The 115343-nt window shown below is 33.0% G+C and carries 83 protein-coding genes, 1 tRNA gene and 3 pseudogenes (1 of these 87 running past the window's edge); 39 read left to right on the top strand and 48 right to left on the bottom strand.

The window, feature by feature from the left end:
- Window positions 1-120 precede the first annotated feature (120 nt).
- The 6 genes from AMD28_RS11965 to AMD28_RS11990 all read right to left on the bottom strand — a co-directional run bounded on the left by AMD28_RS11965 (window position 121) and on the right by AMD28_RS11990 (window position 4677).
- Window positions 121-567, bottom strand: a complete 447-nt coding sequence (locus AMD28_RS11965; protein ID WP_055442517.1) for a hypothetical protein — start codon at window positions 565-567, stop codon at window positions 121-123.
- 152 nt (window positions 568-719) lie between these two features.
- Complete coding sequence (locus AMD28_RS11970; RefSeq protein ID WP_055444385.1) at window positions 720-1232, bottom strand: hypothetical protein; 513 nt, start codon at window positions 1230-1232, stop codon at window positions 720-722.
- A gap of 184 nt (window positions 1233-1416) precedes the next feature.
- Window positions 1417-2520: a HigA family addiction module antitoxin gene (locus AMD28_RS11975; protein WP_055444386.1), complete on the bottom strand. Its 1104-nt coding sequence runs from the start codon at window positions 2518-2520 to the stop codon at window positions 1417-1419.
- Between the two features lie 17 nt (window positions 2521-2537).
- Window positions 2538-2870 carry a type II toxin-antitoxin system RelE/ParE family toxin gene (locus tag AMD28_RS11980; RefSeq protein WP_055444387.1) on the bottom strand — a complete coding sequence of 111 codons (333 nt, stop codon included), beginning with the start codon at window positions 2868-2870 and terminating at the stop codon, window positions 2538-2540.
- 245 nt (window positions 2871-3115) lie between these two features.
- Window positions 3116-3445: a hypothetical protein gene (locus tag AMD28_RS11985; RefSeq protein ID WP_055444388.1), complete on the bottom strand. Its 330-nt coding sequence runs from the start codon at window positions 3443-3445 to the stop codon at window positions 3116-3118.
- 575 nt (window positions 3446-4020) lie between these two features.
- Window positions 4021-4677: a hypothetical protein gene (locus tag AMD28_RS11990; protein WP_055444389.1), complete on the bottom strand. Its 657-nt coding sequence runs from the start codon at window positions 4675-4677 to the stop codon at window positions 4021-4023.
- Window positions 4678-4985: 308 nt separating this feature from the next.
- Between AMD28_RS11990 and dnaG the strand changes: the two genes are divergently transcribed.
- Complete coding sequence (dnaG, locus tag AMD28_RS11995; RefSeq protein ID WP_055444390.1) at window positions 4986-6944, top strand: DNA primase; 1959 nt, start codon at window positions 4986-4988, stop codon at window positions 6942-6944.
- Here the strand turns inward: dnaG and AMD28_RS12000 are convergent.
- Window positions 6939-7565 carry a response regulator gene (locus tag AMD28_RS12000; RefSeq protein WP_055444391.1) on the bottom strand — a complete coding sequence of 209 codons (627 nt, stop codon included), beginning with the start codon at window positions 7563-7565 and terminating at the stop codon, window positions 6939-6941. The genes dnaG and AMD28_RS12000 overlap by 6 nt on opposite strands.
- Before the next feature lie 105 nt (window positions 7566-7670).
- A complete protein-coding gene (nadE, locus tag AMD28_RS12005; protein ID WP_055444595.1) occupies window positions 7671-8459 on the bottom strand; it encodes an NAD(+) synthase in 789 nt (262 codons plus the stop codon).
- 79 nt (window positions 8460-8538) lie between these two features.
- On the opposite strand from nadE, the gene gldB reads away from it, so the two are divergent.
- A complete protein-coding gene (gene gldB, locus AMD28_RS12010; protein ID WP_055444392.1) occupies window positions 8539-9501 on the top strand; it encodes a gliding motility lipoprotein GldB in 963 nt (320 codons plus the stop codon).
- Window positions 9501-9835, top strand: a pseudogene (gene gldC, locus AMD28_RS12015) (gliding motility protein GldC). Before gldB ends, gldC begins: the two are co-directional and overlap by 1 nt.
- 75 nt (window positions 9836-9910) lie before the next feature.
- Here gldC and aqpZ read toward each other — a convergent pair.
- The 7 genes from aqpZ to purH all read right to left on the bottom strand — a co-directional run bounded on the left by aqpZ (window position 9911) and on the right by purH (window position 18091).
- Complete coding sequence (aqpZ, locus tag AMD28_RS12020) at window positions 9911-10612, bottom strand: aquaporin Z (protein WP_055444393.1); 702 nt, start codon at window positions 10610-10612, stop codon at window positions 9911-9913.
- A 174-nt stretch (window positions 10613-10786) separates the two neighbouring features.
- Window positions 10787-12064: a rod shape-determining protein RodA gene (rodA, locus tag AMD28_RS12025; RefSeq protein ID WP_055444394.1), complete on the bottom strand. Its 1278-nt coding sequence runs from the start codon at window positions 12062-12064 to the stop codon at window positions 10787-10789.
- Between the two features lie 2 nt (window positions 12065-12066).
- On the bottom strand, window positions 12067-13995 hold the full coding sequence (gene mrdA, locus AMD28_RS12030; RefSeq protein WP_055444395.1) for a penicillin-binding protein 2: 1929 nt from the start codon (window positions 13993-13995) through the stop codon (window positions 12067-12069).
- Window positions 13992-14498, bottom strand: a complete 507-nt coding sequence (locus AMD28_RS12035) for a hypothetical protein (RefSeq protein WP_055444396.1) — start codon at window positions 14496-14498, stop codon at window positions 13992-13994. The genes mrdA and AMD28_RS12035 overlap by 4 nt, the downstream gene beginning before the upstream one ends.
- Window positions 14491-15312 carry a rod shape-determining protein MreC gene (gene mreC / locus AMD28_RS12040; RefSeq protein WP_055444397.1) on the bottom strand — a complete coding sequence of 274 codons (822 nt, stop codon included), beginning with the start codon at window positions 15310-15312 and terminating at the stop codon, window positions 14491-14493. Before mreC ends, AMD28_RS12035 begins: the two co-directional genes overlap by 8 nt.
- A 19-nt stretch (window positions 15313-15331) precedes the next feature.
- Window positions 15332-16360 (bottom strand): rod shape-determining protein, encoded by a 1029-nt coding sequence (locus tag AMD28_RS12045; RefSeq protein WP_055444398.1) that lies wholly within the window; start codon window positions 16358-16360, stop codon window positions 15332-15334.
- 198 nt (window positions 16361-16558) lie between these two features.
- Complete coding sequence (gene purH, locus AMD28_RS12050) at window positions 16559-18091, bottom strand: bifunctional phosphoribosylaminoimidazolecarboxamide formyltransferase/IMP cyclohydrolase (RefSeq protein ID WP_055444399.1); 1533 nt, start codon at window positions 18089-18091, stop codon at window positions 16559-16561.
- 196 nt (window positions 18092-18287) lie between these two features.
- Between purH and AMD28_RS12055 the strand changes: the two genes are divergently transcribed.
- Entirely contained in the window at window positions 18288-19541 is a 1254-nt protein-coding gene (locus AMD28_RS12055) for an ABC transporter permease (protein WP_055444400.1), read from the top strand.
- A gap of 104 nt (window positions 19542-19645) precedes the next feature.
- Here the strand turns inward: AMD28_RS12055 and AMD28_RS12060 are convergent, their stop codons facing one another.
- The gene (locus tag AMD28_RS12060) at window positions 19646-20101 is read right to left on the bottom strand and encodes a GAF domain-containing protein (protein ID WP_055444401.1); all 456 of its coding nucleotides are present in this window, start codon (window positions 20099-20101) and stop codon (window positions 19646-19648) included.
- Between the two features lie 89 nt (window positions 20102-20190).
- Here AMD28_RS12060 and xrtF point away from each other — a divergent pair, with 89 nt between their 5' ends.
- The 10 genes and pseudogenes from xrtF (at window position 20191) to AMD28_RS12110 (ending at window position 33239) form a co-directional block, all read left to right on the top strand.
- The gene (gene xrtF, locus AMD28_RS12065; RefSeq protein WP_055444402.1) at window positions 20191-20742 is read left to right on the top strand and encodes an exosortase family protein XrtF; all 552 of its coding nucleotides are present in this window, start codon (window positions 20191-20193) and stop codon (window positions 20740-20742) included.
- Window positions 20735-21163, top strand: a complete 429-nt coding sequence (locus AMD28_RS12070; protein WP_055444403.1) for an exosortase F system-associated membrane protein — start codon at window positions 20735-20737, stop codon at window positions 21161-21163. Before xrtF ends, AMD28_RS12070 begins: the two co-directional genes overlap by 8 nt.
- 57 nt (window positions 21164-21220) lie before the next feature.
- Window positions 21221-21634, top strand: a complete 414-nt coding sequence (locus tag AMD28_RS12075; RefSeq protein ID WP_055444404.1) for an HYC_CC_PP family protein — start codon at window positions 21221-21223, stop codon at window positions 21632-21634.
- A 98-nt stretch (window positions 21635-21732) separates the two neighbouring features.
- A pseudogene (locus tag AMD28_RS12080) lies at window positions 21733-23971 on the top strand (TonB-dependent receptor).
- 64 nt (window positions 23972-24035) lie between these two features.
- Window positions 24036-24392, top strand: coding sequence for a heavy-metal-associated domain-containing protein (locus tag AMD28_RS12085; protein ID WP_055444405.1), 357 nt, complete (start codon window positions 24036-24038; stop codon window positions 24390-24392).
- Between the two features lie 61 nt (window positions 24393-24453).
- Window positions 24454-24795: a hypothetical protein gene (locus AMD28_RS12090; RefSeq protein ID WP_055444406.1), complete on the top strand. Its 342-nt coding sequence runs from the start codon at window positions 24454-24456 to the stop codon at window positions 24793-24795.
- A gap of 203 nt (window positions 24796-24998) precedes the next feature.
- Window positions 24999-25556, top strand: coding sequence for a porin family protein (locus AMD28_RS12095; protein WP_055444407.1), 558 nt, complete (start codon window positions 24999-25001; stop codon window positions 25554-25556).
- A 643-nt stretch (window positions 25557-26199) separates the two neighbouring features.
- A complete protein-coding gene (locus AMD28_RS12100; protein ID WP_083478300.1) occupies window positions 26200-30177 on the top strand; it encodes a LamG-like jellyroll fold domain-containing protein in 3978 nt (1325 codons plus the stop codon).
- 366 nt (window positions 30178-30543) lie between these two features.
- Window positions 30544-32811, top strand: coding sequence for a PKD domain-containing protein (locus tag AMD28_RS12105; RefSeq protein WP_055444409.1), 2268 nt, complete (start codon window positions 30544-30546; stop codon window positions 32809-32811).
- Window positions 32812-32822: 11 nt separating this feature from the next.
- Window positions 32823-33239 (top strand): T9SS type B sorting domain-containing protein, encoded by a 417-nt coding sequence (locus AMD28_RS12110; protein WP_055444410.1) that lies wholly within the window; start codon window positions 32823-32825, stop codon window positions 33237-33239.
- A 198-nt stretch (window positions 33240-33437) separates the two neighbouring features.
- Here the strand turns inward: AMD28_RS12110 and groL are convergent, their stop codons facing one another.
- The 8 genes from groL to miaB form a co-directional block, all read right to left on the bottom strand.
- Window positions 33438-35072 carry a chaperonin GroEL gene (gene groL / locus AMD28_RS12115; protein WP_055444411.1) on the bottom strand — a complete coding sequence of 545 codons (1635 nt, stop codon included), beginning with the start codon at window positions 35070-35072 and terminating at the stop codon, window positions 33438-33440.
- Window positions 35073-35190: 118 nt separating this feature from the next.
- Window positions 35191-35469, bottom strand: a complete 279-nt coding sequence (locus AMD28_RS12120) for a co-chaperone GroES (protein ID WP_055444412.1) — start codon at window positions 35467-35469, stop codon at window positions 35191-35193.
- A 181-nt stretch (window positions 35470-35650) separates the two neighbouring features.
- Window positions 35651-35980, bottom strand: a complete 330-nt coding sequence (gene secG, locus AMD28_RS12125) for a preprotein translocase subunit SecG (RefSeq protein ID WP_055444413.1) — start codon at window positions 35978-35980, stop codon at window positions 35651-35653.
- Window positions 35981-35984: 4 nt separating this feature from the next.
- Complete coding sequence (locus tag AMD28_RS12130; protein WP_055444414.1) at window positions 35985-36911, bottom strand: hypothetical protein; 927 nt, start codon at window positions 36909-36911, stop codon at window positions 35985-35987.
- A 58-nt stretch (window positions 36912-36969) separates the two neighbouring features.
- On the bottom strand, window positions 36970-37476 hold the full coding sequence (locus AMD28_RS12135; RefSeq protein WP_055444415.1) for an LptE family protein: 507 nt from the start codon (window positions 37474-37476) through the stop codon (window positions 36970-36972).
- Between the two features lie 40 nt (window positions 37477-37516).
- Entirely contained in the window at window positions 37517-37714 is a 198-nt protein-coding gene (locus AMD28_RS12140; protein ID WP_055444416.1) for a hypothetical protein, read from the bottom strand.
- 57 nt (window positions 37715-37771) lie between these two features.
- A complete protein-coding gene (locus AMD28_RS12145; protein WP_055444417.1) occupies window positions 37772-39034 on the bottom strand; it encodes a sigma-54 interaction domain-containing protein in 1263 nt (420 codons plus the stop codon).
- Between the two features lie 80 nt (window positions 39035-39114).
- Entirely contained in the window at window positions 39115-40563 is a 1449-nt protein-coding gene (miaB, locus tag AMD28_RS12150; protein WP_055444418.1) for a tRNA (N6-isopentenyl adenosine(37)-C2)-methylthiotransferase MiaB, read from the bottom strand.
- A 569-nt stretch (window positions 40564-41132) separates the two neighbouring features.
- Between miaB and topA the strand changes: the two genes are divergently transcribed.
- From topA to AMD28_RS12185, 7 genes are all read left to right on the top strand, one after another.
- Window positions 41133-43655, top strand: coding sequence for a type I DNA topoisomerase (topA, locus tag AMD28_RS12155; protein ID WP_055444419.1), 2523 nt, complete (start codon window positions 41133-41135; stop codon window positions 43653-43655).
- 8 nt (window positions 43656-43663) lie between these two features.
- Window positions 43664-44830: a formimidoylglutamase gene (locus tag AMD28_RS12160; protein ID WP_055444420.1), complete on the top strand. Its 1167-nt coding sequence runs from the start codon at window positions 43664-43666 to the stop codon at window positions 44828-44830.
- 164 nt (window positions 44831-44994) lie between these two features.
- Window positions 44995-46359, top strand: a complete 1365-nt coding sequence (porK, locus tag AMD28_RS12165; RefSeq protein WP_055444421.1) for a T9SS ring complex lipoprotein PorK/GldK — start codon at window positions 44995-44997, stop codon at window positions 46357-46359.
- 73 nt (window positions 46360-46432) lie between these two features.
- On the top strand, window positions 46433-47068 hold the full coding sequence (porL, locus tag AMD28_RS12170; RefSeq protein WP_055444422.1) for a type IX secretion system motor protein PorL/GldL: 636 nt from the start codon (window positions 46433-46435) through the stop codon (window positions 47066-47068).
- A 47-nt stretch (window positions 47069-47115) separates the two neighbouring features.
- A complete protein-coding gene (gene porM, locus AMD28_RS12175) occupies window positions 47116-48681 on the top strand; it encodes a type IX secretion system motor protein PorM/GldM (protein ID WP_055444423.1) in 1566 nt (521 codons plus the stop codon).
- Window positions 48682-48723: 42 nt separating this feature from the next.
- A complete protein-coding gene (porN, locus tag AMD28_RS12180; RefSeq protein WP_055444424.1) occupies window positions 48724-49623 on the top strand; it encodes a type IX secretion system ring subunit PorN/GldN in 900 nt (299 codons plus the stop codon).
- Between the two features lie 79 nt (window positions 49624-49702).
- Window positions 49703-50743, top strand: coding sequence for an NAD(P)/FAD-dependent oxidoreductase (locus AMD28_RS12185; protein WP_055444425.1), 1041 nt, complete (start codon window positions 49703-49705; stop codon window positions 50741-50743).
- Window positions 50744-50919: 176 nt separating this feature from the next.
- Here the strand turns inward: AMD28_RS12185 and AMD28_RS12190 are convergent, their stop codons facing one another.
- A complete protein-coding gene (locus tag AMD28_RS12190) occupies window positions 50920-51306 on the bottom strand; it encodes a DUF983 domain-containing protein (protein ID WP_055444426.1) in 387 nt (128 codons plus the stop codon).
- A 97-nt stretch (window positions 51307-51403) separates the two neighbouring features.
- Here AMD28_RS12190 and AMD28_RS12195 point away from each other — a divergent pair, with 97 nt between their 5' ends.
- The 7 genes and pseudogenes from AMD28_RS12195 (at window position 51404) to AMD28_RS12225 (ending at window position 60378) form a co-directional block, all read left to right on the top strand.
- The gene (locus AMD28_RS12195; protein ID WP_055444427.1) at window positions 51404-53311 is read left to right on the top strand and encodes an ABC-F family ATP-binding cassette domain-containing protein; all 1908 of its coding nucleotides are present in this window, start codon (window positions 51404-51406) and stop codon (window positions 53309-53311) included.
- Between the two features lie 76 nt (window positions 53312-53387).
- The gene (locus AMD28_RS12200) at window positions 53388-54521 is read left to right on the top strand and encodes an efflux RND transporter periplasmic adaptor subunit (protein ID WP_055444428.1); all 1134 of its coding nucleotides are present in this window, start codon (window positions 53388-53390) and stop codon (window positions 54519-54521) included.
- 2 nt (window positions 54522-54523) lie between these two features.
- A pseudogene (locus AMD28_RS12205) lies at window positions 54524-57720 on the top strand (efflux RND transporter permease subunit).
- Window positions 57710-59023 (top strand): TolC family protein, encoded by a 1314-nt coding sequence (locus AMD28_RS12210; protein WP_055444429.1) that lies wholly within the window; start codon window positions 57710-57712, stop codon window positions 59021-59023. Before AMD28_RS12205 ends, AMD28_RS12210 begins: the two are co-directional and overlap by 11 nt.
- A 100-nt stretch (window positions 59024-59123) precedes the next feature.
- Window positions 59124-59948 carry a leucine-rich repeat domain-containing protein gene (locus tag AMD28_RS12215; protein WP_055444430.1) on the top strand — a complete coding sequence of 275 codons (825 nt, stop codon included), beginning with the start codon at window positions 59124-59126 and terminating at the stop codon, window positions 59946-59948.
- A 56-nt stretch (window positions 59949-60004) separates the two neighbouring features.
- Window positions 60005-60187 carry a CPXCG motif-containing cysteine-rich protein gene (locus AMD28_RS12220; RefSeq protein WP_055444431.1) on the top strand — a complete coding sequence of 61 codons (183 nt, stop codon included), beginning with the start codon at window positions 60005-60007 and terminating at the stop codon, window positions 60185-60187.
- 118 nt (window positions 60188-60305) lie between these two features.
- Window positions 60306-60378, top strand: a tRNA-Met gene (locus tag AMD28_RS12225).
- 506 nt (window positions 60379-60884) lie between these two features.
- On the opposite strand, the gene AMD28_RS12230 is transcribed toward AMD28_RS12225, so the two are convergent.
- The 6 genes from AMD28_RS12230 to AMD28_RS12255 form a co-directional block, all read right to left on the bottom strand.
- Window positions 60885-61997 (bottom strand): Fic family protein, encoded by a 1113-nt coding sequence (locus AMD28_RS12230; RefSeq protein WP_055444432.1) that lies wholly within the window; start codon window positions 61995-61997, stop codon window positions 60885-60887.
- A 373-nt stretch (window positions 61998-62370) separates the two neighbouring features.
- Window positions 62371-63522, bottom strand: coding sequence for an alpha-hydroxy acid oxidase (locus AMD28_RS12235; protein WP_055444433.1), 1152 nt, complete (start codon window positions 63520-63522; stop codon window positions 62371-62373).
- 7 nt (window positions 63523-63529) lie between these two features.
- A complete protein-coding gene (locus AMD28_RS12240) occupies window positions 63530-63865 on the bottom strand; it encodes an L-rhamnose mutarotase (protein WP_055444434.1) in 336 nt (111 codons plus the stop codon).
- 11 nt (window positions 63866-63876) lie between these two features.
- Complete coding sequence (gene fucP, locus AMD28_RS12245) at window positions 63877-65175, bottom strand: L-fucose:H+ symporter permease (RefSeq protein ID WP_055444435.1); 1299 nt, start codon at window positions 65173-65175, stop codon at window positions 63877-63879.
- Between the two features lie 105 nt (window positions 65176-65280).
- Window positions 65281-66720, bottom strand: coding sequence for an aldehyde dehydrogenase (gene aldA / locus AMD28_RS12250; protein ID WP_055444436.1), 1440 nt, complete (start codon window positions 66718-66720; stop codon window positions 65281-65283).
- 207 nt (window positions 66721-66927) lie between these two features.
- The gene (locus AMD28_RS12255; RefSeq protein WP_055444437.1) at window positions 66928-67827 is read right to left on the bottom strand and encodes an AraC family transcriptional regulator; all 900 of its coding nucleotides are present in this window, start codon (window positions 67825-67827) and stop codon (window positions 66928-66930) included.
- 100 nt (window positions 67828-67927) lie between these two features.
- Between AMD28_RS12255 and rhaD the strand changes: the two genes are divergently transcribed.
- The 7 genes from rhaD (at window position 67928) to AMD28_RS12290 (ending at window position 78963) form a co-directional block, all read left to right on the top strand.
- Window positions 67928-68722, top strand: coding sequence for a rhamnulose-1-phosphate aldolase (rhaD, locus tag AMD28_RS12260; RefSeq protein WP_055444438.1), 795 nt, complete (start codon window positions 67928-67930; stop codon window positions 68720-68722).
- A gap of 15 nt (window positions 68723-68737) precedes the next feature.
- Window positions 68738-70525: an L-fucose isomerase gene (locus AMD28_RS12265; RefSeq protein ID WP_055444439.1), complete on the top strand. Its 1788-nt coding sequence runs from the start codon at window positions 68738-68740 to the stop codon at window positions 70523-70525.
- 61 nt (window positions 70526-70586) lie between these two features.
- Window positions 70587-71903 (top strand): FGGY family carbohydrate kinase, encoded by a 1317-nt coding sequence (locus tag AMD28_RS12270; RefSeq protein WP_083478301.1) that lies wholly within the window; start codon window positions 70587-70589, stop codon window positions 71901-71903.
- An 18-nt stretch (window positions 71904-71921) separates the two neighbouring features.
- The gene (fbp, locus tag AMD28_RS12275) at window positions 71922-72923 is read left to right on the top strand and encodes a class 1 fructose-bisphosphatase (RefSeq protein ID WP_055444441.1); all 1002 of its coding nucleotides are present in this window, start codon (window positions 71922-71924) and stop codon (window positions 72921-72923) included.
- Window positions 72924-72964: 41 nt separating this feature from the next.
- A complete protein-coding gene (locus tag AMD28_RS12280; RefSeq protein ID WP_055444442.1) occupies window positions 72965-77089 on the top strand; it encodes a hybrid sensor histidine kinase/response regulator transcription factor in 4125 nt (1374 codons plus the stop codon).
- 109 nt (window positions 77090-77198) lie between these two features.
- Window positions 77199-77564, top strand: a complete 366-nt coding sequence (locus AMD28_RS12285; RefSeq protein ID WP_055444443.1) for a hypothetical protein — start codon at window positions 77199-77201, stop codon at window positions 77562-77564.
- Between the two features lie 43 nt (window positions 77565-77607).
- Window positions 77608-78963 carry a T9SS type A sorting domain-containing protein gene (locus AMD28_RS12290; RefSeq protein WP_055444444.1) on the top strand — a complete coding sequence of 452 codons (1356 nt, stop codon included), beginning with the start codon at window positions 77608-77610 and terminating at the stop codon, window positions 78961-78963.
- Between the two features lie 432 nt (window positions 78964-79395).
- Here the strand turns inward: AMD28_RS12290 and AMD28_RS12295 are convergent, their stop codons facing one another.
- Both AMD28_RS12295 and AMD28_RS12300 read right to left on the bottom strand, forming a co-directional pair.
- A complete protein-coding gene (locus AMD28_RS12295) occupies window positions 79396-81126 on the bottom strand; it encodes an autotransporter outer membrane beta-barrel domain-containing protein (RefSeq protein ID WP_055444445.1) in 1731 nt (576 codons plus the stop codon).
- 66 nt (window positions 81127-81192) lie between these two features.
- Entirely contained in the window at window positions 81193-83121 is a 1929-nt protein-coding gene (locus tag AMD28_RS12300; RefSeq protein WP_055444446.1) for a T9SS type A sorting domain-containing protein, read from the bottom strand.
- Between the two features lie 352 nt (window positions 83122-83473).
- Here AMD28_RS12300 and AMD28_RS12305 point away from each other — a divergent pair, with 352 nt between their 5' ends.
- The 4 genes from AMD28_RS12305 to AMD28_RS12320 all read left to right on the top strand — a co-directional run bounded on the left by AMD28_RS12305 (window position 83474) and on the right by AMD28_RS12320 (window position 90856).
- Complete coding sequence (locus AMD28_RS12305; protein WP_083478303.1) at window positions 83474-85387, top strand: sulfatase; 1914 nt, start codon at window positions 83474-83476, stop codon at window positions 85385-85387.
- 176 nt (window positions 85388-85563) lie between these two features.
- The gene (locus tag AMD28_RS12310; protein ID WP_055444447.1) at window positions 85564-86949 is read left to right on the top strand and encodes a T9SS type A sorting domain-containing protein; all 1386 of its coding nucleotides are present in this window, start codon (window positions 85564-85566) and stop codon (window positions 86947-86949) included.
- A gap of 302 nt (window positions 86950-87251) precedes the next feature.
- A complete protein-coding gene (locus AMD28_RS12315; protein ID WP_055444448.1) occupies window positions 87252-88031 on the top strand; it encodes a T9SS type A sorting domain-containing protein in 780 nt (259 codons plus the stop codon).
- 116 nt (window positions 88032-88147) lie between these two features.
- Window positions 88148-90856, top strand: a complete 2709-nt coding sequence (locus tag AMD28_RS12320; protein ID WP_055444449.1) for an outer membrane beta-barrel protein — start codon at window positions 88148-88150, stop codon at window positions 90854-90856.
- 28 nt (window positions 90857-90884) lie between these two features.
- On the opposite strand, the gene AMD28_RS12325 is transcribed toward AMD28_RS12320, so the two are convergent.
- The 15 genes from AMD28_RS12325 to AMD28_RS12395 all read right to left on the bottom strand — a co-directional run.
- Complete coding sequence (locus AMD28_RS12325; RefSeq protein ID WP_055444450.1) at window positions 90885-93458, bottom strand: sulfatase-like hydrolase/transferase; 2574 nt, start codon at window positions 93456-93458, stop codon at window positions 90885-90887.
- Window positions 93459-93665: 207 nt separating this feature from the next.
- Window positions 93666-96170: a sulfatase-like hydrolase/transferase gene (locus AMD28_RS12330; RefSeq protein WP_083478304.1), complete on the bottom strand. Its 2505-nt coding sequence runs from the start codon at window positions 96168-96170 to the stop codon at window positions 93666-93668.
- Between the two features lie 196 nt (window positions 96171-96366).
- Window positions 96367-98232 (bottom strand): sulfatase, encoded by a 1866-nt coding sequence (locus AMD28_RS12335; RefSeq protein WP_055444452.1) that lies wholly within the window; start codon window positions 98230-98232, stop codon window positions 96367-96369.
- Window positions 98233-98318: 86 nt separating this feature from the next.
- The gene (locus AMD28_RS12340; RefSeq protein ID WP_083478315.1) at window positions 98319-99902 is read right to left on the bottom strand and encodes a sulfatase family protein; all 1584 of its coding nucleotides are present in this window, start codon (window positions 99900-99902) and stop codon (window positions 98319-98321) included.
- Between the two features lie 496 nt (window positions 99903-100398).
- Window positions 100399-101733, bottom strand: coding sequence for a Gfo/Idh/MocA family protein (locus AMD28_RS12345; protein ID WP_055444453.1), 1335 nt, complete (start codon window positions 101731-101733; stop codon window positions 100399-100401).
- Window positions 101734-101763: 30 nt separating this feature from the next.
- Window positions 101764-102723 carry a formylglycine-generating enzyme family protein gene (locus tag AMD28_RS12350; protein WP_055444454.1) on the bottom strand — a complete coding sequence of 320 codons (960 nt, stop codon included), beginning with the start codon at window positions 102721-102723 and terminating at the stop codon, window positions 101764-101766.
- A gap of 20 nt (window positions 102724-102743) precedes the next feature.
- A complete protein-coding gene (locus AMD28_RS12355; protein ID WP_055444455.1) occupies window positions 102744-103331 on the bottom strand; it encodes a YceI family protein in 588 nt (195 codons plus the stop codon).
- Window positions 103331-104287: an FAD:protein FMN transferase gene (locus AMD28_RS12360; RefSeq protein ID WP_055444456.1), complete on the bottom strand. Its 957-nt coding sequence runs from the start codon at window positions 104285-104287 to the stop codon at window positions 103331-103333. The genes AMD28_RS12355 and AMD28_RS12360 overlap by 1 nt, the downstream gene beginning before the upstream one ends.
- Before the next feature lie 128 nt (window positions 104288-104415).
- Window positions 104416-105063, bottom strand: coding sequence for a 3-keto-disaccharide hydrolase (locus AMD28_RS12365; RefSeq protein ID WP_055444457.1), 648 nt, complete (start codon window positions 105061-105063; stop codon window positions 104416-104418).
- Between the two features lie 190 nt (window positions 105064-105253).
- Window positions 105254-106717 (bottom strand): sulfatase family protein, encoded by a 1464-nt coding sequence (locus AMD28_RS12370; RefSeq protein ID WP_055444458.1) that lies wholly within the window; start codon window positions 106715-106717, stop codon window positions 105254-105256.
- A 43-nt stretch (window positions 106718-106760) separates the two neighbouring features.
- Window positions 106761-108299, bottom strand: a complete 1539-nt coding sequence (locus AMD28_RS12375; RefSeq protein WP_055444459.1) for a sulfatase family protein — start codon at window positions 108297-108299, stop codon at window positions 106761-106763.
- 149 nt (window positions 108300-108448) lie between these two features.
- Window positions 108449-110014, bottom strand: a complete 1566-nt coding sequence (locus tag AMD28_RS12380) for an arylsulfatase (protein WP_055444460.1) — start codon at window positions 110012-110014, stop codon at window positions 108449-108451.
- A 31-nt stretch (window positions 110015-110045) separates the two neighbouring features.
- The gene (locus tag AMD28_RS12385; RefSeq protein WP_055444461.1) at window positions 110046-111470 is read right to left on the bottom strand and encodes a sulfatase family protein; all 1425 of its coding nucleotides are present in this window, start codon (window positions 111468-111470) and stop codon (window positions 110046-110048) included.
- 96 nt (window positions 111471-111566) lie between these two features.
- Window positions 111567-113531: a T9SS type A sorting domain-containing protein gene (locus AMD28_RS12390; RefSeq protein ID WP_055444462.1), complete on the bottom strand. Its 1965-nt coding sequence runs from the start codon at window positions 113529-113531 to the stop codon at window positions 111567-111569.
- A gap of 345 nt (window positions 113532-113876) precedes the next feature.
- Window positions 113877-115343, bottom strand: partial view of a hypothetical protein gene (locus AMD28_RS12395; RefSeq protein WP_055444463.1) — the 3' portion only. The gene runs 213 nt beyond the window's last position; only the last 1467 of its 1680 coding nucleotides appear in the window; its start codon lies off the right edge, out of view; the stop codon is at window positions 113877-113879.

A 115343-nucleotide genomic window follows, 5' to 3' on the forward strand; every position in this document is an offset into this window, starting at 1 on the left:
TAAGAATAGTGCGGTTTTGTGTGCGAGGATTTTCCGCAGGAAAATCAGATGTAGCAAAAGTGCACTGTTCTTTGTTTAAGTACTAATCTACGCATTATTTTTATGCGATGTTGTAGCAAGTTATTTTTCTTTTAACTTTTCTATTTTCCGAAATTCTCTTTCACTATTAAATTTCAATAGCCAATCTTTTGGAATATAACTTTCAAAAAATCCCCATTTGTCAGATTTCAATTTAGCTTTTTTTAATTTTTTCAGAATCATATTCAGATGGTCAATATTCCAAGACCAAAATTCAATATTTCTTATTTCAGTTTTCAGCCATAAATCAAATTTTTTCAGTTCATCCCAATTTAATTCAGCTCTGAAAGTACAATTCAGACATACGAGATTCCATTTTTTTTCATAACCCGAAATGTCCATAAAATGCTCAATTCCATCAGGAACATTTTGATTGGTAGCAATGATTTTAGATTCGCATTTGTCACATTTGAGTTCAATTATTTTCGGATAATGCTTATGAGCATATCTCACATGAGTTTTTCCTCCATTGTCAATTGAACTGTTCATTTTTTTAATTTGCTACAACGGTTATGTATAAGAATAGTTGCGGGTTTGTATGCGAGGATTTTCCGAAGGAAAATCAGACGCAACAAAAGTGCGACGACCTTTAGTTAAGCCTAAAATAGCAATTATTTTTATGCGATGTTAGCAAAAGTTTTTTATTCCTTATTCAAAAATTCAGTTACTAAATTATTCTTTTCAGATTCCATTTCGCAAGTCCAACTGTCTATAAACCATCTTCCATTTTCATAATGAAGTTGAACGCTATTTAGTCCTCTAATATTGGATTCAGTTTTTAGGTCAGTTCGTATTTCAAATGCACTCCAAACTTGCGCAATATTTCCAAACTTACTAACTACTCGTTTTAGTTCCTTTTCATAAAAATCCTCTTTTGGTGATAATCCAATTGGTATATATTCCGCCTCCAAAGAATGAGTTTCCGCTTTTCCATTTTCATCAATTCTTGTAATAAAAGCATTTTTTGAATGAATAAAACTATCTCTTTCAAACTCCCAAGGTTCACTACTCGAGCCAGAAACAACATCATAATACGCATTCATTATCGCATCTACTGATTTTACGTCTTTTGTGTATTTGTCATTATTAGTTTGTCCAAAAATTGAATTACAAGCGAAAATTATGCTAATTGATGTAAGTATTATTTTGTTCATATCGATTGGTTTTTAAATTTTTGCTAACGTTTAGTATATGAAAAGTAGGCGATTTCGAAGCGCGAAACTTTCAGTTAAGCACAAACTTTGATACGAGCCAAAAACCTTAATTTTACAACTGTTTCGCCTGTTTTTTATATACATTGTTACCTGCTGGCATTTTTATTGTGACTTTATTTTTTAGTTAAATTGATAATTCAGTAAATTCTACTTTCGTTTTTAAGCTATTTAAACTTACATTTTTATACAAATTGCTGTATTGTCTTTGTACTTGGGCAACAATAATACCAGGGTGTTTTTTAAATTTTTGACTGAGTAGTAAAATCAATTCCCTGTCAAAGTTGGGGTATTGAAACAACTCGTTTCTTTCTTTTTCTGATAATAACATACGAGCTGCAAATGCATCTGCTTCATCTTCTTTTTCTTTATCAGGTTTAATACTATCTATTCCATCAATAAAAATATCTTTTTTACCGTGGTATAATATATGTCCTAACTCGTGATAGAATGTAAACCAAAACGCATTGTAGTCTTTTTGTCTATCGGTTATTTGAATAAGTGGTATGTTGTTATTTTTTATCCATCTTGTAGCTCCGTAAATTGGTGCTTTAGCAATACAAGGCGTATAAACTAAAGCTACTCCACAAGAAGCACAAAGTGATTGAAGTTCTTCTAACCAAGTGGCTGAATGCTTAAAGGCAATATCTTGTATTTGGTCTAAACTATTGCGTAATTCTTTTTTATCGAAAGCTGTTACCTTTATTTTATCTGCTTGTAATTCTCCCAAACGTAACCAAACCGAAATAGCCTGTGGTTCTGCTGTATGGCGAAGCTCTATTTTAAAAGCTAATGAGCTACCATTATAAATATCTGACCATTGTGTAGGAGAAGCAACTCTAAAAAATTTTAGTAGGCCATCTGCTAATTCAGGTTTATTACGAGTATCTGGAAGCAAACCAAAGGATTTCATTTTTGCTAATGGAAAAGACGATACCCATTCTTGGCATTGCTCTAAATGTTCCATTTGCTCAATTTCTAATAATTCATCTTGATAGGTACGTTCTAAGTTTATCCAAAAACTTGCAGACACACCCAACACATATTCTAATTTGGTGGCTGTTTCTTTGGTTATAGGTGCTTTTCCTTTTATTAACTCATTTAGTTTTGGAATAGACCTACCTAATCGTTCTGCTAATTCTGCTTGCGACATACCAATATGGTCTATATGCTCTTGAATGCTATCGCCTGGGCAAGAGAGTAAGGATTTTTTTATTTGTAAATCAGTCATAATGTTTCCTTTTTAAGTTAGTGAGGGTCTTCTACAGACTCAATACTTATAATGGTTATCGCTTTTAAATCTATTCCACCATCTTCTAAGGTTGGTATAGGGTCTTGGTTTACCTCAAATAGTATTCTCCAATTTTCTTGAATGTCTATTGACCAAGTACCTTTCCTATTTCCTTTGTATTGGTGTAATCGTAATACAGGTAATTTTGAGATAACCTCTAAATTATCTGCACTTTCAAGCTCGATTCTACGCTGCTTTATCTTCTTTGCTAATCTACTGTTTAGCTTTAAGAGACCCTTATCGGTAGTGAGCGACTTCTTCAGTTTGTTATTTTTATACGATAATTCCATTGCAAAGTTACAAAATTATTTACTTAACTGGTTAATGATTTTTATATTTTTTGATTTTACCACAGATTCGTCTCCCATATTTTATCATTTTTTTTCAGCTTGCAGGTAACGTGATTGTGTATGGTTAGTTGCGTGGTTAAGCAACTAAATTAGTAAACTTTTACGAACCCGTGAATATTCCGCAGGAATATTCGCAAGTAAGCTCAATGAAGCAATTAATTATACACGGTGTTGGCGTTAGTTTTTTATTCAGTTATTATTTCAGATATTTCAGCTTCTCCAATTTTTCTATGTCCTTCGTGGATCCACCAAGTTCTTCCAAGCTCAATATATTTGTTAATATTCTGTCCATTTACAAACTTAACTTTCACTGTTCTAGATTCAGTCGGTTTGATAGTTTGATTTTCTTCAAAGCATATTTTTCCCATATAACCAGCTTTAAAATCAATTCCATTTTCATTATACTCAAAAACGTGATTTGGTCGATATCCTGTTTTTATTCCATTTGTTCTTCCTCCATTTGCAGTAGAGTATAATTTCAGTTTAGCTTTTACGATAATTGAATCAGAATTCATAATATTCAATTTGTGATTTTCAATCAGATTTAACTGTTTGTCAAATTAATGCCAACGGTCTTGTATAAAAATAGTTGCGTTTTTGCGTGCGAGGATTTTCCGTAGGAAAATCAGAAGTAGCAAAAGAGCAACGACCTTTAAAATTAGTTCTAAATATAGCAATTTTTTTTATGCGTTGTTAGTAACAGTTGCGAGACATTTGAGTAATCACGTTTTTTTTATTCCGCTAAATTGCTCAATTCCGAGTGAAGTCCGCAAAGTGATTTTGTTTTTTTAAAATTCCGTTTGATTGGTAATTTCGCAACTAGCTAAACTCCGCAAGAGTAAAATCAGCAGACGAGTAAATTATTCCGCAATATTTGATTCCGATTTTGAGTGGTTTTTTCAGCGTGAAGTTTGGCAGAATTCTGTTCGGTATTTTTTTCCGAGTAATTGTTACTAACGTGTTTGTGTAAGATTAGTTGCGTATTTAAGTAACTAATTTAGCAAATAAAAACCGAATAGAATATTCCGCAGGAATATTCGTAAGTAGGCTAGAACTAGCAATTAATTTTACACGTTGTTACCACACGTTTTTATTCCACTATTTGTCGAATTAATTCTTGATCAACAATTTCCGTATTCAGTTTTATATATCTAAACGATTTTACTTTTGAGTTTTTAAGTTCAATAGTCAAAACCTTGTTTTTATTCGAGTACGCAATTCCGTTTTCAAAAGTCAGATAATCAGTTCCAAATTCCGATTCCAATTCCGCTTTTGTTAAGCCGTAAAGATTGGCTTTTCCTAAATCAGAATCTGGATTATAAATTCTAAATTCAATTAAAGTTTCTGTTTGGTCTTCGTAAGTGTGTTTGTTTTCTCCGTGTTTAAAAACAACAAATTGGTCTATTTTAATTGACTCTTTTTTAAAGTCAGGATAATAATAAACATAGAAAATCGAATCTTTAATTCTCGGTTGAAAATAGTATTCAGTTCCGTTAGTTACGCTTGTTGTAAATTCCATTCCTTTCTTTTTCTTAAAATCTAAAAGGTCAATTGGACTATCAAGAAACTGAACTAAACTCGAGTTTAAATTATTTTCAGATTGTGATTTCGAAACTAATTCGGTTTTATTTTCAGGAACTTCTGCATATTTTTTCTGAACATAGAAATATAAAAATATTCCATATCCAATTGCAGAAACTATAAGTAATGCAAAAATGAATATTAATATGTCCTTGGTTTTTCTCAAATGTGTGGTAACGTGTTATATCATCACATTTATTGATTATATCCCGTAAATAGATCAGGATATCGTTAGTTTTGTGTTGTCGTTATCCCGTAAATATAATTCTTTTATTGCAGTTAAAAAAGTGCTTTTATTTGTAACTGTAAATGTTGATTTTCAGTAGGTGATTTTTATTACGAACTAAAACCAGTTCAATAAAACCTTAGGTTTTTTTCACAAACAAAACTTTCCTATTGCTATTAATTTTTAAACCAATTTCTTTTATATTACATTTACGGGGTAATTCCGCGAAAGCGAAAAATCTTCCATAATTGATATCAAAATCCACCATAGACCACGTATTTGAAACCTCACGCGTAGAAGAGGTTATTGGCGATTTTGTGCAATTAAAAAAGTCGGGAAGTAGCTTTAAAGGTTTAAGTCCGTTTAGTGAAGAACGTACACCAAGTTTTATGGTGTCTCCTGTCAAGCAAATCTGGAAAGATTTTAGTACCGGAAAAGGAGGGAATGCCGTTGCTTTTTTAATGGAGCATGAGCATTTTACCTATCCAGAAGCTATAAAATACTTGGCTAAAAAGTACAATATTGAAATTGAAGAAACCGAGCAGAGTAACGAGCAAAAAGAACAAGCTAATGAACGTGAAAGTTTATATCTAGTTAGTGAATATGCGAGTACTTATTTTCAGAAGGTATTACTAAAAACCGATAAAGGAAAGGCTATTGGTTTAAGCTATTTTAAAGAACGTGGTTTTACAGACGAAACCATTAAGAAGTTCGCCTTAGGTTACTCTTTAGACGAATGGCAAGCCTTTACAGACGAAGCTTTAAAGCAAGGGTATAAAATAGAATTCTTAGAAAAAACCGGACTGACTATCGTGAAAGGTGAAAAACGCTTTGACCGATTTAAAGGTCGCGTGATGTTCCCAATACAAAGTATGAGTGGTCGTGTGCTTGGTTATGGTGGACGTATTTTAACCAACGATAAAAAAGCAGCCAAATACCTAAACTCTCCAGAGAGTGATATTTACCATAAAAGTAAAGTGTTATATGGTATTTATCAGGCAAAACAAAGTATCGCTAAAGAAGACAATTGCTTTTTAGTGGAAGGATATACCGATGTGATTCAGTTTCACCAAACAGGAATTCATAATGTGGTTTCTTCTTCTGGTACTGCATTAACGCCAGACCAAATTCGATTAATAAATAGGCTTACCAAAAATATTACCGTACTTTTTGATGGAGATGCTGCAGGTTTACGTGCTTCGCTTCGCGGAATTGATTTAATTCTGGAGCAAGGTATGAATGTGAAAATTTGTACGTTTCCGGAAGGGGAAGATCCAGATAGTTTTGCAAAACAAAATACCTTAGAAGAGTTAAGCGATTATTTAAGGGAACATGCACAAGATTTTATTCAGTTTAAAGCTTCGGTTTTATATGAAGAGTCTAAAAATGATCCTATTAAAAAAGCAGATACTATTCGAGATATTGTGAACAGTATTGCTAAAATTCCGGATAGAATTAAAAAGGAAATCTATATTCAAGAATGTTCTAGAATTATGGATATTAGTGAGCAAGTGTTGTTTACAACCTTGGCACAAATTACCAATAAAGACGTTCAGGAAACACATAAAGAAGCGAGTAAACAGCAAACCGCTTTTGAAGTTATTAAGCATGAACAGCCTAAGAAAAAGGTAGATGTGCAATATGTTTTAGAACGAAAAATTATTGAAATACTACTGCTTTACGGAAACAAAACAGAAGATTTTGAGGATTTAGTTTTAAAGGAAAATGATAAGAATGAGCTGATTCTAGAGCCTGTAAAACATCAAGCAAAAGTTTTTGAAAAAATATATTTAGACTTGCAAGATGATGAAATGCAGTTTACTAATACGCAGTTTAAAAACTTGTATTATACCATTATTGATACACTAAATCAAAACCCAGAGTTTGCAATAGAGCAGTTTGTAAATACGGTAGAGCAAGATGTGGCTAATGAAATTTCTACTATTTTAATGGATGATGAGCGTTATAGTTTATCTGATTGGCATAGTAAGAATATATATCCAAAAGAAAAAGACCAATCTATTGCACAATTAGTTAGCGAAACTATTTTAAGTTTACGTTGCTTTTTAATAGATCAAAAAGTAACAGAATTTATGCAACAAACACTTGCCAACAAATCTGAAGTAAACAGAAGTGTGCTAGAAGAAGTAAAAGATTACTCTAGTTTAAAAATGTTGTTGTCTAGAAAACTAAGTAGAGTTTTATAACTCTAATAATTTCGCTCTATTTATTAAGTCTACAATATTGGTAACGTTTAGTTTTTTCATTAAACGCGCTTTATACGTACTTACTGTTTTTTCATTTATAGCAAGCTCGCCAGCAATTTCCTTGTTTTTTCTTCCAGACGAAATAAGTTTTAAAACTTCAATTTCTCTAGTAGAAAGCTTTTTGTAAAAATTACCAGATCTGTTTACACGTTTGCCAATAGCTAAACGTTGCGCAAGATCGTTACTTAAGTAAATACCACCTCCATACACTTTAATAATTGCTTCTTTAAGTGTAACAATATTAGCCGTTTTACAGAGATAACCAGAAGCTCCCGCTTTTATAGTATTCATGGCGTAAACCTCTTCGGGTTGTGCACTAAACATGATTACTTTAACTTCAGGATGTTCTTTGTTAAGCCTTCTTAATGCAGTGATGCCATTAAGCTTGGGTAAGTCAATTTCAGAAATAATAATATCTACTTTATTCTTGTTTAAGAATTCAAATATAGATTCACCATCATCTAGTGTACCAACAATTTGAATATTCGACGACGTAAGAAATAGTAGCTCAAGACCTTTCCTAATTATAGGATGATGGTCAACTACCAACAGTTTAATCATAACTTTAATTTTTTAAAAATTGTTATAACTGTTGAGATAACAACAGACGTTTTGCTATTAGTCGTTTAGTAAAAGTAGTGAATTCCTACTAATAAAGAAAATATTTTATTTTAAATCTTTTGATATCAGACAAATAGGTATTGCAACCATTTTATGTTTATTGGCAGAATTGTAGCGTTTATATATTTTAAAAGCTTCTTTTTGTCTTCCAGTAAAGTCGTCTTCGGTCTTGCCTTCATCCTGCATTTGCATTGCCCATTCTAGTTCTGGGTAGGTTGCGCCAATTTGATCTTCATCACTTCTTGCATCTCCAAATAATCCGTCACTTGGTGCAGCATTGATAATGGAATCTGGTACTTGTAAATATTCGCCAATTTGATATACTTCCGATTTTAATAAATCTGCAATCGGACTTAAATCGACACCGCCATCTCCATACTTCGTGTAAAAACCAACCCCAAAGTCCTCTACTTTGTTTCCTGTTCCTGCAACTAGTAATTTGTATAATCCTGCATGATAATATAAAGTCGTCATACGTAAACGAGCTCTTGTGTTTGCCAAAGCCATATCTACAGTAGCCTTATCTGCATCGGATGTAACCTCGGTTTTAAATTCTTCAAAAACTGGTGTTAAGTCGGTTTTTATATCACGCACATTTTTATATCGCGCTTTTAATTGTTTGATATGTTCTTGTCCTCTAGATACATGACTTGCAGCTTGATGAATAGGCATTTCAATACATAAAACGTCTAAGCCTGTCTCGGCACATAATGTGGAAGTTACAGCAGAATCAATTCCGCCAGAAATTCCAACAACAAAACCATTCACTTTTGCGTTTAAAGCATAGTCTTTTAACCAATTTACTATATGATGTGCTACTTTTTCTGTTTGCATTTTTAAAGATTTTAGAACAAAGAATAGTACCTTTGCCAAACAAAAATAAACCAATAGCTTAATTAATAAAAATAAGTTTATGAAGAATATTTTTTTATTTCTTTTTTTGATGCTTTTATGTGTTTCGTGTAAGCGGGATGAAAGTATGGAAAATGAAATTTCTAAAATAGATATTTCTGTTGCGATTGAGCGATTTGATTTGGCATTTGCACATGCTAAACCTGAAGATCTTAGTACATTAAAGAAAGCTTTCCCGTTTATGTTTTCTAAGAAATATGTAGATTCTTTTTGGATTGCCAAAATGCAAGATACCTTGCAATTAGAATTAAATAAAGAAGTAGAAAAAGTGTATCCAAATCTGAATTTGGTAGAAGGAGAGATGAAAAACTTCTTTCAGCATATGAAATATTATTTTCCAGAATTTAAAATACCACGTTTGGTTAGTGCTACTTCGTTTGTAGATTATAGAAATAAAGTGATTGTAACCGATACGATTTCGCTTATTTCTATTGATACCTATTTAGGAAGTGATCATCCTTTTTATGATGGTATTCAAAAGTATTTAGCTGCTAATTTTACAGAGGATCAGATTGTGGTAGATTTTGCTTCCAAGTATGCCGAAAATTATATTTTTCCGAAACAAAATAAAACGTTTTTAGATGAAATGGTTTACTTCGGAAAACAATTATATTTCAAAGATGTCATGATTCCGTTTAAAACAGACGCAGAAAAAATTGGCTATACCGAAGAACAATTAACTTGGTCTAAAGCTAATGAAGGACAGATCTGGAGCTACTTTGTAGAGAATGAATTATTGTTTAGTACCGATCCTGATTTACCAAATAGGTTTATAAATCCTGCACCTTTTTCTAAGTTTAAATTAGTAGAAATAGATCAAGAATCTCCAGGAAGAATAGGGCAGTATATAGGATGGCAAATGGTACGTGCTTATATGGAAAAGAACGATGTGTCTTTAAAAGAAATGCTTGCTAAAAATGCCGATGAAATATTTAATAAATCCAACTTTAAACCAGAATTGTAATGGCTAAAATTACCTCAAAAATAGAATTAAACATAGAACTAGATGAAAATAGAGTTCCAGAAAAATTAGTATGGACAGCAGAAGATGGAGGCATTATAAACAAGAAGCTAAAGCGATGATGCTTTCTGTTTGGGACAGTAAAACCCAAGAGATGCTACGTATAGATCTTTGGACTAAAGATATGCCTGTAGATGAAATGAAAATATTTTTTCATCAAACATTGGTTGCGATGAGTGATACTTTTAATAGAGCAACACAAGACGAAAAAATGACTGCTACAATGAAAGATTTTTGCGATTATTTTGCAGAGAAATTAGAATTGAAGAAGGATTAGTTTTCCTTTTTAAAAATAGAAAAAGCGTCTTGAAATAAAACTTCAAGACGCTTTTTTAATATATACTATTTTGTATTAGTCTGTGTTTGGAGCCATAAACTTGTAAACAAGTCCAGCCAAAATAGCACCAACAATAGGAGCTACCCAAAACAACCAAAGTTGTCCCATCGCTTCACCACCAACAAATAATGCTTGACTAGTACTTCTTGCAGGATTTACAGAAGTATTAGTAACAGGAATACTAATTAAGTGTATTAATGTTAATGCTAATCCAATTGCTAATCCGCCAAAGCCAGGGGATGCATTTTTATGTGTAGCACCTAAAATCACGATTAAAAACATAAAGGTCATTACTACTTCTATTAGTAAAGCAGAGGTCATACTAAAGGTATGTCCGTATTGTTCTACACCATAAAAGTTTGTTGCAAAATCACCAGCTTGTGAGTAACCAGCAAAACCGTCCATACCACTCACTATACCGTATAGAATTGCTGCTCCAGCAATACCACCTAATACTTGAGCAATGATGTAACCCGGTAAATCTTTTGCGCTAAATCGTCCTCCAACAAAAAGACCAATAGATACTGCAGGATTAAAATGTCCTCCAGAAATATGGCCTAAAGCGTATGCTCCTGTTAAAACGGTAAGTCCGAAAGCCAATGCGACACCCACTAAACCAATTCCTATATTCGGAATTCCTGCTGCTAAAACGGCGCTACCACAACCACCTAGTACCAACCAGAAAGTACCAATAAATTCTGCTAATAATTTTTTCATCGTATAAGTTTTTAGTTAATTTATATAATGCACTATATATTAGTGCATTATATAAATATAGGCAATTGCATCACTTTTGTTGTTTTACGGAAAAGTAGATTCGTGCTTTTTTAGATGAAGTGATTGTTTTGTTCTATTAACAGTAAGAATATTGGTGTTTTTAAAGGTGTTTACTTACCATTCATTAATTCTATTCGAATCTAGCTTAATGAAAATAAATAGTAAAATAGTAAATCCCCAAAGTCCGGAGCCACCATAACTAAAAAATGGAAGTGGAATTCCGATAGTAGGTATTAAGCCCATTACCATTCCAATATTAATCATAAAGTGAAAGAATAAAATGGAGGCTACCGAATAGCCATAAACCCTACTAAATTGCGATTTTTGTAGTTCTGCTAATTTTAAAACACGAAGCATAAGTAGTACAAATACAATTACGACGAAAACACTTCCTAGAAATCCCCATTCTTCACCAACGGTACTAAAAATATAGTCAGTATGCTGTTCTGGTACAAATTTACCTGTGGTTCTGGTGCCTTCTAAAAAACCTCTTCCGGTAATACCTCCAGAACTAATTGCCTTTTCAGATTCGTATAAATTATATAAAATATCTCTACGCATTTGCGCAATCTTTTGCGGATCTTTTTCTAGACGTAACCAAAGACTAATTCTATCTTGTTGGTGTGGTTGCAATATGTTTTGGTAGAAAAATTTAATTCCGAAAGCAATTACTACGCAAGCTAAAACGGTAAGGATTGGCTGTAGAATTACGGGTTTCTTTTTCTGAATAATGTAGTTTGTTATAATAACAACAATAGCTAAAACGGAAGTGATTATTGGTCCGAATTTTAATGCTAAAATAGAAATAGCAACTAAGGCTAATGCCAATGTTAAGTATATTTTTGGTAAGCCTTCACGATATAAAACAAAAAAGAAAGAGGCATAAACTAAAGTACTTCCTGCATCATTTTGTAGTAAAATTAAAAAAGCAGGAATTATAATGATAATAAAGATTCTTATTTGGTCTTTAAAGGTTCTAATATCGGTGTTTAAATCGCTTATGTATTTAGCGACGGCTAATGCTGTAGCTGCTTTTGCAAACTCACTGGGTTGTAGGGTCATTCCGCCAATACCATACCAAGAGGTTGCTCCATTTACGTTTTTACCAAAGAGGAATAGACCAACTAAGGATAACATGGAAACAATAAAAATTAGACTAGCAAAGCGTTCGTAAAACTTGGCGTCAATAGAAAGAATAAAGATAATGAGTATAAGCGTTAAACCGATGAAAATTAATTGTCTTCCGTAAGGTTGGGAGAAATTAGTGTAATCAATAGTTATACCCGTGTGTGAAGCGGATAAGATATTCATCCAACCAAAAACTACTAAAATTAAAAATAAAATAATAGTAACCCAATCGAATTTAAAATGTCTATCTGTTTGTCTAAACATGCTTAATATTCTAACTTGGTTAGTTGTTCCTTTAATTTATTTACTTCTTCTATGGGGATTGTTTGTAGCTTGGTTTCTCTATTGATTTTGAAAGGTACACCAGAATATGGTTTTGCGTATTCATCTTCTAAACTGTGATTCAATACAAAGTTTTCTAAATCTTTTCTAGTGATACTTCCTTTAATATATTTTTCAATCATTAAACTAGCAATTTTACCAGCAAAACGAGAACCGAAATACCCGTTTTCAACAAATACTGCGATAGCAATTTTAGGATTGTTTTTAGGTGCAAAAGCTACAAATATAGAATGGTCTGTAAGTTGTGTTTTTACACTATCAATTTTCACGAAATTTTCAACAGTACCTGTTTTTCCACAAATATCGATATCCGGAATCTGTAAATATTTTGCAGTTCCATATTTGTAAACATTCAGCATACCTTCAATTACAGGTTCAAAATGTTGTTTGTCTATCGTTGTATATTTTGGTGTGGTAAAGTTTAGATCTAAGGTTTCGTCTTTGATTTCCTTTATAATATGCGGTGTAAAATAATACCCACGATTAGCAATAGCAGCAATCATATTTGCTAATTGTATTGGTGTGGTAGCAACTTCACCTTGACCAATGGCGTTAGAAATAGTGTATGTGGAATAAAACGTTTTCGGATAAATTCCTTTATAATAATCTCTGTTGGGAATTCTTCCTTTTTGTCCAACATATAAATCGTTGTTTAAAAAGTTTCCTAAACCAAAGCTTTTTACATGATCACTCCAAACGTTAATTCCAATAGAAGCGTTTTCAGGTTTGTCTAAAATTCTTCTATAGATCGTTGCAAAATAGGCATTACAAGATTCTTGAATTCCATGTACCATATCGTTTCTAGTACCGTTTCTACAGTGGCATTTCATAAATCGATTTCCAAATTTGTAACCTGCATAACAGGTTACTTTTTCGTCTGTAGAAATAACACCTTCTTGCAATGCAACTAGCGCATTCATTAATTTAAATGGAGATCCAGGATTGTAAACACCTTGTAAACTTCTATTAAATAAAGGTTTTGCAATAGAGTCATTATACAGTTTAGTGAAATTTTTAGAGCGGTCTCTACCAACTAGTAAATTAGGATTATAGGTTGGTGCCGCAACCATAGATAATATTTCACCAGTACTTGGCTCTATAGCAATAATTCCTCCGCGTTTATTAGCCATTAATATTTCGCCATAAGCTTGTAGTGTGGCATCAATGGTAGTTTTTATGTCTTTTCCAGATTCTGGTAAAGTGTCAAATTTTCCTTTTTTGTAGGGACCGATATTTCGGTTAAACCTATCTTTTTGTATGAATTTTATTCCTTTTACACCTCGTAATGTGGTTTCATAAGAAGCTTCAATACCTTGCATGCCAATTAAATCGCCCATTTTGTAATAGGGATTCTTATTCATGATTCTTTGGTTTACTTCTCCAATATCACCAAGTACGTTGGCGCCAATAGTGGTTTCGTAGTTTCTTAAAGAACGTTTTTGAATGTAGAAACCTTCAAACTTGCGCATTTTTTCTTGTAAAACTGCGTAGTCTTCTTTGGATAATTGTGGAAGAAAAACATAAGGCAATCTCGGGGAATACGTATATGCTTTTTTGTAGGTTGTAATAAACTGCTCTTTGTCTATTTTTAAAAGCGAACAAAACTCTAAAGTATCTAATGGTTTTACTTCACGAGGAATCACCATCACATCATAAGATGGTTGGTTAGAAACTAAAAGTTTTCCGTTTCTATCGTACACAAAACCACGCTTTGGATAGTCGTATACCTTACGTATGGCGTTGTCTTCATATAAATTATTGGAGTTATCTTGATATACTTGAAGAAAAAAAAGTCTTGCAATAAAAAGAAGGCCAACAAAAATTATGGAAATAAAAAGTAGTATTTGCCTCATTTAGATTTTCTGCTGAATATTATGGTTACTAAAACACATAGTATAATAGTAAATATACTTGAGAATAACGTTTTTTGAAGCACTAAAATTATTTTTGAAAAGTTAAATGTTTCTAAAAGGAATAATAGGAAGTGATGTATTACTGTTAGTATACTTATATAGGTTAATCTTGGTCCAAATTCTACCTGATTAAATTTAATAGTTTGATGCTCATAAACAGCGCCAAAACAAAATTTTAAAACCGCTGGTCTTATAAAAGCAATGGTTACACAAGCTGCTGCATGCATACCACCAGAATCTAGAAACATGTCTATGGTAATACCTATTAAAAAACTTAATAGCAGAAATAGCATCCTATTGTTTTTTACAGGAAATAAAAGGATGAACAGAATATATGGGTATGGGTTTATATATCCTAAAAAATTAATATGTGAAAGCACTAATACTTGTGCTAAGACTAATAGAATAAACCGAATTACGTTTGAAGAAATTATACTATTCATCCACAGGATTTATTAAGTTATTAATTTCTTTAGCATCTTTATTTTCAATAACGTACACATGTTCAATAGTAGTCATGTCGTTAAATAAAATCACATTTATTTCGTAAAAATCCTCGGCCGCGTCTAGTTTAAAGTCTTTTATAATACCAACCGGAACTCCTTTTGGGAAAATTGCAGAACGACCAGAAGTTATTATCGTATCTCCTTGTCTCAATTTTGCTTTAGATGGTATATCTACTAATTGCACCAATTCTGGCGATTTGCCATTCCATTTTAAAGTACCAAAGTCGTTGGTTCTTTTTAATTGTGCGCTAATCTTACTTTTTGTGTTTAAAATAGAAAGTACCGTTGCATATTTTGTGCTGGTATGGTCTACAATACCTAAAATTCCTTTAGAAGTAATCACACCAAAATCTTGTTTAATACTATCGCGTTTTCCTTTGTCAATAAGTAAAATATTCGTGCTAAGTGTATAATTGTTTTTTATTACAACGGCAGGAGTGAAGTTGTAAACAGACGTATAAGAAAGACTGTCTAAAAAGCTAGGTTTTATTTCTTTATCTAAATTAAATAATGCAGATTTTAATTGGTTGTTTTCTTCTTGAAGTAGAATATTTTGCTCTTTTAAACCAAAATACTGACTAATATTATTTGCTTTACTATAAATACCTCCAGATAGAAAATTTGCAGAGTTTACAAACTTACTTTTTTGGTATGAGTGATTTTGAATAGTGAAAACTAAAGATATAGAAAACAGCAATATAAATAACAAAAACGATTTGTTACGTAGTATAAAATTAACTATTTGCTGCATGATTTAATGGGTGTTACTCTTATTTAATCAATACGCTTTTGTATTTAGCTAAGTTTTTAAGGGTAATTCCTGTACCACGAACAACAGCACGTAATGGATCTTCTGCAATATAAACAGGTAAATCTGTTTTTTGAGAAAGACGTTTGTCTAAACCACGTAGCATAGATCCTCCACCTGCAAGATAGATTCCTGTGTTGTAAATATCTGCTGCTAATTCTGGTGGTGTTTGCGATAAGGTTTCCATTACAGCATCTTCAATACGTAAAATTGATTTATCTAAAGCTTTCGCAATTTCACGATACGATATTTGTACTTGTTTTGGTTTTCCGGTAAGTAAATCACGACCTTGAACGCTCATGTCTTCTGGTGGAAGGTCTAAATCTTCCGTTGCAGCACCTATTTGAATTTTAATTTTTTCAGCAGTACGTTCCCCAACATATAAATTGTGTTGTGTACGCATGTAGTAAATAATATCGTTTGTAAATACATCCCCTGCAATTTTCACAGATTTATCACAAACAATTCCACCAAGAGCAATTACTGCAATTTCTGTGGTACCACCTCCAATATCGACAATCATGTTTCCTTTTGGTTGCATAATGTCTACACCAATACCAATTGCTGCAGCCATTGGTTCATGTATTAAATATACTTCTTTACCATTTACTCGTTCTGCACTTTCTTTTACAGCACGCATTTCTACTTCTGTAATCCCAGAAGGGATACAAATTACCATACGTAAAGCAGGAGTAAAAAGTTTCTTTTTTAAAGCTGGAATGTTCTTGATAAACATGCTTATCATTTGCTCTGAAGCATCAAAATCTGCAATTACACCATCTTTTAATGGTCTAATGGTTTTAATGTTTTCATGCGTTTTTCCTTGCATCATACTGGCTTCTTTACCAACAGCAATAATTTTTCCTGTTATTCTATCTCTAGCAACTATGGATGGACTGTCTACAACAACTTTGTCATTATGAATAATTAAAGTGTTTGCAGTTCCTAAATCTATTGCAATCTCTTCGGTTAAGAAGTCAAAAAATCCCATTCTTTATTTAATTATGTACGTTAAAAAATCACATCTCGTAAAGGTAGTAAAACTCTTTCTAAATTTGATTTTAAAATTAATGTTTTAATCGTTGAAAATCTACACGATTAAATGTAGATTTTCAAGGATTAGTTTAAGCTTATATTTCACAAATTATAGAGATTTCTATATTCATGAGATTTCCACTTTCGTGGAAACTTAATGTTTAAAATGTCTAGTTCCGGTAAAAACCATAGCAACATTATTGGCATTACAATAATCGATGCTTAGTTGGTCTTTTATAGAGCCTCCTGGTTGAATAACAGCAGTAACTCCTGCGTTTTTAGCAATCTCTACACAATCTGGAAACGGAAAAAAGGCATCACTTGCCATTACTGCTCCTTGTAAATCGAAATTAAAAGATTGTGCTTTATGTATGGCTTGATTTAAAGCATCTACACGACTTGTTTGTCCTGTTCCGCTAGCACATAATTGTTTGCCTTTTACTAAAACAATAGTATTCGATTTGGTGTGTTTGCAAATTTTAGATGCAAAGATTAAATCATCTAACTCGTTTTGCGTTGGTTTATTGTTTGTTGCATCTTTTAAATCTGCAAGCGTATCTGTTTTAGAATTTCTTTCTTGTACTAAAACACCATTCAAACATGTTCTTACTGTAGTTTGTGGGAAATCAAAATCTTTTAAAATAAGTAAGATTCTATTCTTCTTTCCTTTTAGTATTTCTAAAGCTTCGGCAGAAAAAGAAGGCGCAATAACTACCTCGCAAAATAACTTGTGAATTTCTTCAGCGGTAGCTTTATCTATTTCGGTATTGCTAATTAAAACACCACCAAAAGCAGAAACTGGATCTCCAGCTAAAGCATCTACATAAGCATCAAGAATTGTTTCACGTTGTGCAAATCCGCAAGCATTATTATGTTTTAAAACAGCAAAAGTTGGTGCTTCACCTTTAAACTCGTTGATTAAATTTACAGCAGCATCTACATCTAAAAGATTGTTATAGCTTAATTCTTTACCATGAAGTTTCGTGAATATCTCGTCAAAATCACCAAAGAAAAATCCTTTTTGATGTGGGTTTTCGCCATAACGTAAAACTTTACCTTGCGTTTCGCTAAGTTTAAAAGAAGCGATCTCATGGTTTTTGTTGAAGTAGTTGAAAATAGCAGAATCGTAGTGCGAAGAAACATTAAAAGCTTTTGCTGCAAATCGTTTTCTATCTGCTTCTGTTAAGCTTCCGTTTTTCTCTGTGATTAATTCTAAAAACTCTGAATAATCATCTACTGAAGAAACGCAAATGACATCTGCATAATTTTTTGCAGCTGCACGAATTAGAGAAATTCCTCCAATATCAATTTTTTCAATAATGTCTTGTTCGCTTGCTCCAGAAGCAACGGTTTTTTCAAACGGATATAAATCTACAATTACCACATCTATTTGCGGAATGCTGTATGCTTCCATTTCTGCAACATCCCCATCGTGGTTTTGTCTGTTTAATATACCACCAAAAACCTTTGGGTGTAATGTTTTTACGCGTCCGCCAAGAATAGAAGGATAAGAAGTTACGTCTTCTACAGGGACTACTTTTATACCTAAATCAGTAATAAATTTTTCTGTTCCACCAGTAGAATAGATCGTTACGCCTTGGCTATTTAATTGTTTTACAATTGGTTCTAAGCCATCTTTACTAAAAACGGAAATTAGAGCCGATTTAATTGTTTTTGTATTACTCATTGTTGTTGTGTTGTTTGGCTGCAAAAATAGGAATATAAAGTGCTTTTACTAAGTGAAATTACATTTGTTTTTTCAACTAAAAGAATGAGTTATTAACATCTCTATTCTAATAATTTGTTTTCATTTATTTGTAACAAATAATATATAAAAACGTCTTACCTTTATATCACTTTAAAAAAGTATAATATTTCTATATATGTTATTGTATTTACGTCTCTTTAAAGAGAGTTTTTCGTTTGCTATTAGTGCCTTGACAAATAATAAGTTACGGACATTCTTGTCCTTGCTTGGTGTTACTATTGGGATATTTTCCATTATAGCAGTTTTAGCAGCAGTAGATTCTTTAAAAAACGATATTAAAGGAAGTATTAGTTCTTTAGATAATAGTACGCTGTATATTATGCGTTTTTCCTTTGGACCATCTACCATCCCGCAATGGAAAAGAGAACAGTTTCCAGATGTTTCTTATGAAGAATTTCAGTTTATAGAAGATAAAATTCCAAATGTAGGAGCGGCATCTTTTTCGTTAAATGTAAATCCGGAAACCATTAAATATGATGGAGCTTCTGTTGAAAATGTAGAAATAGCTGCTGTAACTAGCGGTTATTATGATATTGAAAGTTTACAAATAGGCGAAGGACGGTTTTTTAATGAATCTGAATCTAATTCTGGTTCGCCAGTAGTAGTTTTAGGAGATGAAATAGCAAGTAGTTTATTTGGTAATTTAGACCCTATCGGAAAAATTGTTAGGCTTTACGGAAGAAAATTTACTGTCATTGGTGTCCTTGAAAAACAAGGCTCTGGTTTGTTTGGAGGTTCCAAAGATACCGCAGCAATTTTACCTGTGAATTTTGTACGAAGACTTTTAGGAGATAATAATAAAAGAGCTTTTCCTGCTATTGTTGTAAAACCTGAACCAGGAGTAGACTTGTCGGAATTTAACGCTGTAATAGCACAAGGATTACGAAACTTTAGAGGATTGAAAGCAGGAGAGGAAAACAACTTTTTTGTAAATGAGTTGCAAGGTTTTACAGACTTGATAGATAATATAACCGGACAACTAAATTTTATGGGTTGGATTATTAGTGGTTTTTCGCTTTTAGTTGGCGGATTTGGTATTGCAAATATTATGTTTGTTAGTGTAAAAGAGAGAACGAATTTAATAGGAATTCAAAAATCATTAGGAGCGAAAAACAGATTCATTATGTTTCAGTTTTTGTTTGAAGCAGTAATTTTAGCTGTCATTGGTGGTTTAGTTGGTTTGTTTTTAGTTTGGCTAGTATCTATATTAATGACGCAGCTTACCGATAGTTTTGAGTTTGTCTTGTCTTATGGTAATATGTTTCTAGGTTTTATACTCTCTACCATTATAGGTTTGGTTTCTGGAGTTATTCCTGCAATTTCAGCATCTAAACTAGATCCTGTAGAAGCTATTAGAACTGGAATGTAAGTTTTAATTAAGCCTACTTTTAAATTATAAACACAAAAAAAAATCCTCAGGTTTCATTTATAGATGAATCCTGAGGATTTTTTTTAATTTTAATTGTTACTCTTTTATAAGATCGTAGCTACTTGTGCGCAAACGAATTCTAAAAAGCGTTCATCGGCTGCTGTAAAAGGATCTGGAGTATTAGAGTCTATATCTATTTGACCTAAATTTTCACCATTCACAAAAATAGGAATTACAATTTCTGCTTTTACAGTTATGCTACAAGCAATATAATTGTCTTGTGCAGCAACATCGGCAACTACAAAATTTTCATTGCTAACTGCAACTTGTCCACAAATACCTTTTCCAAAAGGAATGATAGTATGATCTGTAGGTTCACCAACATAAGGACCAATTTTTAATTCGTTCTTATCTCCATTTTTAAAATAAAAACCAACCCAATTGTAATAGCTAATATTTTCTTCAAGAAGCGTACAAATAGATAATAATCTGTCGTCAACAGACGTTTCCTTGTTGTTAATTATGGTGGTTATTTGCGGTTTTAATTGCTCTAAATTCATTTGTTTAAAAACTTTTGACAAAAGTATAGAAAAACCAATATAATTAATCCCTTTTTACATAAATTTAACCTTGTAAATTAAAAACAATATTGAAGCAACTTTTTATTAAATACAAGTCTGTTATCCGATTTATCGTAACCTTTTTATTGGTGTACGCTGTTTTAACGGTTGGTTATAAATTCTTTTTACAATTTTCTTCAGGCGACAAGTATTATCCTGATTACATGACTAATTTGGTAGCAAAGCAAAGTAAAGAAATACTAAACGCTTTAGATTATAGAGTTGTGCTTTTACCACACCCCAATGAAGCATCCTTAAAATTAATCATTAATGAAAAGTATGTAGCTAGAGTTATAGAAGGTTGTAATTCGGTAAGTATTATTATTTTGTTTATTTCCTTTATTATCGCGTTTGCAAGTAAATTTAAAACTACAGCAATTTACATATTAGCAGGAAGTGTATTAATTTATATTGCTAATTTGGTTAGAATAGTTATTCTGTCCATTGGTCTGTATCATTATCCTTGGCGAAAAGATATTTTACATACGGTGATTTTTCCAGCCATTATTTATGGTATGGTTTGTTTGCTTTGGGTTATTTGGGTAAATGGTTTTTCTAAAACAAAAAAACAAGATGCATAGACTAGTAAAATATGGTTTGTTGTTGCTTTTAGGTGTTTTACTCATACTAATTAGAGTATTTGAAGAACAACTTTTTTACGATCCATATTTGTCTTTTTTTAAAAACGACTATTTGTATTTAGATTCGCCAAGACAAGAAACGTTTAAGTTAACCATGTTTACCGTTTTACGATATGTTATTAATACCGTAATTTCATTAGCTATTTTATTTGTTCTTTTTAAAGACAAAGGCATCGTTAAATTTTCGGTACTTATATACACCATTTCATTAGTTATACTTTTAACATTGTTTCTGTACTTTGTAATAAGTCCGAGACAAGAAGACTATTATTTATTTTTTAATGTTAGAAGATTTTTAATTCAGCCATTAATTTTATTGCTCTTAATTCCTGCCTTTTATAATTATAAAAAACAGGAGTAATTATTAATGCTTTTGTAAAGCAAGGTTTTTAAATTTTGTTTTTTGTAATTTTGCCATGTGATAAAACAGATTTTACATAAAAGTTTTTCTATAACATTAGCCTTTTTGGTGTTGTTTTCAACGGTATCTCTTACTATTGAAAAGCATTTTTGTGGGGATGTTTTAGTCGATGTTTCTATATTTTCGGAAGGAGAAAATTGTGGCATGAAGACTTTAGAAATGCAAAAAGCTGCTATTACCAAAATGAATTGTTGTAAAAATCAAGTAGATGTAGTACAAGGTCAAAAGGACTTAGCTATAAAAACTTTGGACGATTTAGAATTTGAGCAACAAGTATTTTTAGCATCCTTTACCTATGCTTATATTAATCTTTTTGAAGGTCTGCCAAAACAAATCATTCCGAATAAAGATTACGCGCCACCAAACATAATTGTAGATATACAATTAATGAATGATACTTTCCTGATTTGATATATTAAGTACATTTTTTGACTTCAATTTATTTGAAGTAGCTACTTATGCCGAAACCCTTCCGCATAAAAAAAATAATCTATTACTTAATAAAATACATGAAACATATATTATATATACTATTCATACTTCCGTTTGCTATCTTTTCGCAAGAGAAAATTAGCGGAACAGTTACGGAAGCCAATGAAAAAAACGAACAGTTACCTTTGTTTGGAGCAAATGTGTATTGGCTAGATACCGCTGTTGGTACCACTACAGATTATGACGGAAACTTTACAATTCCGTACCAAAATTCCTATACAAAATTAGTGATTAGCTATGTTGGTTTTAAAACAGATACCTTAACTATAACTAAACCAAAAAAGATTCAAATACAATTAGAGGCTAAAAGTGAACTTGGTGAAGTTACCATCACCTCTAGAAAACAAGCAACAGCTAAATCGTATTTAAATGCAGCAAATACATTTACCGTAAGTAGTAAAGAATTGCTAAAAGCGGCTTGTTGTAATCTGTCGGAAAGTTTTGAAACCAATCCTTCCATAGACGTGAATTTTGCCGATGCGGTTACCGGAACAAGACAAATTAAAATGTTAGGATTAACTAGTCCGTATTTACTAATTGCAACAGAAAATATTCCATCTATTCGTGGCGCTTCACAGGCTTACGGATTGAGTTTTATTCCAGGAACTTGGGTAGAGAGTATTCAAATTACCAAAGGAGCAGGAAGTGTGGTTAATGGTTTTGAAAGTATTGCCGGACAAATAAATGCAGAGCTCGTAAAACCAACAACAGACGATAAATTGTTTGTAAACCTCTATGGTGCAAGTAATACACGTTTAGAATTAAATACGCATTTTAATACTAAAGTGAGTGAAAAATGGGCTACAGGAATTTATTTACATGGTAACATGCACAATAAAAACATGATGTTAATGAGGATGGCTTTATGGATATGCCAACGTATAATCAAGTAAATGTAATGAACCGTTGGCAATACACGAATCAAGAAAAAGGATTTGTAAGCTTTATTAATTTTAAGTTTTTAAATGACGAAAAACAAACGGGACAAGTAGATTTTGATCCAAAAACAGATAGAGGAACAACCAATGCTTGGGGAGGAGAAATAGATACCCAAAGGTATGAAGTGTCTGCAAAGCTTGGCTATGTAAATCCGGAAATACCATGGCAAACTATTGGTGTGCAAACGGCTTTTAGTAGTCATAAACAAGATTCTTATTTTGGTTTAAATGCATATGATATTAGCCAAAACAGTTTGTATACAAATGTTATCTATAACTCTATTATAGGAGATTCTAGAAGTAAGTTTAAAACGGGGATAAGCTATACTTATGACCATTATGATGAAATGGTAAATGCTATAGATTACGGAAGAATGGAAACTTCTGTTGGTGCCTTTTTTGAATATGCTTATGATAATTTAAAAAACTTAAATGTTACCGCAGGAATACGTGTAGACTCTCATAATTTATTAGGGACATTTGTTACGCCAAGAGTACATGCTAGATATACCCCTTGGGGGAAATCGGCCTTGCGTGCTTCCTTTGGAAGAGGAAAGCGTAGTGCGAGTATTTTTGCTGAAAATCAAAACGTTTTTGCGACTTCAAGAGCTATAAATATTTTAAATACGGACGGCAAAATATATGGACTAGATCCGGAAATAGCATGGAATTACGGCCTTTCCTTTTTACAAGGATTTAATCTGTTTAATAGAAAAGCAGATATCACTTTAGATTATTATAGAACCGATTTTCAAAACCAAGTGGTTGTAGATTATGAAAATCCGCAAGAAGTAAACTTCTATAATTTAGAAGGAGATAGTTATGCGAATAGTTTTCAGGCGGAAATGAATTATAATATGTTCGAACGTTTCGATTTACGTATCGCCTATAAATATTATGATGTGCAAACGCAATATGGTTCAGAAAAATTAGAAAAACCTTTAGTTTCAAAAATAGATTTTTTGCAAATGCATCTTATGAAACAGGTATGAAAGAAGGGAAAACGGCACATTGGAAAATGGATGCTACCTTTAATTGGTTAGGGAAACAACGTTTTTCATCTACAGCGAGCAATCCTTTGCAATATCAACTTTCAGAATATTCACCAACAGTAGGAACTTTAAATCTGCAAATAACCAAAGTGTTTTCTCCAAAATTTGAAGTATATTTAGGAGGAGAAAATGTTACTAATGTAAGGCAGAACAATCCTATTTTAGGAGCAGACGATCCTTTTGGCGCAAATTTTGATACCACATTTGTATACGGTCCTATATATGGATCTAACTATTATGCCGGATTACGATTTAAAATACAATAAAAAATAAATATAAGTTTAATAGAAAGATTTCCACCTTCGTGGAAATAAAAAAAAGAAGATTATTATGAAAAAAACAATAGCATTACTAGTTCTATTATTTGTAGGAGTAACAACCTTTGCGCAAAACAAAAATGCAAAAGCATCTATTGAAGTAGATGGCGTTTGCGGTATGTGTAAAGACCGAATTGAAAAAGCATGCTTCAAAATTAAAGGAGTAAAATCTGCCGTTTGGAGTGTAGAAACGCATGAGTTACAACTTATATATAATGAGGCGAAAACGAATTTAAATGAAATTCATACCAGCATTGCAGCAGTAGGTCATGATACTAAAGATTTAAAAGCTACAGATGAAGCGTATAATAGCGTACATCCTTGTTGTCAATATAGAGATGAGGAAGTTAAAGAAGATCATAAAGAGTAAAAAGAGTAAATAGATATTATAAAAGCCTGAATATTAATTCAGGCTTTTATATTTTTACCATATGCCATACCGAATTTATGTTATCGAATTATCGAAACGGGTGTTTACCGAAAATGCCAAGTTTAGAAATGCCAATCCGCAATTTAATGGCGTATTGCAATGCTTGTATGTTGGTATGACTAGCAAAACACCAAAAGAACGTTTTCTACAACATAAAACAGGCTACCGAAATAAGAAAGGATATAAGCTATCTTCTAATATTGTTGAGAAATACGGACTCTATCTTCGTCCAAGTTTATACAACCACATAAATCCCATTACAACCAGAGCAGCAGCTTTAAAAATGGAAGAAACTCTAGCTTTAGAGTTACGCAGACAGAAGTATGCGGTTTGGTTTAATTGAAATTTAAGAGCTTGTTTTTAAAAGATATATAAGTTTAAGTCGTTTTATATGATGATGTTATATGGTGAAGACTCATGGAATATTATATAAAATTTAAGAAATTATTCTGTTAATAACGGTTAAAAACGTTAAAATTATTGTAAACGGAACTCTATAAATACAAAAATGATTTGATTTGTTTTGAATCATAAAAACTTAAAATCATGAAAAAACTATTACTAGTCACTGCTATTTCTTTTTTAGGATTAGCACATGTTAACGCACAAGAAGTCAAATTCGGAGTTAAAGGAGGTTTAAATTTCGCTTCGGTAACCGGAGCTGAAAGTTCTCAGCTAGAACCTATAACGGCTTTTCATTTTGGAGGTATGGCAGAAATATTCATTTCAGAAAAATTCTCTTTGCAACCTGAGTTAATGTATTCCGGACAAGGATTTAGCGATGGAGGAATAATTGATCTACATTATTTAAATGTTCCATTAATGGCAAAATACTACGTGGCAAAAAGAATAAGCCTGGAAGCTGGACCGCAAATTGGATTTTTACTCAATGCAAGAGAGGGAGGTGAGAATTTAAAAGACCATGATAATAATGTAGATCTAGGTGTGAATTTTGGTTTAGGCTATAAACTAGATAATGGACTTAATTTTGGAATGCGATATAATTTAGGATTAACAGACTTATCTGTTACAGATAATTACAGTAAAGCCACAAATAAAATTAAAAATGGTGTATTTCAATTTTCCATTGGCTACTTCTTTTAACGCGTAAAAATTTTCAATATTTAAAAACCGAAGTCTATTGGCTTCGGTTTTTTTATGTTTCATAGATTTTTTTGAAAAGCATGGGTTTTATCTTCGTTCAAGCTTATGTCATTATATAGAGTCAATTACAACTAGAGTAGCAGCTTTAAAAATGGAAGAAATTCTAGTTTTAGAGTTGTGAAGACAACGTTATGCGTTTGGTTTAATTAAAAAGTGTTTTATAATCTATGCTTATAATGAAATTTACACCCTAAATAAAATTTATATATAAGAATAGATAAGGAGATTTAGTTGGTTATTATTAATAGTAATCCAAAAAAAGTTAGAACAATTATCTCTAACTTTTTTATTATGTGGAGGTTAACTAGGTATAAGTTTTTAGTAAAAGTTACCGTTTGACGTTTTTTTTAAGAGAGTAATCGAGTAAATTAATTTATAGAATATTAAATGAAGATGTTTGTGGTCTACTACGATATTTTTGTATACAGTTTGTAACTGTTTATAATTTATCGCTTTAGATATCTTCCCTCAAGATTTTAATTTTAAATTAAATAGTCCCAAACTATTAAAACTTAAACCCAAACCTAAATATCTAGCATTGATATTGATTTCATGCTATTGTATTTAAAATGATTACCTACTTATGAAAAATCACTTACGATTCTTTGCGCTTTTTTTAAGCTTGTTTACTTGTAGTTTAGTTACCTATTCTCAAAATCTAAAAGATGTTGATAATGATGGCGTTATTAATAGTATAGATGTTGATGATGACAATGATGGTATTTTAGATACTATAGAATGTCCAGCAATTTCTGGAGCAGCTTCTCCAAAATCAGATGCAATAAGTTGGTCTAAAAACGAATATGATGTATTTGTTATTGGAAACAACACAAATGGCTTAGGTTATAAAGAATCTGGTTTCGAAAGAGAAGTATATAGTAAAGGACAAACTTTAACGGTTTTAGATGGTTTATTAGATTATTCTTTTCCTTTAAGTTCTTCTGTTGCTGGGTCTGGAGGAACAAGCGTTGGTACTTTTGCAAATGGTACTTTATCTTTTGAAGATAATTACGTGTATAGATCTTATGATATTGATCAATTTAGAGCAACAACTTCGAATGGTTTTATTTCTGGTAATTCTGGTTCTGGAATCTATATATATCCAGAAGTTGGAAATCAAACAGGAGATTATTACTCTGTAGATATTAATTTTACAGAACCAGTTGCTTCTTTTAGTTTTGATATGGTAGATATATATGATACCAATTCAGATACTGCTGTAGTTAACTATGAGGTTTATGTAGACGATGTTTTGGTTGCTTACTTTAGTGATTCTTATTTTGGAAATGATGCAACAGGAAATATAGATATATTTGATGCAGATGGCGTTTTAAAAGGTTCTTTACGTGCTGGTCAAAATTTAGAGAATACGATTGGTTTTGCTACCGAAAACATGATTAGTAAAGTTACGGTAAAGCATATTGTTATTTCAGGTAACTTAGCTGCTGCAACGCATGATCCTCACGGATTGGATGCTTTTGCATATAGTTTTTTATGTGCGAACCAAATAGATTTAGATGATGATAATGATGGTATTCCAGATAATATTGAAGCACAACCAACAGTAGGTTATATCGCTCCAAGTGGAACCGTTAACACTTCAGGTGCTTATCCTGGTTTATGGGATAATTACGGAACAGGAATTACTCCTGTAAATACAGATGGAACAGACTTACCAGATTATTTAGATTTAGATGCAGACAATGATGGTATTCCAGATATTCAAGAGAATGGTATGGCAAATGCTATTGTGAATAATGATACCGATAATGATGGTTTAGATAATGCTTTTGAAGGAAGCAATACCAATGACTATTTTGATGTAAATGATGAAATAGACAATCCTACAAATCTTTCCATATTACCAGATACAGATGGAGATTTAACTGCTGGTGGAGATTTAGATTATAGAGATGACATGGCTATTTTTATAGAATCTGCAACTTTAGACTTTGATGGGGTAGATGATTATTTAGATACAGATCCTTATATAACAAATTGGACAAATGGTACTATAATGAGTTGGGTTAAAATTGAGCATACCTCAGATGGAAACCTGCCAAACCTATATAGTATAGCTGGTCAAGAAAACATGAGGTTGTATGTAACCAATGGAAGAACACCTGCCTTTTATGTGCTTACGCAGGATCAGGTAACGGCTTCTGGTGATTATCCTTCCAATAGTATTTCTGTGCAACCACATCCTTCGTTTAATGTGAAGCTTAAAAACGATTTATGGTATCATATTGCAGGTGTTTTTGACTCTGCAGATCAAACGGTTAAGTTATACCTTAATGGGGAATTAGTTGGAACAACATCAGATTCTAGGTTAAATTCAGAATTGTTAACCAAAAGATTTAATGGAACGCCACATGTTTATTCACAAAGAGAATTTACAATAGGAAAATATCCAACAAACACAAGTGCTTTTGGGCATTTTAAAGGAGATATAGATGAAGTACGAATTTTTGATGCTGCTTTAACGGAAGAGCAAGTACAACAAATGGTGTATCAGGAAATTGAAAATAATTCAGGAGTATTAAGAGGTACTATCATACCTAAAGATATTCAAGATTTAAATACTTCAGCAAAAGTATCATGGAGTAATTTAAAAGGGTATTACCCAATGTCTAATATCACTAATAGTACAACATCCGATTATTCTTCAAACAATAACGATTTAAAACTTCATAATATAAAAACTATTGTAGAGCAAACAGCACCTATGCCTTATGTTTCTACTTCTAATGGATCATGGACAACAGAAAACACATGGTTACATGGTCATGTATGGGATATTACAGATACTGCTACCAATAAAGATTGGAGCATCGTAAAAATAGATGATAATGTAGATGCAAATCATCCAGTAAAGACTTTAGGTTTGTTTGTTGAAGGACATAAAGCCTTGACTATAAATGGGAGTAACCAAGTAAAAAATTCTTGGTATTTAGAATTAAATGGAACACTAGATTTAAATAACGATTCACAATTAATTCAGACAAAAAATAGTGATTTAGTAACCTCTGAAATAGGTAAAATATTAAGACGTCAAGAAGGAGCATCAAGCTATTATTGGTATAACTATTGGAGTTCGCCAGTAGGAATAACAGCAGCTACTAGTTTAACAGATAATAATGCCTTAGGAAATAATGCAAATAACACCGTGTTTAGCTTAAATATGTTAAAAGATGAGGACGCAAACAATATGTTATTTACAAGTGCAAATCATCAAATAAATAAGTTAAGTACAAGATGGATGTATACCTACGAAAATGGAGTAACTTATTACGATTGGGGAACCGTAACACCAAGTACAAATATAAACCCAGGAATTGGTTATATTCATAAAGGAACAGGAACAGAACAACAATATATATTTGAAGGGAAACCTAACAATGGAACCATAAAAATAGGAGTAAACGATGTTGGAGGGTCAGGATCTGTACCAGGAGTATCTAAAACCGAATACCTTTTAGGTAACCCGTATGCATCTGCAATAGATATTCATAAATTTATAGATGATAATGCATCTGTTTTAGAAGGAAGTATTCAATTATGGCAACAATGGTCGGGTATATCACATGTAACTACAGAATATGAAGGTGGTTATGCACAAGTAAATAAAACAGGAGCTGTAAAAGCATACCAGTTTGTTGGAGGATTAGGTGCAAATAATAACGAACAAGATGGAACCAAAGCACCAACCAAATATTTACCAGTCGGACAGAGTTTTATGGCCGAAATAAAGAATACTGGTTCTCTAGTATTTAAAAATAGCCAACGTGTATTTGTTAAAGAATCGGATGCAGATGGGTCTGAATATAATGGTTCTGTGTTTTTTAGAACAACAGAAGGTGTTTCCAATGCATCAACCATGAGTAAATTACGATTGGAGTTTAAAGCCTTAGATGGTCAGGCTACAAGAAGAGAATTATTATTAGGTTTTAGTGATGCTACTACAGATGGCTATGACTATGGATACGAAGCAAAAAATACAGACGATAATCATGATGATTTAAACCTGTTATTAGATGGTGAGTATATGACTATACAATCGTATGCTGCAATAACGGAAGATAAAGTAGTGCCTTTAGCATTAAAAACATCTGGAAACAATAGTTACAGCATTCAAATATCTGAAATAGATAATATAGCAGAAGACCAAGAGATTTATTTAAAAGATAATCTTACCGATACGTATTATAATTTACGTCAAGATCTAGCATATACATTTTCATCGGAAGCTGGAGTATTTAATGAGCGTTTTGAAATTGTATTTGCAAGCCAAAGACTAAGTACAGAGGAAGTAACGGCAAATAATAATACTGTAATTTATTACAACAACACAAGTAGTCTTTTATATGTAAAAGGATTAAATACATCGAGTAATGTAAGTTTAATAAACATGTTAGGTCAAACGGTTTATACTAAATCTAATGTGTCTAATAATACATTAGAAAACGGAATGTCTATACAAAGTTTAGCTACCGGAATTTACGTAGTAAGCATAAAAACACAAGATAATCAAACACTAGATAAGAAGATCGTTATTGAGTAATATGCTATTGATCTGGGACTAAAAAAAAAGAGATTGACTTAATTGTCAATCTCTTTTTTTTTTTTTAATTATTTGTGCTAAATCTATGTTCGTATAAAACCAGTAAAATTCAGTTAATGACGCTTTGTGTGACTTAAAATGAATTGTATAAGCATAGAAAGGGGTTTGTAAATACGGGCTTTATCTTCGTTAGAGTTTATACAATCATATAGACCCAATTACAACCAGAGCCTCAGTACTTAAAATGGAAGAAACGCTAGCCTTAGAGTTGCGCAGACAGAAATATGCGGTTTGGTTAAATGGAAAGTTTAATTAATTGGAAAAGAATTATATTCGCTTAATATTAGAAAATCCAGATTTATAAACATGAATAAACCATTACCTATTAAACTTTTGTTTTTACTGTTTTTTATTTCAAGTTTTTATACCAATGCGCAAATAACTTTAACGCATAACTCATGTGAAGTTGTAAGAACAGATATACATTCTTGTACCACACAAGTTCTTTTTTGGTCAAGAACATTTACACTTCAAGATTTTGGAATTGGCATTGACGATGAATTTATTATTAATTCTGGGCAGGTGGCTGTAGTTAATACTTCTTGGAGACCTACTGCTAGATTTAGAATTTACGCAATTGATAATGGTTTTCCTGCTACTTTTTCAGAGTCTAACTTAATAGGGGAAAGTCAAGAAGTATTCTTGCCATGGAATGTTTCAACTACTCCAGAGATAGTAACGTTAGATTTTAATACTCCAATAATCGTTCCTGCTGGAACCGAACGGATATTAGTAGAAGTAGAAAAGGGAGTTGATTTCGATTCAAGTGCTGTAGCTTTTATAGCTGGATCTTTGCAAGATAATGATTTCTCATGGCAAAGAAGATGTATTGCCGGTGGTGCTACACCAGTTAATGGATTTGTAACAGCTACAGATATGGGGCGTCCTAATGCTAATTTTTATATAAATGCAACAGGTTTCATAAACAGTGTAACCGCTCCCTTTACTTTAAATTATACAAATAGTTGTAGTCAGACTCTTAAAGAATTCTATTTAAACAATACAAATAATATAGCTTCAGTTGTCTGGACTTTTGGTGATCCAGCTTCAGGAGTAAATAATACTTCCACCTTAATTTTGCCAACACATGATTTTTCAGCATCCGGGCAATATTCTATTTCAGCAAACATTATACAAAATGATGGTTCTACATATGTAATTAATGAAACAATATCTGTAGCAAAACCTCCAGTTGCTTATCCAGTTAATGATATTTCTAGTTGTGAAAATAATCAAGGGTCTGGAATTTCTTCTCATTTTGATACATCCAATATCGAATCCGAAGTTGTAAATGGGCAAACTGGAGTTATAGTAAGTTATTACAATCAAAACGGTAATAATTTACCTAGTCCTTTGCCAAACCCTTTTACAAATACTCAGGCTAACTCGCAAGAAATTACAGTTAGGGTTAGTAATAGTAGCGACCTATGTTGTTATAGTGAAACGACTTTTAATGTACTTACAGATCCGCTTCCAGAACTAGATCCAGTAAATGATTTATTTGCTTGTGACAATGATGGGGATGGTTATGCTTTATTCGATTTAAGTAATTTACCTATTGATTTAGTTAACGGACAACCTAATGTAACTATTGAATTGTTTGATAGTAACAATAATAGTATACCTTTAAATAGTTTAACCAGTTTTGAAAACCTTACTATTGATGAAGACTTTATAGATGTAGTATTGACTAATTCTAATACTAGTTGTGCTTCAGAAACTAGAATTGAACTTCATATTTATGATAATCCAGAAGTTGCCCAATTACCTACACTATATGCATGTGATGATAATGCAGATGGTATATCCGAATATTTTAATACATCAAACATAGAAAGCCAAGTTCTAAATGGGCAAACAGGAATGCAAGTAACATACTTTTTAGAAATTGGTACGCCATTACCAAGTCCGCTACCAAATCCGTTTACAAACAACATCCCAAATAATCAAAATATAATTGTTCGAGTTACTAATGTAAATACCACTTGTTACAAGGAAACCACTCTGGAATTACAAACTATAACACAACCAAATATTAGCCAGCCAGATAATTTATATGCTTGTAATCAAGGAGATGGTTATGCCGAATTTGATACTGCTTTATTAGAAGAACAGATTATTGGTAGTCAAACTGGATTAACGATACATTATTATGATGCTAATAATATTGAATTGTCAAGTCCGCTACCCACTTTATTTCAGAATACAGAGCCATATCAGCAGACTATTTATGTGAAGATTGAAGATGCGTCGAATACCTTGTGTTTTTCGGAAACATCCTTTGATTTAATAGTAAATAATCTTCCAGAAGCAGATTTAGAAGCAACCTATTTTATCTGTAATTTAGAGCCTTCTATGGTGTTATCTGTAGATTCAAATTATTCTTCTTATGAGTGGGAATTTGAAGACGGAACTATAGTTTCTTCCTCCTATACTGCCGAAATAATAAATGAAGGAAACTACGTTTTAACTGTTACCAATTTAGAGAACAATATTATTTGTGAGAATGCATTCTCTTTTAATTTAATTCGCTCAGTTTTGCCGGAGATACAAAGTGTAACCATGGGGAATTAGGAAACAATTATATGGAGATAATCGCCTCTGGAGATGGTGATTTTGAATATTCCATTAATGGCGTTAATTATCAAAATAGTAATTATTTTTCTAATGTAGAAGGAGGAACTTATACCGTATTTGTAAAAGATAAAGATGGTTGCGGACAGGATTATACAGAAATAACCATTATTGATTATCCGAAACTATTTACTCCTAATAATGATGGGTATAATGATCATTGGCAAATAGAAGGAGTTGCTAAATTTCCTAATGCTACAATATTAATATTTGATAGATACGGAAAAATAATAAAACAACTTTCGCCAAGTAGTTTGGGTTGGGATGGAACTTTTAATGGAAATACATTGAATACAAATGATTATTGGTTTACAGTAGATCTTGGGAATGGCAAATCTTTCTCAGGACATTTTACTTTAAAAAGATAATAGACTAGAATCGAACTTGCCTCTAATTTGCTTTAGCACCTAAAGTATAAAGTGATTTTAAAAATCTTAAGTTTATATAAAAAAACGCTTCTAGAAATATATCTAGAAGCGTTTTTAATAATTGCGTGTCTTGGTGATTCACAGAAGACTCTTCTTATAATACACAAGAGTGAGTAACCTGTCAGTTGCGAATCGCTGTTACATCATTCCTGGCATACCGCCACCCATTCCTCCTGGCATTCCAGCAGGAGCATCTTCTTTAATATCTATTAAAGCACATTCTGTAGTTAAGATCATTCCGGCAACAGAAGCAGCATTTTCTAATGCAATTCTAGTTACTTTTTTAGGATCTATAATTCCAGCTTTCAGCATATCTACATAGGTATCTGTTTTTGCGTCGTAACCAAAGTCTTTTTTACCTTCTAGTACTTTGTTTAGTACTACACTTCCTTCGCCACCAGCATTTTCAATGATGGTACGTAAAGGAGCTTCTATAGCTCTGTTTACAATTTGTACTCCTGTAGTTTCGTCTAAATTTTCTGTAGTAATATTTTCTAATACTTTTTTAGCACGAACAAGAGCAACACCACCACCAGCAACAATACCTTCTTCTACTGCAGCACGTGTTGCATGTAAAGCATCATCTACTCGGTCTTTCTTTTCTTTCATTTCTACTTCACTAGCAGCACCAACATAAAGTACAGCAACTCCACCAGCAAGTTTCGCTAAACGCTCTTGTAGTTTTTCCTTGTCATAATCGCTAGTTGTAGATTCAATTTGCGATTTAATTTGATTCACTCTGTTTTTAATCATGCTCTTTTCTCCAGCACCATTAATTACAGTAGTATTGTCTTTGTCAATTGTAATGCGTTCTGCAGTACCAAGCATTTCTAATGTTGTGTTTTCTAAAGTAAATCCTCTTTCTTCAGAAATAACAGTTCCACCAGTTAAGACTGCAATATCTTCTAACATTGCTTTACGTCTGTCACCAAATCCTGGCGCTTTTACAGCAGCAATTTTTAAAGAACCACGTAATTTATTTACTACTAAAGTTGCAAGTGCTTCACCATCTACATCTTCTGCAATAATTAATAATGGTTTTCCAGATTGTGCTACCGGTTCAAGAACAGGAAGTAAATCTTTCATTGTAGATACTTTTTTATCATACAATAAAATGTAAGGGTTTTCTAAATCGGTAATCATTTTGTCACTATCTGTAACAAAATAAGGAGATAAATAACCTCTGTCAAACTGCATACCTTCCACAACATCTACATACGTATCTGTTCCTTTAGCTTCTTCCACAGTAATAACCCCTTCTTTTCCAACTTTACCAAAAGCCATAGCAATTAAATCTCCAATAACATCATCGTTATTTGCAGAAATAGATGCTACTTGTTTTATTTTATCGGAAGAGTTTCCAACTTTTTGCGTTTGTTTTTCTAAGTCTTCAACTATTGCAGCTACTGCTTTGTCAATACCACGTTTTAAATCCATAGGATTTGCGCCAGCAGCAACATTTTTTAAACCTTCTTTTACAATTGCTTGTGCAAGAACCGTTGCTGTAGTAGTACCATCACCTGCAAGGTCATTGGTTTTACTTGCAACTTCTTTTACCATTTGTGCTCCCATGTTTTCAAGAGGATCTTCTAACTCGATCTCTTTTGCAACGGTTACACCATCTTTAGTTACTTGTGGAGCACCAAAGCTTCTACTAATAATTACGTTACGTCCTTTAGGACCTAGTGTTACTTTTACAGCGTTTGCTAATGCATCTACACCACGTTTTAAACCGTCGCGTGCATCTATATCAAATTTTATGTCTTTTGCCATCGTTAAAATTTTATTTATCATTCCTGCGAAGGCAGGAATCTTTTTAATTGAAATTAATTGTTTAAAAAATCAGATTGAGACACTTCGACTGCGCTCAGTGTGACAATTCAATTGACAATTATATAATTGCCATGATATCTTCTTCACGCATCATTAAATAGTCATGACCATCTAATTTTAATTCGTTACCAGAATATTTTCCGTAAAGAACAGTATCTCCAATTTTTACAGTTAGAGGTTCGTCTTTTTTACCTGATCCAATTGCTATAACAGTACCTTTATGTTGTTTTTCTTGGGCTGAATCTGGAATAAATAAACCTGAAGCTGTCTGAGTTTCTGCTGGAAGTGGTTCTATTAAAACGCGATCTGCAAGTGGTTTGATGTTTACTTTACTCATTATATATGTTTTTATTTATTAAAAATAGTTTTGCTGTTTTTAACGAAGCTAAAAATGTGCCAATAGAGTAGGACTGACAAAGTTGCCGAATGTCTTCATATTATAAACTAGGAAAGTAGATTTTAGGCAAAAAAAAATGCCAACTTTAAAAAGTTGGCATTTTGAATATTTTTAAAACAGATTACTGTGCAGTATCTTCTGTTTGTGCAGGAGCTGTTGGTACTTCTATTGGTTGTACAATATTATCTGTATCTAAAGCTTTAGATTCTGTAGTTGTTGTTCCATTGTTAATGGCAACGTTAGAAACTAAAATTAATACAATTAAAATAGTTGCAAGCGTCCATGTGCTTTTGTCTAAAAAGTCGGTTGTTTTTTGAACACCACCTAACTGTTGTGTTCCACCACCACCAAAGGATGAAGATAATCCGCCACCTTTTGGGTTTTGTACCATTATTACTACAACTAGCAAAAATGCTACCACTACTATTAATATTAAAAATACTGTAAACATGTTGTTATTCTTTATTGTTTTGTTCTTGTAATTGTTTTACTGCCTTAATTTGGTCTGCAAAGAAACCACTTTTTTCTGGATATTTCAAACTTAATATTTTATAAGATTGTAATGCCTTTTTATAGTTTTTTTGTTCCACGTAAATCCGCGCTAATGTTTCCGTCATTAGTGCCTCTGGTTGTATCATTTGCGCTTCGGCAATATTAACATTTACTTTAGCTGTTTTTGTAGGCTTTAGTTTTGGATTTTTGGTTATAAAACGCTCTATAAGATCAAATTTCTTCTCCTTTTCTGTTTTTATTTCTTCTACAACTTCTTGTTTTTCTTCGCGTTGAATAGGCGTAAACTTTGCTAATTTTAACCATTCGTTAAACGAATGTGTTTCTGTGTTTTCAAACTCTAAAGGTTTGCCAATGTTTAAAACTTCGTTAGGTGACGTTTCTTTTGTAGTTATACTTTCTTCTGCTGCTTCTATTTTTTCCGAAACCTCTAAACTAAAGTTGGCAATTTTGGAGCGCTCTATTTTTGGCTGAAATAATTCAGGATCTAAAACACCAGTAGTATCTTTTATCTGTTGTCTTAACGCATCATCTAAAGTAACGTTTCTGTTTACCGAAATGTCTTCTACATCCACAGTAATATCTTTTACATGTTCTGTGTTTTGTTTGATGTGTTGCGAGATTTCGTTTTGAAGAAATTTTTCAGAAGTGATATAATCAAACAAAATACTTCTGTCTGTAGTATAACTTGCTGTCTTTTTAAGTTCTTGGTTGTAGTTAAAACTTTCTTTGTTTTTTAGTCCTTTTAAATAAATGGCTCTTGCAGATTGACAATACGGAAAGGCATCCAAAACGGTTTTTAATGCTTCGGTATCTGAAGCAGTAACCTGTTGCGGATGCTGTAATAATTGTATGAAATCTGTATTGTTCATGGACTAAGTCAAATTTGTTTTTACTGTAAACTACGACTGCTAACCGTAAACTTTTTTACTACCACTTTGCTAGTGAAGCATTAAAGATATCTTGCGTTAAACGTTCAAAAATTTCTTCAAAAGCGGTTGTTTTTATAGTGCCTGTAAGTTGTTCGCTTCCTCCATAATCATAGTAAAAAGAAAAACGTTGCTCAAAATCATCTTCTTCGTTTTTTTTGTTAAAAAAACGCACATTAACACTAATCGTTAAACGGTTTTGTGCTGCGGTATTCTCAGAAGTTGCTGTGGTTGGAGAAATTCTATATTCAACAATTTCACCTTCGTAAACCAAATCGGCATTAGAATTCACCAAACTTAAATTGGTTTGGTTGGTAATTAAATCTTGTAATGCTATAGTAAAATCTCTATTTAAACCTGGTTCTACTAAAATAGCATTGTTTTGAAAATAATTTACTTGAAACGTTTTTACGTTCGACGCGATAGATGCTCCTGTGAAAGAGTATGGTCCACATGCAAAAAACGTGGTGGTTACTAGTAAAAGAAATAGGTGTTTTGTTTTTAACATTAAGTTACAATAATAAGATTCCTGCTTTCGCAGAAATGAATTAATACGTGTTTGGTTTTTTCATTGTTATGTATGCATAAATATACCCAGCATTATCTGCAACATCAAAATCAGCATTAATAAGTCGGTAACCTTGGTAGTGTTTTTCATTAATTAGGTCTTCGGCTTCTTGTCTTATTGCTTCAGAGCTGTTAGGACGAAAAGATTTTTTTATTAAAAATATTTCTACTGCTTTCATCTATGCTATAATTATTCAAAAATAACTTTTTTAAACTTTTATTTACTTAAAGTTTTGTTACAAATCGAATTGTTTTATTTTTCTATATAATGTACGTTCGCTTATACCAAGTTCTGCTGCTGCTAACTTGCGTTTTCCTTGATGACGTTCTAAAGACTTTTTAATTAACTCTAGTTCTTTATCGTGTAACGAAAGTGTTTCCTCTTCTTCAATTTCTTCCGCAAAATGATACTTGTCGGATGTATTTTGAAGGTTTTCGGGATTTGCGTTTTGCGAAATAGCGAGTACTTTTAATTCTTCTTTTTCTTCCTCTTCATAATCGGTATCCTCTTCGTTACCATATATTTTCTGAATTAAGCCTTCGTTTTTTTCTTGTACTTCTGTTGCGTTACCATTTTTCATGAGCTCCATGGTAAGCTTTTTAAGATCGTTTAAATCTGCTTTCATGTCAAATAAAACCTTGTACAAGATTTCGCGCTCATTGCTAAAATCACTTTCTGCTTTGGTGTTTTTAATAACAGCAGGTAAGTTGGAGCTTCCAGTTGGTAAATATCCTTGAAGTACTTCCGCAGTTATGGTACGATTTTGTTCTAAAACCGAAATTTGTTCGGCGACATTTCGTAATTGTCTAATGTTACCAGACCATCTAAACTTTAACAATACAGGTATTGCATCTTCTGTTAATTTAATAGTTGGCATTTTATATTTTAATGCAAAGTCACTAGCAAATTTTCTGAAAAGTAAATGGATGTCTTCTTTACGTTCACGAAGTGCAGGAAGGTTAATTTCTATAGTGCTTAGTCTGTAGTATAAATCTTCTCTAAATTTTTCTTTTTTAATAGCATCAAACATATTTACGTTGGTAGCTGCAACAATACGCACATCTGTTTTTTGCACTTTACTAGAACCTACTTTTAGAAATTCGCCATTTTCAAGAACACGAAGTAAACGTACTTGTGTGGTTAATGGTAATTCTCCAACTTCATCTAAAAAGATGGTTCCGCCATCTGCTACTTCAAAATACCCATTTCTGGTTGCTGTAGCTCCAGTAAAGGCTCCTTTTTCGTGACCAAAAAGTTCAGAATCTATGGTTCCTTCAGGGATTGCACCACAGTTTACTGCTATATATTTTCCATGCTTTCTGTGGGAAAGCGAATGTATAATTTTGGGAATACTCTCTTTACCAACACCAGATTCTCCAGTTACTAAAACCGAAATATCTGTTGGTGCTACTTGAATGGCTTTTTCTATGGCACGATTAAGTGTTGGGTCGTTACCAATAATACCGAAACGTTGTTTTGTTGCTTGAATGGATTCCATATCATTTCCTGCGAAGGCAGGAACCTTTTTAGTTTAACTTCTTTTAATTTTTAATAGATTCCTGCTTGTGCAGGAATTTGTTAATTATTTTCAGAATAACCAACAGGTTCACCAATTAAAGTGGTTTTTGTAGCGCTAATAATTTTTACGTTTACAAATTCACCAACCTTATAAATATCTTTTGGGAACACACAAAGTAAGTTTTGGTCATTACGTCCAGACCAATCCTTGTTGCCTTTTCTAGCTTCTTTCTCAATTAAAACTTCTACGGTTTTTCCGATAAACGATTTTGTTTTATCAAAACTATGTTCTAATTGTAAATCGATAACTTCCTGTAAACGTCTTTTCTTAACGGCTAAAGGAATATCATCATCCAGTTTACGCTCGGCCATAGTTCCTGGTCTTTCCGAATACGCAAACATATAACCAAAGGCATATCTTACTTCTTTCATTAAGCTTAATGTGTCTTGATGGTCTTCTTCAGTTTCTGTTGGGAAACCTGTAATCATATCTTGGCTAATGGTGCATTCCGGAAGGATGCGTTTGATATTGTTTATCAAATCAATATACTCTTCACGAGTATGCTGTCTGTTCATTTCCTTTAAAATGCGGTTGCTTCCACTTTGTACAGGTAGATGTATGTAGTTGCAAATGTTTTTGTATTTCGCCATAGTTTCTACCACATCTAGCGTCATGTCTTGCGGATTAGAAGTAGAAAAACGAATTCGCATTTTTGGTTGTGCTTGTGCGCATAATTCTAAAAGCTTCGAGAAGTTTACAGCAGTTGCCTTTTGCATATCTGTAGCCTTTACAAAATCTTTTTTTAATCCTCCACCATACCAAAGGTAACTATCTACGTTTTGTCCGAGTAACGTGATTTCCTTGTATCCTCTGCTCCATAAATCATTAATTTCTTCAATAATACTTTGGTGATCACGACTACGTTCTCTTCCTCTTGTAAAAGGAACCACACAGAAGGTACACATATTATCACAACCACGTGTTATAGAAACAAAGGCAGTAACACCATTGGTGTTTAAACGCACTGGTGAAATATCACCATAGGTTTCTTCTTTAGATAAGATAACATTTATTGCATCTCTACCATCTTCTACTTCTGCAAGAAGGTTAGGAATGTCTTTGTATGCATCTGGACCAACAACAAGGTCTACAATTTTTTCTTCTTCTAGAAACTTGCTTTTTAAACGTTCTGCCATACAACCTAAAACACCCACTTTCATATTTGGGTTGGTATCGCGTTTTATGGCGTTGTATTTTTCTAAACGTTTCCTAACGGTTTGTTCCGCTTTATCTCTAATCGAGCAGGTATTCACCAAAACCAAATCGGCATCTTCTAGGTTTTGTGTGGTATTATATCCTTGGTCAGAAAGTATGGAAGCTACAATTTCACTATCGCTAAAATTCATAGCGCAGCCGTAACTTTCAATAAAAAGCTTTTTTTTGTTCCCTTCTTTATTTTCTATAACAAGATTTTCACCTTGTTTGTTTTCGTCTATTGTCTTTTCCATCTTTAGTGTTCCGTGAAAACGGAATATCGCATTTTCCGTAAAATCGGAAGTCTGTTAATTGAAATTAATCTTGGTCAATAAGTATGCAAAGATACAAATATTTTAAGTAAAGTGACAAAGTGACAGTGTGTAAATTTTTCACAATTGCTGTTAGTAATTGTTCGTTTTGTAAGGGGTAGTCAAAATATAAATAAGATATTTTAGTAATTTGAAATAAAAAGGTAAAACCTAGTCTTGCTTTAGGAAATAAAAAAAAATAGCGAATTACTTTTGGGTTGGTAATGGTAAGTTCTCTTTTTGTATATATAAATAGGTGTGATTCTCTGTTTTATTGGTGTTTTTGAAACCATATATTTCTGTGTACTATATAATAAGGAGTCTGTTGGTTTCGATTATCAAGAAGAAAATAAGCAAATAAAAAATATTTAAAATAGTGTATATATTGTGAAAAACCCTGTTAATTCGGGCTTTTTTAGAGTCTATTTTTAAGGAATTAACGTCTCGGGAAAGAATAAATTAGGAACGTGAATTTTTTTTCACATACCTTTGCACTCTGAAAAAATAGAAATATGGCGAAGAATTTAGTTATAGTAGAGTCACCTGCGAAAGCAAAAACTATTGAAAAATTTCTTGGAAAGGATTTTAAAGTAGAGTCTAGTTTTGGACATATTGCAGATTTACCTTCTAAGGAATTAGGGGTAGATGTAGAAGGTGATTTTGACCCTAAATATGAAGTATCTAAAGATAAAAAAGCAGTTGTAAAAAAACTGAAAGATTTAGCTAAAAAAGCAGACATGGTTTGGCTAGCTAGTGATGAAGATAGAGAAGGAGAAGCAATTGCATGGCATTTAGCAGAAACGCTAAAGCTAGATAAAGAGAAGACGAAACGTATTGTTTTTCATGAGATTACTAAGACGGCTATTAAAAAGGCAATAGAGAATCCTAGAGATATCGATTACCATTTAGTAGATGCGCAACAAGCACGAAGAGTTTTAGATAGAATTGTAGGTTATGAACTTTCTCCAGTGTTATGGCGAAAAGTAAAAGGAGGTCTTTCTGCAGGACGTGTACAATCGGTTTCTGTGAGATTAATTGTAGAAAAAGAAAGAGAGATTACCAATTTTACTGCAGAAGCATCCTATAGAATTGATGCAGAATTTTCAAATGAAGCAGGACAATCCTTTAAGGCGAAGCTTCCTAAGAATTTTGCAACAAAAAAAGAAGCCTATGCGTTTCTAGAAAGTAATGCAGATGCCAATTTTAAAGTTGCCGATCTTCAGAAAAAACCAGCAAAAAAATCACCAGCAGCACCTTTTACTACTTCTACATTACAACAAGAAGCAGCAAGAAAATTATATTTTTCAGTAAGTAAAACCATGAATATGGCGCAACGTCTATATGAAGCCGGTTTGATTACATATATGAGAACAGATAGTGTAAACTTATCTGACGAAGCAAAAAATGGCGCACAAGCAGAAATAGAATCTGCTTATGGAGAAAAATATAGCAAACCAAGAAATTATAAAGGAAAGTCTAAAGGTGCTCAAGAAGCGCATGAGGCGATTCGTCCTACTAATTTTGCAACGCACTCTGTGGATATAGACAGAGATCAAGCAAGATTATACGATTTAATTTGGAAGCGTGCTATTGCATCACAAATGAGTGAAGCGCAATTAGAACGTACCAATGTTAGAATAGAATCATCCACAAATAAAGAAACCTTTACAGCAAATGGGGAGGTTATTAAATTTGAAGGGTTTTTAAAAGTATACTTAGAAGGTACAGATGATGAAGATGTAGAGCAAGACGGTATGCTTCCAGCAATGAAAGTAAACGAGTCGCTTTTAAATAATTACATTACCGCAACAGAACGTTACACAAGACCACCAGCAAGATTTACAGAAGCTTCTTTAGTGAAGAAATTAGAAGAGCTTGGTATTGGTAGACCGTCTACGTATGCACCAACAATTTCTACTATTCAAAATAGAAATTATGTAGAAAAAGGAGCGGTTGATGGCGTAGAACGCGATTATACACAACTTACATTAACTAGCGGAAACGTGAAAGATGTAATGCTTACAGAAAAAGTAGGGTCGGATAAAGGAAAATTAGTGCCAACAGATATTGGTATCATTGTAACCGATTTTTTAGTAAATCATTTTGAAAGTATTTTAGATTATAATTTTACAGCTAAAGTAGAAAGTCAGTTTGATGATATAGCAGAAGGGAAGAAGGATTGGAAAAAGATGATGAAATCTTTCTACAAAACCTTTCATCCAAAAGTAGAAGATGTACAAGAAAATGCCGAAAGAGAATCTGGAGAACGTATTTTAGGAAAAGATCCAAAGACAGGAAAACGCGTAAGTGTACGTTTAGGTAAATTTGGACCAATGGTGCAAATGGGAGAGCCTGACGATGAAGAAACACCAACTTATGCTAGTTTAAGTCCGGAGCAACAATTAGGGACTATTTCTTTTGAGGAAGCGATGGACTTGTTTCAGCTTCCTAAAAATTTAGGAACTTACGAAGATGAAGAAATTCAAGTAAATAATGGTCGTTTTGGTCCTTATGTGAAGTTTGGAACCGCTTATGTTTCGCTACCAAAAGGAACCGATCCATTAACGGTAGAGTTAGACGATGCTATTGTTTTAATTAAAGAAAAACAAAAAGCAGATGCTCCAATTTATCATTATCAAGATTTACCAGTACAAAAAGGAAAAGGTCGTTTTGGTCCATTTATAAAATGGAACGATATGTTTATTAACGTAAACAAAAAGTACGACTGGGATGATTTATCTGATACGGATATTGTAGAATTAATTGAAACAAAGATCCAGAAAGAAATTGATAAGGTTATTCATAACTGGGAAGATGAAGGTATTCGTGTAGAAAAAGCACGTTGGGGAAGATTCAATATATTACAAGGTAAAGTGAAAATTGAATTACCTAAAACTACAGATGCTCCAGCTTTAACTTTAGAAGAAGTAAAAGGAATCATCGAACAAAATGCGCCTAAGAAGAAAGCGAAGAAAAAAGCTCCTGCAAAGAAAAAGGCACCTGCAAAGAAAAAAACAACAGCAAAAAAGAAATAATATAATACATGAATTTTGATTTTCTTTCACCAGTTTCCGATTTAGTTTTAGCGCATAACGAGTTGTTACCTGTGCAGGCTTTAGGTAGAAAATTGAAAATACATTCTAAGCAACAGGGTGTTCCAGATTTAGATGGCGTACAGCTTGCTATATTAGGAGTTCTTGAAACTAGAAATGATGTTAATCATATAGGAGAGGATTTCAACTTAAACGAAATACGAAAATCCTTTTATGCCCTTTTTCCTGGAAGTTGGAATACAACTATTGCCGATTTAGGCGATATTAATAAAGGAGAATCTGTAGAAGATACTTATTTTGCTTTAAAGACTACCATTACCATTTTAGTTCAAAAAGGTATCATACCAATAATAATTGGAGGGAGTCAAGATTTAACATACGCCAATTATCGTGCTTATGACGATATTATACCAATGGTGAATATTGTTAATGTAGATGCTAAGTTTGATTTAGGGGATTCAGCAAAACCGATTAAGAATAACAGTTTTGTTGGTAAAATAATATTAGACCAACCTTTTAATCTGTTTAACTATTCTGCAATCGGGTATCAAACCTATTTCAATTCGCAAGAAGAAATAGATTTAATGGAGCGATTGTACTTTGATGCGTATCGCTTAGGTGAAGTTTCTAATGACATTACCGTTGTAGAACCTATAATGCGAGATGCGAATATTGTAAGTGTAGATTTAGGGTCTGTTAAATCATCTGAAGTTAGTTTAAACCAAAAAATGTCACCAAATGGTTTAGACGGAAAAGAAATCTGTGCTATTTCGCGTTATGCAGGAATAAGTAATAAGGTAACCTCTTTTGGTCTTTGGGAATATAATCCTTCTAAAGATGATGAGATCACATCTATGTTAATCTCTCAAATTATTTGGTACTTTATAGAAGGTGTTAATTATAGAGTAAAAGATGATGATTTTAAAGATGAAAATAATTATCAAAAGTTTATTACACTAATCGAAGATCAAGATTTAGTGTTTTATAAAAGTGTTAAAACTGGTAGATGGTGGATTGAAATACCTTTTTTAAATGAAATGAATAATAAATTAAAAAGACATACGTTATTACCATGCATGCATCAAGATTATGTGGATGCTTGTAACAATATAATACCAGAGAGATGGTACAAAGCATTTCAAAAGAATTGTGTATAAATAGAATAACGCAATTAAATCCATGTTTTGTCGTTTAAATGTTTTATTTTTACGACGAAGCGTAATTTTTTTTGACAAAAAAGTTGTTTTTTAAAAAATATATAAATATGTTTACGCTCTTAAATTTTGAGCATAGAATAATTAACCTCGAGTTTTCAATAAATATGAAGAATTTTCTTTTATTAACAGTAGTTTTAGCATTCCTTACAAGTTGTGGTTCTGGAGACAGAGGTCAGTTAGTAGGTGTTAAAGGAAAAAAATGGCATCCAGAAAAACCTTACGGAATGGAATTAATTCCTGGAGGAGCATTTATTATGGGTAAATCAGATGATGATTTAGCTGGAATTCAAGATGCGCCAACAAAAACGGTAACAGTAAGATCGTTCTATATGGACGCAACGGAAATCACAAATAGTGAGTATCGTAAATTTGTACAATGGGTTAGAGATTCTACTATTAGAACCAAACTTGCCATATTAGCAGATGAGGTAGGAGCAACTCCTGGAGATGGTGGTATTGGTGACTTTGCATTTAAAGATGCAGATCCTGAAAACATGAATGCTTACGAGCAGTACATGTATGACAACTACAGTGGAATGGGCGAAACTGGTTACGAAGGTAGAAAGTTAAATCACGATGTAGATTTACTTTTTGATACTTCAGAATATCCAGATGAGTACTATGTAGAAGTAATGGATACTATGTACTTACCTATAGAGGAGTCTTATAACGGACAACGTACTTGGGATGTTTCTAAGTTTAAATTTCAATATACATACATGGATATTGAAAAAGCTGCAAAAGCTAGTAATAAAGGAAAAAGAAGATCTGAATTCTTAATTACAGAAGCTGTAGAGATTTATCCAGATACAACTGCTTGGATTAGAGATTTTGCATATTCATATAACGAACCAATGCATAATGATTATTTCTGGCATGATGCTTATGGAGAATATCCAGTAGTAGGTATTTCTTGGAAACAAGCAAAAGCTTTTTGTGAATGGAGAACTTTATATCACAATGCATACAGAAAAGAAAAAAATCAACATTTTGTAAATGAGTATAGATTACCATCTGAAGCAGAATGGGAATATGCTGCAAGAGGAGGTTTACAAGGAGCAACTTTCCCTTGGGGAGGACCTTATCCTAAAAATGATAGAGGATGTTTCATGGCAAACTTTAAACCTTTAAGAGGAGATTATGCTGCAGATCAAGCTTTATACACTGTAGAAGCGAAATCTTATGAGCCAAATGATTATAACTTATATAATATGGCTGGAAACGTTTCAGAATGGGTAAGTGCATCTTACGATCCTGGTTCTTATGAGTATGTTTCTACAATTAACCCTAGTGTTAATGATGTAAACAACCAAAGAAAAGTAGTTAGAGGAGGATCTTGGAAAGATGTTGCTTACTACCTACAAGTAAGTTCAAGAGATTATGAGTATGCAGATTCTGCAAGAAGTTATATTGGCTTTAGAACTGTTCAAGATTACATGGGAACAGATGTAACAGCTAACGCTAGATAATAAAAGATTAACCCAATTAGTAATATATTAACCAACTAAAGTAGAAATACTTATTTAAAAAAAACTAAAAATTATGGCACAAAAAGGTAAAATCACAGTAACTAATATGATCTACGGATTAGGAGCAGCAATTGTAATCGTTGGAGCTTTATTTAAAATTCAGCACTGGCCTTATGGTTCTGAAATCCTAACTTTAGGTATGATTGTAGAAGCATTAGTATTTACATATTCAGCTTTTGAAAGACAATCAAGTGATTTAGACTGGTCTTTAGTTTATCCTGAATTATCAGGTGGTGCTTCATTAGGTGCTAAGAAATTAAAAGAAGAACCTAAAGATGCAGAAGGTTTACTTTCTAAAAAATTAGATAACTTATTAAAGGATGCTAAAATTGATGGTGAATTAATGGCAAGTTTAGGAGCAAGTATCAAAAATTTTGAAGGTGCTGCTAAAGGAATTTCTCCAACTGTAGATGGAATTCAAGCACAAAAGAAATATAGCGAAGAAATGTCTTTAGCTGCTGCACAAATGGAGTCTTTAAATAGCCTTTATAAAGTACAAATGGATAGTGCAAGCAGACAAGCTAGTATTAATGAAGAAGCTGTTGAAAATGCAACTAAATTAAAAGAGCAAATGCAATCATTAGCTTCAAACTTATCTTCTTTAAATGGAGTATATGGTGGAATGCTTTCTGCAATGAACAAAAACTAATTAGTTTTATTAACTAATATTTATTAACCAATAAAAACTAATTAAACATGGCAGGAGGAAAAGCATCCGCAAGGCAGAAAATGATTAACTTGATGTATTTAGTATTCATCGCAATGATGGCTATGAATATGTCTAAAGAAGTACTTTCAGCATTTGGACTGATGGAAGCGAAATTCGCAGATTCTAACGAAGCTACTACAGATAGAAATGATAAGTTACTAGCTGCATTAGAAATTAAATCTGATGAAAATCCAAAGGAATTTAAAATACCTGCAGCAAGAGCTCAGGAAGTTAAAATTGCTTCAGATAAATTTTACAAGTATGTAGAATCTTTAAAGACTGATCTAGTAAAAGCAGGTCAATATAAATTAGATGAACAAGGGAAATTGCCTTTTGAAGCAATGGACAAAACAGACATCTTGGATGAAGCTTGGTTTACAGGAGATCGTTTAACTAAGAAAGGTCAAGAGGTAATGGATAATATTAATGCTTACAAAAAAGCGATTAATGATATTCTTGCTAAAGATGAAAGTTATAGAGGTAGAGCGCAAGCTTTTGCTAAAACGTTCAGTACAGAATCTGTACCTAATAAAGATGGAAAAAAGATTGATTGGTTAGCTTATAACTATCAAGGTTTTCCAGCAATTGCTTCTTATACGAAATTAACAGCAATGCAAAATGATATTAAAGTTACAGAATCAGATATGTTTAGTCTGTTTTTAGGAAACATTGTTTCTGAAGCTACAACTTTAAATAATTATAAAGCAATTGTATTGGCTGACAAGTCTGCGTTTTTTGCAGGTGAGAAATTTCAAGGTAGAGTAGTTATTGGTAAGTATGCAAATGTTGCACCTACTAAATTAACTGTTCAAGGAAATGAAGTAGACTTATCTAAAGCTATTGACTCAACAGGAGCTGCTACTTTAGACTTTAACGTTGGAAATGTTGGTGAGCACCAAATAGAAGGTAAATTTACTTTTATTGAGAATGGTAAGGAATTAGAAATTCCTATTGTTAATGCGAACTACGTAGTAGTACCAAGACCTAATTCTGCAACTATATCTGCAGATAAAATGAATGTTGTTTATCGTGGTGTAAGTAACCCTATGACTATTTCTTTTGCAGGTGTACCAGATAACAAAGTATCTGCTAGTGGAGCAGGTTTAAGTAAAGGTTCTGGAACAGGTAAATACAACATGGTACCAACAACTGGTAAAGAAGTAACTATTAACGTTACAGCTAAACTAGACGACGGTACTCCAGCTTCAGATAGAAAAACATTCAGAATTAAAGATATTCCTAAGCCTTCTGGTCAAATGGCAGGTAAAACAGGACAATTTAGTTTACCAAGAAACAATGTGGAAATTGGTAGAGTAGAAGCTGTATTAGAAGACTTTGATTTCGATTTACCTTTAAAAGTAACATCATTTAAATTTAAAGTACCTGGTTCACCAAGTGTTACTTGTCAAGGTAACAAACTTAACTCACAAGCTAAGTCTGCTTTACGTAAAGCAAAGCGTGGTTCTGATGTTCAAATATTTGATATTAAATCAAGTAGTAATGGACCAAGAATTAAGCCAGCAGCACCAATTATTATAGAGTTATCTAACTAAACCAACTTTATAGTATTATTAATTAAAATTAATTATTGTAAGATGAATTATAAATCTTTTTTATTAACCATTTTTAGTGTAGCGCTAACAACTGCAGGTTTTTCGCAAGCGAATATTTTAAATGCGAAGACACCTCAAGAAATAGGAGTTAGAACCGAAGCACAAAAAGCTGTAGATAATGATAAACCATTAGAATACGGTTATGTAGATGATAGAGACATTATGTACTCTAAAATGACTTGGGAAAAAGTGGTTTTAGACGAGCGTGTAAACTTTCCTTTGTATTATCCTGTGGATACTAATAACATTGGAAGTAACAGACGTTCTCTATATGATGTTTTAACAAAAGCAATCAGAGAAGGTAAAATTGAAAATGTTTACGATGATTCTTATTTTACTGCAAAACGTAGCTTAAAAGATTTAAAGGATATAACTTCTAAAGTAGATACTTTAGATATTGGTTATGATCAATTAAATGCAGATGGCTTTGTAGATGCAGAGTATATTACTAAAAGAGAAATATCTTCTTACGATGTAAGCGCATATTTAATAAAAGGTCTTTGGTACTTTGATAAACGTCAAGGAGAACTTAAATTTAGATTATTAGGTCTTGCTCCAGCAGCAGCCGATGTAAACTTTATTGATAGTGATGACGAAGCAAATAAAGAACCAAACCCTTTATATTGGATATTCTTTCCAGATGCAAGAGATGTTTTACATGAAGCAAAAGCATTCAATAATAAAAACAGTGCTGTACCATTTTCATTCGATCATATTTTAAATGCTAGACGTTTTAACGGTTACGTTTATAAAGAAGAAAACGTGTTTGGAGATAGAACAGTAGACGAGTATATTACTGAAAACGCTTTAATGCAACTATTAGAATCTGATAGAATTAAAGATAAAATCAGAAACTTTGAAATGGACATGTGGTCTTACTAAGACTTTCTTAAAATAAAAATAGCGCTCACTAGAAATAGTGGGCGTTTTTTATGCACTAAAAACAGTATTTTTGTTACTCATGAAAAACGTAGATTACATTATAGTTGGTAGTGGTCTTGCAGGAATTCATTTCTGTGAGCAATTAAAAGCCAATAATAAAAGCTTTGTGGTGTTTGATAATAAATCACAGCATTCTTCTGTAGTAGCAGGAGGCTTATACAATCCTGTGGTTTTAAAACGATTTACTTCCGTTTGGAAAAGTAAAGAACAGTTAGAATTGGCACTTCCTATTTATAGTAAATTAGAAAACGATTTAAAAGTTACCTTAGATCATAAAACACCAGTCTATAGAAGGTTCACTTCTGTGCAAGAACAAAACGAATGGTTTACAGCTTCAGATAAGCCTGAGCTTAGTGAATATCTTTCTACACAGATTATTAAAAATGATAACGTGGCTATTGATGCTAATTTTGGCTTCGGAAAAGTTTTAGAAACCGGAAGAATTGATACTAAACTATTAATTGAAAGCTATAAAAAACAACTATTAGAAAACAATCAACTAATAGAAGATGCTTTTGCTTATGAAGCATTAATTACCGAAGACCTTATTCAATATAAAGATATTACAGCAAAACATATTGTTTTTGCGGAAGGTTTTGGTGTTAAAAAGAATCTGTTTTTTAAAGACCTTCCTTTAAAAGAAGTAAAAGGAGAATTACTTACTATTCATGCTCCAGATTTAAAAATGGACTACGTTTTAAAATCGAGTGTGTTTCTAATTCCTATAGGAAACGATTTGTACACTGTTGGGGCAACTTACGATTGGAAAGATAAAACTAACAACATAACAGCAGAAGCTAGAGAAGCGCTCTTAAAAAAGCTTAAAACGTTTTTAAAATGTGATTTTGAAGTCGTTAATCAAGTAGCAGGAATACGACCAACAGTTACCGATAGAAGACCGCTTGTTGGTCAACATGAAATACATGAAAATATGTATGTGCTTAATGGTTTAGGTACAAGAGGTGTTATGATTGCTCCTTATGTAGCAAAACAGCTATTCGATCGTATAGAGAATAATATAGCTTTGGAAAACGAAATTGATATTGCTAGATTTAAATAAATACGACTAGCTATTGCAAAACTAAGCTTGTGATATAGAAAAAAGATGGAGCTTGCTTGCGTTAGCGATTGCAATGGCATCCTTTTTACGGAAGTATAAATTTCCTTAATAGTTACGGGATATAGAAGTAAAAAGATCTAATGGAAAGCGCGACCCTTGTGGTAACGCCCAAATAATTATTTATTTTTCACTGCATTCTTATCAAAATGGACAAACATATTGATCCATATATTTCTAGAAATACGCATGATTATTGGAGCAAAAACAATTAATGTTCCAACTATAGAAGCAAAAACATAATGAATGGATGCTTTTAGAAAAACACCACTAATTACAGCTGCAGCAACAGCAAAAGCAATACCAACACCGTAACTAACATACATTGCACCGTAAAAAAACGATGGTTCTATCTTGTATTTTATACCACAATGCGAGCAATTTTCGTGCATGGTTAATGTCTTGGATAAGTGATATGGATTGGTGTCACTATACATCGATTCTTGATGACACTTTGGGCAAGAACCCGTTAAAATACTATATAATTTAGAACCTTTTTTAAACATATTATTTATGTACTTTTGCAAACTGGTTATTAAATCTGTTCAATCAAACAAAATTAGCCAATATTTATTAAATTAAAGTAACAATTGTTACCAAACTATGCTTAACATACACAATCTATCTATATCTTTTCAAGGCGAATATTTATTCGAAGAAATTACATTTAAATTAAATTCTGGCGATCGTGTTGGGTTAATAGGTAAAAATGGAGCAGGGAAATCTACCATGCTTAAAATTTTATCTAAGGAATTAGAACCAGATTCTGGACAATTAGCAGCAGATAAAGATTTAAAGATTGGCTTTTTAAAACAAGATATAGATTTTGTTTTAGGAAGAACAGTTTTAGAAGAATCCTACCAAGCCTTTACCGAAATTAAAAAAGTAGAAGCACAGTTAGAGGAAATAAACACACAACTTGTAGAACGTACCGATTACGAAAGTGAAGGATACAATCAAATAATGATTGATCTTAACGATTTACAGCATTCCTTCGAAATTCTTGGTGGGTATAACTATCAAGGGGAAACCGAAAAAATATTACAAGGTCTAGGTTTTAAACGCGAAGACTTTAATAAACTTACCGATACTTTTTCTGGAGGTTGGAGAATGCGTATTGAATTAGCGAAACTCCTTCTTCAAAATAATGACTTACTATTATTAGATGAGCCAACCAATCACTTGGATATAGAATCTATTATCTGGTTAGAAGGATTCTTGAAAAATTATTCTGGAGCAGTCGTGATTGTTTCGCATGATAAAATGTTTTTAGATAATGTAACTAATAGAACCATTGAGGTTTCTTTAGGAAGAATTTACGATTACCCAAAACCATATACAAAGTATTTAGTGCTGAGAAATGAAATTAAAGCACAACAATTAGCGTCGCAAAAAAATCAGCAAAAACAGATTGAGCAGACGGAAAAACTAATTGAAAAATTTAGAGCCAAAGCGAGTAAAGCAACCATGGCACAATCGCTAATAAAAAAGCTGGACAAAATTGATAGAATTGAAGTAGACGAAGACGATAACTCTGTAATGACTTTAAATTTTCCAGTTTCTATAACTCCTGGGAAAGTAGTGGTAGAAGCAGATAAGATTTCTAAGAATTACGGTGAAAACCAAGTCTTATCCGAAGTGAGTTTAATGATTGAACGGGATGTGAAGACGGCATTTGTTGGTCAGAATGGACAAGGTAAATCTACGCTTGCTAAAATTTTGGTTGGTGATTTAAAACACGACGGAATCTTAAAACTGGGGCATAACGTACAGATTGGTTATTTTGCTCAAAATCAAGCAGAATATTTAGACGGTAGCAAAACCGTTTTAGATACCATGATTGATGCTGCAAATGAAACCAATAGAAGTAAAGTTCGTGATATTTTAGGTTCGTTTTTATTTCGTGGTGACGAAGCAGAGAAATATGTAAGAGTACTTTCTGGGGGAGAACGTAACCGTTTGGCACTTGCAAAATTAATGCTGCAACCTTTTAATGTGCTTATTATGGATGAGCCAACCAATCACTTAGATATTAAATCTAAAAACGTTTTAAAAGATGCCTTAAAACGTTTTGAAGGTACACTTCTTTTGGTTTCGCATGATCGTGATTTCTTACAAGGATTAACAGATACGGTTTATGAATTTAAAGACGAAAAAATCAAGAAGTATTTAGGAGATATAGATTATTATTTAGAGCAGCGTAATGTGGAGAATTTACGTGAAGTAGAAAAACGTACCGTTATAAAATCTGCTCCTAAAGAAAAGAAAACCCAGTCTTACGACGACCAAAAGAAACTAAAATCTTTAAACAACAGGTTGAGTAATACCGAGTCTAAAATAAATCAGTTAGAAAAAGAAATTAAAGAGGCAGATGTGGAGCTCGCTGTAAATTATGACGAAGTTTCTTCTAAACCAGGTTTCTTTGATACCTATCAAGCTAACAAAAATAAACTTACCCAACTCATGCAAGAATGGGAAGATATCACATTGAAACTAGAAGATTTCGCATAAGTTTTTTTAGGTTTTCTTTAACGTTTCCCCGTTAAACTATAACATAGTTTTGTAGTCTAATTACAAAACTATACCAATGCGTAAAATTATTCTATCTATTATAGGTGTGCTACTTATAATTGGCTCCATTTTATTTGCTAAAAAATTAATAGCAGATAAAAATAAACCAAAGCCAGTTAAAGCTAAAATTGTAAAAACTATTTTTACAGATACGGTACAAAATAGCACCATTCCAATAGTTATTGCAGCAAATGGTAGCCTAGAAGCAAAACGTAGATTAGAAATTTATGCGGAAGTGCAAGGGATTTTTAAACCAGGAAGTAAATTATTTAAACCAGGTCAAGAATACAGAGCAGGACAAACATTAATTAAAATAGATGCTGCAGAATATTACGCAAGTGTACAGTCTTCAAAAAGTAATCTGTACAATTCTATTGCTGCGATCATGCCAGATCTTCGTTTAGATTTTCCAGATATATTTGATAAATGGCAAAACTATCTTACTAGTTTTGATTTGGATAAAACAACACCAAAGTTACCTCAAATGACTTCCGATAAGGAAAATTATTTCATTACAGGAAGAAGTATTGTATCTAATTACTACAACGTAAAAAACTTAGAACAACGTTTGGCTAAGTATTATATCTCTGCACCTTTTTCAGGAATCTTAACCGAAGCTTTAGTAACGGAAGGTACCTTAATTAGAAGCGGACAAAAACTAGGGGAGTTTATAGATCCTTCCGTATACGAAATGGAAGTAGCCATCAGTAAAACCTACGCTAATTTGCTGAAAGTTGGAGAAAATGTGGCTTTAAATAACTTAGATAAAACAGAAACCTATTCGGGTAAAGTATCGCGTGTTAACGGGAGTATTGATGCTACCACACAAACTATTACTGCGTATATAGAAGTGAAACACGAAAATCTAAAGGAAGGGATGTATTTAGAAGCGAATCTAAATGCAAAACAAGAAAGTGATGCTATTGAAATAGATAGAAACTTGCTTTTAGAAAGTCAGCAAATATTTGTCGTTAAAGATAGTCTGTTAGATGTAATAGATGTAAAGCCTGTGTATTTTTCAGATACAAAAGTCGTATTGAAAGAAGTGCCTAACGGAACCATTATTCTTAAAAAGTCTGTTCCTGGAGCATATGCAGGAATGTTAGTGAAAGCTTTTGAAGAAAAAAGTAATACCAAAGACAAGCAGTAAACATGAGAAAATTAATAACATATTTTATTAAGTATCACGTAGCTGTCAACATCTTTATTTTAGCTTTTATTGGTTTTGGAATTCTAGGAATATTATCCTTAAAATCTTCCTTTTTTCCTTTAGTAGAATCTAAAATAATCAACATTAGTGTTACTTATCCTGGAGCATCACCTCAAGAAATTGAAGAAGGTATTGTACTTCAAATAGAAGATAATCTAAAAGGTTTAAAGGGTGTGGATCGCGTTACTTCGGTATCTAGAGAAAACAGTGGAACCATTACTGTAGAAACCGAAAAAGGGGAGAACATTGACTTTATGTTATTGGAAGTTAAAAATGCGGTAGATCGCGTACCTTCTTTTCCTTCTGGAATGGAACCCTTAATTGTAGCGAAACAAGAGGTGGTTAGAGAAACCATTTCCTTTGCTTTAAGTGGCGATAATATTCCGCTTGCTACTTTAAAACAATTAGGGAGGCAGGTTGAAAATGATTTAAGAGCTATTGAAGGCATTTCGCAAATATCTATTTCTGGTTATCCAGATGAAGAAATTGAAATTGCAGTAAATGAAATTAGTTTGTTAGCATATAATCTAACCTTTACTGAAGTTTCGCAGGCCGTAAGTAGGGCTAATATTTTAACTACTGGAGGAACTATTAAAACGGATGCCGAAGAATACCTTATTCGAGCAAATAACCGTTCGTATTATGGGGATGAGCTTTCTAATATTGTGGTTCGTGCTACCAATGATGGTAAAGTTATTCGTTTAAAAGACGTGGCTATTATTCGTGATCGTTTCTCAGAGACTCCAAATGCGACATATTACAATCAGAATTTATCCGTAAATATTACGGTAACTAGCACGAATAACGAGGATTTAATATCCTCTGCAGAAAATGTGAAACGTATATTGAAGGATATAATCAAAAGCATAATAATGTACAATTAAGTATTATTGAAGATCGTTCAAAAACACTAGAACAACGTACCGATTTATTAACAGAAAATGCCATTGTAGGAATGCTGTTGGTGTTAATCTTTTTATCCCTATTCTTAAATACACGTTTGGCATTATGGGTAGCATTTGGTTTGCCTATTTCGTTTTTAGGAATGTTTATGTTTGCAGGACAATTTGATGTAACCATTAATGTTTTGTCCCTTTTCGGAATGATTATCGTAATTGGTATTTTGGTAGATGATGGTATTGTTATTGCCGAAAATATCTACCAGCATTACGAAAAAGGAAAGTCGCCTATCGATGCTGCAATCGATGGTACTATGGAAGTAATTCCTCCAGTAGTTTCCGCAATTATAACAACGCTTTTAGCCTTTTCTTTATTTTTATTTTTAGATAGTAGAATTGGTGAATTTTTTGGTGAAGTATCCGTCATTGTAATACTTACTTTAGTGGTTTCTTTAGTCGAAGCATTAATTATTCTTCCTGCGCATTTAGCACATTCAAAAGCTTTAAGACCGCAAGTAGAAGATGAAAATCCTTCAAAAGTGAAACAGTTTTTCTCTAAAATGCGAGTAATAAACAAAGCTGGAGACAACTTTATGAACTTCTTAAGAGATAAAGTTTACGTTCCTGCAATCACTTTTGTTTTAAATTTTAAACTACTCTCTTTAGGTATTTTTGTTGCTTTATTAGTTTTAACTTTTGGAGCAATTGGTGGTGGTGTAATTGGTATGACCATGTTTCCTTCGGTTGCAAGTGATAAAGTGACTATAGAATTAGATATGCCAAATGGTACGAATGAAAAAATAACAGATTCTATTATTTCTATGATAGAAGAGAAAGCGTTTATCGTTAATCAAGAATTAACCGAAGAATATTTAAAAGGAGAAGATAAAGAGCTTTTTGAAAACACCATTTTAACTATAAATAGTAGTTCTAGTGCAAGATTACAGATTAACATGTTGCCAGGGGAAGAAAGACCCGACGCAATAAAATCTTCACTAGTAGCAAATAGATTACGTGAATTAGTAGGTCCTGTTATTGGTACAGAACGTTTAATTTTTGGTTCTGGTGGAAATTTTGGAGGTAGTCCAGTTTCGGTTTCTCTTTTAGGAAATAATATTGAAGAGCTTAAAGCAGCCAAAGTAGAACTAAAAGAAGTATTAGAATCTAATGTATTATTAAAAGATGTAGAAGATAATGATCCTGCAGGAATTAAAGAAATCCGTATAGAACTTAAAGAAAGCGCTTATTTATTAGGCTTAAATTTAAGCACCGTAATGAGTCAAGTGCGTTCTGGTTTCTTTGGTACACAGGCGCAACGTTTTCAAAGAGGACAAGACGAAATTCGCGTTTGGGTTCGTTATGATAGAAGCGATAGAGCATCTATTAATAATTTAGACGATATGCGAATTGTAACTCCAACAGGTGAGCGAGTTACGTTAAAAGATATTGCTTCTTATACTATTGAAAGAGGAGATGTTGCTATTAATCATTTAGAAGGGCAGCGCGAAATAAAAGTTTCTGCAGATTTAAAAGATCCAAGTACTAGTACAACAGATATTTTGGCCGACTTAAAAGGGGTAACTATGGTAGAGTTGCAGTCTAAATACCCAACCATTTCGGCTTCTTATGAAGGACAAAACAGAGAAAAAGAAAAACTAAATAATTCTTTATGGAAAGCGGGAATTCCTATTATATTTCTAATTTATATTGTTATTGCTTTTACATTTAGAAGTTATAGTCAGCCAATATTATTAATTCTATTAGTGCCTTTTAGTCTTACCGCTGTAGCTTGGGGACACTGGATGCTTGGTTTTTCGGTAAATATATTATCTCTTTTAGGTATTATTGCTCTAATTGGTATTATGGTAAATGATGGTCTGGTACTTATTGGTAAATTTAATTCCAATTTACGAGATGGTTTAAAGTTTGATGAAGCACTTTTAGATGCAGGAAAATCTCGTTTTAGAGCCATTTTCTTAACCTCATTAACTACCGTTGCAGGTTTGGCTCCTTTACTTTTAGAAAAAAGTAGACAAGCACAATTTTTAAAACCTATGGCAATTTCCATATCTTTTGGAATTGCGTATGCAACTATCTTAACCCTTTTAGTTTTACCGCTATTCTTATCTTTTAGTAATAGTATTAAGCAAAATGGAAAATGGTTATTTACAGGAAAGACGATAACCAAAGAAGAAGTAGAAAGAGCTATTAAAGAACAAAAGGAAGAAAATGAACATTAAAATAATAACATTATGTTGCTTTATAGGTTTAGGTACTTGCTATGCACAGCAAGAACTTAGTCCGGAAGATGCTGTAAATTATGTGTTAGATAATAACTACGGAATTAAAATAGCAAACAAGAATCTGGAGGTTTCCGAAAATAACACCAGTATTTATAATACAGGATATTTACCAACAGTAACTGGGAATGCAGGAGCGACTTATAATTTAGATAATAATGAGTCTGAATTTTCTGACGGAAGTACAACCAGTTTAAATGGTGCCGAAAGTTCTCGCTATAATGCGTCTTTAGATGTCAATTATACCTTGTTTGATGGCTTAGGAAGGAAATATAACTACAAACGATTAAAAGAACAATACCAATTATCCGAATTGCAAGCTCGCGAAACTATAGAAAATACCATAATAGAGTTGTTTTCTATTTATTATAATGTGGCACAACTTTCGGAAAATGCTACTACTTTTCAGCAGACTTTATCTATTTCTAAAGATCGTTTGGTACGCTCGGAATATCAATTTGAATATGGCCAAAATACAAAACTTGAAGTTTTAAATGCGGAAGTGGATATTAATAATGACAGCATTAATTTAATCAATACCAAGCAGCAACTAAACAATACCAAAAGGGATTTGAACTTTGTAATGGGAAATCAGGTTGCCGACGATTTTACTGTGAAAACAGAAATTAATTTCCTGCTAGATATTAATAAAGCCGATTTGTTAGAAAAAGCAAAATCTAGAAACGTAGCGTTATTACAAGCCGATAAGTCTATTCAAATATCTAAATTAGATATTAAAACCGGGAAGTCTTCTTACTTACCAACTTTAGGATTAGTAGGTTCTTACGGATGGAACAAAAGTGATAATAATGCAGCATCGTTTTTAGCAGGATCTACAAATACAGGGCTATCTGCCGGCCTGAATCTAAGCTGGAATATATTTGATGGAGGAAGCACTTTAATAACAGTAAAAAACGCCGAAGTAGCCTTAAAAAATCAAGAGCTTCAAAAGGAACAAATACTACTTTCTTTAGAACGTGATTTTAATAATGCTTGGGACGATTACCAAAACAAGCTTACTATTTTTCGAGTACAAGAAAATAATATAATTACTGCTCAAAATAATTTTGATCGTTCACAAGAAAAATTCAAAATCGGACAAGTAAATTCGATAGAATTTAGACAAGCACAATTAAATCTTTTGAATGCTGAATTAAGTAGAAATCAAGCAAAATATCAGGCAAAACTCTCTGAATTACAGGTGTTACAGCTAAGTGGTGAGTTGTTGAATATTGCATATTAAAAGGTTTCGTTTATTCCGATTGTGCATTTCATCGAATAAATTTGTTTTTTATCTAGTTATCAGTTAGTTTCGTATAGAATTAATCCCAAATCTATTCGTTATGAAGACTTTAAAACTAACCCTATTATGTCTTTTTGTTAGTACGATGATATGTGCTAACGTTTCGCAAACCGAAAAAGAAGCCTTAGTTGCACTATATACTGCTACACAAGGGGAGCAATGGAATACTACTTGGGACTTAGAACAACCGGTTGCAACTTGGCACGGAGTTACTGTTAAAAACGATAAGGTTGTAGGTCTTAATTTACACATGAATAATTTACAAGGAACACTTCCTCAAGAAATTGGGAGCCTTATATATCTTCAAAAAATAAACTTAGGTTTTAATAAATTAGAAGGCAATTTGCCAAAAGCATTCTTTAATTTAAAAGAATTGAAATCGGTAAAGCTATTTGTAAATGCTTTTGAAGGAAATATACCAACTGAGATTGGTTCGTTAACAAAACTAGAGGTATTAGAGTTGTTCAGTAATACGTTTTCTGGTGAAATTCCTTCTTCCATTGGAAACTTAAAAAACTTAAAAACATTGGTTTTAGGAAGTAATTTCCTAACAGGTAATATCCCAACCGAAATTAGCCAACTAACAAAATTAGAAGTATTAAGTTTAATAGATAATAAATTAGACGGTGAAATACCTGCAGAAATAGGTAGCCTTGTAAATCTTAAAGAACTTGTTTTAGCTAGTAATGCATTTACAGGAGACTTACCAATTGCCCTTAATAATCTTACGCAACTAAATACCATTATGGTAAGTGGTAATAAGCTGAATAAAGACATGGTTAGTATTATTGATAGAAAACCAGCAGATATACAAATGAAATTACATTTTGTTACAGACACAGCTTTGGCAACAGAAGAAGATTAATACCAATAATTGGAACAGAATTTAATAGGCAAATTTAATTTGCCTATTTTTATTTTATGGAAGAACACTTTTTTCAATGTCCGTATTGCTGGCAAGACATATCCATGTTGTTAGATAAAAGTGTCTCCAATCAGACATATATTGAAGATTGCGAGGTATGTTGCAACCCAATTGAAATAAAAGTACAATTTATTAACGCAGAACTAGCTGGTTTTCAGGCAGAAAATATTCAACAATAATTTTTTTTAAAAAAGCCTTGTAATATCTAAAAAGCGTTGTATATTTGCAGTCCGAAACAATTTGGTCGCCATTATGAAGCGAAAGTTAAAAGCTAAGTAAATTGTTTTCATTTAAAATCGCGGGATAGAGCAGTAGGTAGCTCGTCGGGCTCATAACCCGAAGGTCACTGGTTCGAGTCCAGTTCCCGCTACTAAGTAAACCTCTTGAGAAATCAAGAGGTTTTTTTTATGCTCAAAAGTGAAATTTATTTCAACTTTTAAAAGCATAAAAAAGACCTAAAAGTGCAAAGCGCTTAAGGGGTGCTTTGGGCTGTTATCTTAATGGCCCATTTTGTTGTTTGGCAACAAAATGAATCCAGTTCCCGCTACTAAGAAAGCCAAACATGAAAATGTTTGGCTTTTGTGTTTTTAGAAAATAAAGAGCTTGCTTTAATGTTTTCTAAAAATGCAAAAGCCAATACTGTGCTTGCACAGTGGTTTTATTTGTACAAGCCTTTCTTTCTGGCCCATTTCTTTTTAAAATAAAGAAATGAATCCAGTTCCCGCTACTAAGCTTTATGTCTTCATTTTTCTTACTTTTGCAAAAAGTACACGAAAACGTACACGATTTTTCAATGAAATTAAATGATACTGAACCTAAAATATATACAGGTGGAGTAGATGTTAACTCTTGGACTAAACTTTCTAAAACATAAGGTTATTTTAAATTCAACCAATATCGAGTACCTTTTAATTCACCAGTCTTGATAAACATGTTTTTGTCTAACATATCTTTTAAATCACGAGTAGCAGTAGAAGCTGAAGTTTTTGCTATTTTAGTGTAATTGTCGGCGCTTAAACCACCATCAAAACCTTGGTGTCCAGTGTCAAAAATACGTGTAATAACTTTTAGTTGACGTGCATTCATAAGGGAGTTGAAACGATCAAAGAATTTAGCTTTTTCAATTAAAAAATCAATCAGTTTTAGCGTGTCTTCTTGTGCATCTAATATGGTTTGCCCAAAATATAGCAGCCAATCTGTAATATCTAATTCCTTGTTGTTGTTTTCAAGAGCGTTGTAATACGCTTTCTTATTCGTTTCAATAGTCTTTGATAATGAGATAAGGGCAGGTTGTCCCATGCTTTGTGCTATAGATTTTTCGGTAAGAGCACGAGCAATACGCCCATTACCATCCTCAAAGGGGTGTATACATACAAAATACAAGTGTGTAATACCAGCTTTAGCAATTGGTAATACCTTATGCTTGGTTTTGAAATACATGGTATTGAACCATACTATAAATTGCTCCATCTCTTTTTGTATTTCATGAGATGGTGGAGCTTCAAAATGAACGGTTGGTTTGTTCAAGCGTCCAGAAACCACTTGCATTGGGTCTTCATGTGAGCGGTATGTGCCAATATCTGTTAAATCTCTTCTACCATTAGTTAGCATTTTATGCCAATTAAAAAGCTGCTTATGAGTTAATGGTTTATCAAAATTTTTATATAAGTCAACCATCATTTCTGAAATCCCAAATTCAGCAGGAGCTATTTTTTTTTTGTCAACCTTTAAACCTAGGTTTTTTTTGATAGAGGATTGAATACTATCTCTATCTAGATATTCGCCTTCTATTTCAGAAGTTTTGAGAGCTTCATTGGATAGTGTTTCAATAATTAATTGTTCTTTCTCCTTTTTATTAACATGTTTAAAAGCTCCTAAAACGGTTCCTGAATTTTGCGAGAATTTTAATTCTAAAACAGTCAGTACATCTTCATTATATGAAAAATGAGGCCATTGTTTTTGTTGCCAATTCCATATTTTACGTCTCATGAGCTATAATTTTTACTTTTATAGCTCAAATATAGTTAATTTTTGAGCTATAAAGTTGGTTTGTATAGCTCATAGTTTTTTTTTGAAGTATTTGAATAAAAAAAATAGGGGATACTTGTTATTAAAATATCGTACAAAATCTTTCTGGACCATTTCTTTATAAAGCCAAGAATTGAAGCCTGTTGCTGCTAATACATAAAAAAGCCTTTCCAGAAATGGAAAGGCTTTTTTGTTTTATAGGATATAATAGAATAGGGTTAAATCTGTTCTTTTTAGCTTGGCTAAGCTTGTTTTGTAAATGCAAGGCTATGTTTGTGTGAAATTGCCTTTTCGTCTAAATAAGTCAAGGATTTGAGCCAATGCGGTATCTATATTATTTTTTAAATAAATGCTGTGGTAAATCTTCTACTCTTTCACAACATAATTGCTCCATTACTTGTTGCAATTCAGTTTTTAAAAGTGAAATGGTATGATCACCACCTTTGTTTCCTAAAGCAGAAACACCGTACATAAAGGAACGTCCCATAAAAGTGAATTTAGCACCACTTGCAAGAGATCTTGCTACGTCTGGACCAGATCGAACACCACTATCCATCATCACTTCAATTTGATCACCATATTTAGCAGCAATATTTGCTAATGGTTTAATTGATGATTCTCCGGCATCTAGTTGTCTTCCTCCGTGATTAGAAACAATAATTCCGTCTAATCCTAAACGAATAGCTTCTTTTGCGTCCTCTTCAGAAGCCACACCTTTTAATACTATTTTACCTTTCCACATATCGCGAATAGGTTTTATTTTCTCTTCGTTTAAACGTCCAGAAAAGGTGTCATTCATAAACTTACCTAATTGTTTTAAATCTAAACCTTTAGGCATATATGGTTTTAATGTTGCAAAATTTGGTTGTCCGTAGCGCAAAGTATTCATTGCCCATTTTGGCTTTCCTAAAACTTGCATGATATTTTTAACAGACATTTTAGGAGGCATTGCCAACCCATTTCTAATATCTCTTGGTCTAAATCCGAAAGTAGGTACATCGCAAAGTATAACTAATACTGGGCACTCTGCAGCGGCTGCTCTTTTTATAATATCGTCTCTTAAACGGTTTTCTGTAGGATGGTATAATTGAAACCATGCTTTTCCTTCCGTTAATTCTGCAGCTCTTTCAATACTAGTAGTAGTTACAGTACTTAAAATAAAAGGAACATTATGTTTATGTGCCGCTTTTGCTAAAATTTCTGGAGCATTTGGCCACATTAATCCTTGTAGTCCAACTGGTGCTATTCCAAAAGGAGCATCATATTCGATACCAAATAATTTTGTTTTTAAACTTGCTCCATTAAAATCCCTTAAATATTGAGGAACTAACTGAACATCTCTAAGTTCGGATGTGTTTCTATGCAGATTTACATCTTCATTGCATCCACCATCTAGATATTCAAAAGCAAATTTTGGAATCATTTTCTCTGCTTTTGTTCTTAAGTCATCTACGGATGGGTATTTTGAGTTAAATTCTATAGCCATAGTTTTATTAGTCTTGTAGTTGATAAATTTTATCCATTAATAACCATTTTTCATTTTCATTTGCCCAAGGCAATTTTTGCTGATATTTCCACATTAAGTTTTCCCACTCTTGCACTTTCGGATTTTCTAAATCCATAGTAGTTTTCTTTTCAAAAGAAAAATAGTCGTTCACTTCCATAATCATGAATAACCGATTTCCAGTTAAGTAAATATCTAAATGCTCTATGCCTGCAGATTGAATACTCTTTGTTATTTCAGGCCATATCTCTTTATGATATTTTTTATATTCTGAAATGAGCGTAGCATCATTAATGAGATCTAAAGCAAAACAATGTCTTTTCATTAAATTGGATGTTACTTATGAATTTTCAATGTTCTATAACCATATACAGCAATAAAACAGAAACAAATAAATGGAAGGATAAAAGAAAAATTAACACCAGAAAAAGGTCCTATTTTTTCCATATCGATCATGGATCCTTGTAAAATTGGCATTAACGCGCCACCTACAATTGCCATAACTAAACCGGCAGCTCCAAGTGCAGTATCTTCTTTGTTTAATCCGTCTAATGCAATACCATAAATGGTTGGAAACATTAAAGACATAAATGCCGAAGTAGCAACTAGTAAATAAACACCCATAATTCCTTCAATTAAAATAACTCCAGAAATGGTTGCCATTGCACAAATTGCAAAAATCATTAATAATTTTTTGGAGTTTATGTATTTCATTAAAAAGGTACTTATAAATCTGCTACATAAAAAGATCGTCATTGCAACAATGTTATAGTTTTGTGCTTCCGCTTTAGGGATACCTAAGTTACCTGCATACTGAATAATGAATGTCCAACACATGATCTGCGCAGCTACATAAAAAAGTTGTGCTAAAACACCTTCTTTATATTTACTGTTTTTAAATAATCTTTTAAAAGAAGACATGGCACTAGTTGGGTTTTCAATGTTTTTCCTTTTAGGCATTTTTATTAAACTAATAATAATAAGCATCGCTATTACCACGAAACCTAGTATTACATAAGGATTTCTAATAATGGCTAAATCGTGTGTTCTTACGGTTGCTTTTTCAATTTCAGATAGGGTACTAAAAATGATTTCACCTGCTTCATTTCTTTTATCTGAATCTAAGGCTACTAAAATAAATTTTGAAGCTACAAACATTCCGAATAAAGAACCAATTGGATTAAAAGCTTGGGCAAGATTTAAACGCTGTGTTGCTGTTTTTTCATCTCCCATAGATAATATGAAAGGATTTGCAGTGGTTTCTAAGAAAGCCAAACCAAAGGTTAAGATGTATAAAGATCCAAGGAAAAATCCGAAGACTTCAAATTCTGCAGCAGGATAAAATAATAATGCGCCAATAGCATATAATGTTAAACCTAGAAGGATACCGCTTTTGTAGCTGTATTTTCTAACAAATAGCGCAGCTGGTATTGCCATAGTTGCGTAACCGCCATAAAAGGCTAGTTGTACAAGTGCTGCTTTGGCAGATGAGATTTCCATAACTGTAGCAAAGGCTGCTACCATAGGATTGGTAATGTCATTTGCGAATCCCCATAAGGCAAACAAAGAAGTTATAACTATAAATGGAAGTAAGTATTCTTTAGATACTACAGGTGTTTTTGTGGAAGAAGCCATAACTTAAAATTGATTTTAAAACATTTAAAATAAATAAAAATTACTATTTAGGTTATCCTTTGAAAATCCTAAATAGTAATTTTTTTAATGAACTAGATATAAATTCTATTGGTATTGTGCGTAGATCACTTTTGTTTGTAAGTACTCTTCCATACCGTGTTTACCATCAGCACCACCTAAACCAGATTTTTTCCAACCTGCGTGGAATCCTTGAATTGCTTCAAAATGCTCTCTATTAATATATGTTTCTCCAAATTCTAAGCTATCTGCAGCGTGCATTACTTTATTAAAGTTTTCAGAGAAAATAGAAGAGGTTAATCCGTATTCACTATCATTAGCTAAAGCAATAGCTTCATCTAAAGTACCAAATTTCATTACTGGTAATACAGGTCCGAATACTTCTTCCTGGATGATCTGCATGTTTTGTTTTACGTTGGTTAATAAAGTTGGTTGGTAAAAATAACCTTTGTCAAACTGACTAGATCTATTTCCTCCTAATACCACTTCGGCACCTTCTTTTTTAGCGAAGTTTACCATTTCTTCTACTTTATCTATTTGTGCTTGAGAAACCATTGCACTCATATCTGGGTTGTTGGTAGAGAAAGCGTCTTCTACTTTTACTTCCTTGAATTTCTTAGTAACCTTATCCATAAACTCGTCATAGATAGAATCTTCTACGTATACTCTTTCTGCACAGTTACAAACTTGTCCGCTAAAAATTATTTTAGAGCTCACAATTGCATTTACAGCAAGATCTAAATTAGCATCGGCACAAACAATCGCTGGTGCTTTTCCTCCTAATTCTAAAGATACTTTTGTAATGTTTGCTGCTGCAGCTTCCATAATTTTTTGTCCTGCAAAAACACTTCCTGTTAAACTTACAATACCAGTATTTGGATTGCTAGTAAGTGCGTTTCCAACCGTTGGTCCAGGACCACATACAAAGTTTAATACGCCATCAGGTAAACCAATAGATGCAATTAATTTTGCAAATTCCATTACGGTATTTGGTGCAATACAACTAGGTTTAATTACACAAGAGTTTCCAGTTACTAAAGATGGTGCTATTTTTCTAGCCATTACAAAGAATGGGAAGTTCCAAGGTAAGATACCTACAGCGACTCCAATAGGAGCTTTATGTAAAAAGATGTGTTCTTTACGTCTATCACTTTGAATAATTTCTCCTTCTATTCTACGAGCCCAACCTGCGTTGTAATCAAAATAGTCTGCTGTTACATCAATTTCTACTTGTGCTAAACCAATTACCTTTGCTTGTTCTGAAGCTAAAGTCTCTGCTAAAAACACTCTGTTCTCACGAATGATGTTAGCCATTTGGTTTAAATAACCAGCTCTTTCAATAGCAGTAAAAGTTCTCCATGTTTTTTGAGATTGATAAGCAACTTCAATTGCCATGTTTGCATCTTCTCTAGATCCTTCAGGTATAGTAGAAAGAACTTCTTCTGTACAAGGATTTAGAACTTCTGTTACTTTCGTGGAAGTGGATTTAACAAACTTTCCGTTTATAAATTGATCAAATTGTTTCATGTTAAAAGGTTTTATGTTTTATTATACCGCTGTGCTTATTACATTAGGGTGCAATATTTTTATAAGCAAATAGGGAATTAAAATAATGATTGCGTACAAACATATAAATAGAATACTTAAAAGTATTTATCCATAATAATCAATAATATGTACAATTTAAACATTTGTCTTGTTCGGGTTAAAATAAGACAATTATTTAAGATGTTATTAAGTATATTTTCCGGATTTGTAAACAGCGGGAGTTAAGCCGGTTACAGATTTGAATACTCTAGAGAAATGATAGCGATCTGAAAAGCCTAAATTGAAAGCGACTTCTTCAATTGTGTTATTTGAATGTTCAAATAAGTCACATGCTTTTGCTATTTTTCTGTTTTGAATAAAATTATGTACCGAAATATTCATCTCTTGCTTAAATAATCTGGCAAAAGAATTGGAAGCCATATTTACAACATCTGCAATTTCTGCATTGCTTAATTTTTTATCGACATGCATTTCAACAAAACGAATCACTTTTAAAACCCGATCATCCATATTTATGGTTTTCCATAATTCCGGACCAATATTAGTAAGTGTCTCTTTTATAAAGGCTTGTAGTTTTAGATTGAAAGTTAATTTAAAATCGGTGTTTTCTATTTTTAATCTTTCGGTTAAATAAAGTAACCTTTCTTTTAAATAATCGGTTAATTCAATTTCGATAATTCTTGGGTATACATTATCAAAAGGAACCCCTAAGTTAAAATGTGTAAAAAAATGAATCAATGATTTTTCTTCATATTTACTTTCATCAATAGTATTGGTTAAGTGTTTTCCAGAAACATGAATGCCTGTTTTGTAAACGTGGTGTTTAGCAAAGCGAGAAGAAAAAGATGTGAATGGCGGAATGATATATAACATGTCTGGTCGCATGCTTGTTATTTTATCATTGTGAATGAGTTCGCCACCTTCATTTTTATTCCAATAGATTCTCCAATACGGAAAGACCATATCGTGGCAATCCCACAAGTCTAGTAGCCAATATCTGCAACAAAGTAACTTTAGTTTTAAGTCAATAAAATTTTGAAAATTGGAGGATGGATCTCCTAAACCTATGTTTTTAGAAATTTTCATTTTATGCAACAATGTTTAAATTAGATACAAAAATACGGATTTTGAATATTTATTAAACGTATTAATCTAATAGTTTTGTAAACTAAATTATCAAAAGATTATGAAGACTCTAAAACTTCCTATAGAAGTACAACAAGAATTAAAAAAAGTATCTACAGTAGCTGGGTACTTATGGCAAAGAGAATGGGCAGAGAGAAATGCTGGAAACATTTCTATGAACTTAACGTCTTTCTTTAAAAAAGAAGATGTTCAAGGGATTGGAGAAGAAGTGCCTTTCGATTTTCCTAAAGAATCGGCTGGATTTGTAATTTACATTACAGGAACAGGATGTTACTTAAGAGATTTAGTAGATATGTTAGAAGAAGTATCGTGTATTCTTTATATCAATGAAGATGCAACTGCTTATTCTATTATTTGGGGAGGTAACCGACCTAATTTTGGACCAACTTGTGAATTAATTTCTCATGCAAGTATCCATTTATTTAACTCTATTCATCATCCAGAAAACTTAGCGGTTGTGCATACACATCCATTAGAATTGATCTGTATGAGTCACCATGAGTTATTTGATAACGAAGAAGAATTAAACAGACAAATTTGGGCAATGTGTCCAGAGGTTAAAGTATTTGTCCCTAAAGGAATTCACTGTACTCCGTATGCTTTATCAAGCACAGCAGCTTTAGCAGAGGTAACCATGGAGGCTTTTAAAACAAGAAATGTTTCCTTATGGGAAAAGCATGGAGCAACAGCAACTGCACCAGATGTAATGCAAGCTTGGGACTTTTTAGATGTAGCAAATAAAGGAGCTAAAATGTTAATGATGTGTTGGGCAGCAGGTTTTAAACCAGCAGGACTTTCTAATGAGCAATTAACAGAATTAGAACAATTCACATAATAAAAAAATATAATCATGAGTAGATTAATAGGTAGACTACCAAAAGTAGGAATTCGTCCGGTGATTGATGGACGTGAATTAGGTGTTAGAGAGTCTTTAGAAGTTCAAACTATGGACATGGCTAAAGCTGCAGCAAAACTAATTGAAGAAACGTTACGTTTTCCTAGTGGAGAAAAAGTAGAGGTTGTAATTGCAGATACTACTATTGGTGGTGTTGCAGATGCAGCAGCTTGTGCAGATAAATTTAAAAGAGAAGGAGTAGAGGTTTCTTTAACAGTTACACCTTGTTGGTGTTACGGGACAGAAGTGATGGATACGGATCCTTCAACTCCTAAAGCAGTTTGGGGATTTAACGGAACAGAAAGACCAGGTGCTGTATACTTAGCAGCTGCATTGGCAGGGTATTCTCAAAAAGGATTACCAGCTTTTGGAATTTATGGTAAAGAAGTACAAGATGGTGGTGATCAAACCATTCCTCAAGATGTTTCAGAAAAAATATTACGTTTTGTAAAAGGTGGATTAGCAGTAGCACAAATGAACGGTAAGTCTTATTTATCTATAGGATATAGTTCTATGGGTATTGCAGGATCTATGGTAGATGTAAACTTTTTACAAGATTACTTAGGTGTAAGAGCTGAATTTGTAGAGTCTGTAGAGATTTTAAGACGTATAGATGAAGGTATCTTCGATCAAGAAGAATATGCAAAAGCATTAGCTTGGACTAAAGAAAACTGTAAAGAAGGAAAAGATTATAATAGTCCGGAAGCTCAGAAATCTGCAGAAGTTAAAGATGCAGAATGGGAAAAGGTTGTGAAAATGACTTTAATCTGTAAAGATTTAATGAACGGAAATCCTAAATTGAAAGAAATGGGATTTGGGGAAGAGTCTAAAGGTAGAAATGCTATTATGGGAGGTTTCCAAGGACAACGTCAGTGGACAGATTACCAACCAAATGCAGATTATACGGAGTCTATTCTAAATTCATCTTTTGATTGGAATGGAATTCGTCAAGCATATACCTTCGCAACAGAAAACGATTGTTTAAACGCTATTTCTATGTTGTTTGGACACTTGTTAACTAACAAAGCGCAATTATTCTCTGATGTACGTACGTACTGGAGTCCAGAGTCTGTAGAAAGAGTTACTGGTAAAAAATTAACGGGTATTGCTAAGGATGGAATTATTCACTTAATCAATTCTGGTTCTACAACCTTAGATGCTACAGCACAACAAACAGATGCAGAAGGAAATCCTACAATGAAACCATTCTGGGATATTACAGAAGAAGAAGTTCAAAAATGTTTAGATAACACCAAATGGCCAGCAGCTATTGGTGAGTATTTTAGAGGTGGAGGATTCTCTTCTCAATTTAAAACAAAAGGAACTATTCCATTAACTATGTGTAGAATTAATCTTGTAAAAGGGATCGGACCAGTTTTACAAATCGTTGAAGGATGGAGTGTAGAGTTACCTGGAGATGTTCATGAAATCTTAGATGAAAGAACTAACCCAACTTGGCCAACAACATGGTTTGTACCAAGAACAACTGGAACAGGTTTCTTTAAAGATGTGTATACAGTAATGGCGAAATGGGGAGCAAACCACGGTGCGATTTCTCATGGACATATTGGAGCAGATTTAATTTCGTTAGCTGCCATGTTACGTATTCCTGTAAACATGCATAACGTGAGTGAAGATGATGTATTTAGACCAAGTGCATGGTCTGCTTTTGGCGAAGGCTTAGAAGGAGCAGATTATAGAGCTTGTAAAAATTATGGTCCTTTATACGGATTTAAAGAATAATAAAAATAACTAAAAAGGTGTTTACGCTATGTTAGACACCTTTTTTTAATTTTGATTTGTGATGATGAATGTAATTGCTGTAATTGATATTGGTAAAACAAATAAGAAAATTCTTTTATTTGATGAATCCTTCGAGCTAATATACAGAAATGCAACTCGTTTTGACGAAGTTTCAGATGAAGATGGCTATCCTTGTGATGACATAGTATCGATAGAGGATTGGATTCAAAGTGAGATAAAAAGAATACAAGCAGAAGGTAAATATGCTATAAAAGCGATTAACTTTTCTACCCATGGCGCTAGTCTTATTTATTTAGATGCAGATGGTAATAGAATTACTCCTTTATATAACTATTTAAAACCATTAGATTTAGAAGTAGACGTATATCAAGAGTTTTACGAAGCTTATGGAGGCCAAGAAGAGTTTTCTAGAAAAACGGCATCTCCAGCTTATGGTATGCTAAATACCGGACTTCAAATATTAAAATTACAAAAAGAAAAACCAGAATTTTGGAGTAAAGTAGCTACGGTTATGCACTATCCTCAATATCTAAGTTACCTTTTCACAAAACAAGTAACTGCAGATTTTACATCTGTAGGTGCACATACCGCAACCTGGGATTTTGATACTATGCAGTATCATAAATGGGTTGCAGATTATAAATTGAATTTACCTGCGCCACAAAATGGTGAAGAAGCTATACTTACCGAGTTTAACGGACAAGAAATAGCAATAGGAACAGGGCTACACGATAGTTCTGCGTCTATCATTCGATTGTTAGAATCTGAAAAAGATAAAGAGTTCCTTTTGTTATCTACAGGAACTTGGATTATAGCAATGAATCCTTTTAGTAAAGAAACTTTAACACAGCATCAGTTAAAAAATAACTGTTTGTGTTTTATGACGCCTCAAAAACAGCAAATTAAATCTTCAATGCAGTTTTTAGGAAAAATTCATGAAGTGTATTTAACTGCTTTAAGCAAACATTTCAAAGAAGATATAGATCAGCATTTACAATTGGAATTAAATACCAAGTTGTGTGAAGAACTCATCTTCGAAGATTCCCGTGTTTATTTATCCGAAGGAATCGATAGCGATTTTGAAGCACATCCCGAATTATTAGCATACTATGCAAATTATGAAGCTGCGTATTATCAGTTGATATTTGAAATTAGTAAAAAAGTAATTCATGGAATTAATTTAATCACAGATCAAAACTCTTCCATTAAAGAAGTATATATCTCTGGCGGATTTAATAAAAACCTAATATTTATTGCTTTCTTAAATATGCTGAAGAGTGATATTGTAATTAAAATTTCAGACTGTAAAAACGAAAGTGCTTTAGGAGCTGCATTAATGATGAAGTCCTATATATAACTAACTAATCTAAAAAGAATGAGTCACCAAAAAAGTACATTAGGAGAATTTATTATTAAAAATCAATCTTCTTTTTCGTATTCTACTGGAGAATTATCTAGTCTTTTAAACGCATTGCGTTTAGCTGCAAAAGTGGTGAATCATGAAGTAAATAAAGCGGGCTTAGTAGATCTTTTTGGAGATTCAGGAGATGTTAATGTACAAGGAGAACAGCAACAAAAGCTAGATGTCTTTGCAAACAAAACATTTATACAGTCTTTAAAAAACAGAAATATTGTTTGTGGTATTGTTTCCGAAGAAAACGACGAATTCATTACCATCGAAGGACAAGATAAAGAATCGAACGGTAAGTATGTAGTACTTATGGATCCTTTAGATGGATCTTCCAATATAGATGTAAACGTTTCGGTAGGAACTATTTTTTCCATTTTTAGAAGAATTACACCAGTAGGAACTCCTGTAGAAGAAAAAGATTTTTTACAACCAGGAAGAGAACAAGTTGCAGCTGGTTATGTTTTTTATGGTACCTCTACTATGTTAGTATATACCACAGGTGATGGTGTTAACGGATTTACCCTAAATCCTGCGATAGGAACTTTTTACCTTTCGCATCCTAATATGAAATTCCCAAAAGAAGGAAGTATCTATTCTGTGAATGAAGGAAATTATAGTCATTTTCCAGATTCGGTAAAAAAATACATAAAATACTGCCAAGAAATAGAAGACGATAGACCGTATTCGCAACGCTATATCGGGTCTTTAGTTTCCGATTTTCATAGAAATATGATAAAAGGAGGAATCTATTTATATCCAAATAGTACGGTGAATAAAGATGGTAAATTGCGATTACTTTATGAATGTAATCCAATGGCTTTTTTAACAGAGCAAGCTGGCGGTATTGCTACTGATGGTCAAGTAGATATACTCGATATTATTCCAACACATATTCATGAACGTGCTCCTTTCTATTGTGGAAGCAGTTCTATGGTGAAAAAATTACTTGAATTTATTCATAAGTAAATTATAATATGTATATTTTTAAGGCAAACTAAAAATGTAACATGCATAGAATTATATTCTTTATTGGTTTTCTAATAACACTATTTACACAACAAACGTATTCGCAAAACTTTGAAAGAATTTCTAACAAAGAAGGTTTTAATCAAAACACTGTAAATGCCATTGAACAAGATAAATATGGTTTTTTATGGTATGCAACTCCCAATGGATTAATTCGTTACGATGGATATGAGTTTAAAACATATAGCACGCAATCTAAAAGTAAAGGTGCTATCTCTAGTAATAATGTTACCTATTTATTTAACGATAAAGATGGCATCCTTTGGATTGGGACCAATGTAGGTGTCAATATTTATATTCCTTCTTTAGAACGTTTTTTTACCGTTCCAATTAAATATAATATCGATGTAACTAAAATAGATTCTAAAAAAGATGGCTATGTTTGGGTTACGTCTTCTAAAGAATTAATCCGTTGTAAATTAAAAGATCTTAAGGAAGGAGTTTTTGATGTTTCGGAAAATATTCTGGATGCTAAAGACAGAGAGATTCATATTAATACGTTTACCTTCGGACTAAATAATTCCATCATTTTAGGAACCAATAAAGGCTTGAAGAAAGTCAGTTATCAATCGGAAAAGCAAATCGTAAAGTCCGAAATTCCAGATTCAAAGGATTTTAGTTTTTTTAATGATAAAGAAATTATCGAAATAATTAAAGTAGATAATATATTCTGGATTGGTACCTCAGAAGGTTTATACAGTTCCAATTTAGACTCCAGTTCTAAATATTTAATTAAAAAAATCAAAGTTCCAAATCAAGATTCCGATTTTTTTGTTAATGGTCTTTTTAATGATAGCGAAAATGCCATTTGGATTGGAACAAAAGGAGATGGATTATACAAATTCAATCCAATTCTAAATTCCTTTAAACACTTTAATTACGATGCAAAGGATAAGAAGAGCATCAGTAGCCATCAAATTAATGCGGTTTATCAAGATAGTTTTAATGTGCTTTGGGTCGGTACTGCACAAGGAGGGATTAACAAGCTAGATCTTTTTCAAAAACCATTTTATTCTTACACCAACAACCCATACGATAAGTTCTCTATTGCCGATAATTTAATAACTTCTATTTTAGAAGATAACAATGGCAAAATCTGGATTTCTGGTTACAATAAAAAACTGTTTAGAAGTATTGACGCTATTACCGAAAACAATCTAGACAAAATTAAATTTGAAGATTTACAAAACAAATTACCTATTAAAGATAATGATGTAATACGCTGTATTTATCAAGATCAAAGAAATTACATTTGGTTTGGTACCGATAAAAAAGTAATCGTATACAATCCAAATAATAAAGCATTTAAAGAGGTTCGGTTTGCATCAGCAGAAGATGAAATACAAATGCTTGTGACAAGAAAAATAGCACAAGTAAATGAAACAGATATTGTTTTCGCAGGGAATAACGTTCTCGTTATTGAAAATCCGTGGAAAGAAATCGATCAAAATAAAAATCCAAAGATTAATATTAAATCTAGCTTAAAAGTAAAAGCAAGTAGAGTACAATGTTTCTTACAGGATAGTGATAATCAATTATGGTTTGGTACCGATTCTGGTTTGTTACAATGCAGTTATGAAGCTGGTGAAATTAAAGTAGTTAGACAATATCAAGAAAATAAAACCGGAACTAGTAAACTAAGTTATAATAGCATTTTTACGCTTCATGAAGATGCTAAAAAGAATATTTGGATTGGTACTTTTGGTGGTGGTTTAAATAAATTAACATTAGATGCAGATAACAATCCGTTGAAAATGGAATATTTCAGAAAAAACGATGTCTTACCAGATGATGTTGTTTACGGAATCTTACCACAAGAAAATAGCGGTAATTTATGGATTAGTACCGATATGGGATTGGTTCGATTTAATACTGAAACCAAGAAAGTAAATGTTTTTGATGTAAGTGATGGTTTGTTGCAAAACAATTATAGACAATCTGCATATACCAAAGGAAAATCTGGATTGATGTATTTTGGTGGTTTAAATGGATTAACCATCTTCGATCCACAAAAAATTTCCTTAAATAAACAAGCACCAAAAGTTTTAATAACCTCCTTGTTAATTAATAATAAACCCATAGAAATTGGTGAAAAATTAAATGATATTACCATTCTTAAAAAAGCGATTTCAGAAACCGATACTGTTACTATTAGTAAGAGTCAGCGTATTATTTCTTTTAATCTAGTTGCCGAGCATACCGCTGCACCTACAAAAAATAAAATAGCATATAAGTTAGAAGGCTTTAATAAAGATTGGGTAGAAACAGATGAGGGGAAATCTGCCATAACCTATACTAACTTGGCTGCAGGTACATATACACTGCAGGTGAAATCGGCAAATGGCGATGGTATTTGGAGTATTTCTACTAAAAAATTAACGGTAGTAGTTTTACCGCTTTGGTATCAAACATGGTGGAGTTACGCGCTATTGATTCTTATATTTTTAGGTATTGGTGTTGGTATAGTTTTCTATTTTGTACAGCATGAAAAATTAAAACAAAAACTTATCTATGAGCAAATAGATAAAGATAGAATGGAGGTTGTTAACCAAGGTAAATTTAAATATTTCACAAACTTGTCGCATGAGTTTAGAACACCGCTTACATTAATTTCTGGTCCATTAGATAGAGTTATAGAAAATAATGATAACCCAGAAAGCGAGAAGTTTTTAGCAATTATAAAAAGAAATACACATCGTCTTTTAAGCTTAATAGATCAATTAATAACATTTAGACAAGCAGAACAAGGCTATCTAAATTTAAACTATACCAAGTCTACTCTAGGAGATTTTTTATATCCAACAACAGAAGCTTTTGAAAATTATGCCTTAGAAAAGAACATTAATTTTTATTACAAAATAAGTTCTCCAAATGAAGAGATTATAATAGATGTAGAAAAGCTGGAAAGAATACTTTTTAATTTGCTTTCCAACGCTTTTAAAAACACACCAGTTCAAGGTACCATAAGTATTGATGCCTCCATTGTGTTTGAAAATAATGAGAAGAACATTAAAATAGATGTTGTAGATACCGGTAAAGGAATCCCTAAAGAGAGTTTAAATAACATTTTTGAACGATTTTATCAATTAGGAAATGAAGATGGTAATGTTAGTGGTGGAGGAATAGGTTTATCCTTTTGTAAATCTTTGATAGATTTATTTAATGGAAGCATCTCTGTAAAAAGTAAACCCAATAAAGAAACCCGTTTTACGGTGATTATTCCATCTTCAAAAATTGAAGAAGTAGAGATCGAAGATATTGGAGTGAAAAAGACATTCATAAAAAATTGGGTGCCGTTACAAGCAAATAATGTTAAGGATGCGGATAGCAAACAAAAAGATAAAAAGAAGCATAATGTTTTAGTGGTTGAAAATGAATTAGATATTCAAGATTTTCTAAATAATGCACTTTCCGACACTTATAATATTACCATAGCAAACAATGGAGTGGAAGCATTAGACGCCATTAAAAAAACAGAATTTAGTACGATTATAAGTGATGTGATGATGCCAGAAATGGATGGTTTTGAATTATGTAAAAGAATAAAAGCCAATCCAGAAACTTGTCAAATGCCTGTTTTATTATTAACAGCTTTAGGAGATAATGTCGATTTAATTAAAGGTTTAGAGTTTGGAGCAGATGAATATATTAGCAAACCGTTTTCTTTAAAACATCTCGAACTTCGTCTTAAAAAATTAATTGAAAACAATCTGAAGATAAAAGAATATTTTTCGAAAAATAGTCTGCCTCCAAAGAACAAAAAAGAATTAGCCTTATCTAAAAAAGATCTAGAATTTTTAGAAAAAATCACTAAAATAATCGAGGAAAACTTATCCAATTCTAATTTTGGAGTAGAAGAACTTTCTATAGAAGCAGGTTTAAGTTCCTCTCATTTTTATAGAAAATTAAAGCAACTTACCGGGCAAGTGCCAAATGCGTATTTACGTAATTTTAGATTACAGCGAGCTGCAGAATTATTGGATGCTAATACTGGTTTTAATGTGGCAGAAGTGATGTATCAAATAGGTATAGAATCGAATTCTTACTTTTCTACCTCCTTTAAGAAATTACACGGTGTTTCGCCTTCAGAGTACTCAAAACGATGAAAATGATAGTTTTGAGCAACTAAATGATGAATATAAGAAAGCCATTAACATAGATTTAAATTAAGTTTGTTGTTCAAACAATTAATTAATTTCAAACCAATTTTAAATTATGAAAAAAGCAATATTATTATTAGTATTTAGTCTAGCAGTTTTTAGTTCTTCTTTTGCTCAAAAAGCAGAAAAAAAAGTGAATGCTTATATTGAAGCTGTAGAAAGTAAAACAACTTTAACAAGCCAAGAAAAGGAAACTTTAATTGCTTTAAAAACAAAACATGTAGAAGCTACTTCTGAGATTAGTCAAAATTATGAAAAAGGTTCTGAAGAGTTAAAAGCAAAAAGAAAAGAATCTAATAAAGCATTTTCTCAGGCACTTAAAGATGCTTTTGGAAAAGAAAGAGCGCAAGAAATAAAAGCTGCATCTAAAAAAGAGAAAGGAGCTAAAAAAGGAAAAAAAGGAAAAAAAGGAAAAAAGTAAAAAGGAGTAGAAGTCTTTAATCATTAATTAAAATTTTTAAATTATGAAAAAAATATTACTAACTCTAACATTAGCCCTTACTTCTTTAGTTGGATTCTCACAATTTATACATCATTCCGTAGATGAGTGTTTAACGTTGAGCGTCACAGGATCAGCAACTTACACAGCGTCTGTAGCAAACCCTAACTCACAAGATCCTGCAGGAGACCCAAACACTTCTACAAACGTATCTAGTTCTTTATCTGCTGGATCAAACAACAACCTTATATTCACTTTACCAACTAGTTATTCTGTAGGAGATGCTTTTACTTTTAATTTTCGTTATTATAGTTCAAGTGCAGGTGCAAACAATAGTGGTTCGGGAAGAGTAGTTGTTAGAATGTATAACTCAACATTAGGAGCTGGAGGAACTTCCCGTATTAATTTACCTGTTGCAAATAAAACTGGAGGACAATGGGAAGATTATAGTTTTTCAACGGCTTCTTTAGATGATAATAGTGCAGGAACTATGGGTACCACTACAGGATATGATAGAATACAACTAATACCTTCAAATAATAATGATAACCTTATAGAAACATTTTATTTCGATGATGTTGAATTTAATGTAGAGGTAGATAATGCAGTTCTTGCAGATGATACAGCAGATTTAGAGACTGGAAATTCTTGGATGTATGATCATAGTCCAGAAAATTTTAATGCAACTATTAGTGAAACTGGTGGAGCAACATTTTTAGAAAATCAAGCGTCACCATCATTATCGGGAAACAGTAGCCCTACAGTATTAAAAATAACTAGAGGAGATGATAATGCTAATTCTGGAATAAAACTTTCTGGAGGAGATTTTGATCACACTGCTGGTAATTTAACCTTTAGAATTTATCCGGAATGTAATTTAGCTGCAGGTTCCAATGTACGTATTCGTATGCGAAAAGATTCAGATAATGTAACGCAACAAAGTTTTGATATTACACCTCTTGTTGGAAATCAATGGAACGAAGTTACTATAGATTTAACATCTGGTACTGGTAGCTCTACTACACCAGATAATATTTACAATGAATTTGTCTTTCTATTTAATCAAGGAGACGCTACATCAGCTTCTAATGGGACTATTTTCTATATAGATGCAGTACAAGCTCCAGAACAATTGCCTTTATCAACAGAGTCATTTGAATTAGCAAACAGTGTAAAATTATTAAAGAACCCAGTTTCTAATACTTTACAGTTTAGTAAAAGCCCAGATACGGCTGCTGTATACAGCATTACAGGACAACAAGTAATGAAATTTGATAGCATGGAAGAAGGTTATGATGTTTCTACTTTAAAAAGCGGACTTTATTTAATTGAAGTAACTTTTGGTTCAGCGAGCAAAGTATTCAAGTTTATAAAAGAATAAATTAAATATCGACTAGATTGATATTAGGCTTCATGCCCTTTAAAAGTATTCCTTCCACGGATACTTTTAAAGGGCATGATTTGTTTATAGCATATTTCTTCTTATTCGTTAAGTTAATATCGTTATGCATGCTCCAAATTCTATTTAAACACCATAATATCTATTCGTGAATTTTCTAATAATAGGAAGCTTTAAAAAGGTGAGGGTTTCAGATGTTTAGTCTTTGTAACTAAGGCACACAATAGTCTATCTATTAGCCGTTAAATAAGAAAAGGGTAGCAAATTAAATTGCTACCCTTTTTTCAATAGTTAGGGATTCGTTAAATTAATATAAAGAAGTTATGTGTACTTAAAATCTCTTCGGTTATCTGTTTGTAATACGTTTTTATGGGTAATGCTATTAGTTCTGTAAAATGCTTTACGGGTTTAATCCTACCAAGTTGCCAAAGCTGATCTTACCCAAGTGTCTGTGGCTATACAAACGTAAATATGCGTTGTAGTTACTCTTATTTCTCCTTCAGTACCTGTATCTGTTGCGCTAGCAGGTGCTGTATTTAAAGCAGATAGTTTGTATTGGGTAGCCTCAGTTGTGCCATTAACTTCTAGAGCATGTGTTGTTGCTATTTTGTCTATTCCAACTTTGTTATTGGCAAAGTCACCATAAATTAATGGCCTTGCACTATTTGAATTATCAATAATTAAAGTATTGTTATAATTGTCAAAAAGATCATTAAGACCTGCTCTGTATCCAATAAAAACATTAGAACTACCTTCGTTATCGCGACCAGCTTGTCTTCCTATAAAAACATTCTCATCTCCTTTTAAATAGCGTCCGGCTTGTTGTCCTATAATAACATTGTTATTTCCATCTAATTCGTGACCAGTTAGATGGCCAATAAGTACATTAGAAGTCGAGTTCTCATCATCATTTGCAATTAATTCTCCTGCTAAGGCCCCAATTGCAGTGTTATTACCAGAAATGTTTTGTTTAAGTGCAAGGTAGCCAAGTGCTGTATTACTACCACCACTAATGTTAGCATTAAGTGCCTGGTAACCTACTGCTGTATTATTTATTCCATCTACATTTTGATGTAAAGCGTGATAACCAATAGCCGTAATTGCATCTGCTGTGTTATATTGAAGCGCACCATGACCAAACGCAGAATTACTACTTCCACTAACGTTTTCATTAAGCGCCTCGTAACCAACTGCTGTATTAGATGTTCCAGTTACATTTTTAAATAAAGCATGATAACCAACAGCAGTCAGAGAATCTACTGTGGCTTTAGTTAAAGCTTCTGTACCAACTGCGGTATTTCTATTTCCAGTTGTGTTATCGTGTAAAGCTAAATTACCTATCGCAACATTATCGTTACCGGTATTAGTATACAAAGCTTGCGTACCAACTGCCGTATTATTACTTCCAGAGTCATTAGAAAACAAAGAGGATTCACCTACGGCCACATTGCTAGCTCCAGTTGTATTGGTAGTTAATGCTTGTGTTCCCATTGCAGTATTAAAAAATGCAGTGGTATTTCCTTCTAAAGCTCCCCTTCCAAAAGCAGAATTTCTTCGTCCTGTGGAATTTGTTGTTAGGGCTTTAAATCCGAAAGCAGAGTTATTTATACCTGTACTTAATTTCAAAGCTTCAAATCCAAAAGCAGAATTAGCATCACCATTTACATTTGTCATTAATGCGTTAAAACCAACGCCGACATTTTGATTATGAGAAGAATCATCATTTAATCCTGCGTCAATCCCAATAAAAACAGAGGAACCATCATTTGTGCCATCTACATCCGATTTTCCATCCGAAAGATCATTTAGTTTTTCAATACTTGAAAATCGAATCCAACTAGTGGTTGGTTGATCCCAGTGATAAAAACCTTTTGTATTTAGACCAACTGTTGTGGTTAGGTAAATAAGCATTCCTTGTTGGGCAGCTGTAGGATTTGTAGCGGGGAAAGCATCTACTCTAGGAATTAATAAACCTTCATTATTGGAAGGTGTGGCTTGATTTGTAGCTGTAATATCTAAAGTGGCTTGCGGATTTGTATTTCCAATACCGATTTGTGCATAGGAAAAAGAGACCATAAATAATAACATATAAAATAGCATATTTCTATGCTGGACTTTTCTTTCGTTAATTAATTTAGTTTTCATAAGGGAGGGGTGTTTTTATTTTTGTAATTCTATATTGGTTTAACTAGTTAATAGTGGCAATTGGTGCTATTGTTTTATAAATTTAAAAACTTGAATTTCGCCATTTGTGGTATATGCTTTCATAAAGTAAATGCCATCGATTAGTATGGAAACATCAAACGAAGCTTGATTCTTTTTAAATTCTAAAATGGTCTGTCCGTTAGCGTTGTAAATACTTGCTGAAGTAATTTCATTGGATAATCTAAAATTTTGTTTTACAGGATTTGGAAATAAAACAAGCTTATTAGAGTTCGCGTCAAAAGAATCCACACTTAATGTTTCACCTACTAAATACGCTCCTTCTGGTCTCACATAAGGTATGTAATCTGGTTTAGGAGATTGCACCATTCTATCGTTTAATTCTTGCATTATAACCATTTCATCTGCAGTAATAAAACCATCTGTAATTGTGGTACTCCACGTGATGGTTGCTCCAGCATCTGTAAACGTTCTTATAAAACGATATGCTTGTTCCTCTTCAAAAATTAAATCTGCACTAGGAACACTCCATCGCTGTCTAATAGGTGCAAAATAGTGTTTTAATGTTTGTTTAGTACCATCAAAAGAAGACCAAGGGTTTTCTACAATTAAAGGAAAAGAAAATTCTTCATAAGCCCATGAGTTAGGTGGTGCTCCTTGTCCAAGTGGCGTAGGGTGGCCAGCAGTAAAATCCATATAAGGGTCATTTGCTTCTAAAAAGAAAACTTTATAATCTGTAGGGTCTGCATCCATTGTTGCGTCAGTATCTACTAATATATTATCACCATTCTGATCCTGTACATACGACTTTGTTAAATTGGTAGCAATAGCCGCGTCGGGATGTACTTCTCTAATCATTGCAATAAAAGTATCTAAATCTCCTGGTAAATTAGAGACATTATCAATCCAATATCCATCTACCAAGGTGTTAAATCGCTCAAAATAACCTCTTGCTAAATTTTGCCAAGCCAAACCTTCATCACCGGCAAAATTCTGCGTATAATAATCTTCCCAAGCTACCACTATTCCAGCTTCTGTGGCATCCACATTTCCTTGAATACTGGATGGGCCAGCACCATTAACATACAGAATTACTTTTTTCCCGGAAGCCTTAAAAATATTAATTGCATCCAATATAATTTGTTCGTTTTCTAAAGAAGGTACCATCCCTGGATGTATTTCATTGGCAACATCGACCTGCGTGTTACCTCTTAAAGTGTAAAAATAACCGTGTGCTGGATGCGTGAAATTTGTAATTACATGTCCGACTGCTGGTAAATTATCTGCAATTTGTTGTGCTCCAGCTACCCATTCATAGTCTTCCGTATTGTCTAATCTAATTCCTCCATTTACGTTAAATCGTACACCCCAAGAGCCAGATAAAAAGCTTGCTTTTGGTAACGTTTGTTCCGAATAGCCAGAAATAGTATCTATCAAATAAGTAGATGTAAGTGCTGCATTATCTCCAGAAGCTAGTACAATTGTTATTTGATCATAACCACCAGCTAAAGCAACATCTTCAGGTATGGTTATTCCGTTAAAATCAAAAGTAAAGGATTCCCATGTTTGTCCCTCTGTAAAGTTTAGCTGTAGAAATTCATTACTTGCCGATCCCATACTTGCATTTCTTAAATACAATCGGATTCTACTATTTGTATTATTCAAATCTGCAGTTGGAATAGAAGTATTTGCTTTTAATGAAATCGTATAGGAAGATAAATCGGTTATAGGATTTGTTAAGTCAAAGCGAATTTTTGGGCTAGTATCGCCATCTCTTAGAAATTTAGAAACTGTGGTATTTGAATTTATCCCATTTGTTTCTGGGTTTGTTTCATCCGTAGTAAATGTTCCAGCAGTTGCAATATTAAAATTAATGTTATTGGTACTGCTAGAATTTTCATACCAAAGTTGTTGTGCTTCCGTAGAGCTAACACCGATAAATAAAAATAGAATTATGAAATAAACCCTGTTAATCATGCCTTTAATTTTTTTTATAAATATAATAAGCATATAGTTATTAGGGTTTCTCTAATCCACCCATTTCTTTCTGTAATCCATCTAAATATTCAATTCTTAAATTACTGATAATAAGATGTTGAGGTTGGGTGGGGTTACTTCTTGTTTTTCGGTTTTCTAGAAATATTTTATTAATGGAGGAGGTGTTTATTTTTTAAAAGCTAAGGGAATTGACGGATTAAAGCAAAATTTAAGGCAATATCAGATATGATATAATTATATAGTTTTGTTATTTAGCCAAAGAATAGGAATCCTTCTGAAGGAAATTCTATGGAACATACTAATGAAGCAAAGGATAATTAATAAAACTAAAATGAAGTACAAATATTATATTACATGCATTATCGCAAGTGTTTTATGTTTTAACTGTAATGCCCAAAACCCAAAAGTAACAAACCTAAAAACGCAGAATATAGATAGGCCAGAACCTAATGTAGTTCTTTTGCTTACCGATGATTTAGGTTGGCAAGATGTAAAGGTTTATGATATAGACGAACCTTCTCCTTACGAAACACCAAACATAGATGCATTAGCAAAAAAAGGAGTGCAGTTTTGGCAAGCATATTCTCCAGCTCCTACTTGTGCGCCAAGTAGATGTGCCATAATGAGTGGAACACATCCGGCAAGAGCCCAAAAGACGCATGTTGTTGGTGGAGCACCTCCAACGGTTTATGCAAGCAAAGAGACACAGCGTATTATGGATCCTTGGTATAGCGGACGTATGCCAGAAAATGAAATGACGCTAGCAAGAGTATTGCAAAATAAAGGATATACCACAGGACATGCAGGAAAATGGCATATGGCTATTAATCATTTTGCTTTTCCGCAACCTACAGATCAAGGTTTTGATGTTTCTACCGCAGATCGTGGTGCAACGAGTCCGCAAAAACCACATCGATTAACCGATTTTGCAACCACGGATGCATCTGATCCTTACCGATTAGACGAAAATGGTTTTCCATACCATCAAAATAGTCAGGATGCTTTGAATTTCTTAAAAGAAAACAAACAAGACCCGTTTTTCTTATACTACGCTACATTTCTAGTGCATGCACCAATTCATACCAGAAGTAAAGCGCTTTTAGAAAAGTATTGCGAAAAGTTAGGCGTGCCATATCCAACAGATCCTAATCATTGGGATGTAAAAGGGCAGAACAATCCGTATTACGCTGCCATGGTAGAAATGTTAGATTATTATGTCGGACAGGTTTTTAATTATTTAGAAACCACAGACGATCCACGTTGGCCAGGTCATAAATTAAGTGAAAACACCTATCTTATTTTTACTTCAGACAACGGAGGAATGGAAAAAGCGCATGGGGATGTTGTAACCGATAATTACCCGTTAGACAAAGGTAAAATAAATGCAAAAGAAGGTGGTACAAGAGTCCCTTTACTGATTTCTGGACCAGGAATTAAAAAAGGAGTACAGTCGAATGTGGTTGTAAACGGACTTGATTTTTACCCAACAATTCTATCTTTATTAGGTGTTGAAAAACCTAAAAACAAACTTTTAGATGGAGATGATTTGTCCAATTTATTATTGAAAGACCCTACGGATGCTAAACTAGTTTTAGATAAAAACGGAAAAGAAAGAAATAGCATGATGTGGCATTTTCCACATGCTTCTTACCAAAGTACGTTGCGTGTTGGTGATTATAAGTTTATTAGAAATTATGATTATAAAAATAATCCGGACACCCCAGAGTTTGAGATATACCAATTATACGATACTAGTAATGGCGTAACTAAACGTGTAGATATTGAGGAAGCAAATAATTTAGCTACATCTTATCCTGAGAAAATAAAGACAATGAATAAGCAGCTTACTTTTCTTTTAACAGAAATGAAAGCAAGTTATCCTTCTTACAATCCGTATTATAAAAAAGACATGGAGCATAAAGAAACGGTGCCTACGGTATTATCTGCGTCCAAAGATAATAACCAAGTCACTTTTAAATATCAAGAAAATGGAGCGAAAGTGATAAAAGCCAATTTAATATACACCACCAATGGCGGACATCGTTATGAGGAATGGTTCAAAACAGATGCTAAAATTAACACCGATGGTACCATAATCGCAAGTTTACCAAAAGGAACCACTCATTATATTATTAACTTAATCGATGCGCATAATTTCTTGGTTAGTTATCCAGAAATGCCTACTATTAAATCGCTAAAAAAAGGAAAGAAGAAATATTCTAATTATGCTTTAAGTAATAAGTAATTTATTTTTTTTCGATTTTTAAAGTAGTTATTCGTATCTTATTTACCTTGTAATAATCTATTTATTAGTGTGTTGTGGGGTATTTGCAGTAAAAGAGAATGTTTTTGGGTGAATTAAGCAAAACATACTCCCTTTAATAAATTAAATTTGAACAATTAATTATAAAGCCACATATTATGAAAAAACAATTACTTACATTAACATTAGCACTTACATGCTTCATTGGGGTTTCACAAACGTTTATACATCATTCTGCGGATGATAATGTATTTCTAAATGTGACACCAGTAGCAGCTGCTACTTATACAGCGTCTGTAGTGAATCCTGACACAGTTAATCCTGCAGCAAATCCAAACACTTCTACAAATGTATCTAGCATATTATCGGGTGCAGTTAACAACAACTTTTTAATTCATTTGCCAGAGCCTTATTTTGTAGGGGATGCTTTTGATTTTAAATTTCGTTTTTATAGCGAAAATTCAGGTTCAAATGGAAATGGCTCGGGAAGAATAATTGTTAGGATGTTTAATTCAACTCTGGGGACTGGAGCTAGTAATCGTATTAATTTATCTAATACAGATAAAGTAGGAGGAGAATGGGAAGAATATACTTATTCAGAAGCTGCTTTACCTGATAATGCTAATGGTACAATTGATGCTAATGGTGGATTTGACACAATACTTTTTATACCTGCAAATGGAGCAGTTACTATTGAAACATTATACTTTGATGATATTGAATTAAATATAGATAATACTCCAACATCACTTCCTAGCGAGGCAACTTTAGATGCTGGAAATGATTGGTACCATAACTATAGCCCAGATACATTTGACGTAACAATTAATGAGGTACTAGGCGGTGTGTTTTTAGAACAAGCAGCAGCAGTGGCTACGCCAACAACTACAGGAAACAGTAGTCCATTAGTTGCCAAATTCACAAAAGGGGAGGATGTGCACTCACAATTAAAGTTTCAATTGCCGGCTGTAATTACAACAGCAAATCAATCGGCTGCTATTTTTAAAATAAGAGCCTATATACCATCTACGAATACAGCGCCAACTGTAGGTAGCCGTTTAAGATTGTTTTTACGAGATGGAATTGAAACTACAGGACAAAGGAACGTAACTAATGATGTTACTGTTTTTGATCAATGGCAAGAATACACCTTCGATTTTACCGGGGCAAACCTAACTGCAGCTTCTTACAGTACTGTAAATTTATTATTTGATCAACCAGATACGGATTTACTATCTACAGGGAATGAATATTTCTTGGATGCTTTTCAAGGACCATCTGGAGCTACATTGACTACAAATGACTTTGAATTAAATAACGCTTCTATTGTTGCTTACCCTAATCCTGTAACAAACAGTTTTCAATTAGCGGCTTCTAATGTTAATAATATTGAGAGTGTAACATTATATAGTATTACTGGTAAATTGTTAAAAACATTTAACGAAGAAGTTAATTATGATATTAGTGATTTAGCAACAGGAGTTTATATTGTAAATATTAAAACCCAATCTGGTTCTAAAGCTTTAAGAATTATAAAAGAATAACGTATCTATTTAATAGTAGATTAAATAATAAAAGAGCTTCTTAGTGGTATGTACTAAGAAGCTCTTTTGCTTTTGTATTATTAAGACAAAACAAGTATTTAAAGATTCTTGTGTTACAAATTTCGTGCTTTAGGCATTAATTAATTTTTCTATTAAAATTTGTTGTAGGTATGCTAAATCTTACATAAAGCCATGTGTTCAGGCACTTTTACAAGAAATGAGTCTGTTTTTGGGGGAATCGAGCAACGGAAAAGCCCTTTATAAACTTATCTTTGAACATATAATAAACAAAAACAAACATTATGAAAAAAACATTACTTTTAACCGCGGCATTATTTGTTGCTACATGTACCGCATTTGCGCAATACACAATCAATGGAACTATAGGCGCTACGGAAACAATTGCAGTTCCAGATCTAACAGGTATTACAACGACTTCAACAGGATCTACAAATTGGACAACAGGAAACCCGTCTTTTTATCAATTAAGAGATTTAGATAATGCTACTACACTTAATGGTTTTATGGAATACCAATTGCAAACTTCATCAGGATCTGTTGAGGCAACAATTAAATTTGATTATAAAATAGCTAAAGGTAACTCTGGAAAACTTAATATTACTATAGATGGAGTAACTGAGACAGTAACTTTAACAGCGATAGAAGCTTCAAATGCTTTTAGCGCATTTTTAGAATACACATTTTCTCAGACAGTAACTATTTCAACAACACCTATTACTGTGAAATTTGAATTTGAAAATATTATTCAAGATCAAGCACCAGATAGAACCGCTGTAAGAGCATACACAGTATATGTAACTCCTACTGCAACTTTATCTACAAATAATATAGATGTACAAGCAACAAATATTACTGCTTACCCAAACCCAGTAACCAATAGTTTTCAAATCAATTCTAATAAGAATATTGAAAGCGTAAAATTATATAATATTACTGGTCGTTTGTTAAAAACATTTAACGAAGAAGCTAGTTATGATATTAGTGATTTAGCAACAGGAGTTTATGTTGCAAACGTGAAAACTGCTTCTGGTTCTAAAGCGATTAGAATAGTGAAAAAATAAAGTATTTGATTAATAGCAAATTAAATATTAAAAGAGTTCCTAAGTTTTCTTGACTAAGGAACTCTTTTGCTTTTCTATAATGCCCTAATTTTAAATCGAAGTAATTTAACCATTAGATGAAACCATCCAAAATTTTAATTTTCGTTTTTCTTGTCCTGTCTAATCTTCTATTTAGCCAATCTGAACCGCCAATTAAAGGTATTGTTGTCAATGAAAATAAAGAACCATTAGAATTTGTTTCGGTAGTACTTTTAAAACAAAAGGATTCTACATATATTAATTACACGATTACGGATGCAAAAGGTGCATTTGCAATTCTAGATGCTCCGAAGGACTCTCTGCTACTGCAGTTTTCTTATTTGGGTTATGTCTCGCATTTTGAGCGCATCGCATATAAAAACAATCCAATAGACCTTGGTGAAGTCGTTCTTAAAGAAGATGCTTATCAATTAGATGCCGTTACTATTACTGCAGAAATACCTGTTCAAATAAAAGAAGATACTATTGCTTTTAATGCCAATTCATTTAAAGTCAATGCCAGTGATAATCTAGAAACTCTTTTAAAAAAATTACCTGGTTTAGAAATAGAGTCTAACGGAAAAGTAGTTGCTCAGGGTAACGAGGTCACAAAAATATATGTGGATGGTAAAGAATTTTTTGGTGGAGATCCAGCAATTGTATTAAAAAATTTATCAGCAGATGCCATTGAAAAAATTGAAGTGATAGATAAAAAAAGTGATGAGTCAGAGCTTACAGGAGTAGATGATGGTAACAAACAGATTGTGATTAATTTCACACTGAAAAAGTCGAAAAAAAAGCAAGGTTTCGGAAAAGCTTCTGCAGGTATAGGATTAGACAGTCGCTACTTTGGTAACTTAAACTACAATAAGTTTTCACCAACATCGCAATTTGCAATTATTGGTAAATACAATAATATCAATATTACGGGATCGAACATTCAAGGTTTTCTAGAAAATGCGGATGGCATTGCAGATGAATCGGATGATACCAATACAAGAAAAACGAAAAGTCTAAGTGGTTATTTAAAAACAGGCGTTAGTGGTATCAATTTTGGGCATTCCTTTAAAGAAAAAGAATCTTTTAATGCCGACTACTTTTATAACCTTTCCGATAATAGAGGCACGTCATTTTCTAAAAGAATTTCTTTTTCCAATTCGAATAACTTTGATTACGAAGCAGATAATAGTTTTGATAAGGTTTCCAAAAATCACAATTTTAATTTCAATTATAAAAACAAATCCAATAGCACGAATAGCCTTACTATTAAAGGACGTTTAAATTCGGATGAGGTGATGCAAAATTCACTAAGAGATGGATTTTATTATAATGAAGAAGGGGATTTGGTAACTTCAAACATTCAAAATTATAGTAATAAGAATACTAAAAATTCCTTAAGGTTTAATGTCGATTTCTATCAGAAGTTAGATAAGATAGGTCGTAGTTTTAGTGTTGGATTTAATACTAATATTAGCGGACAAGTAAAGGATAATGAACAAAACACATTTGTTACTAGAAATATAAATAATTCCAATACATCTAATAGTGAGGTTTTTGCGGTAAGAGATGAAACGTTTAATAACGGTTTGTATCAATTCAATTTTAAATACACAGAACCTTTAGCTAAGAATCATTATTTTAAATTACAATCCTTTTTAAAGGTCTTAAATCAAAACGAAGACATATACCAGCTTAAAACTATAATAACAAACAATAATGCCGAAGAAGGTATTTCGTATAAGTACAATAATAGAGAAGGTAGTTACCAGAACCGATTTGCTTATAACTACAGTACAAAAAAACTGAATATTTTTTCTGGTGTAGAACTTCAAGAGTTAGATAGGTCTTTTGGTGTAATTACAGAAGATCCTTTTAAAAGCAGTCAATTTTATTTAAATCCATTTGCAACGCTGCAATACAAACCTAGAAAAGGAGTAAAATACCGATTTTTATATAACAGAAAAATACGAAGTCCTCGAACGAATGAAAGCTCCACAGTTATCAATGATTTAAATCCATTTTATATACGAAAAGGAAATCCTTATTTGAAAACAGAAAAGAGTGACGATTTCTCTTTAATTGCTAATATTTACAACTACAAATCCTCTCTAAGCTTTACCAGTAGAATTAAATATCAATATTCTACCGATGCTATTATACAAAACATTGCTATTGATGATGCATTTGTTAAAACGAGAAGTTATATCAATAGTGGAGAGCGAAAACGATTTACATCTTTCTTAAATTTCAGCAAAAAAATTAAAGGGCTGGGAATGCGATATGCTATAAAGAATACTTATTTCTATAACGAATCTACTTCATTGATTAATCAGCAACTTAACGATTTGGTTTCCAAAGATTTTTTATTAGGTTTCTCATTAGAGAACTCGAACAAGAATTTGATAGACCTAAAGTTGGGAGCTAATTATAGCGTGAATAACACCTCTTTTTCTATAGAACAAGATCTTAATCGAACCTATAGAAAGCAGCACTATTTTTCAGCTGTAGATTATGATTTTACAGAAAAACTAAGTTTTAATACGCAATTTGATTATTTCGTTTTTTCTGATAATCAGTTTGCTACCAACCTACATTTACCAATTTGGAATATGGCTATTTCCTATACTATTGGAAATAGCCATAATATTCTTAAACTGGTTTTAATTGACCTTTTAGATGAAAACGTCGATTTTGAAAGACGAAGCACTACCAACTATTTTGAGGAAACCACCTCAGAAAGTTTAGGACGCTATATTATTTTGAGTTATACCTATCGATTAGGTAGCCGAAATAAAAAGCAAAGTTAATAGTGATAAGGGTTACCGTATGTAGCTCTTATTCTTTTAATAGTTTTAAGGTTGTTTTGCTTCCATCTTTTAATACCACTTGTAAAAAGTATAATCCGGTTTTAATACGCGAGATATCTATATCTTGATACTGATCCTTAAACTCTAATGTTTTTGCGCCATATAAATTATACAGAACACCGGTTTGTACTTCTTTGGTAAGACTGAAGGAACCTTTTGCAGGATTAGGGTATAACTTTAGGTCTAGACTATTATCTGTCACCTCATCCACTCCTAAGCTACTTAAATCTAAATGGAATGTAATATCGTAAATTCTAAACCTTGGAGTAGTACCTTCATTTGAATTGGAAAGCCCAGTTAATAAGAACTCCATAGATTGAGCCGCTTCCGTAAACGTTACAGGAGTATCAAATTCAAAATATAGGTCGTCTGTATCACTAATACTAGTGTATTCAAAACTTTGAGTCACATCACCAATAGTGATATTAAAATTTGCAGTATCTCCGGCTTTAGATCTTACTCCAAAGGTAATCTTTTCACACAGTACAGATTCAGTAGCCGCTACATTAAAATTAACACCATCTCCTCCTCCGTCAGTAATCATTTGAAGGAATGCAGGCCTTACTATTGTATTTCCTACTAGCTCACCATATACATCAGAACTTTCTGGTTGAAATAGTTGTACTTCATCTACTGTATTAAGTGTTATTTGCGTGATATTAACAATTTCTAATTCATCTGATAACACTAAGAAGTTATTTTCATCTCTTAAATCAAACACAATTTTATAGGCATTAGATGGTACATCTGCAGTTATCGTGTTACCATTTATAGTTACTACTCCGGCTTCAAACCATTCTTCATTTGCTTCATTTAATCGATACAATAAATGGCCATAACTAATTGCTGCTTTTGTTGCATCATCTTCTATCATTAGAGTAGCAGAACCTGTAGCTTGATTATAAGTTAACGAAGCAATTGCTGGGACAAGATTTTGGTTTGCAAGAGGACCGTCAGGTTCTGCATAATCCGGGTTCCATGCTGGGAATCTTGCATCATTATCTATTAAATATGCTTCCAATGTATCGATCATATCTTGTTTTAATGTCTGATCCATCGTAGTTATAACATTTATAGTTTCCTCTATATCTACAAGATTATCTCCTCCATTATACAATTGATATGCTTCGTAAGAATTGTCAGCATACTTTTTATATATTTTGTAATTACCTCTCCTAATAGATGATTTTGCCCTTTCATCAGAAGCATTAGGATAGTGCCAAAAAAGATCTGTTCTTTCGGTTGTTAGACCATCTCTTGTTTGTTCTACTATGGTATTAGTTCCTTTTAGTAAATCACTTAAATCTGCACCATCAAAATCGTCAGAAAGATTGCTAGCTATAGTTGTTCCTGTTAAAGATAAAATGGTTGGGAAAAAATCTAAACCATTAACAACATTGCTATATTCAGCTACTGGAATCTCTGGCCCAGTTACTATCATTGGAACACGAATACCACCTTCTCTAGAACTTGTTTTCCCTAAATCTAAAGGGAAATTATCTGCTACAACTTCAAAACCATTAGTCGCATTATTTTGTTCTGAAGCTCCATTATCTGAAGAAAATATAATATATGTTGTTTCGAATAACGTTTTACCTGGATTTCTAGGATCGTTAGTGGCTTGTAAATAATCAACTAGCTTACCTAAACTCCAATCTACTGTTTGCACCATAGCTCCATAAAATGGATTATATTCTCCAGCAGCAGTTAAAGGTGTCGTTTCCGTTGGTATACCATTTGGACCAACATCAGCTGCATTTATTTGACCAGAATCAACTAAATCGGCTGTTATAGCTTGTAACATTGGTAAATCTCTAGTTTGAACAGGAGTATGCACCAACCAAGTAGCCATATATAAGAAAAATGGTTCACCAGATCCACCATTAGCAGCTACTCTATTCTGCATATACGCTACAGCTTCATCTGTAACAGAATCATATGGTATTCCATCAGCATCTAAAGGGTAATTTGGATCATTCCCACCAAAATTTGAAATATCATATCTATCCCCCATATTTTGGTTTACACCTCTACTTGTAAATTCCGTATCAAAGCCTTGGTCTACAGCTACAGGAAAACCATTGGCTCCATCAATATGCCATTTACCAACATGGCCTGTATGGTATCCATTTGCACTTAAAGCTTCTGCTATAGTATACTCATTAACATCTAATCTTTTTGGAAAATATGGGCCAATTATTTTACGATCCGCTTGTGAATTCCTTAATATCGGTAAGCCACCACCAGATACTTGAGTCATTTTAGTTTTAACAGGGTGTCTACCACTTAACATTGCTGCTCTAGATGGCGCACAAGTAGGTGCAGGAGAATATGCTTGCGAAAACTTAGCTCCAGCAGCAGCTAAAGCTTCCATTTTAGGAGTTTGCCAAGGAACAGGGTCTCCTAGGTTATTAAGATTAGTGTCTTGCCAACCTAAATCATCGACATAAAAGATTACAATGTTTGGCTTAACAAGTTCTTGTGCATTTATCTGTGGTAAAAAAAGGAGTCCAAATAAATAAAGGAGTGTAGTGTTTTTCATCTTGAAATTATTTTAGATAAAGATAGAATTTTAGTATAAAGTTATTCTGCTATAATTGACCAAAAAGTTACTTATATCGACCATTTATTTTTTTTTGTTATTTAAAAAGAAAAAAGCACTATAGGTGTAACGCTATAGTGCTTCTTTAATACGTGCTAATTTTAGTTATTTAAGAGGAGTTGTTTTAGGGGGGACAACTCTTTTTGTTTATTCTTTTAATAATTTTAAGGTTGCTGTACTGCCATCCTTGTTGGTTACTTGTAAAAAGTATAATCCTGATTTAATAGTCGATATATCTATATCTTGATACTGGTTATTAAATTCGAATGTTTTTGCACCTTGTAAACTATACAAAACACCAGATGTTACTTCTTTTGAAAGACTAAAAGTGCCTTTTACAGGATTAGGAAATAATTTAAGTTCTTTAGTATTAGCAGCTATTTCATCCACGCTTAAAGATTCATCCATATGAAAGGTAAGATCATAAATTCTAAATCGTGGTCTTAATCCACCAGAATTACTAGCCGATGTAATTATAATTTCCATTTCTTGACTTACATTGGTAAATGTAACAGGAATGTCAAAATCAAAATCTACATTCTGGTTGCTGGATGAACTTGTATAATCGAAAGTTTTAGTAGCATCACCAATAGTAACCACACAACTGATTATATCATTTTCTTGCGATCTTATGTCAAATACAATATTACTACATACCACAGAGGTACCTGTTGTAGATTTTACAGTAAACTTTGCACCATCTCCACCGCCTTCTGTTCTCATTTGCAGGTAGGTAACCGTAGTACCATTACCATTTATTGTTGTGCCTTCTATTAGTTCAGAATGTTTTGTTGTAGGATCAAAAGCTTGTACTTGGTCCGTATCATTAAGTATGATCTGCGTTACAGGAACGGTAGAAACTTCTTCAGATGTAATTAAAAAATTATTTTCGTCTATAAGTGTAAATACAATACCAATAGCTGTATTTGGAACATCGGCAGTTATTGTACTACCATTTACAGTAGCGTCTACTTCAAACCATTCGTCTTGAGTCTCTTTATACAATAAATATGCTTTACTAATTGCTGCTTGACCAGATGCTGTGGTAACATTCGTTGTTGCAATACGCGTATCTTGATCAAAACTAGTTGTAATTATATCAGGTACATTATTTTGATTTACTAGTGGTGCACCAGCCCCTGTATAATCTGCATTCCATTGTGGAGTCCTAGCATTGTTATTTGTTAAAAAGGTTTCCAATTTGTTAATCATTTCATTTACTATTGCTGGATTCGCTGTGTTTATAACATTTGTAGCTTCTTCTAAATCATTATTGCTTCCATCAGTATTATATAACTGATAAAGCTCGTAAGAACCATCTATATAATTTTTATATAATTTATATGCATTACTTCTAATAGCCGATTGCATTTGGGTATCTGAATTGTTAGGGAAATGAAAATATAAATCTGTTCTTTCATTGCCACTAGCATCGTCTATTGTGGTAGCTGTTCCTTTTAAAAATGGAGATAAATCAACACCAGCTAAATTATCAGAGACACTCGCATCTACAGTAGTACCTGTTAAAGATAAAATGGTAGGATAAAAATCTAAGTGAGATGCAACATTGTCATATTCACCTACTGCGATATCCGGACCTGTAACCACTAGAGGGGTACGAATACCACCTTCTTGTATATATTTTTTTCCTTTATCTAAAGGGAAATTATCTGTAATGATTTCACCACTATTCGTTTCTGCTCCTCCATTGTCGGATGCAAAGATGATATAGGTAGTTTCGAATAATTTTTTTCCAGGATTTCTTGGGTCATCTGTTGTTTTTAAATAGTCCACTATTTTTCCTAGACTCCAATCTAATGACGCTACCATTGCTCCGTAATACGGATTGGTTTGTCCTGGTGTTGTAATAACTTCATCGGCAGTTGGTACTGGAATCCCTAATTTATCGCAATAATAGGTTAGTAATGCTAAATCTCTAGTTTGTATTGGTGTATGTACTAACCATGTCGCCATGTATAGGAAAAAAGGCTCCGATTTATTATCTTCTAAAAAGGATAATGCATTTTCTGTTACCGAATCATAAGGTCTACCGTCTGCATCTGTTCTATATGGATCATCTACGGCTGCTGTTGCGTAACCAGTAGATCGATCTCCCATACCTGTTGCAATACCTCTTCCGGTAAACTGAGAATCAAAACCTTGATCAATAGCTTCCGGAAATGTATTATGACTCACTGCCATATGCCATTTTCCTACATGACCAGAAGTGTATCCATTCGGACTTAAAGCCTCTGCAATAGTTACTTCTTCCAGTTGTAATCTACCAGGATAATACGGATGAATCAACTTATTGGCGTTATTGTTACTATTCACTTCAGGAATCTGTCCTCCGCCAACATGCGTCATTTTTGTTTGTGTAGTATGGTGCCCACTCATCATCGCGGTACGAGATGGAGCACAAGTAGGAGCAGGAGAGTACACTTGCGAAAATTTAGCACCTTCTGCTGCTAGACTTAACATATTTGGCGTTTCCCACGGTACGATAGCACCTTCGTCATTTAATTGGGTGTCTTGCCAACCTAAGTCATCTGCGTAAAAAATGATAACATTTGGCTTATCAATATTTTGAGCAAATATCTGTGGTAAAAAAAAGATGCTAAATAAAAAAAGTAGCGAGGTGTGTTTCATCATTAAATTTTTTTAAACAAATTTATATTTTATGTAGAATTCCATGCTTCTTTAATTGACCAAAGAGTTTCTTATATCGACCATTTGTACTTTTATAGTATTTAGAATATACGTAGTTAACAAATTGGTTACTATATAAAACAAAAAAAGCACTATAGGTGTAACGCTATAGTGCTTCTTTAATACGTGCTATTTTTAATTATTTAACAGGAATTGCTTTAGTAGCAAATACTTTCGTTGTTTTTTGATATCCTGCATCCGGATAACCAATTAAGTAATTGTTTTCGTCTACCAGATTAAATACATAATGTGTAGTTCCTTTTGGTAGTAATGCGGAAACAGTATCCCCGCTAAGTGTCATATCTATTGGAAACCAAATCTCTCCTTTTATACCTCCGTTAGTAGTGAATATAAGTTCTGCTTTTACCACTTTAGCACCATTGTTTTTAAATTGTAACCACACTTTTTCGCCATCTTTACCATGATCTAAAACGGTAGGGATTTTAGATTGGTTAGGTAATGATTTTTTACTCGTTGGATTTAAAAAAGGAAATCTAGCATTTAATTTTTCTAATCTTTCTTCTAAAAGACGATCCATTTCTTTTGCTTTTTCCGGTATTTGACTTGCAAGATTTTTAGATTCTTCAATGTCTACACGATTAGAACCATTTTCATAAAGTTGGTACAATTCTAAAGTCGCCTTTTCTTCGGTATCGGTATATTGACGTACCAATTTGTAGCCATCAATACGCAAAGTAGATTGCATAGAACTGTTAGGGAAGTGCCACATCATGGTATTTCTAGGTGCTCCTGTTTCGGTATCTATAACTAATTTGGCATCCGTTGGGTCTTTATCTAATAATGTAGATAAATCGGCACCATCTAATATTTGGTTTTTTTCTTTTTGACTTCCTGTCCAACTCAATATAGTAGGGTAGAAGTCTACACCATTCACCATTACGTTAGATTCTACGTTTGCAGCAATAGTTGGTCCTGTTATGATAAGAGGAACTCTTGTTCCACCTTCTTTTGCATTTATCTTTCCTTTGTCTAAAGGGTAGTTGTCTGTGATGATTTCTTTAGTATGTTGTTCCATACCACCATTGTCTGAAGTGAAAATTACATAGGTATTTTCAATTAACATGTGTCCTGGCCATCTAGGATCTTCTGTTTCTTCCAAATATGTAATTAGTTGCCCTGTATAATGATCTATCATTTCTACCATAGCAGCATAGTATGCGTTTTTCTGACCTGCTTCATCCCACATGTCATTCTTTTTCGGATATTCTAATCCTAATTTTTCATAGTATTTACGCAATAAAGCTTCACTTCTTGTTTGTATCGGCGTGTGTACTAATCGAGATGCATAAAACAGAAAAAATGGATCTTTTTTGTTTTGGTCCATAAAGTCAATACCATCTTGTGTGATATCATCAAAAGGAAAACCATCTTTGTCTAGAGTAAATGGATCGGAAGCATCTGTTGTTGCAAATTCTGTGGTACGATCTTTCATTCTTTTATGCGCACCAAAGCCATGTTTAGAGAAATCAAAACCTTGATCTTTAGGTTCTGGATAGTCCGTTACAGCAATACCAACATGCCATTTTCCAGAATGTCCTGTTTTGTAACCATTCGATTTTAGAGATTCTGCAATGGTAACTTTAGAAATATCTAACGCTCCTCGCATCCAAGGACTAATCAAAGTAGAGCCATGGTTAAAAGGTAATGGTGGATGTCCTCCTCTTACGCTAGTTCTTTCTAAGCGAACTGGGTGTTGTCCAGATAAAATTGCACCTCTAGAAGGAGAACAAGTAGTTGCAGGAGAATACGCTTGCCAAAATAGAACGCCCTCTTTTGCTAATCTATCAATGTTTGGCGTTTCGTATGGCGAAGGTTCGTCAACATCGTAACATTTTACATCTTGCCAACCTAAATCATCGGTTAAGATTAATACTACATTTGGTTTTTTTGGTCTTTCTTTATCAGAAGGCACTGGTTCTTGATTCCCGCAGGTAGCAGGTAAGTTAAGACTTAAAAGAAGGGCGAATAGAATGAATTTAGACATGGTATTTATGTGATGTAATTATTAGATAGTTTTTTTATGGTAAAAATGAATAGGAAAAAGTGTCCTTCATAAATGCCTTCTTTAGGCTAATGAGCTATGTTTTTCTTGTTCTTTTTATTCTTCTTATTTGTTTTGTTCTTTTTTTTGGATGTACTCTTATTAGGTGAAGCATTATTTTCTCCAGTCAAATAAGGCTTCTTTTCTTCAGCAGTGGCATTTCTGTCGAATAAAACCGCATATTTCTGATATAAATGTTCTGTAATTGCTTCTTCTTTTAATTTAGCTAGATGTTCATCGTATATCGAACGCATTTTTTGAAGTTGCTTTTCTGCGGAAGGATCTGTAGCTTTATTCGTCATTTCTAGTCGATCTTTTCCTATATGAAAAAGCTCTTCCGTAGGTTTCATTCTGTCATCTTCATAATTCCAGAAAATATATTTCCAATCTTTAGAAACTACTCCCATGGCTTGTGTTTCGTCATGACCCCACATATTTGTTAGCGCAATGGTTTCGCGTTTAAATTTCTTTGGTTTTTCTATCAAAAGGCGTAAATCTTCCCCATCCATATTTGCAGGAGCTTCGATTCCTGCATAGTTTAAAATAGTTGGAGCCATATCAATGTTAGCAGTAATTTCATCACGTCTAACACCTCTTTCTTCCATAGGTGTTCTTGGATCGTAAATAATTAAAGGCGATTTGGAAGCTTCTTCATAAGGTAATACTTTTCCTCCCATGTTATGCGCACCACAGCTATAGCCATTGTCAGAGGTAAATATAATAATAGTATTGTCAGCAATTCCTTGTTCTTCTAATGTTTTTCTAATCATTCCTAAAGCGTAATCTACACCATGGATTAATTGGTTGTAATTTTTAATGGTTTTTTGGTAACTTTCTTCTGAGTCCCTCCAAAAGGTATAGCCATTATACTGTCTTCCGTTTTTTGGTTGAGGTGCTAAATGTTTAGCGTTTTCTGCGCCATAGTTTTCTGGTTTCTTATACGTTTTACCCTTGTAGACATAATCAAAATACTGGTCTGGAGAAAATGGCATGTGAGGTGCTTTAAAGCTAATAGACATAGAAAAAGGTTTGCCTGATTCTTTTGCTTCTATAATGAAATCTTCTGCCCAAGCTGCGTATGCTCTTGTACTATGCGGATATTTTTCAGCATATTTTGCCATGTACTTGTTATTCGCTGTTTTATAACTAGTTTGTCCTAAGCCTCCTGCCCAATTGTCAAAATCATCTATAGGAAGTGTATCCCAGTTATTATGTCTTGTACTACTTCCATCGGAAACTGCTAATCCAAATTTACCAGCAAAACCAGTGTAATATCCTTGTTCTCTAAGAATAACAGGATATGATTTCGCAAACTTATCTTTTGTTAATGGTCCGTGATCAAAATTACAACCCGCTTTATACTCGTACATTCCTGTTAAGATAATAGCTCTACTTGCCATGCAAATAGCGGTAGTGTTGTAGTGGTTTTCAAATAAAACACCTTCTGCTGCTAATGCATCCATATTTGGTGTTACTACTTGATCGTTCCCATAACACCCTGTCGCAATACTTGTTTGGTCATCGGATAAAAGGAAAATGATGTTCGGTTTTTTCTGTGCAAAACCACTAGCTGTAATGGTACAGATAATTAAGGATAGAATTATTCTTTTCATGAATTCATTTATTTTTTTTAGTAGCAATTTTGTTTAAATATTAAGAATATAATCTTTTTACAAATTAATCAATTTGTATCTAAATAGCCTATGCTCATTTCAGTCTTTTAGTTGCTCTTTTTCTTTGTTTCCGGAAAACTTGAGTAAAAACAAAGGATTCTAAGTCAAAACTGTAGGGTTAAAATATAATTTAGGTTGTTTTAAGATAGGAGAAGTTTCTTTGTTTTCAATGAAAAGTGCCCCAAATAGTGTTTGACTTTTTGGGGCACTTTAGTAAAAAGTGTTTTTTCTCAAATCACTTTCACTTTTATTTTCATAGTATGAAGATGACTAGGGATACTAAATTATGCAATATATCCACATCGTCGGCAAATAATTCTTCGGTGTGGTATTTTACAATTGGTTTTGTGTTGATGGTTCTATTTTATCATGGCCATAAATACAATTGTTTGGTGTATTAGGTAGTTTTATCGGTTTCCTTTTTATTGTAAACTGCTTATAAAACGATTGTCTTACCTGGAATTGGAACCGGATAATCTCCAAATTCATTTGGCAATACAGGTGGGGTGGAACTCATATTCGTGTCCTCTGCATAATTGAATAAAGCAACTTTAGATTCTATAGCTTCATCCCATTGCAATTCTTTACCTGACCAACCAGACATTCTTCCTAAAACACCTGTCATAGATGATTTTGCGGCATAAAAAGCATCATTAAAATAAGGTTTGTTATGGTAAATACTTTCGATTAAATTTTTCTGAACCAAATCAAAAGAGCCGTGTAAACGCCCGTACTTTTCGCTACTTGCTCTAAAAATTTCTTTTCCTTTATTGTTGTAAATTACGGCATCGTCATTTATGATACATTTTCCTTTTGAACCATAAAAATACTCTCCTTTTTTATTTGTACAATTTGGTATATTTCTGCTATAACTATGTAAAGAAACATCATTTTTATATTTGAAGTTAGAGGTTAAGCTATCAAAACCTCCTAATGAACCTGAGAAATTCTTATCCGGAGATTTCCCTCCTAAAGCGATTACAGATTGTGGATTAGTTTCATTTAAAACCCAATTTACAATATCTAAATTATGCACATGAAACTCTTCAATATTTCCTCCACTTACCCAAGCAAACGATCTCCAATGTCTATTTTGAAATTCCATTTCTGTCCAATTTTCTTCTCTCTTACGTTGTAAATCGCCTATTGGTTTTCCCAGCCAATAACATTCTGCGGTATGAATGTCACCAATTGCTCCATCATGAATTTCATTAACTACAGCTTGGTATCCAGGTGAATATCTTCTTTGTAAACCAGCCGCTACGTACAATTTATTTTGTTTCGCTAATGAAGCGGCAGCTATAACTTGCTGAAAACCTATAGAATCTACACAAACAGGTTTTTCTATAAATACGTGTTTACCTTGTTTTATAGCTTCCTGAAAAATTACAGGTTTAAATGCTGCTGGAGTTGTAATGAAGACAATGTCTGCTAATGCAATTGCGTCTTTATAGCCTTGAAAACCAGTGAATTTGGTTTCTTCGGTTACTTTAATTCTATTTTTATTTTTTACCGCTTTTAATAAAACTTTTTCTCTGTGATCTATATTGTCTTTAAACAAATCGCACATTGCAACTAGTTCTGTAGGGGTTTCTAAATCTAAAGCTGCTTTCACTGCTCTTGTTCCTCTTCCTCCACATCCAATAAAGGCTATTTTTAATGCATCTGACGAACTATTTTGAAAGCCTAATACGTTAGCAAAAACTCCCGTTGAGGTTAAAATTCCTGCTCCAGCTAAAGCTGAATTTTTAATAAAATCTCTTCTTTCCATTATTTTATATTTTTGGTTAACTATATAGGTTTATTCTAACATGGATGAAAAGAAGACTTCAACATCTTCCTTACTTGGTTGCTCTAAAGGCCTTACCAACCTAAAACCAACAAACTCTGAATCTGTATTCCACCAAAAACTTTTAGGTAGTTGAGGATCTCTCGCTTTCCAATCGTCTGTTGAAGTAATTCTATTTGTACTTCTACATGCCGTTTCATCATCTAAAAATGAACCTCCACGCACGGATCTTGGATACAATGCATCTGGCATTCCTCTAGGATCTTTTTCTCCATCTTTTATGGTTGTGTAAAAATCGGCATAGTATTGATCTAAACACCACTCGGATACATTTCCATAAATATCATATAATCCGTTTGGATTTGGCTTTTTTAAACCAACTTGGTGTAATTGCCCTTCTGCATTTTCGGCATACCAAGCATATTCGGATAAATCATTTTTCTTTTTTCCGAAGAAATACGGAGTTTCTGTGCCTGCTTTTGCCGCCAATTCCCATTCCGCTTCTGTTGGAATTCTATAAAAAACGCCAGTTCTTTTATATAGCCAACGACAATAAGATAATGCGCCATATTGTGTTAAACCAACCGTTGGTTTCATATCATCATCTTCTAATCCTTTTGAAGGATCTTCATATGGACTTGAGGGTCTAGAAATTACTTCAGGATTTAAACTACCATCTGCTAATTTATCCCTTGTTGCATCGGTAAATAGTAAAAATTCTTTATGGGTAACTTCAAAAGCACCCATCCAAAAAGAACTAATTTCCACTTGTTTTTGTGGCAACTCATCCGCTTCTTTTTTCTTATCTTTTTTTGAAGCTCCTAACATAAAAGTAGCACCTTTAATTGGTACCATCTTAAAGGATACATCCGTACCTTCCATGTTTTGTGTATAAGCCTTAAAATCGGTTTGGGCTAAACCATTTGTAGTTGAAAAAGCAATTGCAGCAACTAATAATTTAAGTAATTTCATATAATAGTAATTAAGGAGATTTATTGTTTTATAAAGCTTACATTAAACTTTACATTTAATTCATCATTTGTCTTTAGTTCTCCAAAGAAAGCGGTAGGCTTCTCAATATTAAACATAGACATGGTAAGGTCTTTGCTACCTTCAAAAGAAATCGTTTTCATTTCTGTATTAAAAAAACCATTTAATGTAACGGTAAGTGGTTTGCTAACACCTGCTGCAGTAATTGTTCCTAAAGATTCTAACACGAATTTATCGCCATTTACAGCTATAATATTATTTTCTATAGATTTAAAGGTTACCAATGGATTTTCATCACTAATTAATGCATTCTTAATTTTTGAATTCATCATTGGACCTCTACCACTTTCCATTTTATCCACAGGAAAACTAAATTCTAAATTGGAATAAAGAATTTTACCAATTTTAATTTCTTCTGATGTAGTAAAACTTCCTGTTGCCTCTGTAGCTTCTACAGACCAATCACTAACTGTTGAAGATCCATCAATTTTCATTGTAGATTCTTTAGAAAGCGTATATGCTGTTTGAGCCTTAACCCCTAAACAAACTAACAAAAAAGCTAGTAATAGGATGTTTGTTTTATTATTCATTATTTATTGTTTGTTTTAAAAAAATTGCTCGTCGCAAAAATAATATCGTGCTTATTAAAGATTAGTAATTCGATATTCTTATGATTATTGATTATTTTTTCAATTTCATCTTTATCCATTGTAATATTGAATGTGGACGCCAAATAATCAGCTTCAATGGCACTATTTGCAATTACTGATGATGTTAAATTATGAGAAACCGGTGCTAATGTTTTTGGATTTACAATGTGAGAGTACTTTTTACCCTCTATTATTCTAAATCGGTATGTTTTACCAGAAGTAGCTATTGCTTGACCAGATTTTAATGCCACGATGTAGTTTTTGCTATTTGTTGCTGAAACTCCCACATTCCAAAAATCTGTATTTTCAGGGCTGCCAAACACTCTAATGTCACCTGCAGCTTCAATTAAAAAAGAAGTGATGTTATTTTTCTTTAGAAATGCATACACCTCATCAATGATATATCCTTTGGCTATTCCTCCTAAGTCTAACTGACTCTTCCTTTTTAAATAAATATCGTCAGAATTAGTAATGGTTAAAACGGAATTTAATCCAATAAATTTCTGTTGTTTTATTAAAGATTTCTCCGAAGGAAACTTATTTCTTTTTTCGGCTTTATTCCAAAATTCAATTAGTGGTTTTACCGAAACATCAAAATAACCATTTGTTTTTAGATGGGCTTGTTGTGAAAGTTGTAAAAGTTTTGCTAATTGGAATGAAGCATTTTTAAGTTTTCCGTTTTTATTCAGTACACTTATTTCGCTGTTTTTTAAATAATTACTAAAGATTTCGTTTAAAGAATCAACTAATAAATAGGTCTGATGAGCAATTAAATCTGCCTTGTCTTTTTCTGAAGCATAAAAAATCAGTTTAAAATCTCCACCAAGCTTTTTCTCATTATATGTAAACTTATCTGCATATAAATTTACTGTTGTAAAAACAGTAATTAACAGCATAACGTTTCTATATAAATTTCTACTGACTTTCACTTTGTAAATTTTAACCTTTTTAATAAATCGATGCTTTACTTTGGTTAGCTATCTTTTTTAAAGAAAAAACAACCAAAACCGAATTCCTAAAACTTTTATTTTGTGTGTAATTTGTATTTCATATTTTTAAACGCAACAGGACCATGATCTCCTTGAATCATAATTGGAGCCAAAGGAATTTCGGTTTCAAAAGCAGCGGCTCTAGTTGGTCCAGTAACTTCAATATTTTTATGTAACAATGTACCGTTTAACCAAACTTCATCAAATTTTGCGTTTTTAGTTTTATTTCCTGCTTTGTCAAAAGTAGGTGCGCTAAATTTTATTTTAATATGTTGCCACAAACCAGGAGCTTTGGCCGCGTTTATGGAAGGAGGATGCCCTTCGAACCCTTGTTTTCCTTTTTCTGCTGTTTTGTTCCAGCGTTGGTAAATAGCACCCATATCCGCATATGTAGGTTCTTTTACATTCCAGCTGTCATAAAGTTGAATTTCATATCTTCCTTGTAGGTAAATGCCAGAATTAGATTCTTTGGGTATCATTACTTCCAACTCTAGCTCAATATCTCCATGTTCAAAGTTTGTGAAAATATTTTTTCGGCTTCCTTTTTTTGGAGTGTTTAATAATACACCAATGCCATCCATCGCAGAAATGCTTCTTTTTTTGGAAGTGTCTACTATTGCTTCACTTACAATTTGCCAGTTTTTTGAAGTTGGTTTAAAATCTGAAAGATCTTCCAATACCATATTCGTAAACGGTAATGTCTGGGGCTGTTGCGCTGATTGGCTTGTTTTTTCAACGTTTTTTTGTAACCCACATGAACTGAGGAGTATTAAAAGCAAAAGATAATTAATCTGTTTGTTCATGAATATGTTTTTTTTAATGATAGTACTTTTTAATCGAAAGGTTCCTTTAAATGACGATGTGGTAGTAAATTTACTTTTCTATTTCACCTACTTTTCTGTTTTCACTTCCTGTTGCGATTCCTACATTTAAATCTCCTAGTTCTTTTCGGTACTTTTCTACAACAACCATTAATTCTTTTACTTTTTCTGGATGAGAAGTGATTACATTGTATTGCTCTCCGGGATCTCTAGACATATTATAAAGTTCAGGTTTTTCAATAGCCATTTTTTTCGTTCTTCCATGAACACCATCATTTCCTGCTATTGTATCGTAAGAATTATATTTATGTGGTAAAACCAACTTCCAGTTTCCTTTTCTAACAGCATTTAAATTATTTTTTCTATAGTAATAAAGAATGGTTTCACGAGGTGTTGCTTCAAAATTTCCTTTCCAAAGTGACGATATATCTACGCCATCAATTTTATTTTCAGATAGTTTTCCATCTGTAATAGCCGCAAGGGTAGGTAGTAAATCAATAGCACAGGCTAATTTATTACAAACCGTTCCTTCAGGTACATTACCAGGCCAACGAATAATAAACGGAACACGTTGACCACCTTCCCAACTAGATAATTTACCCTCTCTCAATCCTCCAGCTGATCCTGCATGATTCCCATAGTTTAACCAAGGGCCATTGTCTGTGGTAAAAATAAAGATGGTGTTATCGGCAATTTTATTCTTTTCTAATGCTTTACTTATCTCTCCTACAGACCAATCAATTTCCATCATAACATCACCATACAATCCTTGCTCACTCTTACCTCTAAATTTTTTAGAGACACCCAAAGGAACATGTCCCATAGAATGTGGCACATATAAAAAGAATGGATCTTTTGCGTTTTTATTGATAAAATCAACAGCCTTTTCTGTGTAAAGCGTTGTTAACTCGTCTTGATCTTTTAACGATGTTATATATTTTTTAATTTCGTTCCCTTCCATCAATGGAAGTTCTGGATATCTTGAACGTTTGTGTGTTTTTGGATATTTATTCCCAGTCACGTTGTTACGTGGCCACATATCATTTGAATATGGTAAACCTACATACTCATCAAAACCATGTTGTAATGGTAAAAATTCTTTTTGCCATCCTAAATGCCATTTACCAAAACAAGCCGTTTTATATCCTTGTTCTTTAAACATTTCGGCAATTGTTAGTTCATTGCTATTAATTCCTTTTTTATGGAGTGGCGTTAAAGCCGCTGAAACACCTATTCTATTGGGATAACAACCTGTTAAAATTCCAGCACGTGAAGCACTACATACAGGTTGAGCCGCATAATAATTTGTAAACCTCATTCCTTGACTCGCCATATGATCTAAATTAGGTGTTTGGAAGCCAGTAGCTCCATAACTTCCTACATCACCATAACCTTCATCGTCTATAAAAATGATGACTACATTGGGCTTTTTACTGTTTTGCTTTTGTTTAGTTTGACTATAGCTATTAAAAAATAGTACTGTACTAAACAGAAATAAAAATGTGTTCTTTCTCATTATTTAATTCTTAGTTTGGTTCTTTTTTCTAAGACAACTACCACTATTCAGCATCTCTTTCTCCAATAGGTTTTAAGTATCTTTTATCAAATCCTTCAGAATAAAACGGATAATTGTCCCATGGTGATAATCCTTCCATTCTAGGGTCGTTTGTCTCTTTTAAATACGTAAACAATTCATCTTTTAATGCTTTACACAGCTCTGAGTATTTCTTTTCTGAGGCCAAATTAACCAATTGAAAAGGATCCTCTTTTATATTGTATAATTCTGCTTCTGGGCGTTTTGCAACGGATAAGTCGTAATAATATTTAACAGCATCCTCATCTTTATTCGTAATTAAATATTTACGTGTAGGTCCTGCGTCTATATCACCATAAAATCCTTGGTGAGAAGCTAAAAAATCTGAATTTCCACCTGGCCATCTGCTAGGTTCAAAGTTTACTATGTATACCCAATCTCCTTTATGAATGGTTCTCATAGGATATGGCATTCCATCAGGGCGGCAGTATGTGTGACGTTCTTGTGCTGTAAATACGCTGTTTCTTGTTGCATCAATTTGTCCGCTTTTATTTGCAAGCATAACATCTAAAAAACTATTTCCTGACATGTCTTCCGGAATTTCAATACCAGCTGCTTCTAGCAAGGTTGGAGCAAAATCTGTAAAACTTATAAAATCCTCAACGGTTTGACTTCCTTTCATTTTATTCCCCCATAAAATAGCTAAAGGTAAATGTGTTCCATAATCATAGCTAGTTGCTTTAGCACGAGGAAAAGGCATTCCATTATCCGCTGTGGTTATAATAATGGTATTCTCAAGTTCGCCCATTTCTTCTAGGGTTTTAATCATTCTTCCAATATGAGAGTCGAACCATTCAATTTCAAAATAATAATCTGCAATATCGCTTTGTACCACCTCGTTATTTGGTAAAAATCCAGGAACCTGAATTTTAGAAATATCCTTACCAGATTCTGCTCCAATACCTTGTTTGTAGCCTCGGTGAGGTTCTCTTCCTCCATACCAAAAAAAGAAAGGTTTGTCTTTATCTTTTTGGGATAAAAAATCTTTGAAATTACCTGAATAATCAATCTTTGAGATGCCTTTTGGAGCCTTCATCTTTATACTACTGTAGTTTTTGGCAATAGGTTGAGTATGGTAAGGTGCTTCTTTTTTAGCAGGCAAATATCCTTTTCCTGTATAGCCAGTTGCATATCCGTTTTGTGCTAATAGATTTGGAAATGTTTTGTATTTAGTTTTTAAAGCGCCAAATAATACACCACCTTCTTCAAGTTCCCAAATGTTTCTTCCTGTTAAAATATTTGCTCGTGAAGGTGCGCAAGAAGCTACATTACAATATGCATTTTGAAATAATATTCCATTATTGGCTATTCTATCAAAGTTGGGCGTGTTAAGTTCTTTTACACCTTCTAAAGAAATATGTTTGTAAGATTGATCATCTGAAATACAAAACAGAATGTTTGGTCTTTTTTGATTTGCGTTTTTATCACTCGTTTTCTTTTGAGCATTTGCAGTAATAGAAATTGCAAAGATTAGTAAAAGAGTTAAGTGATTTTTGAATGTCATGTTTTATCTTTATAATAGTACTACTCAAAATTAGAGTTATGTCTGTTTCTAAGGTTTCTCTAATCTACCTTTTCTTTGCTCTATTTATTTAAACGACGATATTTATCTCTGTTTTTCAGATTTCAAAAAAGTTTTCGAAGTTATTTCGCTTAATTCTTATTTTGCTTTCTACTTTTTCTTACATCCATCCTTCCTAATGGTGAGGTTTTGTATTTTTCATCTAACTCCTTAACTTTTTCAGGGTAAGAACTAGCAATATTATTAAGTTCTGTTGGATCGGTTTTGAGGTTATATAATTCCCATGTGCCTCCATTCATTTGTACAATTTTATAATCCCCGCTTCTGAACATTCTCATATTCCTAACTCCAGAAATAAAATAATCAGGTTCTTCGCGCTTTTTTCCTTCAAAGATGGGGATTAAAGAAGTTCCATGTAATGGTTCGGTAGCATAGCCTTCAATAGTCTCAGGATACTCCATACCTAAAATATCCAAAAATGTAGGTGCTATATCCACCACATGCGCAGGTTGATCCGTAATTGTATTGGGCTTAATTTTATGAGGCCAATAAGCAATAAAAGGCGTGTGACTTCCTCCTTCATGGCCAGCTTGTTTGTATTGTCGGTAAGGTGTGTTTCCTAAATTTGCCCAAGATGTGCGTAAGCTCCAGTAGGAATTTGCTGGTCCAGGTTGCACATCTGTAATTTGATTTTTAAAAAATGGACAAGAGCCATTGTCTACTAAAAACAAGATAATTGTATTTTCTAATTTGTTTTCTTCTTCTAATTTTTTTAATACACGTCCAATATTCTGATCCATTCTATCTACAATAGCTGCATAAACGGCCATTTCAAGATCTAGAGAATCTTTTTTCTCTTGCGATAAATCGTCCCATGGGTAATACTCTTTATATTCAAGAACAAATGGTTTCCCTTTTCTATTTAAATCTTTTTCAGGTGGACTTAATTGCGCGTTTTTTGGGATTACCCCAAGTTTTTGCATTTTGTTAAATCGTTCAATTCGTAATTCATCCCAACCTTTTTTATATTTTCCTCTATATTTTTTAATATCTTCTGGTCTTGCTTGTAATGGATAATGCGCTGCATGATATGGTAAATATAGAAAGAAAGGTTTGTCTTCTCCATTAATGGATTCATCCAACCAATTCAAAGCATAATCTGTGATGAAATCTGTTTGATACATTGGAGAAATTTCATGTTTAATGTTGCTTGGGTCCAATTGTTTTCCTTCTAAAAAATACGGCTCAGAGAATTTACCTGATGGCGGCAAGAAATATTCTGTTGTTGCCCAAAAAGAAAAGGAATGGTCAAATGCATTTTCAGCTTTACAGTATTCAGGTACCCAGTTATCAAAGTGTTCTTTTCCACTCATGATATTAGTATACCCACTTTTCTTAGTCAAGTTTGCTAAATGAACAGCGCCATTTCCACCCGTATACAAACCAGCTAATAATGACGACCTTGTTGGTGAGCATTTTGCCATATTATAAAAGGTTGTAAAACGCATCCCTTCATTGGCTAATCGATCAATATTTGGTGTCTCTATTTCTCCTCCAAAAGATCCTATATCTGAAAAACCAATATCATCGCCCATAATTAATACAATGTTAGGACGAGCACCATCTTTTTGTCCAAAAGCAGAAACGATGGACATAAAAATGGTAAAAACTAAAAGGAATACTTTGTGTCTAGTCATACTATTTTTTTATTCGAATAATGAGATCTAATTAATCATTTGGGTTCACCATATTCTTCCAAGTAGGATATACAGGTCTTTCTTTTGATTCTCTATTTTCATCCCTTGAAGGAGCAGGAGGGGCTTGATCCAGAACCTGTTGAAGATTTTCTTTTGTATTTTTAACCGAAGTATTATGTGCTTCTAATAGCAGATTCTTATTTTCATGAATATCGTTAGGTACATGATACATTCCACCATCACTATACAGTTTATACTCTTGGTTTCTGACAAATTGAGCACCTTTATACTTGCCCGGTTTTCCCCAATAAGGTTGATAGTGCCAAAATACCCAATCTCTTGGTTTTCCTACTTCGCCTTGTAATTGTGATAAAAAACTACGTCCGTCAATTGGGTCTTTGTCGGTCCTTTTTAATGAAGCAGCTTCAGCAAAGGTGGTATAGAAATCGGTGAAGTCTATTAAGTCTTCACTTTCCATGCCCTTTGGCGTATGTCCTTTCCAATATGCAATAAATGGTACATGTGTTCCCATGTCTACTGTTTCTCCTTTAGCCCCTTTAATATCTTGTCCATTCCAACTAGAGGTTATAGATTCTGTCCCATTATCAGATGTAAATAAAATAATCGTGTTTTCAAGTAGCCCTTCATCTTCCACTTTCTTTACGATTTTACCAACTATTTTATCTAAATAATTTACCATAGCCACATAATTGGCTTTTTTTAAGTTTTTATCTCTTGGAGCTTTGTTTGCTTCTTGCCCCTTCGATCGGTTACCAATTGTTTCTGGGGTAGGAACAAAAGGACTATGCACCAAAACCGTTGGGTAGTACACAAAAAATGGTTCGTTTTTATTCTTCTCTATAAAATCACAGACAAAGTCGGACATGATATCAGGACCATATTTTCCCGCATTCTCCTCTATGCTTATCAATTTTCCATTACGTTCTAATGGTGGACTCCAAAAACGTTCCCCTCCGTTTAATCCTTTTTTTTGTGTTGTTACTTGCCATAAATAAGATTCATCAAAACCAGCTTTTTGTGGTCTATTTGCGTCTAAACTACCTTCCGCATTATGGTACAATCCGTTTAATTGCCATTTACCTGCAATAGCCGTTTTATAGCCTGCATCTTTCAGTAAGTGCCCAAATGTTTTGTCTTTAGGATTTAGATATCCAAAATGGGTATAATTCCTGAAATTATATTGCCCAGTCATTATTTTTACCCTAGAAGGCGTGCAAATTGGTGTAGAATAACAATGATTAAACTTTATGCCTTTAGAAGCTAAGGCATCAATATTAGGTGTTTCGTAATCTTCTGCGCCGTAAGTTCCAAAACAATTCCAGCTTACATCATCGGCCATAATTAAAATAATATTTGGCTTTTTGGCTTCCTGAGAAAAGGAGGAGATACATACAAATAAGGCGGTAATTGCTAATGTAATTTTGATATTATTCATAATTTCACTGATATAATCGATTCCTGGACAGTTAAAAATGTTTTTATTTGAAACTATTTTCTGTTTAAATATATTTCTTACTGAATGGACTCTTATTTATTTAGAGACTATTATTTTTCGAGTGATGCTATGTTTACTAATATTCGACAGTTTTATAAAATAAATTCCGGAAGGTAAAGAAGATAGATCTACTTGTGTTGTTGTGGATCCATTATCCCATACTTTTTTTAGTACTTTAGTTCCTAAAACGTTGATAACGGTTATGTAATTTATAGCTGTAGATGTTCTTTTTATGGTTAATAGATCAGCTACAGGGTTAGGGTAAAACTTAACCTCCGACGATGTGTTAAAGGAGTCTACAGATAAAGGCTCTTCACCAACTAAATAAGCGCCTTCTGGTCTTACGTAAGGCACACAATCAGGAACAGGATTAGATAATAATCTATCGTTAATTGTTTTCATAATAAGCATTTCATCAGCCATCATAAATCCTTTATTGTTTACATCATCTATAGTTGTTGCAAAAGTTACAGCAGCATTGGCTTGAACCAAGCGCTTAGTAAATCTATACCCATCTTCTATGCCAAAGATTAATGGTTGTGAAGAAACATGCCACCTTGCTCTTACCGGAAACCATGCGTGTTTTAATACCGTATTCCCATTATACATAGACCAAGGGTTTGCAACCATTGCAGGTATGGTGAATTCTTCATAAGCCCATGAATTAGGAGGCGCTCCTTGTCCTAGTGGTGTGACATGACCACTTGTAAAATCTTGATAGGTATTTACGCCTTCAAAACTTACTATTTTATAATTGGTATCATCTTCGTCATCCAATCCATCAGAATCTACTAAAATATTATTGCCATTTTCATCTTGCAAGTAGGCACCATTGGGTTGCGCAGATATGATAGCACCTGGATCTGCATTTCTAATCATTTGAACAAAATCCTCTAAATTTCCATCATTATGAAGCTGTGCAGTAGTATCTAACCAATAACCATCGGCATACTCTTTAACTTCTAGTACAAAACCTTCAATTAAATCCTTGTATGCTGCATATTCGTCACCAGCAAAATTGTTCGTGTAGTAATTAATCCAAGCAGCTTCAATATCTGCGCCATCATCAATAGCTCTATCTAAATAATTGGTAGAGATGTACAAAATAATTTTTTTGCCATCATCTTTAAACTTTTGCATGACCTCAAAAAGGATGTTTTGATTGGCTAGGCTAGGTACTAATGCTTCATGTATTTCAGTAGCGACATCTACATTGCCATTCTGTCTAAGCGCGAAATAATGCGAATGGGCAAAATAAGACAAGTTTGTAATCACGTGACCTACAGCAGGTAATTCATCAACCACTTCTTGAGCACCATCAGGAAGATCATAACCGCCTGCAACTTCAGCATCTAAACGCTCACCTCCATAAACTGGAAAGGTAACACCCCAGGAACCAGCTAACCAATTTGCTGGATGATTTGCAGCATCTACTATTTGGTCTGTGGTTCCTCTTATGGTATCTATATAATAGGTGGTTGTAGGAACTATTGCTGTGCCATTAGCAAATCCTAAAGCAATACGTTGATAGCCATTGGCATTGATAACCGCGTTAGGAATTGAAGTACCATTAAAATTAAAGGTGAACGTTTCCCATTGTTGCCCAACGGTAAAGTTGCGTTCTATAGCACTTTCTGTACTAACAGTTGCATTGGAAAAGTGTACACTTATTTTTGAGTTATTTGCTGTTAATGCAGCTGTAGGAATATCGATATAAGCCTTAAATGTTACGGAATATCCTGAGAAATCGGTTACAGCATTATATACATCGAATTGTAAAAAAGCCTCTTGACCAGCTGCTCTATTAAATTTAGAAACGGAATTATTTGTATTTATTCCGGTAATATCTGGATTAGGGATATCTCTAAGAAATGTGCCTGAGGTTGTACTTTCTTGTTCTATTTTAAAGGTATTTGTTTCATTTTCATACCATAAAAATTGGGCATGGGATAATTGAACGAAAAACAGTAAAAAAAAGAAAACTGGTAGCGATTTATTCATTATTAATAAGTTAACGTGTAATTATTAAACCAAAGATATATTGTGAATAGGGAATCACGTTTCTTAAAATAGTCAAATACTTGCTCTAAAACATCATTTGTAATTAACTAAAAGAAATTCATTATTCTTTAAAAAAGAGCAAGTGGTTATTACCTTTGTTTTACGGATATTTTGAATTGTTTCCTGAAATTATTTAATTCTTACGTGTGGCTTTTATAAACAATACGATAAAGTGGTAATTGTAACCTGTGGGGATATTTGTTTTATACAAATAAAAAAAGTCCTTAGTTAAAAATGTAACTAAGGACTTTCTATTATCAAAACTTCTAATTGTTCTAAGGACTCTTAATTTATTTCATAAGTGATGGTATCAATATAAAATTCAAGACCATTATCTATATTTGTAAAGTTATTACCTATTAATCTTATTGATCCACTAATTACATCGGATGTTAGGGCAGCACCTGATGGTGTTCCTGTAAAATCAAATACCATAGTATGCCAATTAGCTTCGTTAGATTCTACAAAATTACCTTGTACTTGTTGTGCAGCGTTTCCATCACTTAAATAGAGTCTAATACGCTTATTCGCATCAAAATTAGTAATATCATTGAAGCTAGGCCAGTATATACGTACGGTTACTATTAAATTAGCATAATCAGCAAGTGTAACACCCTCTCCTTGGTTGAAATCAAAACTAAAGCTTTTATTTCCACTACCAGAAGTAGAACCTATAGTCCATTTTGTTACATTCGTAGCTTCTGCATCTGCAGCATCAGGATTTGCTACTGTTGCTATAGAACAGTCCGTACAAATAGTTGATAATGTTAAATTTGAAATGGAATTGTCTATATCAAGCCAAGTATTTTGTGTAGGTTGAGGTGTATTACCATCTTTCACTACAGTTACTTGTGATAATCTAAAAATCGGATTGGTTGTATTACCTTCCGTTAACATCTCATCTAGTGTAATAGTCACAGTAAGCGGTGCACCTGAAACAAGTGAGATAGTGGATGCAAATTCAAAATTGTTAGCTGGAGCACTACCACCATTATCTGTTGAAGTAGCAGCATAAGAAAAAGGTGTGTCTGGATAACCTGTTACAGAAACTGTTCCGGTAACGCTACCTTTTGCTCTTTTTGCTAACTCTAAATTTAAAGTAGCATCAAATGCAGTAGTTGCATTTGTAGTTACGTCAAAAGTAAAAACAGCAGTGGCACCATTATCACTAGCATCTACAGTAGTAACACCTATAAATCCATTGTTTTCTACAAGTATACCTGTGCCTCCCACGGCAATAATATCCTGATTAAGATCATCTTCATCTTCCTGTCCTACATTAAATGTTTGACTATCTTCTCCTGCGTCATCAAATGATATTTCTGGGTTATCACTACCAGTTCCACCACCAGTACCTTCAACAGATTCTAAGATAATTTGTACTACAAATCCTTCCATATTATCTATACTATCAGAAATAAAGATGAACCTTCCAAGGTTTTCAAAATTATAAGAATAAACTCCGTTTACTGCACCATTAGTTGCTGCTATCAAAGTTTCCGCTACGTAAGGCCAGCTATTTCCATTCGCGTCTGTAATTCTAAGGGTAGGATGTTTCGCTTTTAATACGCCAAATGCATATTGTAAATTTTCCTCAAGTGCGCGTGGATAGCTAGTAGTATAATCTTCGTATAAGTCAGAATATAAATATATTTTATCAATAATATCTGTTGTTGTGTTTACGCCAAACCCTATTCCCTCAGATAAATATTGCCATCTTACGATACCATCTACTTCTGCGGTTATCACTTC

It is taken from the genome of Lacinutrix himadriensis (assembly GCF_001418105.1).
GTDB classification, from domain to species: domain Bacteria; phylum Bacteroidota; class Bacteroidia; order Flavobacteriales; family Flavobacteriaceae; genus Oceanihabitans; species Oceanihabitans himadriense.

Excerpts from the sequence above, each read along its gene's own strand:
- AMD28_RS11965 (WP_055442517.1), bottom strand. The coding sequence starts at position 567 with ATGAACAGTTCAATTGACAATGGAGGAAAAACTCATGTGAGATATGCT.
- AMD28_RS11970 (WP_055444385.1), bottom strand. The coding sequence starts at position 1,232 with ATGAACAAAATAATACTTACATCAATTAGCATAATTTTCGCTTGTAAT.
- AMD28_RS11975 (WP_055444386.1), bottom strand. The coding sequence starts at position 2,520 with ATGACTGATTTACAAATAAAAAAATCCTTACTCTCTTGCCCAGGCGAT.
- AMD28_RS11980 (WP_055444387.1), bottom strand. The coding sequence starts at position 2,870 with ATGGAATTATCGTATAAAAATAACAAACTGAAGAAGTCGCTCACTACC.
- AMD28_RS11985 (WP_055444388.1), bottom strand. The coding sequence starts at position 3,445 with ATGAATTCTGATTCAATTATCGTAAAAGCTAAACTGAAATTATACTCT.
- AMD28_RS12000 (WP_055444391.1), bottom strand. The coding sequence starts at position 7,565 with ATGATTAAACTGTTGGTAGTTGACCATCATCCTATAATTAGGAAAGGT.
- nadE (WP_055444595.1), bottom strand. The coding sequence starts at position 8,459 with ATGCAAACAGAAAAAGTAGCACATCATATAGTAAATTGGTTAAAAGAC.
- gldB (WP_055444392.1), top strand. The coding sequence starts at position 8,539 with ATGAAGAATATTTTTTTATTTCTTTTTTTGATGCTTTTATGTGTTTCG.
- aqpZ (WP_055444393.1), bottom strand. The coding sequence starts at position 10,612 with ATGAAAAAATTATTAGCAGAATTTATTGGTACTTTCTGGTTGGTACTA.
- rodA (WP_055444394.1), bottom strand. The coding sequence starts at position 12,064 with ATGTTTAGACAAACAGATAGACATTTTAAATTCGATTGGGTTACTATT.
- mrdA (WP_055444395.1), bottom strand. The coding sequence starts at position 13,995 with ATGAGGCAAATACTACTTTTTATTTCCATAATTTTTGTTGGCCTTCTT.
- AMD28_RS12035 (WP_055444396.1), bottom strand. The coding sequence starts at position 14,498 with ATGAATAGTATAATTTCTTCAAACGTAATTCGGTTTATTCTATTAGTC.
- mreC (WP_055444397.1), bottom strand. The coding sequence starts at position 15,312 with ATGCAGCAAATAGTTAATTTTATACTACGTAACAAATCGTTTTTGTTA.
- AMD28_RS12045 (WP_055444398.1), bottom strand. The coding sequence starts at position 16,360 with ATGGGATTTTTTGACTTCTTAACCGAAGAGATTGCAATAGATTTAGGA.
- purH (WP_055444399.1), bottom strand. The coding sequence starts at position 18,091 with ATGAGTAATACAAAAACAATTAAATCGGCTCTAATTTCCGTTTTTAGT.
- AMD28_RS12055 (WP_055444400.1), top strand. The coding sequence starts at position 18,288 with ATGTTATTGTATTTACGTCTCTTTAAAGAGAGTTTTTCGTTTGCTATT.
- AMD28_RS12060 (WP_055444401.1), bottom strand. The coding sequence starts at position 20,101 with ATGAATTTAGAGCAATTAAAACCGCAAATAACCACCATAATTAACAAC.
- AMD28_RS12070 (WP_055444403.1), top strand. The coding sequence starts at position 20,735 with ATGCATAGACTAGTAAAATATGGTTTGTTGTTGCTTTTAGGTGTTTTA.
- AMD28_RS12085 (WP_055444405.1), top strand. The coding sequence starts at position 24,036 with ATGAAAAAAACAATAGCATTACTAGTTCTATTATTTGTAGGAGTAACA.
- AMD28_RS12090 (WP_055444406.1), top strand. The coding sequence starts at position 24,454 with ATGCCATACCGAATTTATGTTATCGAATTATCGAAACGGGTGTTTACC.
- AMD28_RS12095 (WP_055444407.1), top strand. The coding sequence starts at position 24,999 with ATGAAAAAACTATTACTAGTCACTGCTATTTCTTTTTTAGGATTAGCA.
- AMD28_RS12100 (WP_083478300.1), top strand. The coding sequence starts at position 26,200 with ATGAAAAATCACTTACGATTCTTTGCGCTTTTTTTAAGCTTGTTTACT.
- AMD28_RS12105 (WP_055444409.1), top strand. The coding sequence starts at position 30,544 with ATGAATAAACCATTACCTATTAAACTTTTGTTTTTACTGTTTTTTATT.
- AMD28_RS12110 (WP_055444410.1), top strand. The coding sequence starts at position 32,823 with ATGGAGATAATCGCCTCTGGAGATGGTGATTTTGAATATTCCATTAAT.
- groL (WP_055444411.1), bottom strand. The coding sequence starts at position 35,072 with ATGGCAAAAGACATAAAATTTGATATAGATGCACGCGACGGTTTAAAA.
- AMD28_RS12120 (WP_055444412.1), bottom strand. The coding sequence starts at position 35,469 with ATGAGTAAAGTAAACATCAAACCACTTGCAGATCGCGTTTTAATAGAA.
- secG (WP_055444413.1), bottom strand. The coding sequence starts at position 35,980 with ATGTTTACAGTATTTTTAATATTAATAGTAGTGGTAGCATTTTTGCTA.
- AMD28_RS12130 (WP_055444414.1), bottom strand. The coding sequence starts at position 36,911 with ATGAACAATACAGATTTCATACAATTATTACAGCATCCGCAACAGGTT.
- AMD28_RS12135 (WP_055444415.1), bottom strand. The coding sequence starts at position 37,476 with ATGTTAAAAACAAAACACCTATTTCTTTTACTAGTAACCACCACGTTT.
- AMD28_RS12140 (WP_055444416.1), bottom strand. The coding sequence starts at position 37,714 with ATGAAAGCAGTAGAAATATTTTTAATAAAAAAATCTTTTCGTCCTAAC.
- AMD28_RS12145 (WP_055444417.1), bottom strand. The coding sequence starts at position 39,034 with ATGGAATCCATTCAAGCAACAAAACAACGTTTCGGTATTATTGGTAAC.
- miaB (WP_055444418.1), bottom strand. The coding sequence starts at position 40,563 with ATGGAAAAGACAATAGACGAAAACAAACAAGGTGAAAATCTTGTTATA.
- topA (WP_055444419.1), top strand. The coding sequence starts at position 41,133 with ATGGCGAAGAATTTAGTTATAGTAGAGTCACCTGCGAAAGCAAAAACT.
- AMD28_RS12160 (WP_055444420.1), top strand. The coding sequence starts at position 43,664 with ATGAATTTTGATTTTCTTTCACCAGTTTCCGATTTAGTTTTAGCGCAT.
- porK (WP_055444421.1), top strand. The coding sequence starts at position 44,995 with ATGAAGAATTTTCTTTTATTAACAGTAGTTTTAGCATTCCTTACAAGT.
- porL (WP_055444422.1), top strand. The coding sequence starts at position 46,433 with ATGGCACAAAAAGGTAAAATCACAGTAACTAATATGATCTACGGATTA.
- porM (WP_055444423.1), top strand. The coding sequence starts at position 47,116 with ATGGCAGGAGGAAAAGCATCCGCAAGGCAGAAAATGATTAACTTGATG.
- porN (WP_055444424.1), top strand. The coding sequence starts at position 48,724 with ATGAATTATAAATCTTTTTTATTAACCATTTTTAGTGTAGCGCTAACA.
- AMD28_RS12185 (WP_055444425.1), top strand. The coding sequence starts at position 49,703 with ATGAAAAACGTAGATTACATTATAGTTGGTAGTGGTCTTGCAGGAATT.
- AMD28_RS12190 (WP_055444426.1), bottom strand. The coding sequence starts at position 51,306 with ATGTTTAAAAAAGGTTCTAAATTATATAGTATTTTAACGGGTTCTTGC.
- AMD28_RS12195 (WP_055444427.1), top strand. The coding sequence starts at position 51,404 with ATGCTTAACATACACAATCTATCTATATCTTTTCAAGGCGAATATTTA.
- AMD28_RS12200 (WP_055444428.1), top strand. The coding sequence starts at position 53,388 with ATGCGTAAAATTATTCTATCTATTATAGGTGTGCTACTTATAATTGGC.
- AMD28_RS12210 (WP_055444429.1), top strand. The coding sequence starts at position 57,710 with ATGAACATTAAAATAATAACATTATGTTGCTTTATAGGTTTAGGTACT.
- AMD28_RS12215 (WP_055444430.1), top strand. The coding sequence starts at position 59,124 with ATGAAGACTTTAAAACTAACCCTATTATGTCTTTTTGTTAGTACGATG.
- AMD28_RS12220 (WP_055444431.1), top strand. The coding sequence starts at position 60,005 with ATGGAAGAACACTTTTTTCAATGTCCGTATTGCTGGCAAGACATATCC.
- AMD28_RS12230 (WP_055444432.1), bottom strand. The coding sequence starts at position 61,997 with ATGAGACGTAAAATATGGAATTGGCAACAAAAACAATGGCCTCATTTT.
- AMD28_RS12235 (WP_055444433.1), bottom strand. The coding sequence starts at position 63,522 with ATGGCTATAGAATTTAACTCAAAATACCCATCCGTAGATGACTTAAGA.
- AMD28_RS12240 (WP_055444434.1), bottom strand. The coding sequence starts at position 63,865 with ATGAAAAGACATTGTTTTGCTTTAGATCTCATTAATGATGCTACGCTC.
- fucP (WP_055444435.1), bottom strand. The coding sequence starts at position 65,175 with ATGGCTTCTTCCACAAAAACACCTGTAGTATCTAAAGAATACTTACTT.
- aldA (WP_055444436.1), bottom strand. The coding sequence starts at position 66,720 with ATGAAACAATTTGATCAATTTATAAACGGAAAGTTTGTTAAATCCACT.
- AMD28_RS12255 (WP_055444437.1), bottom strand. The coding sequence starts at position 67,827 with ATGAAAATTTCTAAAAACATAGGTTTAGGAGATCCATCCTCCAATTTT.
- rhaD (WP_055444438.1), top strand. The coding sequence starts at position 67,928 with ATGAAGACTCTAAAACTTCCTATAGAAGTACAACAAGAATTAAAAAAA.
- AMD28_RS12265 (WP_055444439.1), top strand. The coding sequence starts at position 68,738 with ATGAGTAGATTAATAGGTAGACTACCAAAAGTAGGAATTCGTCCGGTG.
- AMD28_RS12270 (WP_083478301.1), top strand. The coding sequence starts at position 70,587 with ATGATGAATGTAATTGCTGTAATTGATATTGGTAAAACAAATAAGAAA.
- fbp (WP_055444441.1), top strand. The coding sequence starts at position 71,922 with ATGAGTCACCAAAAAAGTACATTAGGAGAATTTATTATTAAAAATCAA.
- AMD28_RS12280 (WP_055444442.1), top strand. The coding sequence starts at position 72,965 with ATGCATAGAATTATATTCTTTATTGGTTTTCTAATAACACTATTTACA.
- AMD28_RS12285 (WP_055444443.1), top strand. The coding sequence starts at position 77,199 with ATGAAAAAAGCAATATTATTATTAGTATTTAGTCTAGCAGTTTTTAGT.
- AMD28_RS12290 (WP_055444444.1), top strand. The coding sequence starts at position 77,608 with ATGAAAAAAATATTACTAACTCTAACATTAGCCCTTACTTCTTTAGTT.
- AMD28_RS12295 (WP_055444445.1), bottom strand. The coding sequence starts at position 81,126 with ATGAAAACTAAATTAATTAACGAAAGAAAAGTCCAGCATAGAAATATG.
- AMD28_RS12300 (WP_055444446.1), bottom strand. The coding sequence starts at position 83,121 with ATGATTAACAGGGTTTATTTCATAATTCTATTTTTATTTATCGGTGTT.
- AMD28_RS12305 (WP_083478303.1), top strand. The coding sequence starts at position 83,474 with ATGAAGTACAAATATTATATTACATGCATTATCGCAAGTGTTTTATGT.
- AMD28_RS12310 (WP_055444447.1), top strand. The coding sequence starts at position 85,564 with ATGAAAAAACAATTACTTACATTAACATTAGCACTTACATGCTTCATT.
- AMD28_RS12315 (WP_055444448.1), top strand. The coding sequence starts at position 87,252 with ATGAAAAAAACATTACTTTTAACCGCGGCATTATTTGTTGCTACATGT.
- AMD28_RS12320 (WP_055444449.1), top strand. The coding sequence starts at position 88,148 with ATGAAACCATCCAAAATTTTAATTTTCGTTTTTCTTGTCCTGTCTAAT.
- AMD28_RS12325 (WP_055444450.1), bottom strand. The coding sequence starts at position 93,458 with ATGAAAAACACTACACTCCTTTATTTATTTGGACTCCTTTTTTTACCA.
- AMD28_RS12330 (WP_083478304.1), bottom strand. The coding sequence starts at position 96,170 with ATGATGAAACACACCTCGCTACTTTTTTTATTTAGCATCTTTTTTTTA.
- AMD28_RS12335 (WP_055444452.1), bottom strand. The coding sequence starts at position 98,232 with ATGTCTAAATTCATTCTATTCGCCCTTCTTTTAAGTCTTAACTTACCT.
- AMD28_RS12340 (WP_083478315.1), bottom strand. The coding sequence starts at position 99,902 with ATGAAAAGAATAATTCTATCCTTAATTATCTGTACCATTACAGCTAGT.
- AMD28_RS12345 (WP_055444453.1), bottom strand. The coding sequence starts at position 101,733 with ATGGAAAGAAGAGATTTTATTAAAAATTCAGCTTTAGCTGGAGCAGGA.
- AMD28_RS12350 (WP_055444454.1), bottom strand. The coding sequence starts at position 102,723 with ATGAAATTACTTAAATTATTAGTTGCTGCAATTGCTTTTTCAACTACA.
- AMD28_RS12355 (WP_055444455.1), bottom strand. The coding sequence starts at position 103,331 with ATGAATAATAAAACAAACATCCTATTACTAGCTTTTTTGTTAGTTTGT.
- AMD28_RS12360 (WP_055444456.1), bottom strand. The coding sequence starts at position 104,287 with ATGCTGTTAATTACTGTTTTTACAACAGTAAATTTATATGCAGATAAG.
- AMD28_RS12365 (WP_055444457.1), bottom strand. The coding sequence starts at position 105,063 with ATGGTATTGGAAGATCTTTCAGATTTTAAACCAACTTCAAAAAACTGG.
- AMD28_RS12370 (WP_055444458.1), bottom strand. The coding sequence starts at position 106,717 with ATGAGAAAGAACACATTTTTATTTCTGTTTAGTACAGTACTATTTTTT.
- AMD28_RS12375 (WP_055444459.1), bottom strand. The coding sequence starts at position 108,299 with ATGACATTCAAAAATCACTTAACTCTTTTACTAATCTTTGCAATTTCT.
- AMD28_RS12380 (WP_055444460.1), bottom strand. The coding sequence starts at position 110,014 with ATGACTAGACACAAAGTATTCCTTTTAGTTTTTACCATTTTTATGTCC.
- AMD28_RS12385 (WP_055444461.1), bottom strand. The coding sequence starts at position 111,470 with ATGAATAATATCAAAATTACATTAGCAATTACCGCCTTATTTGTATGT.
- AMD28_RS12390 (WP_055444462.1), bottom strand. The coding sequence starts at position 113,531 with ATGAATAAATCGCTACCAGTTTTCTTTTTTTTACTGTTTTTCGTTCAA.